Source organism: Paraburkholderia phymatum (assembly GCF_038900715.1).
GTDB classification, from domain to species: domain Bacteria; phylum Pseudomonadota; class Gammaproteobacteria; order Burkholderiales; family Burkholderiaceae; genus Paraburkholderia; species Paraburkholderia phymatum_A.
The window spans coordinates 1-112,034 of record NZ_JAYMRZ010000005.1 but is presented as its reverse complement, the minus strand read 5'-3'; the positions used below and the strand labels follow the sequence as shown (position 1 = coordinate 112,034).

Below are 112,034 nucleotides of genomic sequence, written 5' to 3'. Positions count from 1 at the left end.
GCAGTCGGAAGAGGCGCTCGCGCTGCTCGACAAGCCGTGGTTCCACGCCGTCCTCGGCAATCACGAGGATGCGTTGTGCGCCGTTGCCGAAGGCAGGCTGAAGAAGCAGTGGTGGTACGGCATCGGCGGCCTGTGGAGCGCGCATGTGCCGATGGAGCGGTTGCGCGCATATGCGCAGCGGCTGCGCGCGCTGCCCCTCGTGCGCGTGATCGGCTCGGGCAGCGATCGCTTCAACCTGCTGCACGCGGAGTTTCTCGGCACTGACGCCGAACTCGACGCAAATCATTTCTCCGACGAGACTCGCCAGCAACTGCTGTGGGGCCGCAGCCTTGCAATGGGCACGTCCGATCCGACGAGCCAGCGCGGCCTGTCGCTGACGTATTGCGGGCATACGCCCGTGCGCGAGGTGCAGCAGTTCGGCGCGCAGGTGTTCATCGACACAGGCGCGTTCGGGCCGGGCGGCAAGCTGACGATCGTCGAAGCGCGCACGACGACGCGCTGGTCGGTCACGGTCGATCTGGCACGCTCGGCCGGGGCGTCGGCGCTGGCGTTGCCGTAGAGGTCGGTGCCGGACAACCGCATGCCGAAGAACTCCTGCCGCAGAACCCCTGCCGAAGAACCCCCTGCCGAAGAACCCCCTGCCGAAGAACCCCCTGCCGAAGAACCCCCTGCCGAAGAACCCCCTGCCGAAGAACCCCCTGCCGAAGAACCGCTGCCGAAGAACCGCTGCCGAAGAACCGCTGCCGTAGAACCCCTGCCGTAGAACCCGTACCGAAGAACCCCTGCCGGACGCGTCAGCCGACCCGGCTCAGTTCGAACACCATGTCGACGGTGCTGCCGTTCCAGTTGTATTCCAGATACGCCGCGTGATGACAGTCGCGCAGCAGCATCGTCCTGAACGCGGCGAGACATTCGCCGTCCGCATCCCGCACCGACGGATAGACGATGCCCGGCGCGCCCGCCTCGCGGATCGCGCGGCCGAGCGTCTGGCCAGGCGCATAGTCGTTCGGCGACAGCACCGATGCTTCTGCTGAATCCATGTCCCGCAGATCGACGACATCGCCTTGCGCGATCACCGTGTAGAGCCGCATCTGCTGGCGCATCGGCGGCTCCTGGGTCGCGGCGAGAAAGTGCCCCGAGTGATAGCGCGTTTCGGCGATCGCCGTTTCGCGCGAGCGCGCGCAGTAGAACACGCCATACGTGCCGTCGGAAAAACGGCTGCCCTGCGGATTCAGATGCGTGAGCGCCGCCATGATCGGCCCGTAGCCGGGACCGAAGCGCCGTTCGTCGCGCGGCACGAGATCGAGATCGCCGATTTCCGTACGCACGCGGTCGTTGGTCATCGCTTCGAGCGCATAGAGCGCTTCGAAGTCTTCCGGCGATGCGACACGGTCGAACAGGTTGACGGCGGGAAAGCGAGTCGGAATCACGCGGTACGCGGGCGTCCAGGCGAGCGATGCCACGCGCCAGCGGTCTTGCCATTGTGCTTCTGTCACGCCCAGCCGCCTCGCATTGCGTCGAGATACTGGCGCACGGCGACGAGGTCGCTGATATTGCCCGCGAGCATGCGGTCGAGCGCGCGGCGGCCGCCGAACGGCGGCGCACTGTTGGGGCGCTTGATCCACGCATCGGCGGCGGCAGGCTGCGGCAGCAGGATTTGCAGCGCCTTGTAGATGCCGAGCAGAAGCGACAGCCGTTCCAGCGTGTCGCGGCCGAGGCGCGCCGTTTGCGGCGAGTTCTTCCACTTGAAGAACGTCGAGCGGCCGGGCGAGCCGAGCAGGACGATCTGCTCGTCGGCGCTCAATTCCCAGTCGCGCGCAATGTTGAAGAACGCGCGCAGACCGGCGGCGGACATGTCCGCCATCGAAGGTTCGGCGGGCGGTCGTCGCAGCGGTCGTTCGGCGCTCGAGATGTGGGCGGCGGAAGACATGATGGAGTCCTGAGTTGAACTTTTTCTACATATTAGTCCATATATGGATTAATGCAAGTCCGCATGTATAATCCGCGCCACGAGTTTTTGCGCGGAGGCGGCGGTGTCGTTCGGATTCAGAGTGGGGATGGCGGTCGGTTTGTTGTGCGTGTCGATGGCGGCGCGTGCCGAATACAAGGAAGTGTGGAATCCGCCCGAGGCCGCGCCGGGCGCCCGGCACGTCACGCAGTCGAAGCACTCGGCGCCTGTTGGCGCCGGCGCGGCGACGGGTGCGCATCGGCATGCCGCTGCGCCGCGCGCGAAAGTTGCAGCGGCTAAGCCAGGCGCGAAAATCCCGCCGAAAAAGGTCGGTAGCGTGGCGGCTGGCGCTGGTGCGAAAACGGCGCATGTGAGCGGAGCGCATGTAGCGGCGCGCCAGGAACAGGCCCAGGCGCACGCCCAGGCCCAGCCGCACGCCCAGGTCCAGGCCCAGACGCAGACGCATGCCCAAGCCCAGGCGCACGCCCAGGCCCAGCCGCACGCCCAGACGCAGACGCATGCCCAAGCTCAAGCTCAAGCTCAAGCTCAAGCTCAAGCTCAAGCTCAAGCCAACGCCAACGCCAACGCCAACGCCAACGCCAACGCCAACGCCAACGCCAACGCCAACGCCAACGCCAACGCCCAAACACACGCCGCGCACGCAAAACCTGTCGTCGCGGTGGCCACGCCCAAGCCCGCGCAAGCCGCCAACGTTCCAGCGCCTCAAGCCAACAGCGGCGGCGCCATGCCGCGCGAGCTTCCGCCGATCCTCAAATAAGCGTCACTGGGCGGTCAGCCCGTTCGTCACGATTCGCAGCGTTTCCGCCGAACGTGCGTCGCGCACACGCGAGTGCAGTGTCACGCGCGATTCCGGCAACGCCGGCAAGCCGAGACGCGCGCCCGAATCGACGAGACCGCGCGGCGCGACGCGCCTCGCCAGCGGCGACACGGCGAGCCCCGCCGCCGCTGCCGCGCCCACGGCAGGCACCCCGCCGCCGACGAACGCTTCGCGCCACGCGATGCCCGCGCCGTCGAGCGTGCGCAGCGCGCTCGAGCGCACGTTGCATGGCGCGGCAAGCAGCGCGAGCGGCAGCGGTTCGCCGGCGCGCAACTGCCATTCGGGCGTTGCGAGCCAGGACAGCGGCTCCGTGAAGAGCAGCTGGCCGTCCTCGCGCGGCATGTCGTCGGGCTCGGAGCGCACGATCACGGCGTCGAGCCGCCGCTCGTCGTACTGATGAAGCAGCGCCGCCGACGTTCCCATATGCAGTTCCAGCACGAGCCCCGGATCGTGTGCATTGACACGTGCGAGCATCCCCGCGAGGTCGATGCCCGCGACATGCTCGCTCAACCCCAACGCGAGACGCCGCCGGTCCACGGACAGCGAGCCCAGCGCCCGGTCGTGCGCCGTCAGCAGGTCGCGCGCGCCTACGACGAACGCCTCGCCATCCGCCGATAGCCGCACGACGCGCGGCGTGCGCTCCAGCAACTGCTTGCCGACATGCGCTTCGAGCCGCTTCAGCTTGAGGCTGACGGCCGATTGCGTGGTATCGAGCGCATCCGCGGCGCGCGTGAAGCTGCGCAAATCGGCGACGAGAACGAAGGCGCGCACGGCGTCGAGATCGAGTACTTTCATTTCAAATGTAAATAGATGAAATATCGAGACATATCTGTTAATTATGATAGGCGCGAACTAACCTGAATGCACCTTCTCTTCATTCAGGAGTTCATCATGCCTCTCACCCGAATCGCACTGCGCGCCGGCAAGCCGGCTGAGTACCGTCAAGCGCTCACGCAGGGCATCCAGCGCGCGCTGATCGACGTTTTCAACGTGCCCCAAGACGACATCTTCATGGTCATCACCGAGCATGACGCGAGCAATTTCGTCTATGGGCGCAACTATCTCGGCATCGAGCGCAGCGACGATTTCGTGCTGATCCAGATCGCCGCGAGCAACACGCGCACCGTCGACCAGAAAAAGGCGCTGTACAAACGCATCGCCGACAATCTCGCCGAAAGCCCGGGCCTGCGTCGCGAGGACGTGTTCGTGAATCTCGTCGAGGTGCTCAAGGAGAACTGGTCGTTCGGCAACGGAATCGCGCAGTACGCGCTCTGAGCGCTTTCGCACGGCCGCTCGCGCGCTTTCGGCGAAGTGCGCGTCGCTATAATGGCTTGCACTTCTACCCGCCATTTGCCGACGCGCGCGAGCCATGACGACCGATCACAACGACGCTTCCCACGACCCTTTGCAATTCGGCGGCTCCGTATGGTTTCGTTCCGGCGAGCAGACGCTCGGCGGCGCGCAGCGCATCGCGCTGCTCGCGGCGATCGGCGACACGGGCTCGATCACCCGCGCGGCCAAAGCCATCGGCATGAGCTATAAGGCCGCGTGGGATGCCATCGACGCAATGAACAACCTCGCCGGCGAGACGCTCGTCGTCCGCTCGACGGGCGGCAAGGGCGGCGGCGGCACGACGCTCACGCCGCGCGCGCGGACGCTGATCGACACGTTTCGCGCGGTCGAGCGCGAGCACCGACTGTTTCTGGAGCGCGCCGGCGCGGCGATTGCCGGATTCAGCGACGACTGGCAGCTGATCGGCCGCATCGGCATGAAGACGAGCGCGCGCAACCAGTTGTACGGCAAGGTCAGCGCGATCCAGCGCGGCACGGTCAACGACGAGATATCGCTTGCGCTGCCGGGCGGGCAGGTCATCGTCGCGATCGTCACGCACGAAAGCACGGAGATGCTCGGGCTCGTGGTCGGCGGGGAAGCCGTCGCGCTCGTGAAGGCGTCGTCGGTGCTGCTGGCTGCGGACGACGGTGCGGCGGAACGGCTGTCGACGCGCAACCGGCTGCGCGGCAAGGTGTCGGCGGTGCAGCGCGGGGCCGTCAACGCGGAAGTGTCGCTCGCGCTCGAAGGCGGCGCCGTCGTGACGGCCGTCGTCACGAACGAGAGCATCGACGAACTGGGCGTCGCCGAGCGCGAGGCGCTCGTGGCCGCGTTCAAGGCGTCGAGCGTGATTCTCGGCGTGACTACGGCTTAAAGTTTTGAGGCCTTCGTAGCGCCGCGCTTGTCGGGCGCGGTGCCGCGGTGCGGTGGTGCTTGTCTCTCAGTAAAGCGTGCGCGCGTAGCCCTTGAACGGCGCGTTTTCGCGCACGCTGCCGTCGTACACCTGCACGACCTGATCGCCGAACGCGGCGACATCGTCGGGATCGTGCGTGATCAACAGCATCGGAATGTCGAGCCGCGTCTGCAGATCGCATAGCTCGCGCCGCATCCGCTCGCGCAGCGCGTGATCGAGCGCGGAAAACGGCTCGTCGAGCAGCAGCAGCCGTGGCTGCGCGACGAGCGCGCGCGCCAGCGCCACACGCTGTTTCTGTCCGCCGGAAAGCTGTGCCGGATGGTGCCCGGCGACGCTTTTCAGATCCAGCGCATCGAGCCAGTAATCGATCTGCGGATGCGAAAAGTGCCGGCCCGGATTGAGCCAGCCCGAGTGCATGCCGAAGCCGATGTTCTGCCGCACGTTCAAATGCGGAAACAGTGCGTAGTCCTGGAAGAGGTACGCGAGGCGGCGCGCCTGCGGCCTCTGGTCGATGCCGCGCGCGCTGTCGAAGAGCGCGTCGCCGTGCAGCGTGATCTTGCCTTCGTCGGGGCGCAGCAGGCCCGCGATCGCCTGCAGCGTCAGGCTCTTGCCCGCGCCCGACGGTCCGAACAGCACGATGCGCTGCGCGCTCGCGGTGAACGACACGTCGAGCGTGAACTGGCGCTCGGGCGTGTGCAGCGATTTGCGGATGTCGACGGTGAGCGGCATGTCAGCGGGAAGTCATCAGCGAGTGTTGCGGCACGAGCCGGCCCGCGAGCAGCAGGATCGCGACGCAGGTAATCGACGTGACGAGCACGAGGAAATTGGCCGTGCCGTCGTCGCCGGCCTGCACGGCGGCGTAGACGGCCACCGACAGCGTCTGCGTGCGGCCCGGCAGATTGCCGGCGATCATCAGCGTCGCGCCGAATTCGCCGAGCGCGCGCGCGAACGCGAGCAACGCGCCCGCCAGAATGCCGCGCGACGCGAGCGGCAGCGTCACGCGAAAGAAAATGGCCGCTTCGCTGACGCCAAGCGTGCGCGCCGCGCGCTCGAGCTGCGGATCGACGGATTCGAACGCCGCGCGCGCGGACTTCAGCACGAGCGGAAACGCCACGACCATCGACGCGATCACCGCGCCCTGCCACGTGAACACCAGCTGGATATCGAAGCGGTCGAGCCATGCGCCGATCACGCCACGCCGGCCGAGCAGCACCAGCAGGTAATAGCCGAGGACGGTCGGTGGCATGACGAGGGGCAGCGTCAGCAAAGAATCGATCACGTCGCGCGCGCCCGAGCGCCAGCGCGACAGGCCGAGGCCGAGCGCGACGCCGAGCACGACGTTCAGCGCGGTCGCCCAGCCGGCGACCTTCAGCGACAGCAGCAGCGGAATCCAGGCCTGTTCCATCACGCGCGCCTTGCCTTGTAATGGCCGCTCAGTGCGCCGGCTTGAAGCCGTATTTCGCCAGCACGGCCTGGCCCGCCGGCGACAGCACGAACGCGATGAACGACTGCGCGTCGGCGGCATGCTTGCTGCCTTCGACCTGCGCGATCGGGTAGGTGATCGGCGTGGTCGTCGGCACCGTCAGCGCCACTTTGACCTTGTCGGGCATGACGGCGGCATCGGTGCCGAACACGAAGCCCGCGTCGACTTCGCCGCGCGACACGTAATCGAGGCTTTGACGCACATTGGCCGCGAGCACGCCCTTCGCGCTGACGGCGTCCCACACGCCCGCCGCCTTCAGCGCGCCTTCCGTGTAGCGGCCGACGGGCACCGACGCCGGATCGCCGTACGCGACGCGCTTCACGCTCGCCGTCGTCAGTTCGTTCAGTGTCGACGGCGCGCGCTTGCTGTCCGCGGGCACGATCAGCACGAGCGAATTCGCGGCGAAGTCCGTGCGCGTCGACGACACGATGACCTTCTGCTCGACGGCCTTGTCCATCGCCTTCTGATCGGCGGACGCGAACACATCGGCGGGCGCGCCCTTCGCGATCTGCTGCATCAGCACGTCCGATGCGCCGAAGTTGAAGAGCAGCTTCGTGCCGGGATGCTGCTGCCCGTATGCATCGCCGACTGCCTTGAACGCGTTGGTCAGGCTGGCGGCGGCGGAGACGATGATCTCGTCCGCGCGAGCCTGCGCGCCGAAGGCGAACGAGAGCGCGCTCGCGACGAGCACGGCGGGCTTCAGAAAGCGGTGGATCGACGTGATGAACATGGACGCGTGGCGCCGGACTGGCCGGAAACGAGTGGAAAACGCCATCGTAATATATGTACGGTTATAGCGCTCGACATGTTGATCATGTCGGGGCCGCAATGGCGAATTTTTATGCGTCGGAATCCTGCAGCGGCACTGCGACGTTGCGCGTATCCGGCAACGGAGAGAACGGCGTGACGGGCGCGCTCGTATCGCGCAGCCCCCGCCAGCTGCCGCGGACGAACGGCCGGTCGTGGCCGGAGACCTTCAGCGCGATGTGCGTGACCCAGCGGTGCGTCGGCACGTGCACGTTGTGCAGGCCGAGCGCGATGAATATCAGACTCAGCACGACGGGGACGATCGGCATGCGCCCCGGCGTCGCGTTCCACGCGATGCGAATGAACACGAGCGCCGTCAGCGCGCCGACGATGCAGCCCGTGATCGCCTCCGAAGGCGAATGCGCCTCGATGACGATGCGCGAAAAGCTGACCAGCGCGCCGCCGAACAGCGCCAGCGCCACGCCGGCGACGCGCATGGCAGGCGGCGCGGGCAGCAGCACGAGAAAGGCCGCGACGGGGTAGACGGCCGTGGCGAGCATCGCGTGTCCGCTCAGGCCGGTGAAGTCCCACACAGGCACGCCGACGCCCCAGCCGAGAAACGCCACCTTCGTCGCCGTGACCAGCGCGACGGCCACGCCGAGCAGAACGAGCCAACCGGCGGCGAGCTTCCACGAATAGCCGACGGACAGCCACAGTGCGATGGCGAAGGCGAGCGGCAGCGTCAGTCCGGCGCCGCCGAAGCTCGTGATCAGATACCAGAAGTGATAAGGCAGGTGAGGCATGGGCATTCTTGACGACATATAACCGGGCGCGGCGTATTACGGGCCTGCGGCCGGAAGATTCGGGGCGCCGTGCGGCGGTGCGGGATCGGATTGCACATTTCCGCAACACTTCCGCTCGGCGCGTATTCTATAAGTATAGAGGGAGGAGTTCGGCCGCAGTCGCAAACAGAAACGCGATAACTGACAGATGCTAGGACAATTCGGAAATCGTATGAGGAAAGGCGCGCAGGCACGGGTCTTTTCGCTGAATTCCACATCGGCCGACGATCAGCATCGCACCGAGATTGGTGTTATTGTGCATTGCACAAGTCTGCTTTCGAAGCAGGCAGCATTGATCCCTATTTGCGAGAAATCCTGTGCCAAAAAGCTTCACGAAAATCTGGCTAGGCGGCCTCAAACGCCTTTTTGCGATCCAGACGGAGCACGCGCGCGCGACGCTGAAGCGTGCGTCCAAGTCCAAGCGCGCGGTGACGCGGCCTGCATCGCCTGTCGCCAAGCCTTCGGTGAAAGTGCGCAAGACCGTCACCCGCGACGTGCCGCAGCGCGGCGCGCGCGAGTCGCGCGTGCGGCCGCGCGCCGCCGCGTGGGCGGGCGGCACGTGGACGCGCTCGTTCCACTCGGCGCCTGCCGCGCCGGGCAGCCTCGTCAATCATCTGCAATATGGGCTGTATCTGCCCGCCGGCAAGCCGCTCAAGCACGTGCCGCTCATCGTGATGCTGCACGGCTGCAACCAGTCGATCGACGAATTCGCCGAAGGCACCCGCATGAATCTGCTTGCCGACCGCTACGGCTTCGCAGTCGTGTATCCGGAGCAGTCGAAGCACGCGCACGCGCATCGCTGCTGGCACTGGTACGACGATACAGACCGCGCTGGACGGGCAGAGGCGCGCTCCGTGGTGTCGCTCGTCGATGCGCTTGTCGAGTCGTATGGTTTCGACCGCGAGCGGGTCTACGTGGCCGGGCTGTCAGCGGGCGCTGGACTCGCGACGCTGCTGGCGCTGCACTTCCCGGACCGTTTCGCGGCCGTCGCGCTGCATTCGGGGCCGGCGTTCGGTGAGGCGCATTCGGGCATCACCGCAATGGACGTCATGCGGCGCGGCACGCGACAGGACCCCGTGACGCTCGTCGATGCGCTTGCGGACGTGACCGCGTATCCGGGCATGCCGGCCATCATCCTGCAGGGCGAGTCCGACCACGTGGTCGCGCCCGTCAACGCCGAGCAGCTGACCGAGCAGTTCCTGCGGCTGAACGGCATCGTCGATGCGCAAGGCGTGCGCAAGGTCGGCGACGTAAAGGAGGATCGCAAGGCGACCGTCATCACGCGCGACTACACGCGCGGCGGGCGGCGCGTCGTGCGGGTGTGCCGCGTGCAGGGGCTCGGCCACGCGTGGAGCGGCGGCGACGATGCCGTGCCGTTCCATTCGTCGAAAGGGCCGGACGCGAGCAGCCTGTTGTGGGATTTCTTCAGGCATCAGCGTCGCGCCGAGTCGATGCGCACCGCCGTTCGCGCCACAGAGAGCGCTCGTCAACGCGCCAGTTGATAAATTGCCACACCTCGAATCTGCCGCTGGCGCATACCTAGGGTTTTCCCTATAATGCGGGTTATCCCTGGGCGTCAGCCGCCTAACGCCACATTCGAGGTTCACCATGTATCTGATCAGCCGCTTTTTCCTGTTCCTGACGAAGTCCTACGACGCGCGCGTCAAAGAGCGCAACGACGCTTACCTGGCTGAAGCCACGGATCTGTACGACCTCGAGTTCCGCATGCGCAAGATCGATCGCGAGTCGCAAATGCGCCATCCGTCGTGGATGAGCCAGAACTAAGCGGATTCGCGCTGACCGGCGTGTGAGCCGGACAGAAGCGTGCGCTCAGCGTGAGCGCAACGCGTCATAGCGCGCCAGCGTCGCCTGGCGCGCTTTTGCATGATCGACGACAGGCTGCGGATAATCCTTCCCCAGCACCACGCCCCAGTTCTTCAGATCATCGGGGGCCGCCCGCCAGGGCGCGTGAATCCACTTCGCGGGCACGTTCTCCAGTTCCGGCAAGAAGCTTTTGATAAAGCGCCCTTGCGGATCGAATTTCTCCGATTGCGTCACCGGGTTGAAGATCCGGAACCACGGCTGCGCATCGCAGCCCGTCGATGCCGCCCACTGCCAGCCGCCGTTGTTTGCTGCAAAGTCGAAGTCGTTGAGCTTTTCGGCGAAATAGCGCTCGCCGCGCCGCCAGTCGACACCCAGATCCTTCGCCAGAAAACTCGCCGTCACCATCCGCAGACGGTTGTGCATGAAGCCCGTCCGGTTCAGTTGCAGCATCGCCGCATCGACGAGCGGATAGCCTGTGCGGCCTTCGCACCACGCGGCGAAAGCGTTGCTGGCGTCCTTGCCCGTTTCCCAGCGCAGTGTGTCGAATTCGGGCTTGAACGACGCGCCGCTCGCAATCCGCGGATGATGCGCGAGGATCATGACGTAGAAGTCACGCCAGATCAGCTCCGATAGCCACGTTGCCGCGCCTTCGCTGTCGGGCTGCAACGACATGTCGTGCGCGAGCCGCGCGAGCGTGCGAATCGACACGGTGCCGAAGCGCAGATGCACCGATAGCTGGCTCGTGCCACGCGCCGCGGGGAAGTCGCGCCGCTCGGCGTAGCTGTCGATGCGTGTCATGAAGTCTTCGAACAGTGCCTGCGCGCCGCTCATGCCCGACAGCAAGTTTGCTTGCGCGAGCTTGCCCGGCGCGAAGCCCATCGACGCGAGCGTCGGCCATTCGCGATCGAGCTTGCGCGGCGGCCCCGCGAGACTTCGCGCATGGCGTTCGACGGGATACGGCTTCAGATCGAACGGCGTCAGTTGCCGTAGCCACGCGCGCTTGTACGGCGTGAAAACGGCAAATGGCTTGCCTTGGCCGTTGAGCACTTCGTCGCGCTCGAAAATCACCTGATCCTTGAACGTGATAAGCCGGCGTCCGTGCTGGCCGAGTTGCTGCGCGACCCGCTCATCGCGTCCGATCGCGACGGGCTCGTAATCGTGATTCGCGAAAACGGCTTCAACGTCGAGGCGCGCGGCGAGATCGGGAATCAGATCGGTCGGATGGCCGTGAAGCACGAGCAGTCCGCCGCCGCCTTCCTTCAACGAGCGGTCGAGTTCTTCGAGCGACGCCAGAATGAATTCAACCCGCCGGTCCTGAACGTTTCCATCGTGCGAATCGCGCGCGTGAGCCTGATCGATCAACGGCTGAAGAATCGTCGTATCGAAGACGAACACGCACCACACGCGCTCGCAGTGCTTGAGCGCGTAGTACAGCGCGGCGTTGTCGCCCGTGCGCAGATCGCGGCGAAACCAGACGAGTCCGCGACGAAAGCGTGCGTCGAGTCGATAAGCGCGGGTCATATGTTGTCGAAGGCAACGCCCGCCTTCCAGATGAAAGGCGGGCGCCTCCGTGTAGATGAGCCGGTGGGCTCAAACCACCTTCACGCGCACATCGACATTGCCGCGCGTCGCGTTCGAATACGGGCACACCTGATGCGCCGCGTTCACCAGCTCCTGCGCCGCTGGCGCATCGAGACCCGGCAGCGACACGCGCAGCTCGATATCCAGCGCGAAACCGCCCTTGTCATTCGGGCCGACGCCGACATCGGCCGTCACTGTCGTATCGGCGGGCACCGCCTGCTTGCGCTGGCCGGCGACGAACTTCATCGCGCTCAGAAAACAGGCCGAGTAGCCTGCCGCGAAAAGTTGTTCCGGGTTCGTGCCTTGCGCGCCGTTGCCGCCGAGTTCACGCGGCGCAGCCAGCTTCACGTCGAGCACGTTGTCCGATGAGATCGCGTGACCGTCGCGACCGCCGTTGCTCGTTGCCGTTGCCTTGTACAGTACGTTCATTTTGCCGCTCCTTGATCGGGTTCAGTGATTGGGTCAGTGCGTGCCGGTCTTTAGCGCGCATCGCTATCGGACTGGCACGCGACAAAGATAGCGTACAAATCATTTGTGTACAAACGATATTGCCTATCGATGCAATAGGCGATCACGGCCGGCCTGCGTTTTCAGTAGCGCTCGAGGTAGTCGTTCAAGGTGCCGCGCAATTGCGTCAGATCATCGCGCAGCCGCGTGAGGAATTCGGGCGTCTGTTGGGTTGCGCAGAAGATTTCACCCGGCACATCGCGTGCAGTGCGCTTGAGCGCGACGCCCGATTTCGTCAGCCGGATAAAGACGAGCCGTTCGTCCTCGGTGCCGCGCAGGCGCTCGATATAGCCTTGCGCTTCGAGCCGCTTGAGCAGCGGCGTGACCGTTGCTGAATCCAGATTCAGGCGCGCGGCGATGTCCTTCACGGTGACGTCGTCGCTTTCCCACAGGATCAGCATCGTCAGATATTGCGGGTAAGTGAGTCCGAGCCGGTCGAGAATCGGCTTGTACGCTTTGGTCATCGCAAGGGACGTCGAGTAGAGCGCGAAGCAGAGTTGTTCGTCGAGCGTGACGGGAAAAGCGGTGCGCTGGGTCATGTGCGTCCCCCTGAAGCGAAGCGTGCGAATGGATTGCGTGCAAACCATTGTGCCGCAAAAAACGGCACGACGGAGCGATCCGACGGGCAGGAAACCCACGCCGCATCGCCGCGGCGCAGGTTCGAAGAAAGCCGGCTCTTACGAAGACGGCTCTTAGGAAGACGGCGAAGAAGGCGCTGGCGGCAGCGGCTGTCCGGGCGATTGCACGCCGAAGCAGCCGCGATAGGTCGCATAGAACGAGCAGTAGAGCATCGTCGTGACGATGATCGACGCGGGCATCAGGATCACGAGCGCGAGATCGCCTGCGCCGATCGCCTGCAGCAGCGCGGACAGTCCGATCGACACCGTCGTCGCGACGGCGAACCACAGCGCGCCGTACACGGCGAACGCGCCGCGATTTCGCCAGCAACTGACGATGCTGAAGAACATCGCCTTGATGGTCGGGACGTCGTGCCATGCGGTGAGGATCGGCGCGAACCAGAACAGCATCGCGACGGGCACATAGAATGCGAGCGCCGTCAGCACGGCCAGCGGGATATCGCTGTTCGCGACGGCTTCGGGCTGCATCGACTCGCCGCTGACCATCAGATGCAGCAGCACGCCGCCGTCCGCGAGTGCGGAGCCGAGCAGCACAATGACCATCGCGATGATGTAGAGCACGCCGAGCAGCAGCAGACGCCTGGCGACCTGGCCGCCGTACGAGCGGAAACCGTCGACGAGTATCGTCGGCAGCACTGGCTTGCCCGCAATCGTGTCGCGGCACGCCGCCATGAAGCCGACCGCGACGCCCGGAATCAGCATCAGCGGCAGCACGCCGCCGATGATGGGGATCAGCGAAATGGCCGTCATCGCGAGCAGATACGCGAAAAACAGCGTGAGAAACGCAAGCGGGTTCTTGCGAAAGAGCCAGATTCCTTGACGGAACCACACGTAGCCGGTTTTCGCCGGGACTTCGATCAGTTGCATGAGGTATGAATGCCAGGGAGGGCGACGCCAGCGAGGCGCTCGCGAAGAATGCGCTCGAAATGACCCGGATCGTGTGGCTTGAGCAGTTCGGCGGCGCGCGGCATATGGAAATCATACAGGCGAGACACCCAGAAGCGATACGCTCCCGCGCGCAACATGTCGCCCCAGTGCCGGTTTTCGGCGGGCGTGAACGGGCGCACGGTCTGATACGCGCGCAGCAACGCTTCGACGCGCGCTTCGTCGAGCTTGCCCGTGGCGAGGTCGACGCACCAGTCGTTGACCGTCACGGCGACGTCGAAGAGCCATTTGTCGCAGCCCGCGAAATAAAAATCGAAGAAGCCGCCGAGCGCGACTTCATGATGCGTATCGGGCGCCGCGTGCGCGAACAGCACGTTGTCGCGGAACAGATCGCAATGGCACGGACCTTCCGGCAGCGACGCATAATCCGCCGACGCGAAGAACGCCTGCTGATGCGCGAGTTCTTCCGTGAGCAGCGTGCGTTGTGCTTCGGTGACGAACGGCACGATGCTCGGCACCGTTTCTTGCCACCACGGCAGGCTGCGCAGATTCGGCTGATGATGCGCAAAGTCGCGGCCCGCCAGATGCAGCCGCGCGAGCATCTGGCCCACTTCGACGCAATGCGCGACGCCGGGCGCGAGTTCGGGCGCGCCGTCGAGCTTCGTGACGATCGTCGCGGGCTTGCCGTCGAGCATGCCGAACAGCGCACCGTCGTCGCGCGGCATCGGGTCCGGCACGGGCACGCGATGCGACGCCAGATGACGCATCAGGTCGAGATAGAACGGCAGTTGCCCGGCCGTCAGCTTTTCGAAAATCGTGAGGACGTACTCGCCGCGCGTGGTCGTCAGAAAGAAATTGCTGTTCTCGATTCCGGATGTGATGCCGCGAAAGTCGACGACTTCGCCGAGATCGTAGTGGCGCATCCAGTCTGCGAGCTGGGCTTCGGTGACAGCGGTGAAAACGGCCATGCGTGGGACGTCGAGTCAGGTTGTTCGGCTGGCGCGATGCCAGTGTGAGCCGGGGCAAGCGGGTTGAAAGCGTCGTTGCCTTCGTGGTGCGTCGTGGTGCGTCTGTGTGCGTCGATGTGACGGGCGCCGGATGCGATGTCCGCCGGCGCCTATCGGTTTGAACCAGATTTGAACCAGGCCTGAAACAGGCTTGAAGCAGGCCGGCGCGCACCACTACGAGTGGGCGCGCGCGGGCTTGCGTCGATCAGTAGTGCAGGTTCACGGACGGCAGACGCGCGGGCGGCTTGCCGGATTCATACACCTTCGGCGACGTGTCGGTGGGCGCGCTCATCTGGTAGCGCGTGCCGAAGTTCGAGCGCACGTTGATCTCGACGGGCTTGCCCTTGTCGCGGTATTCGGTGATTTCGGTGCCGTTGCCGCTGCGCTCGTAGAAGCTCGGCGTACGCGGCGTGTTGATCTCGACCTTCGAGCTGACCTCGGCCGCGGGACGGTTGATCGCTCTCAGATCCGGCAGGCCCGCGCGTTCGTTGGCGTCGGCTTGTGCGTCCGCGGCCGCCTGCGCGTCTTTCGCGGATGGGGCAGGCTGGGCAGCCATCGCCACGCCGCTGACGGCGAGCGCCAGCGCAACTGCGGCGGGGAAGAGCGGCTTCATGATGTTTCTCCGATAGGGTGGCCCGATTCTAGCAAATCCAGTGCTGCTCACGGGCATGAACAGCGGGCGATAGCCTTATTTTGCGCGCTTCTCGCGCGACATGCGCGGCACGTGTGCGGGGCGTCGCACGGCCCGCGCGATCATGCGCGCGCGTGATCGCGCAGGTGGCCGATGAGCAGGCGCGCGGACATCAGAAAGCGCGGGTTCCGTGGTAATGTCGTTGCATCAATCGAGGCGAACGAAGATGAACTACGATACCAATCAACGCGCGGTGCACATGCCCGCTAACGCGTTCCCGACCGAGGCCTTCGACGACGCCGCCGACGCTGTCACGCGCCTGTCCGCCATCTATGAAGCGAACACATCGTTCCTGCGCGATGCGTTTGCGCGTTTCCGCCGCAACGAGCCGTTCGACTGTCGCGTGCGCGCGTGCTATCCGTTCGTGCGCGTGCGCACGGAAACGAACACGCATGTCGATTCGCGGCGCTCGTATGGCTTTGTCGCCGGTCCGGGCGTGTTCGAGACCACGGTGACGCGGCCCGATCTGTTCGGCAACTACTATCGCGAGCAACTGCGCCTGCTGGTGAAGAACCATCATGTGGCCGTCGAAGTGGGCGTGTCGGATCAGCCGATCCCCATTCATTTCGCGTTCGCCGAGGGCATCCATCTCGAAGGCGATCTGGACCGCGAGCGCCTGCTCTCGATGCGCGACGTATTCGACCCGCCCGATCTCGCGCTGCTCGACGACCGCATCGTCAACGGCACCTACGAGCCGATGCCCGGCGAGCCGCATCCGCTTGCGCTCTTCACGGCGGCCCGCGTCGACTTTTCGCTGCATCGGCTCAAGCACTACACGGCGACGTCGCCTACGCACTGCCAGAACTACGTGCTGTACACGAACTATCAGTTCTACATCGACGAGTTCGTGAAGCTCGGCCGCACGATGATGGCGAAGACCGACGACGCCGATCTGCGCGCGTACCGCAGCGAGTACACGTCGTTCGTCGAGCCGGGCGACGTGATCACGTACAACGCGAATATCGGCGAGCAGGAAGACGAAGGCACGGCGCCGCCGCGCCTGCCGCAGATGCCCGCGTATCACCTCAAGCGCGCGGACGGCAGCGGCATCACGATGATCAACATCGGTGTCGGCCCGTCGAACGCGAAGACCATTACCGATCACATCGCAGTGCTGCGCCCGCACGCATGGATCATGCTCGGCCACTGCGCGGGTCTGCGCAATACGCAGCGTCTCGGCGACTATGTGCTCGCGCACGGCTATGTGCGCGAGGATCACGTGCTCGACGACGACTTGCCGCTGTGGGTGCCGATCCCCGCGCTCGCCGAAGTACAGGTCGCGCTGGAGCGCGCCGTCGCGCAGGTCACGCAGCTCGACGGCGCGGAGCTGAAGCGCGTGATGCGCACGGGCACGGTCGCGAGCGTCGACAACCGCAACTGGGAACTGCGCGATCATCGCGAGCCCGTGCAGCGTCTGTCGCAAAGCCGCGCGATCGCGCTCGACATGGAAAGCGCGACGATCGCCGCGAACGGCTTCCGCTTCCGCGTGCCGTATGGGACGCTGCTGTGCGTATCCGACAAGCCGCTGCACGGCGAACTGAAGTTGCCCGGCATGGCCGACCAGTTCTATCGCGCGCAGGTCGACCAGCATTTGCAGATCGGCGTAAAGGCGATGGAGATTCTGCGCACCAACGGTCTGCACAAGCTGCACAGCCGCAAGCTGCGCAGCTTCGCGGAAGTGGCGTTCCAGTAATGGCGTTTCAGTAGTGGCGTTGCGATAAGCGCGTGCGAGCGCTTATCAGCCGATGAACGGGAGTCCGGCGAGCCCCGCGAGCGCGCCGGCCCCGAGCAGCCACAACGGGTGAATGCGCGTCCTGAATGCGAGCACCGCACATGTGCCTGTGATGATCCACGCGAGCCACGACGTGTCCGACGCCTGTGCGATCAGAACGGCGCTCGCCGCGACGAGACCCGCCGTCACGGGCACGAGTCCCTTTTGCGCGATGCGCCTCCACGGGCGGTCCTTGAAGCGGTTCCACGCATGCATCGCGAGCAGCGTGACGACGGACGACGGTCCGAACTTCGCGAGCGACGTCACGAGCATCCCCGCCCAGCCCGCCACATGCCAGCCGACGAGCGTGACGACCATCATGTTCGGCCCCGGCGCCGCTTGCGCGAGCGCGAAGAGCGCGCTGAATTCGCTCGCGGGCATCCAGTGATGCACCTCGACGACCTGCCGCTGCATCTCCGGCAAGATGGTGTTGCCGCCGCCGAACGCGAGCAGCGATAGCTGGCTGAAGATGACAGCGAGCGCGATCAACGTATCGGTCATTTCGAAGCCTCGTTCTGGCACGCCGACGCCGCGGAGGCATCGGCTTTTGCCACGCGCGATGCCATGTAGATGCTGAGCGGCGTCAACACGAGCATCGTCGGCAGCAGCGGGAAGCGCAGCAATGCGATCGCGACGAAGCCCAGCGCGGCGATCGTCGCCGCCCTCGGGTCGTGGCGCAGCGGCAGCAGAATCTTGACGACCATCGCGATCAGCAGGCCGGCGGCGGCCGCCGCGAGTCCGGCGAACAGATGCCTGATGTGCGGATCGTCCTGCGTGCGCTCGTAGATCACGCCCAGTGCGATCACGACGAGCGACGGTCCGGCGATCAGGCCGAGAATGCCCGCCAGTGCGCCGCGCAGGCCGCGAAAGCGCATGCCCAGCGCCACCGACAGATTGATCACGTTGCCGCCCGGCAGGAACTGGCACAGGCCGAGCAGATCGGTGAATTCGGCGGCCGTCAGCCAGCGGCGCTGTTCGACGATGGTTCGCCGCGCGAGCGGCAGCGCGCCGCCGAACGACGTCAGGCCGAGGCCCAGAAAGCCCATGAAGATTTCGCGCGAAGTCGGAGGGGGCGCATGCTCCGGCGCGTCGGGGTGCTGATCCATCGCGTTCACCAATCGGTACAAGGCGTGAAGATTAGCGCCGATTCCGGGCGGCGCAAAACGATTTCTCGGGCAAGTCCTTGTGATCTAGAATCACAAGGATGAATGCAAGGACGAACCGCAAGCTCCCCCCTTTCCCCGCGCTGCGCGCCTTCGAGGCTGCGGCGCGGCACAACAGCTTCACGTCCGCCGCGGACGAGCTTCATGTGACGCACGGTGCAATCAGCCGTCAGGTGGCCGCGTTCGAGGCGTGGGTCGGCGTGCAGGTGTTTCATCGCGCCGGCAAGCGGGTGCGGCTGACGGAAGACGGACGCCGCTATCTGTCGGCGGTGCAGGCCGCGTTCGACAGCATCGCCGTCGCGACCGACCAGTTGCGCGACACGGGCATCGTCCACGTGCTGCGCGTGAATGCGCTGCCGACGTTCGCAATGAAGTGGCTATTGCCGCGGCTTTCGCAGTTTCAGCGGATGGCGCCGAATGTCGAGCTGCGGCTGTCGACGTCGAATGCGCCCGTCGAAACACTCGACAGCTTCGACGTCGCCGTGCGGCGCGGACCCGCGCACTGGCCCAATTGCGCGAGCGGGCAGTTTCTCGAAGAAAGCGAGCTGCCCGTGTGCAGTCCCGCGCTGTTGCAGCGCCTGCCGATTCATACGGCCGACGATCTCGCGCGTCATGTGCTGCTGCATTCGGATACGCGGCCGGACGCATGGCAGCACTGGCTGCACGCGGCGGGCGTCACTGCGAAGTGCCGCAATAAGCAGTCGTTCGATCACTTCTATCTGGCGTTGCAGGCGGCCGTGGATGGCCTGGGCGTCGCGCTCGGACCGACGCCGCTGCTCGACGACGAACTGGCGTCGGGGCGCCTGGTGATGCCGCTGAAAGGACCGCGCATCGGCGCGCGTGGCTACTGGTGGGTGGCGCGGCGCGAAGTGGCGAACGCGCCGCTCGTCGGGCAGTTTTGCCGCTGGCTCGAAGCACAGGCGGCGCAGACGAAAGCGGAAACAGAAGCGGGAGCAAAAGGTACTGCGCCGGCAACGACCCAAGGCAATGCGGGCAATGCGCATGCCGCGTCGCGATAGCCGCGATGGCGGACAACGCAACGCACTGTCCGCCAGGCACGCATCAGACCATCACAGGTAGAACATCCGGTCTTCGTCCGACTTCACGGGATGCGCTTCGGGCTCTTCGCGCTCTTCATAGAACGCGAGCACGGCTTCGAGCACCTGGTCGGGCTCGTCGATCACCTGCATCAGGTTCATGTCCTCGGGATTGATGAGGCCCATCGGCACCAGTTGCGCTTCGAACCAGCCGAGCAGACCCTTCCAGAACTCCGCGCCGACGAGAATGATGGGCACGTGGCGCGACTTCTTCGTTTGAATCAGCGTGAGTACTTCGGCGAGTTCGTCGAGCGTGCCGAAGCCGCCCGGCATCACGATGACGGCATCCGAGTTCTTCACGAACGTGACCTTGCGCGTGAAGAAGTGACGGAAGCGCAGCGAGATGTCCTGCCACTGGTTGCCCGATTGCTCGTGCGGCAATTCGATGTTCAGGCCGACGGACGGCGCCTTGCCCGCATGCGCTCCCTTGTTGGCCGCTTCCATGATGCCGGGGCCGCCGCCGGAGATCACTGCGAAGCCGGCGTCGGAGAGCTTGCGTGCAATCGTGGTGGCCAGTTTGTAGTAAGGCGAGTTCGGTTTCAGACGTGCCGAACCATAGATGCTCACGGCCGGGCGGATCTCCGACAGGTACTCGGTCGCCTCGATAAACTCTGCCATAATCGTGAACATCTGCCACGATGCGCGGGCCTTCTTGGCTGTTGCGCGCTCTTGATCTGCGAGCGATCGCAGACTCGGAATCACTTTTCTCTTAGTCATAATGCCTGAAGAACAGAACCTGGAAGGTAAGACCCTGCTATTGGTTGACGGTTCGAGTTATCTGTACCGGGCCTACCATGCGATGCCTGATCTGCGCGGTCCAGATGGCGGACCAACAGGTGCGCTCTACGGAATCATCAACATGCTGCGCCGTATGCGCAAGGAAGTTACGGCAGAGTATAGCGCGTGCGTGTTCGATGCCAAAGGCAAGACGTTTCGCGACGACTGGTATCCGCAATACAAGGCACACCGCCCGTCGATGCCCGAAGATCTGGCCAAGCAGATCGAGCCGATTCACGTCGCCGTGCGCTCGCTCGGCTGGCCGCTTCTGATGATTGAAGGCGTCGAGGCCGACGACGTGATCGGCACGCTCGCGCGGCGCGCGGAACAGCGCGGCATGAACGTGATCGTATCCACGGGGGACAAGGATCTGGCGCAGCTCGTGACGGATCATGTCACCCTCATCAATACGATGACGAACGAAAAGCTCGACCGCGAAGGCGTCGTTGCGAAGTTCGGCGTGCCGCCCGAGCTCATCGTCGATTACCTGTCGCTGATCGGCGATACCGTCGACAACGTGCCGGGTGTCGAGAAATGCGGCCCGAAAACAGCGCTCAAATGGCTCACGCAATTCGAGACCCTCGATGGCATCGTCGCACACGCGAATGAAATCAAAGGTGCGGTAGGAGACAATCTGCGACGTGCGCTCGATTTCCTGCCGATGGCGAAAAAGCTCGTCACGGTCGAAACGGAATGCGACCTGACCGAGCACGTGAACTCGTTCGAAGAGACGCTCGCCACGCGCCCCGAAGCGCGTGAAGAGCTGCGCGACATCTTCACGCGCCACGGCTTCAAGACGTGGCTGCGCGAAGTGGAAATCGCCGATGCCGTCGAAGGGCCCGAGACGGATGTGCCGCCCGCGCCGACCGTCGACGGCGAGAGCGCGCGCGAGTACGACACCGTGCAGACGTGGGAGCAGTTCGACGCGTGGCTCGCGAAGCTCGACGCCGCCGAGATCACGTCGTTCGATACGGAGACCACGTCGCTCGACCCGATGGTCGCGCAGATCGTCGGCATTTCGATTGCGGTCGAAGCGGGCAAGGCTGCGTATATTCCGCTCGCGCATCGCGGGCCGGATGCGCCCGTGCAATTGCCGCGCGACGAAGTGCTCGCGAAGCTCAAGCCGTGGCTCGAAAGCGCGGACAAGAAGAAGGTCGGCCAGCATGTGAAGTACGACGAGCAGGTGCTCGCGAACTACGGCATTGCGATGGACGGCATCGAGCACGACACGCTGTTGCAGTCATATGTGCTCGAATCGCATCGTCCGCATGACATGGACAACCTCGCGTTGCGCCATCTCGGCCTCAAGACGATCAAGTACGAAGACGTGGCGGGCAAGGGCGCATCGCAGATCGGCTTCGACGAAGTGTCGCTCGACAAGGCCTCCGAATACGCGGCCGAAGATGCCGACATCACGCTGCGTCTGCATCACGCGCTGTATCCGCAGATCTCGGCGGAAGTGCCGCTCGATCACGTGTACCGCAACATCGAAGTGCCGACGTCGCGGGTGCTGCGCAAGATGGAGCGCAACGGCGTGCTGATCGACTCGGAAAAGCTGCGTGTGCAGAGCAACGAAATCGCAACGCGTCTCGTCGAACTCGAGAAAGAGGCGTATGAGCTGGCGGGCGGCGAATTCAATCTCGGCTCGCCAAAGCAGATCGGACAGATCTTCTTCGAAAGGCTCGAATTGCCCGTCATCAAGAAGACGCCGAGCGGCGCGCCGTCCACAGACGAAGAAGTACTGCAAAAGCTCGCCGAAGATTTTCCGCTTCCGAAAATCCTGCTCGAGCATCGCGGGCTGTCGAAGCTGAAATCGACGTACACGGACAAGCTGCCGCGCATGGTCAACGCGACCACGGGCCGCGTGCATACGAACTATGCGCAGGCCGTCGCGGTGACGGGGCGCCTCGCATCGAACGATCCGAATCTGCAGAACATTCCCGTGCGCACGGGCGAAGGCCGCCGCATTCGCGAAGCGTTCATCGCGCCGCCGGGACACAAGCTCGTGTCGGCGGACTACTCGCAGATCGAGTTGCGGATCATGGCGCATATCTCCGGCGATGAAGCGCTGCTGCGCGCGTTCAAGCAGGGCGAAGACATTCACCGCGCTACGGCATCCGAAGTGTTCAGCGTGACGCCGCTCGAAGTGTCCAACGATCAGCGGCGCATCGCGAAGGTCATCAACTTCGGCCTGATCTACGGGATGAGTTCGTTCGGTCTCGCATCGAACCTCGGCATCACGCGTGATGCCGCTAAGCTCTATATCGACCGCTATTTCGCGCGTTATCCGGGCGTTGCCGCGTACATGGAGAACACGCGTTCGAGCGCAAAGGCGAAGGGCTACGTCGAGACCGTGTTCGGCCGGCGACTGTGGCTGCCCGAGATCAACGGCGGCAATGGCCCGCGCCGCCAGGCGGCGGAGCGCGCCGCGATCAATGCGCCGATGCAGGGCACGGCCGCCGATCTGATCAAGATGTCGATGATCGCAGTGCAGAAGTGGATCGAAGAGTCGGGCATCGGCACGCGCATGATCATGCAGGTACACGACGAACTGATTCTCGAAGTGCCGGACGCCGAGCTATCCGATGTCCGCAAGCGCTTGCCGGAACTGATGTGCGGGGTTGCACAACTGAAGGTGCCGCTCGTCGCCGAAGTGGGCGCGGGCGCGAACTGGGAAGAAGCGCACTGACATGCCAGTCATGTGTGCCACGACACACTGACACAGCATTGTTGCTTCTCCAGGTCAACTGACAACGAGCGGGACAGCGGGCGGCGCAACGTCGTTCGCAAGTCACAGTCGCAGATGACGGACTTGTGACTTGTCCCGCTGGTCGCCGACAATCGACAGAACGCGAATAACAAAAAAACAAAAGCGGCCGCATACGCGCGAAGCGAGCCGCATCGACGCACAACTTGTCGTTTCATACGGAGAGTCCTGATGCATCGTTTTGTCGTCGTGGGTGGAGGTGCGGGCGGTCTCGAGCTGGCGACGCGGCTCGGCGATCGTTACGCGCGCAAGAAGAAAAATGGCGTGCCGCTCGCGCAGGTCACGCTGGTCGACCGTTATCCGACGCATATCTGGAAACCGCTGCTGCATGAAGTGGCGGCGGGCAGCATGGACCCTTTCACGCAGGAACTCGAATACGCGGCGCAGGCGCGATGGCACGGCTTCGAATTCCAGCAGGGCGAACTGACCGCGCTCGATCGCGCGGCGAAACGCATTACGCTCGGCCGCGTGCTCGACGACGACGGCGCCGAGCTTCTTCCCGAACGCGTGCTCGAATACGACACGCTCGTCATCGCGATCGGCAGCACCACGCACTTCTTCGGCGTGAAGGGCGCGCCGGAATATTCGATCGCGCTCGACACCGTCCAGCAGGCCGAGCGCTTTCGCAAGCGCCTCATTGCCGCCTGCATGCGCGCCGAGCATCAGGCGCACGAGCCCGTCGAGTCGAATCCCGGCGCGCACGCATCGACGGAGCCGCGCATCCAGGTCGCGATCGTCGGCGGCGGCGCAACGGGTGTCGAGCTGTCGGCGGAACTGCGCAATACGGCGCAGGTGTTGTCCGCGTACGGGCTGCATAAGCTCGATCCGCGTCATGACGTCGGCATCGTGCTGATCGAAGCGGGGCCGCGCATTTTGCCGGCGCTGCAGGAGCGCGTATCGACGGCGACGGCCGAACTGCTGCAAAAGCTCGGCGTCAAGCTGATGGTGGGCGAGACGGTTGCGGAAGTCGCGCCGGGCGTCGTGCGCACGGCGAGCGGCAAGACCGTGCGCGCCGATCTGACCGTGTGGGCCGCGGGGATCAAGGCGCCGCTCGTATTGAGCCAGCTCGACGGCTTGCCCGTGAACCGGCTCGGCCAGTTGCAGGTGCGCCGCACGCTGCAGACCGAAATCGACGACAACGTGTTCGCGCTCGGCGATTGCGCGGCGTGCCCGTGGCCCGGCAACGAGCGTAACGTGCCGCCTCGCGCGCAGGCCGCGCATCAGCAGGCGAGCTTTCTGCTGCGCGCGTTCGGCAATATGCTCGAAAGCCGGCCGCTGCCCGAGTTCACCTATCACGACTTCGGCTCGCTGGTATCGCTCGGCCACTTCAGCGCGGTCGGCAATCTGATGGGTGGCGTGATCGGCGGCAACATGCTGATCGAAGGGCTTTTCGCGCGCTTCATGTACATGTCGCTGTACCGGCTGCACATCGCGGCGCTGCATGGCTACGCGCGGATGGTGCTCGATACGTTCGCGCACTGGCTGCGACGCACTACGCTGCCGCGCGTGAAGCTGCACTGATTGCCGGTCGATGCTTCTGCAACGGAATGCGCTTGCGCGTATGCTGTGTCGACCGGAGTTAGTACTTTAGCTGTCGGCAGGAGTTAGTGCTTTAGCACTTACTCCTGCCCCATGCAGAGCACTTACTCCGGTCCCATGCAGGGCGGTCGACCAGAGTTGGCGCTTTAGCACTTGCTCCTGCCCCATGCAGAGCACTCAATCCTGTCCTCTGCAAAGTCGTCGGCGGAAGTGACGCTTTAGCGCTCACTCCGGCCCCCCTGCAAGATCTTTGCTTGCCTTCCTTGCCGTTCACCCTTGTCATTTCACCAAGGAGCACCGCATGCTGAAGCCAGAAGTCGACAGTCTCGTTCCCCACGTGCCCTTCGATCGGCGCACCTTCATCAAGGCGGCGCTCGGCAGCGGCTTTGCGGCGTGCGTGCTGCCCGTGTCCGCGCAGACCATCCACACCGATAGCGAAGGGCTCGATGCGGGCGAGGTCGGCATCCGCTCGGGCGAGACGCAGGTGCCCGCATACCGCGCGCAGCCGAAGGGCAAGACGCATCTGCCCGTGATCATCGTGATCCATGAGATTTTCGGCGTGCACGAGCATATCGCGGATGTCTGCCGGCGCTTCGCAAAGCAGGGCTATCTGGCCGTCGCGCCAAACCTGTACGTGCGCCAGGGCGATCCGACGAAGTATCCGTCGATGCAGCAGCTCAACGAGGAGGTCGTGAGCAAGGTGCCCGATGCCCAGGTGCTCGCCGATCTCGACGCGACGTTCAAATGGGCCGGCCAGCACGGCGGCGACGTGAACCGGGTTGGCGTCAACGGCTTCTGCTGGGGCGGACGCATCACGTGGCTGTACGCGGAACACAATCCGCGTCTGAAGGCGGCCGTCGCGTGGTATGGGCGCGTGGTCGGCGACCAGACGCCGATGACGCCCGCCAATCCGATCGACCGCGTGTCCGATCTGCAGGTGCCCGTGCTCGGGCTGTATGGGCGGCAGGATCAGAGCATTCCGCAAGACTCGCTGGAGAAGATGAAGCAGGCGATCGCGCAAGGGCCGCAGGCTGGGCGCGGCGCGCAGTTCGTCGTCTATGACGACGCGGGGCATGCGTTTTTTGCCGACTATCGGCCGAGTTACCGGCAGGCCGACGCGGAGGACGGCTGGAAGCGGGCGCTTGCGTGGTTCAAGCAGCATGGCGTCGGCTGATCGTGCTGTTGCGCCAGCCGTGCGGATTTCATGCGACCGTGCTGTGGCCGCATTGCGGTAACGTCGGATTCGGCTACAAGTCGGCTTGATGCTGTCGACGCGGGCCGCCGTCTTTTGCAGCCGTGACAAAGTTGTTTGCAACGGGCCTTCACGGTGGATGTCGGGTCCACTTCCGCTTGCACGCCGCACCGCGGTCGACGAAGCCGTTCGAAGGCAGGCGCGCCGCTGGATGCCAGCGACGCGCCAAGCTGACCAGGCAAGGCAAGAGCGCCGTGGTCAGCGAACGGCTAGCGATGGATCAAGGATTGGCGCCCGTCGCCACCGGCCGCGCCGGATCGGAACTCCATTCGCTCCACGACCCCGGATACAGCGCTGCGCCATGCAGTCCCGCGATCTCCATCGCGAGTGCGTTGTGGCACGCGGTGACGCCGGAGCCGCATTGCAGCACGACGTGCTCGCCGGCTACGCCCGGGATGACGGCGCCGAATTCGTCACGCAGCGTGTGCGCCGACTTGAAGCGGCCGTCCGCGGTCAGGTTGTCCTTGAAGTAGCGGTTGCGCGCGCCCGGAATGTGGCCGCCGACGCGATCCAGCGTTTCATTCTCGCCGCGATAGCGGTCCGCGGCGCGTGCGTCGATCAGCACGCGCTCACGCGTGCCGATGTTGCGTTCGACAGCCTGCGCGTCGACGGTCACGGCAAGCGGGGCGCCCGCCTTGAAGTCGCCCGTGACTTTGGGCGGCGCGTCCTGCGTCAACGGCTGGCCGGCCGCATTCCACGCCTGAAGCCCGCCGTCGAGCAGCGCAACGGAATCGTGACCCAGCCAGCGCAGCAGCCACCACAGACGCGCGGCGTACATGCCGCCCTGCTCGTCGTAGGCGACCACCTGCTGGCCCTGCTTGAGGCCGAGTTCGGCGAGACGGTCGACGAGCTTCTGACGATCCGGCAACGGGTGACGCCCGTTAGTGCCCGTCTTCGGGCCGGACAGATCGCGGTCGAGGTGCAGATAGTGCGCGTGCGGCAGGTGGCCAGCCGCGTAGGCCTTTTCGCCGGCGTCGGTGTGGGCGAGATCGAAGCGGCAATCGGCGATGAAGACGCTGCCCGGCGCGGCAGCCAGACGTTCAGCGAGGTTATCGGCGGAGATCAGCGTGGTGTAGTGAGTGTGTGGCATGACGGCTCCCTGGGAGACTGGCATCGGCAGCGCCGAACGATATGGGTAGTCTAAACAAAAAAAGACGGGCCGAAGCCCGTCTTCCTTTGCCGATAGCCGTCCGACGAATGCTCAGACCGTGCCGAGCTGGCGCCGCAAAAACTCGTGGAAGTGCTGCATGCCGTCTTCCATCGGGCTCTGATACGGACCGACCTGCGATTCGCCGCGTTCCAGCAGCGCGCGGCGTCCGGCGTCCATGCGCTCGGCGATCTCGTCGTCTTCACGCGCCGTTTCCATGTACGCGGCTCGCTCCGCCTCGACGAAGTCGCGCTCGAACAGCGCGATTTCCTCAGGGTAATAGAACTCGACGATGTTGGTCGTCTTCTGCGGACCGCGCGGAATCAGCCACGACACGACAAGCACATGCGGATACCACTCGATCATGATGCCCGGGTAGTACACCATCCAGATCGCGCCGAACTCGGGCATCTTGCCTTCGCGGTAACGCAGCACTTCGTCGTGCCACTTGCGGTACGTCGGGCTGCCCGGACGCGCGAGCTCGTTGTGCACGCCGACCGTCTGCACGCTGTACCACTCGCCGAACTCCCACTTCAGGTCGTCGCAGTTGACGAAGCTGCCGAGGCCCGGATGGAACGGCACGACGTGATAGTCCTCCAGATAGACCTCGATGAAGGTCTTCCAGTTGTAGTCGCATTCGTGCACTTCGACGTGATCGAACATGTAGTCCGCGAAGTCGAAGTGTTTCGCCGTGCCGAGACGCGCGAGATCTTTCGCGACGTCGCGGCCGTGCGACTCGAACAGCAGGCCGTTCCAGCTTTGCAGCGGCGTGGCCCCGAGGTTGAGGCAGGGGTTGTCGGCGAAATGCGGCGCGCCGAGCAGCTGGCCGTTCAGATCGTACGTCCAGCGATGCAGGGGACAGACGATGTTCTCCGTCTGCCCGCGGCCGTTCAGCATGATCGCCTGGCGGTGGCGGCACACGTTCGACAGCAGTTCGATTTGCGACTGCTGATTGCGAACGAGCACGCGCCCTTCGCTTTCGCTTGGCAAGGCAAAAAAGTTTCCCGCTTCGGGAACCATGAGTTCGTGCCCGACGTAGCGAGGACCTTTCTTGAAAAGGATTTCGAGTTCGCGCTGGTGAAGCGCCTGGTCAAAGTAAGCCGTGACTGGCAGCTGGCTGTGGATAGCCTTCAGCTGCAATGCATTGCTCAGATTGGACATTCCCACTCCCGATGAAGACGTGAAAGCAGTGAACAACCCAACCATCGAAGATTCGATTTAGGGAGCCCGCGATTATACCTGTTTCCCCCTCCTTGGGGCGCTTAAGTACCTGATTTGGGTTAAAAATGTCGTAGAAGGCCACGATTTCTGGCGTAAAACGCTGGATTCTTTTTCTTTGCCAGAAGTGTTGTGCAAGCGTCGCGCCTGCCCCGATTGGTGCGCTTGCAGGTCGAGAAGGTTCCTTTTGCCGTAGAATGTCCGACTTGTTTTAATTTTGCGACGATTCATGGCGAAGACCGCACCGACCGAGACGACGGGTTTGTCCCCCGCCAGCGCCGAAGGTTCCGACCAGACCCCGCTGCCCGAGAGCTACGAGGCGGCGCTGGCTGAGCTGGAGGGGCTCGTCGGGCGGATGGAAGGCGGCAGCCTCAACCTGGAGGAGTCGCTGGCAGCGTATCGGCGCGGCGCAGCGCTGGTGGCATTCTGCCAGCAGCAACTCGAAAAGGTGGAGCAGCAGGTGCGCGTCCTGGATGGCGAGACGCTCAAGCCGCTGCCCGTGAACACAGCAGGTACAACCGCTGCCGACAGCGGAGACGATCTATGACATTCGAACAATGGATGCGCTCGGTGCTGGACCGCGTAGAGAGCGCACTCGATCAATACTTGCCGGCGTCGCCGACGGAGCCGGCCAGGCTGCATGAAGCGATGCGCTACGCCGTGCTGGGCGGCGGCAAGCGGGTGCGCCCGCTGCTGTGCCATGCGGCGGGCGAGCTGACGGGCGCGACGGCCGGGAGCCTCGAAGCGGCGTCGGCGGCGCTGGAAATGATCCACGTCTATTCGCTCGTTCACGACGACATGCCCTGCATGGACGACGACGAACTGCGCCGCGGCAAGCCCACCGTGCACGTCAAGTATGACGAAGCGACGGCGCTGCTGGTCGGCGACGCGCTGCAATCGCAAGCTTTCGTTGCGCTGACATCGGATGTGCTCGCGCCCGCACAGCAGGCCGCGCTGGTGCGCGAGCTGGCGCTCGCGAGCGGCTCGGTCGGCATGGCGGGCGGTCAGGCGATCGATCTGGCGAGCGTCGGACAAACGCTGACGCGTCCGCAGCTCGAAACGATGCACCGCCTGAAGACGGGCGCGCTGCTGCGCGCGGCCGTCCGGATGGGGGCGCTGACGGGTGAAACGCCCGATGCAAACACGTTGCAGGCGCTCGACGCCTATTCGGCGGCTGTCGGCCTTGCGTTTCAGGTCGTCGACGACATTCTGGACGTCACGACCGATTCCGCGACGCTCGGCAAGACGGCCGGCAAGGACGCGAAGGACGGCAAGCCGACCTACGTGTCGATCATCGGGCTCGACGCGTCGCGCGCGCTGGCTGCGCAACTGCGCAGCGACGCGCACGATGCGCTTGCCCCCTTTGGCGCCCGCGCACAGCGGCTCGCCGAGTTGGCTGATCTCGTGGTGAACCGGGTCAGCTGATGTGGCTGTAACGCGAAAGCCCGCCGCCCGCACAAGAGCATTCGGGTGTGCGCGAACGAAGTGCGGGCGCGTAAGTTTTCCTACAATGGAACGACGATGTACGACTTGCTGAAAACCATTGACGACCCCGCGGCCCTGCGCCGCCTCGATCGCCGCCAGTTGCAACCGCTTGCCGACGAGTTGCGTGCCTTCGTGCTCGACAGCGTATCGCAGACGGGCGGCCACCTGTCGTCCAACCTCGGTACGGTCGAACTGACAATCGCGCTGCACTACGTGTTCGACACGCCGCGCGACCGCATCGTCTGGGATGTGGGTCATCAGACCTATCCTCACAAGATCCTGACGGGCCGCCGCGACCAGATGTCGACGCTGCGCCAGCTCGGCGGCATCTCGGGCTTTCCGCGCCGCGACGAGTCGCCGTATGACACGTTCGGCACCGCGCACTCGAGCACGTCGATTTCGGCGGCGCTCGGCATGGCGATCGGCAGCAAGCTGCGCGGCGAAGACCGCTTCGCGATCGCCGTGATCGGCGACGGCGCGATGACGGCAGGCATGGCCTTCGAGGCGATGAACAACGCCGGCGTCGAAGACGACGTGCCGCTGCTCGTGATCCTCAACGACAACGACATGTCGATCTCGCCGCCCGTGGGCGCGCTCAATCGCCATCTCGCGCGTCTGATGTCGGGCCGCTTCTACGCGGCCGCGCGCGCAGGCGTCGAACGCGTGCTGCGCCACGCGCCGCCCGTGCTCGACCTCGCGCGCAAGCTCGAAGAACACGCGAAGGGCATGATCGTCCCGGCCACGCTCTTCGAAGAGTTCGGCTTCAACTACATCGGACCGATCGACGGCCACGATCTCGATTCGCTGATCCCGACGCTGCTGAACATCAAGGAATTGCGCGGCCCGCAGTTCCTGCACGTCGTGACGAAGAAAGGCCAGGGCTACAAGCTCGCCGAGGCCGATCCCGTGCTGTACCACGGCCCCGGCAAGTTCAATCCGGCCGAAGGCATCAAGCCGTCGACGACGCCTGCCAAGAAGACCTACACGCAGGTCTTCGGCGAATGGCTGTGCGATGCGGCGGAACTCGATTCGCGCGTGGTCGGCATCACGCCCGCGATGCGCGAAGGCTCGGGCATGGTCGAGTTCGAAAAGCGCTTCCCAGATCGCTACTACGACGTCGGCATCGCCGAGCAGCACGCGGTGACGTTCGCAGGCGGCCTCGCGACGGAAGGGTTGAAGCCCGTTGTCGCGATCTACTCGACGTTCCTGCAACGCGCGTATGACCAGCTGATCCACGACGTCGCGCTGCAGAATCTGCCCGTTGTGTTCGCAATCGATCGCGCTGGCCTCGTCGGCGCGGACGGCGCGACGCACGCGGGCGCCTATGACCTCGCGTTCCTGCGCTGTATCCCGAACATGACGGTGATGGCGGCATCGGACGAAAACGAATGCCGTCAGATGCTGTACACGGCGCTTCAGCAGCCGAACCCGACGGCGGTGCGTTATCCGCGCGGCGCGGGCACGGGGGTCGCGACGGTCAAGCAGATGGCCGCGATTCCGCTCGGCAAGGGCGAAGTGCGCCGCGAGACGTCGCAGCCGGCGGGCAAGCGCATCGCGATTCTCGCGTTCGGCACGATGGTCGCGCCGGCGCTGGCAGCGGCGGAGCAGCTCGACGCGACGGTCGCCAACATGCGCTTCGTGAAACCGCTCGACGCCGGCCTCGTGCGCGAGCTGGCCGAGAGCCACGATGTGATCGTCACGGTCGAAGAGGGCTGTGTGATGGGCGGCGCGGGCTCCGCGTGCGTGGAAGCCATGATGGAGAGTGGGGTTATCCGGCCCGTACTACAATTGGGGCTTCCCGATCGCTTCATCGATCACGGAGATCCGGCCAAGCTGCTCGCCTCGTGCGGCCTCGATGCCGCGGGTATCGCGAAGTCCATCCGCGAGCGATTTGTGGAGCACGCAAGCGGCAAGTCGGTGAAACGCGTCGCTTAACATGGCGGGCCGCCGGAACGAATAAGCGGCCCGTTGCATCTACTCCAATATGAATCGGCGGGTCGCGTACCCGCTGGGCTCCGCCGGCGCAAGCCGGCGGTTGTCGTTTTGCGCATCGATTCGCGCTGTCAGTTGAGGATAAGAACATGAACCAGATGAACCCCGCCTTCGTGATGCCCGACGTGCAAAGCACGCTCGACACCCGCCAGATTCCGATTCAACGGGTCGGCGTGAAGGCGGTGCGTCATCCGTTGACGGTCCGCACGCCGGATGGCAACGTTCAGCCGACCGTCGGCACGTGGAATCTCGATGTCCATCTGCCCGCCGAGGTGAAGGGCACGCACATGTCGCGCTTCGTCGCGCTGCTCGAAGAGAACAAGGCGCCGCTCGATGCGTCCGCGTTCCGCGCGATGCTCGCGTCGATGCTCGACAAGCTCGAGGCGCCGGCGGGCCGTATCGAGGTGTCGTTCCCGTACTTCGTCAACAAGACGGCGCCCGTGTCGGGCGTGCAAAGTCTGCTGGACTACGAAGTGACGCTCACGGCCGATTCGCGCAACGGCGCGACGCGTCTGTTCCTGAAAGTGCTCGTGCCCGTGACGAGCCTGTGCCCTTGCTCGAAGAAGATTTCGGAGTACGGCGCGCACAACCAGCGCTCGCACGTGACGATCGACGCCGAACTGGTCGACGACATGCCCGTCGAAGATCTGATCCGTATCGCGGAAGAAGAGGCGTCGTGCGAGCTGTGGGGCCTGCTCAAGCGTCCCGACGAGAAGTTCGTGACCGAGCGCGCGTATGAGAATCCGAAGTTCGTCGAAGACCTGGTGCGCGACGTCGCAACACGTCTGAACGCGGATCGTCGGATCGTCGCGTATGTGCTCGAAGCGGAAAACTTCGAGTCGATCCACAATCACAGCGCGTATGCGGTGATCGAGAACGACAAGCGCACGGCCTGATCGCTTTACCGTCTTCAACGTAAAACGGCCGCTCAGCGATGAGCGGCCGTTTTGCATTGTGCGTGGCGCCGTTGTCGGCGTCGTGTGAAAAACGCCTCAGCGCGCCAGCGACGACAGATCCCAGCGCGGCTTCACCGTGAACGCGTAATCGTTCGCGGCCTGAGCGGGCCAACGTTGCAGCCGCAGCGCGCCCGCAAGCGCGATCATCGCGCCGTTGTCGGTGCACAGCGACAGGTCCGGGTAATGCACGTCGAAGCCGCGCTTCTTCGCCGCCGCGGATAACTCCTCGCGCAACTGCCGGTTCGCGCCGACGCCGCCCGCCACCACGAGACGCTTGAGCTTCGTCTTCTTCAGCGCCGCCAGCGACTTCGAGGCCAGCACGTCGACGGCTGCGTCGACGAACCCGCGCGCGAGGTCGGCCTTCGCCTGCTCGCAGACATTGCTGCCGAGTTTCTTCACGTGCGTCAGCACGGCCGTCTTCAATCCGCTGAAGCTGAAATCGAGGTCGCCCGAATGGAGCATCGGACGCGGCAGCACGACCGCGCCGGGCGTGCCGAATTCGGCGAGCCGCGACACTTCCGGTCCGCCCGGATAGCCGAGGCCGAGCAGCTTCGCGGTTTTGTCGAAGGCTTCGCCAGCGGCGTCGTCGAGCGTTTCGCCGAGCGTCTCGTAGACGCCCACGTCGGTGACGCGCATCAACTGCGTATGACCGCCCGACACGAGCAGCGCGACGAACGGAAACGGCGGCGGCGCGTCGACCAGCAGCGGCGACAGCAAATGCCCTTCCAGGTGATGAATGCCGATGGTCGGCTTGTTCCACGCCATCGCGAGCGAATTGGCGATGCTCGCGCCGACCAGCAGTGCGCCCGCAAGACCCGGGCCCTGCGTGTACGCGATCGCGTCGATGTCGCCGCGCGCGGCGCCCGAGCGCTCCAGCACTTCTTCGAGCAGTGGCAGCGCGCGCCGGATATGGTCGCGCGACGCCAGTTCCGGCACGACGCCGCCGTATTCGCGATGCATCGCGATCTGCGAATGCAGCGCGTGCGCGAGCAGGCCGCGTTCGGTGTCGTAGAGCGCGAGGCCGGTTTCGTCGCAGGAACTTTCTATGCCGAGAACGAGCATGATTCGAACGCCAGTCGGAGACAGTCGGAGCGCCCGGAAAACGGCGCCTGAAACATCAAAAAGGAACCTGAAAGTATAGCAGCGCGGGCGTTGCGGCGCCGGAGTCGCCCGTCGCGCCGGTTACAATGCAGCCCCATGGAATCCTTCGATATCGCCGTAATCGGCGCGGGCGCGGCGGGCATGATGTGCGCATCGGTGGCGGGTCAGCTCGGCCGGCGCGTCGTGCTGATCGACCACGCGGCGCGGCTCGCCGAAAAGATCCGCATCTCGGGCGGCGGCCGCTGCAACTTCACGAATCTCTACGCAGGGCCCGCGAATTATCTGTCGGCGAATCCGCATTTCTGCCGTTCCGCGCTGGCGCGCTACACGCCGCGCGATTTCATGGCGCTGCTCAAGCAGTATCGCGTGACGTGGCACGAAAAGCACAAGGGCCAACTGTTCTGCGACCAGTCGAGCGACGCCGTCATCGACGTGCTCAAGAGCGAATGCGACGCCGGCAACATCGCGTGGCGCCGGCCGCTCGCCGTCGAGCAGGTGCGCCATGCCGATTCCGATGGCTTCACGCTGGATACGCGCGCCGGTCCGATCCGCGCCCGCGCGCTCGTCGTCGCGACGGGCGGGCTCTCGATTCCGAAGATCGGCGCGACGGATTTCGCCTATCGTCTCGCGAAGCAGTTCGGACACAAGCTGATCGACACGCGGCCGGCTCTTGTGCCGCTCACGTTTGCTCCCGCCGACTGGCAACCGTTTTCGGAGCTTTCGGGCGTGTCGCTGGAAGTGCATCTGGCGACGGGCGCGAAGAAGTCGGGCGGCGAGTTCGTCGAAGATCTGCTGCTCACGCATCGCGGACTGTCCGGTCCCGGCGTGCTGCAAATTTCAAGCTACTGGCAGCCCGGCGAGCCCGTGCACATCAATCTGCTGCCCGAGCAGGACGCCGTCGCGGCGCTGCTGGAGGCGAAAAGCGCGACGAAGCGGCAGATCGCGAATCTGCTCGCCGAATGGGTGCCGACGCGCCTCGCGCACGTCTGGCTGCAAACGCACGGCGTGCCCGCCGAAGCGCGTCTTGCCGATCTGCCCGACAAGTCGCTGCGGCGGGTCGGCGAGGCGTTGTCGCGCTGGACGCTCACGCCGAACGGCACCGAAGGGTACAAGAAAGCCGAGGTGACGCGCGGCGGCGTCGATACGCGAGAGCTGTCGTCGGCGACGATGATGAGCGCGCGCACGCCCGGCCTGTACTTCATCGGCGAGGCAGTCGACGTGACGGGCTGGCTCGGCGGCTACAACTTCCAGTGGGCGTGGGCATCGGGCGTCGCGGCAGGCCAGGCGGCCGCCGAATACGTCGGAATGCAGGGCCTGGCGCTCGCAAAATAAGGGCTTGACACCGTCATACGATTGTGCGAAACACCTGCTATACTTTCCCTTCTTTGCCAAGCTCCGTTATTGAAAGATGACGACTATCCGCGTAAAAGAAAACGAGCCTTTTGAAGTCGCGATGCGCCGCTTCAAGCGCACGATCGAAAAGAACGGCCTGCTGACCGAACTGCGTGCGCGCGAGTTTTACGAAAAGCCGACGTCGGAGCGAAAGCGGAAAAAGGCGGCTGCAGTGAAGCGCCATTTCAAGCGCCTGCGCAGCCAGCAACTGCCCAAGAAGTTTTACTGATTCAACGTGAAGGCGCGGCTCTCGCCCGATGTTTCCGCGAAAGCAGCGGCTCACACAAGGTGACGGCGCATAGGCGTGCCGGCGCTGCGGCAACCGGCCTCGAACGGACCCAAACGGCCCCGGGCCGCCTCGGTCAGAGTTCCGTCAGGCCGCATCCAGATGCGCGAATTCAGCGAATTCACTGTGTATCTGGACCAACCCGGGTTCCAGCCCGGGTACTAACCCGCTTGAGGAACGATCCCAAGCGGGTTTTTGCGCTCTGCACCGCGTCTTCACCCGCTTTTTTAACTCCACGCAATCAGGTGAACGATGAGTCTCAAGGTCCGAATCAACGACGACATGAAAGCAGCGATGCGCGCGCGCGAAACCGAGCGCCTCGGCACGATCCGGCTGCTGCTCGCTGCCATCAAGCAGCGTGAAGTCGACGATCGCGTGGAACTGGACGACGCCGGCGTAACGGCCGTCATCGACAAGATGATCAAGCAGCGCAAGGACTCGATCGCCCAGTTCGAAACGGCCGGCCGCGCCGATCTCGTCGAAAAGGAGCAGGCTGAACTGGCCGTGCTGAGCGCTTATATGCCCGAGCAATTGTCGGACGCGGAAATCGCCGCCGAAGTCCAGGCGGCCGTCGCGCAGGTCGGCGCCGCCGGTCCGCAGGACATGGGCAAGGTGATGGGCGTGCTGAAGCCGAAGCTCGCCGGCCGCGCCGACATGACGGCCGTGTCCGCGCAGGTCAAGGCCGCGCTGTCGAAATAAGCCGGCCGTCGGTTTCGCCGTGCGTGCCTGCTGTTTCGCGGCTGCGCGCACGGCGGCCGTGTCTTGCGTCGGTGCCTTACCCCAGTGCCTCACTCCTTTTAAGGCCGCGTCACCACTGTGATTCCGCATTCCTTCCTGCAAGACCTGCTGAACCGCGTCGATATCGTCGACGTGGTCGGCCGGTATGTGCAGCTGAAAAAGGGCGGCGCGAACTTCATGGGACTCTGTCCGTTTCATAACGAAAAGAGCCCTTCGTTCACCGTTAGTCCGACTAAACAGTTCTATCACTGCTTCGGCTGCGGCGCGCATGGCACGGCCATCGGCTTTCTGATGGAGCACGCCGGGCTGTCGTTTCCCGAAGCCGTCAACGAGCTGGCCCAATCCGTCGGTCTGACCGTGCCGCAGGAGCCCGCGCCGATGCGCGGCGGCGGCTCGGGAGGCGGTGGCTCGGCAGGCGAGGGCCACGCGCCCGCCGTATCGAAGGCCGTCGCGACGGCGCTCACCGACGTGATGCAGACGGCCAACGACTTTTACCGCACTCAACTGCGCGGCGCGCCGAACGCGATCCAGTACCTCAAGAAGCGCGGCCTGACGGGCGAAATCGCGAAACGCTTCGGCCTCGGCTACGCACCCGACGGCTGGCAGAACCTCGAAGCGGCATTCCCCAACTATCGGGACGACGCTCTCGTCGAGGCGGGCCTCGTGATCGTCAGCGAGAAGTCCGATGCCCAGGGACAGAACCGGCGCTACGACCGCTTCCGCGAACGCGTGATGTTCCCGATCCGCAACGTGAAGGGCCAGGTGATCGGCTTTGGCGGACGCGTGCTCGACGGCGGCGAGCCCAAGTATTTGAATTCGCCCGAAACGCCTTTATTTAACAAAGGCAGCGAGCTGTATGGCCTGTTCGAGGCGCGGCTCGCGATCCGTGAACAGGGCTACGTGCTGGTCGTCGAAGGTTATATGGACGTGGTTGCGCTCGCGCAGCTGGGCTTCGAGAACGCCGTCGCGACGCTGGGCACGGCCTGCACGCCGATTCATGTGCAGAAACTGATGCGCCAGACGGACACAGTCGTGTTCAGTTTCGACGGCGATTCGGCGGGCCGCCGCGCCGCGCGCCGCGCGCTCGACGCATGTCTTCCGCATGCCGCCGACAACCGCACGATCCGCTTCCTGTTCCTGCCGGCCGAGCACGACCCCGACAGCTACGTGCGCGAATTCGGCACTGACGCCTTCGCGGAACAGGTGCGCCGCGCCATGCCGCTGTCGCAGTTCCTGCTGAACGAAGTGCTGGCGGGCAAGGAACTGGATCAGCCCGAAGGACGAGCGCGGGCGCTCTTCGACGCGAAGCCGCTCTTGCAGATGCTGCCCGCAAACGCTTTGCGCGCGCAGATCATGCATATGTTCGCGGACCGGCTCGACGTGCCGTTCGAGGAAGTGGCCGCGCTATGCGAAGTCGATGCGCGGATCGCGGCCGTAGCACGCAGCGCGCCTGCCCGCAAAGATCGCCGCAGCGTCACGGGCATCGAGCAGCGGGCGCTGCGGAATCTGGTGATGCATCCGCGCATCGTCGCGGCGCTCGACGAAGAAGAAGAGCAGGCGCTGCTACAGGTCACGCGGCACGGCGAACTGTTCGAGGAAGTGACGACGCACGCGCGCGGGCTGGGCGACACGGCGGAATTCCAGTTGTTGTCCGATCTGTTGCGAAACGGGGCGAACGCCCCCACCTTCGAGGAAATCTTCCGTGAAATTCTGGACTATGATGAAAACGTCCGGGATCTGCTGTTGAAGAATCCCGAGGACGCGACGGTCGCCGAAGAGCGGCGTGAGCACGAGCGCCTTGCCGGTGAGGAATTGAAAGCCGCCATTCTGAAGATGCGCTATGACGCGTATTGCGAGCGGCTGGATCAATTGTCGCGTCAGTCGAGGCATACCCCCGAGGAGTTTTCGGAATTGACGGAGCTGATGAAAAAGCGCGCTGACATGAAGCGTCAGCTCGGACAGTGAAAGGGAAGGGCTGAAACCCGGGTGCTATAATAAAAGGTTCTCAGCGGTTTTGTTTTCCAGGCAAAGGCGATAAAAGGCGATTGCAATGGTAAAGACTACAGGCGGAAAAAGGGCGACAGGCAAAGGCTCGGAGGAGCCGAAAAAGACCACCAGGGTCAGCGCAGCCAGGCCGGCTTCTTCCGTCAGAAAGGCGTCTGCCGAAACCGCCACGCCAGTAGCCAGGAAGAAAGCCTCGACCTCTTCGGCCGCGAGAGCGGCATCGGTGACATCGAAGTCGGTGGCGTCGGTTGCGAAGCGGCAAGGAGTCAGAAGCGAAAGGGAAGCGGATGTCGCGCAGGACGATGCGGCTCCCCGCGAGTCTTTGGTATCCACGGTTCAACCGGCTGTTGTCCAGCAGCCGGCAGTCGAGACTACAGCCGGTATGGCGAACTCCATGACGAAAAAGCTGAACGAAGTATCCGTCGATGACGACGCAACCCAGAGCGAAGAAGCAGCTGCAACCCCCGCTCCGGGCAAAGGCGAAAAGGCCAGGGCACGCGACCGCCGCGCAAAGGAAAAGGCGCTGCTCAAGGACGCGTTCGCGTCTTCGCAGCCTGGCACCGTCGAGGAGCTTGAAGAGCGCCGCTCGAAGCTGCGCGCGCTGATCAAGCTCGGCAAGGAGCGCGGCTTCCTGACCTATGGCGAGATCAACGACCACCTCCCGGACAACTTCACAGAAACCGAGGCGATCGAAGGCATCATCAGCACGTTCAACGACATGGGTGTCGCCGTCTACGAGCAGGCGCCCGATGCCGAAACGCTGCTGCTGAACGACAACGCGCCCAACGCTTCGTCGGACGATGAAGTGGAAGAGGAAGCGGAAGTCGCGCTTTCCACTGTCGACTCCGAATTCGGCCGCACGACCGATCCGGTGCGTATGTACATGCGCGAGATGGGCACCGTTGAGCTGCTCACGCGCGAAGGCGAAATCGAAATCGCAAAGCGCATCGAAGATGGCTTGAAGCACATGGTGATGGCCATCTCCGCGTGCCCGACCACGATCGCGGATATTCTCGCGATGGCCGAGCGCGTCGCGAACGAAGAGATTCGCATCGATGAGCTCGTCGACGGCCTGATCGACACGAACGCGGAAGACGCGGACGGCTTCTCCGAACAGGAAGCCGAAGCGATCGAGAACGAAGACGAAGAAGCGGAAGAAGACGAGGACGAAGAAGAGGAAGACGACGACGGCGCCGCGCAAGCGACGGCCAACGCCGCGCAGCTCGAAGAACTGAAGCGTCTGTCGCTCGAAAAATTCGCGCTGATCAGCGAATGGTTCGACAAGATGCGCCGCGCGTTCGAAAAGGAAGGCTACAAGTCCAAGTCCTACCTGAAGGCGCAGGAAACGATTCAGGACGAGCTGATGATGATCCGTTTCACCGCGCGTACCGTCGAGCGTCTGTGCGACACGCTGCGCGCGCAGGTGGACGAAGTGCGCCAGGTCGAGCGTCAGATCCTGCATACGGTGGTCGACAAGTGCGGCATGCCGCGTGCTGAGTTCATCGCGCGCTTCCCGGGCAACGAGACGGACCTCGAATGGGCCGACAAGATCGTCGCCGAGAACCACTCGTACAGCGCGATCCTGTCGCGTAACGTGCCCGCTATACGCGAACAGCAGCAGCGTCTGCTGGACTTGCAGGCGCGCGTCGTGCTGCCGCTGAAGGACCTGAAGGAAACCAACCGTCAGATGGCGGCGGGCGAACTGAAGGCGCGTCAGGCGAAGCGCGAGATGACGGAGGCGAACCTGCGTCTCGTGATCTCGATTGCGAAGAAGTACACGAACCGTGGCCTGCAGTTCCTTGACTTGATCCAGGAAGGCAACATCGGCCTGATGAAGGCGGTGGACAAGTTCGAATATCGCCGCGGCTACAAGTTCTCGACGTACGCGACGTGGTGGATCCGCCAGGCCATCACGCGCTCGATCGCGGACCAGGCGCGCACGATCCGTATCCCGGTTCACATGATCGAAACGATCAACAAGATGAACCGCATCTCGCGTCAGATTCTGCAGGAGACCGGCCTCGAGCCCGATCCGGCGACGCTGGCCGAGAAGATGGAGATGCCGGAAGACAAGATCCGCAAGATCATGAAGATCGCGAAGGAGCCGATCTCGATGGAAACGCCCATCGGCGACGACGACGATTCGCATCTGGGCGACTTCATCGAGGATACGAACACGGTCGCGCCGTCGGACGCCGCGCTGCACGCGAGCATGCGCGATGTCGTGAAGGACGTGCTCGACTCGCTGACGCCGCGCGAAGCGAAGGTGCTGCGCATGCGTTTCGGCATCGAAATGAGCACCGACCATACGCTGGAAGAGGTCGGCAAGCAGTTCGACGTGACGCGTGAGCGTATCCGGCAGATCGAGGCGAAGGCGCTGCGCAAGCTGCGTCACCCGAGCCGCTCGGACAAGCTGAAGTCGTTCCTCGAAGGCAACTGATCGAGGTGCGTTCGTTGGCTGCTCGTTGAGCCGATCTGCGCATGGGGCTTCCCGATCGCTTTGTTCAGCGAAGCGATCACGGAAGCCCTTTTTTCGTGTAGTATGTCGGCCAATCAACGAACAGGCCCGGCCTTCAGACCGGGTCTTTTTGTTGGTCCCCTCCTGCTTCCGTCGTGAAGCATCGTTGGGCCGGACGCCGTGCTGGTTGCAGGCAGCGGACTCATAATCCGCCTCCGAAAGGACACCGTGGGTTCGAATCCCACCCGGCCCACCAGAAATCACAAATAAAATCATCTACTTGCGTGATGATCGACGTTTTTGGGGACTGGCGGGGGACATAATCGAGTTTTCGAGCCTCGCCATCTCTACGTCATTCTGGTTGCCGTCCACCCATTTCGCGTACGTCCTCAGGAACATTTCAACGCTGTGCCCGAGCTGCTTTGCGCAGAACGCGGGTGTCATGCCGGCCATCAGCATCGCGGTCGCGTAGCTGTGGCGCATGTTGTACGGTCGACGGTATCGCATGCACAGGCGCTTGAGCATGCGCGCCCAGAATACGCGCTGGAACGCCTCTTCGCTCTTCCAATCCTTGCTGTACCTTGGGTCCTGAAAAACCCTTTTCCCAGCGATCAGGGTCAGCTCGCGCTGGCGCTGAAGGGCGGACATCGCCCGGCTGTTGAGTTGGACGATGCGCGCGACCGCCGTTTTTGTACGGTCCTTCTGTTCGCCGCCAACCAGTGCGCTGGCCACGAGTACCTGTCCCATCGAGAAGTCGACGTTCGGCCACTCCAGCCCGAGGATTTCCGACGTCCGTAGGCCCGTCCAGAACCACGTCTCGATCAGGTTGTGGACGTGGCCAGGATATACACGCTCGGCCTCGGCGATAATAAATTCGGACTCTTCGCGCGAGAACGGGTCGGGCGGCGGCTTCTGGTGTTTGGCACGTGGCACGTCCTCGGCTGGGTTCGAGGACATCAGTTTGTCCTTGACGGCCAGCGAAAGAGCATCGCGCAGCACCGAGACGTAATTGTTGATCGTTTTCCCGGTGAGATTCGGCCGGTTGGCGATCGCCGTCAGGACGTGAGTATGCTTGAGAGAGCGCAGCATCATCGGGCCCATCGTGCTCATCTTGTCGTCACAGGTCGCGCCGTTCCAGAACTTGATCGCGCTGTTGTACCCGTCCTTCGTTGATTGCTCAATACGCTGCGTGTTCAGCCATGTATCGAGCCAGCCTTTGACCGTCATTCCTGATGGACTGCCGCTGGCCGGGAAGTACTCCACCATGCTGAACGTGCCGGCCCTAATCTTTTCGGTGATTTCCGAAATCAGCCGACGAGCGTATTTGATATTCGCGGGCGTCGGCGGGATGGGTTTCCCGTTCAGCATGAGCGTGGGCCGTTGCCGTTTCCCCTCGAGCGTGAAGTTGAGACGGATAGACCTCGCCCGAATCTCTACGCCCCCTGTCGTTCGACCCATTGCTGATAACCCTTCAGTGAAATGAAAATGCCGCCGTCCGGAGAACGCCTATATTCACGGCCATCAATCCATTTGCCATCCTCAATTTTCCGGCGAATGGCTTTCTCGCTTAGACCGGTGATGATAGCGGCCAGTGCTACCGTAATGTATGGTGCCGGAGCGACCTGTGCCACGGGCGTTTCCATGCTTCTTCTCCGTTCCGTTTGTTCACTAAGTCGATCGCACAATTTGTGCGCCGTTGTTTCGATTACTCGTTGTGCTGCTTCGGTCATGCTAGGATTTCTTCACTTTTCGACGAGAGGTAAAGGCTATGCACACACCCGAGCAACTCACCGAGTTCAGATCTGCGTACGCCGCTTGGGTTGATGCGAGACGGCGCCATGAAGAAGAACTGCTCGCGCTCTTCAGGCAGGAAAAGCAACATGTCACGGAGCTGATTAAGTTGGCCGCTGAAGCCGATGCAGCGCATAAGCGCTTTACCAAAGCATCAGCGCCATTCATCGGTGGTCGCTCGGTTAGTGGTTGAGCGGCTCATCTCGAAGGGAACTCGTCATGCGTGCGGCCGTCGAGATCGCGTCCGGCGGCGCGCTTTCCAATCCGATACAAGTCGGGCTCATCGTCGACGTGTCCATAGCTCGCGAGACTTTCTTCGCCGAACATCCATTCGTCTGCGAACCAGTGCGCGGTCTTCACGACACCGGTTTGCCGCTCGACGTTCTCGCCGGGAGTCCATTCGCCCCATTGCTTGAACAGGAACGGCACGCCTGCCTCGGCACACTGATCGCGCAGATCTCTGGCCCAATCCGGATGCATCGGCCGCGCACCGCGGCCGCTTTCGCCGCCACAGATCACCCACGAGATTGCCTTGCCTAGCGGCTCCGGCGGCATAGCGAAGTGCTGTGAGGTGTACACAACCTGTCCGCGTAACGCATCAAGATCCGACTCGTCGCCATGCGCAAGACGCGTCAAATCGACAGGGCCAAGCAACGGTTCCATTGACAGGAATCGAACACGCGCGGGGACCGACAAAAGTTTCCTGACGTCGCGGTTCGCCTCTTCCTGGTTGACGATCGTCGCGCCGAGCCAGACGTTATCGGGCAGACGATCTACGCCGGTCTCGTGCAGCATCGCCGGGACATTCCCGATTCGCTTCGTCAACAACAGCCAATCGAGATTCGGCGTGCTCTCGATCAGTTCGAATAGCTCGGCGCGCCACGTCGGCGAGACAGCGTTATCGAATACGTCGGCGAGAGACGCGCAAAATACGCGCTGGCGTCGGCCGTGCGCTGCGAAGAATTCGGCGTGCGCTTTATTCCACTGCAGCGGCTTGCGCCAGTTCGCCGGCGACGTGCGGCGGCGCGGTGCGCCCGGTCCCCAGTTGATTGCAATGCCGCCGGAGAAGCGTGCGTTGCGCGTTTCGGCATAGCAGTGATCGCATCCCGGCCCTACCTTCTGGCAGCCTTCCCACGGGTTGAACGTGTGGTCAGTCCACTCGATTTCGCTGTTCTCGCTCATGCCTTATCTCCCGATTTCGTGGCCGCGATCATCCCTTGGCAGGCTGCGAGCGCTTCCTGATTGACGCCCTTGTTGCTGGGTGTCGGCTCGCTCAACTCCACGCGCGCGACGGCGAAACGCCGACCCTTGGCGATGCCGAGTTGCTGATACAGATATGCGGCCTTGTCCGCGCCCGCGCGCTCGCTGTGCGATCCGTCGACGAGCGTCGGGTTGCCGTGCATGTCCAGCTCGGCAAGCCACCATTGAACGCCGGCTGTCATGCCTTATCTCCCTTCTCTGCGGATGCCGCGATAGCAGCGGCAGCGCGCTCGATCGCGCGTCGAGCAGCCGCGGCCGCGTCGTCGCCGTTCTTTTCCTTGATCGTGAGCCACTTGCCTTCGGGCGTGCCGTAGCTTTGTGCCCACGATTCATCGAGGTGAATTCCGACGAGCAGTCGGTTCTTCACCATCAAGCGAAACGCCTCGGCATCCTTCGCCATCGCGCTGTCAGCGACATGGGCGCGGTAGAGCGGGAATACGTCAGGGCTACTCTTGAACGCAGGGTCGATCTGCGCGTAGTGCGGCGTCTCGCCCTTGCGTGCATCGTTGATGAAACACGCCACCGGCTCCGCGCCATTGGCAGCGATACGGGCTTCGAGTTCGGCGATGCGCGCTAGCAGCGGCGCGGTCGCTTCGGCTTCGATCGCGTTGGCGAACTCATAGACGCGCGTCGAGTAGATGCCGCCGGCGGCGTTGCGTCGGCCCTCGTTCGCAATCAGGTCGATCAGATCTTCAGTCATCTTTCTCTGTCCTATCAGCGCACACGCGCCGGTAATAGCCGTATTCGTTGTGGAGCGCTTCATCCCAATCCGACGGCGCATGGAACGTCATCTTGTGGCCCTCAGCGCATTGCAAATCGTCCTTGCCAAGCGGCACGCAATGCTCGCAGTCGTGACACCATTTCCGAGGCTCGGCGGCGGCCCGCGCATTGCGCCGGCGCGCCAGCTCCTCGATCAACTCGTCATCGCTGAATGACGTGAGCGCATTCGACTTTGTCAAAATTCGCGCTCGTTGGATTGCTCCGATTCGCGCAGAAGGGCGCAGAGTGCTTCGGCGTAGCTGGCGTTGGAACCCGGAACCGACTTGATAAGGGCGATTGCGTAATAGATCGCATCGCGTTGCTCATCCGTCAGCGCCGCTTTCGGCTCGCTGGCGGGGTGCGTATATACGTCCGCGCTGAGTTCGGATACCATGTTTTCAGCGGACTGCGCCCTCGCAAGCTCGTCCGCGTTCATTGCCCCGTATTCTTCGGAAGCGGGGCTTTTTTTCTGCGCCGCGTCGGAGGCGCGTGCGGATAGTGCGGCGACCGCGCTACTTCCATCCAGCACGAACGAGCCTTCCTCCGGATATTCGGCGCACCACACGTAATGCGCCTTCCCGCCGTGGCCCTCGCCGTACTGGATCGCGACCGTTGCTTCCAGCTGCTCGTGGTCTGTCGCGCGGTCGGGCGCGATGAATTCGAGCGCTTCGAGCAATTGCGCGCCGGTCAGAATGACGTCGGGCACTTTGATTTTCGGCACTCCCGCATCGACGGGGGCGGCGTTGACGCTCGCTATTTCGTTGAGGCGCGTGGTAAACGTGCGCAGATAGCCGTACCATTCGGGCGGGAAGGCATTATGCGGCGGCGGCACGAGGCCGGTGATCTTGCCGATGAACTGCGCGGTCGCCTTCACTACTTCGGGATTCAGATCGTCTGGAAGCTGCTCAATATCGTTCATGGTTATCGTTGTCCTTCCGGTTAGATCAGATCAGCCGCGGATGCGGTGGACGAAGCCGGTCGGCGTGCGCTCGATGTCAGGATTGTTGCTGCTCAGCAAGCGATCCGGATTGCTGTTGAGCGGCGAGATGAAGAGCGAGTCGCCCATTGCGCCGGTCGCCTTGATGTAATCGACCTCGACCTTGGTGCTATCGACGAGCACGCCGGCCACCTGCGCGACGGCGCGCGCACGGTCGACGTCCATCGGGTTGTCGCGGTCGCGCAGTGCTGCCAACGTCTCCATAAGGTGTTCGCGCATATCGGTGATCGTGCTCATGACTGTTGCTCCTGTGCCTCGCGGGCAATACGGTTGACCTGACGGGTGATCGCGCCTTTCAGCTGAACCAGCTTCGCCAGTTCCGGGTCACGCGACCGGGGATGATTCCGCCGCGCCAGCTCGGCGCGACTTACGAGCTCGACGGCGTCGAGCGTGATCTTTTCAAGTTCGGTTGATCGACGGCCGGGTAGGAAGCAGACGACATGTCCGCGCGGTACCGGACCGTTTGCCGCTTCCCACACCAGGCGATGGACTCCGACCCAGCGCCGCGCCGGCACCGGATGATCGTCCGTCACCTTCTGCTCGAGGTAGCCATCCTTGCTGAGCCGCAACGCGCCGATCGGCTGATAGTTGTGCTGTGCCGCGCCAGACATTTCGCCTTTCTTGAACTGCGTGCGTCTGCTGTTCGGATGCGTACCGGTGACACCCTTCGTGCCCGCGTTCCACGTCACGTGACCGGCCTTGAACTGCGTCGCCACCATGCGCGGGTCACTGCGACCGCGCTGAATCCGTCCGGAGTGGTCCGACTCCATGAAGGCGGCGGACTTGTGCAGACCAAGCTCGGCAGCCTTCGCATAGACGCGGGCTTCCGAGCAGCCGAATTCGGCGGCGAGATCGGCAGTCGACCGCTCCGGATACTCGCGATTCATCTTCTCGATCTCGGCGGGCGTCCAGTAGCGGCGCGGCGGCGTTGTCGATCCGGGTTTGCGCTTCGTCATGACTGCACTCCCACAACCCGTTTCCGGACTGCTGCCGCGTACGCCTGCGACTTTCCGAGGAACCTCCGGATCTCCGCGACCGTGCCGCGCATCCGGCCCGCTGTGATCTCGGCTGCGACGCGCGTAACGTCGTCGGGTTCGCCTGTCGCGACTACTACAGCCGGGCCCAGCGGAGGCGGTAACTGGCCGTCAGCTTCTGGAACCCATCCGCGAACCTCGGTCGTGACTGGTGACTTAGTGGTCGTGACTGGCGTTACTGCCGCGCCAGTATTGGGTTCGAGCGATTCGACCGGGCGCAGCGCGAGCAACCAGCAGAAGCACGCGACTGCTTCGAGTACTGCCGCGAAAGCGAGACCGCCGATCAGATCGACGCGGCCGGCCGGGATGCCGAACGCGGTCAGCGTGTCAGTCACGGGGTCGGCGACGGCGGCGGCGCGCGCGGCGTCGGCGCGGTCCTGCGCGGCTTCCTGACGCTTCGCCCGTGCTGCTTCGGCATCGATCGCATCCAGCCGCGCGGAGAGGGTCGTGCGCTCGATTCGCAAGCTCGGGCAGGGCTCGACGCAGCGGCGCTCGGTCGCACGAGCCAGTCGCGATACGACGGTCGCGCGGTCAGCGGCAATTGCTGCGAGACTGCGACCAGTCGTGACTACTGCCGGTACTGCTGCGGCGCGCACCTCGCCGGCATGCTTCTGAGCCAGGAGGAAAAAGACCGCGTGACCGTAGCAGGTAGCCGCCATGCAGCCGATCCAGAGCACGGCGCCGAGCGCGCGGATGCGCCAGCCATGCGAACGGATCAAGGCAGGGAGCAGGTGAGCGGCGACAACCAGCACGACGCCGACGGCGATCCAGAGCACCCGCTCGATCACGAATCCGCCCCGCTGCCAGCCCGCCATGACGGACAGACACGCAGCAGTCACGGTCGCAGCGCCTGCGAGTAATGCTGGTTGCGCTCTCATTGGCATGGTCATAGCTCCCGGCTCAAAACGGCACATCGTCTTCGCAGAGATCGACCACGACCTCAGGTACCACGCGCTCGATGCGCCGGAACGAGATGGACCAAACCCACGGATTGATGTCCCAGCCGAAGCCGCGCGAGGCGTTGATGCTGTCCCACAGAGTCCGGAACGAGTCTCGCGCGGTGAGGCAGGTCATTTCGTCGCAACGCTTCGTCGAGCGCAGATAGTCTTTCCAGTACTCGCCTTCGTTGCGTACGCTCTCGACGCCTTCCGCGACCGCGTCTGCCTCGTTGATGTCCTGAACGCGCTCGACGCGCACATAGGCGATCACGAGTTCGAGGCGGCACGCCCAACGCGGCATGTGGATCGACGGCACAACCTTGGCTTCGCGATAAGACAGTGCGGATTTCCGCGAGCATCCGGCGACGTTGTAGCTGGCGCCGGGAGCACGCGTTTCCTCGACCCAGTAATCGCCGATTCGGAGCGTCGTCGGCTCGTCGTGACGGAAGATGTGAAAGTCGCTCGCCGCGAGTTTGATCTTGACGCCGCTTTCACGTACCCATAGATGGTCGCCCGGCTGTCCGTGCGGACACATAAGGCTGTCGCCTGTTCGCGTGTGCCAAATCGCGCCTTGAAACGGCACTGTCTCACCAGTGGCGGTGCGGCCGCCGTCCGGACCGCCGAGCGTCGTCGGCTCCCATACGCCGAGCCGATTGTTGTGCGGCAACTTCACGACGCGGCGCGTTTGGCTCTTCCGGCCGTCGAGCAGAGCACGCACCATCGGGCCGCTGAAGAGGATCGGACGTTCTTTCATTGCGGTGCCCCGACCGGCTCGGTCAGTTCGAACGGAACGGGCTTCGGAAACCACGTCGGCAACTGCTCGAAGCTCTCACGCAGCTTCATAATCCCGCCGAACACTTCGAGATCACCCATACCGCCCACGACGAACACGAGTGCGCTGTCTTGATCCTTCGTGAAGAATCGGATGTTGTTGAAGTGCTGGCCGATCGCGAGCGCGTCTTTCAGGTATGCCGGATTGATGGCGCCTGAAATGCCTTCGGTGTAGCCGATGGCCGATACGACGTTTTCGATACGCGGAAATACCGCTTCGATCAGCGAATTGCCGGGCTGCACGAACACCGGCATGCCGTGCTCGTCGTTGACGAACGCGGAGCCGTTAGACATCACATCGAATGTGTTCTTGCTATTCGCCGATTTGAGGCAGTCTTTCTTGATCGTCAGAATCAGTTCGCGCTCGGCATAGCCGTTCTGGTCGTGCACGATCAGATAGCGATGGCCGTCAGTTGCGACGATCATCACCGTGTTGTCTTCGAGCGGGCGAATGTTGAGGCCGTTGAGGTAGAAGCGGATGTCCTCTTTTGCCATGAACGGATACGCAAGCTTCACGGCCAACGCATTGATGCGCGCGATCATGTGCGGCGCTTCATTCTGTTCCGGCTCTGCGGCGGGCACGCCCTCGATCGACAGCTGTTCTTTATCGGTTGTTGCGTTCATGTCGGGTCTCAAAAAGAGTGGGCCGGTACCGCACCCACAAAGCGCCGGCTCGGGGGAGCCGCCGTGGTCGGAGTGATTGCTACCAATTTCCAGCGATGCCGTTGAGCCGCTGAAGAACTTCGCGAATGTCATCGAACAGCATCAGCGCAGCCCATCCGCAAAACGGCTTGTGCTTATGGAGGTGGCGCCACTCCGCTATCTCCTCAATCAGCCTGCGACGGCGAATGACTTCGATCGGTTCGTCTTTCATGGCTAAGGCTCTGATCTGCTATTCGTAGTAACGTGTGTAGGGCGCCGCGTTGCTTTCGTGCTCGTCGTTTGCTTCGCACTTCCGCTGATCCAGCGCGCAGCGGTGATCCATCAACCAGATCGCGCCTACGACGATCGCAATCATCAGTAGCAATCCTAAGTAGGCGTAAAGGAAGATTTCCATCGGTGAGACTTTCCGAGATCAGGTGCAGCTATTCGAACGGCAAGCGATCGTGCTTGCGGCGTCCTGCGCATCCCACTGCTGAACAGTCGCGCAGAGCAACACAACAGCGGCGAGCGCTCCAGTCGTTACGACCAAGTATTTGACGAAGGCCAGCATCAGAACGCACCTGCGCGGAGCACAACGCCGACATACCAGCAAGCACCAATACCGATGCCCATCGCCGCAGCCTTCAGGCAATTGACGACGATCGCGTCATATGTGCGCTCACACGCGGCGAGCAGCTCGTTATCGAAAGCGACACGGTTCATGTCGTGCTCCGTAGTAGTTTGGATTGCGCAACAGCTTTCAGAGGGAGCGTCTCAGTGTGCCCACATTCGGAGACCTGTACGGGCTATTTAGAGACGCCGCGCCGTCTTGAGACGCTCCCACTCAAAGCTGTTCGGGTAGGGCACTCGCAATGAGTGCGTGAGATGAATTCTACTTTAAGTAGACGAGAAGTCAACAACTTAAAGTAGAAACGTGCGACTTGAGGGTGAAGCCAAATGAAATCGTCAGGCCAAGCACCCGATTGCGCTAGGTAAGCAAACATGTACGCTTTCTTGGCTGGGCAGAGGGCCGCCTGGCGCGTGTATTTTGGCCGCGACTAGCTCGCGGCTCTTTTTTGGCGGGCCAAAAATGAAAAGCCCCCGCACTTGGCGGGGCTTTGGCTATCTATTCGGTGCTACTGGCGACCTCTTCCAGCGTTCAGCGAGGTGCTCGATCTCTTGGAAGAAAGTGTCCCTCTTCTCCATCCGTCGCACTTCATGACCGAAGCCGCGGGCGGCGTCCCAGTAGGTATTTAACTGCTTGCGCAGCAACCGCACGCAGCTGGTACCGCTTTCAGGTGAATCCGAGTTTCATTGCGACAGCCGCGATTGCGGCGACGATTACGATGCCAACGACAAAGCGCAGGTCCGCGTTGCTGGCCACGGGAACATTAACAACATCGTGGTTGCTAGGCTGGATTTCAGGCGGCCTGTCCATCGTGCCGATCTCAGTGTGGCAATGCTTGCAGATCTTGGCGGCCCGGAGGATCGGCTCTGCGCATGCGGGACAGGCGATTCGATCTCCCGGCGCCTCTGACGTGGAGCTGCGCCGCCCGCTCAGTGTGATCAGAAGGACCGCGCACAACGCAGCAAAGCCCGAAACCATCTGGATGGAGTTACGTTGGGAGATGAGGCCGAAATTTGTGACTCTCGTGCCATCAAACGGCGACGCGACCGTTACGTCCATGCTGAACGACACAAGCAGGCCGACCGCGGCGCCCAGCAGCAAAAGCCACCCCAACGTCCTCATTGAAGATTTCCCCGGTTTGTTGTGATGAGTTGGCTTAGATCGCGCCGCTGACGGCAACGACGAGCGCGATGATTTGCAGGTTCGGAAAATCGTTCGGGTCGATGTCCATATCCGGATACATAGCCTTGTCCGGATTGTCCGATCGGATGGATAAGCCGCCATTGGGCTTCTTAAAGACGCGCTTTACATAGACCTCGCCCTGAAACGAGAGTACGTAGACTTTCCCGGAGATGAGATCCGTCGCGCGGTAGTCGACCACGAGGGAGTCACCATCTCTGACGCGCGGCTCCATGCTAGACCCCTCAGCAACGATAGTTGCGGCCTGCTCCGGCTTTATTCCGAGGCGTGTGCACCATGCCTTGCGGAAAGCCTGCTTCTGTCCTTTTTCATCCACATGCCAAGCGACGCGGCCATTGCCCGCAGATGCTTTTACTTCAAGTCGCGGTATCAAGACGTACTCTTCGCCAAGTTCTGAGGCGTCATCCCAAGCCAATATCGGCCTGGCGCTCACCGACGAGCGGCCGTCTCGTAAGGGCGGTCCTCCTGACGTCTTCGTTTCGTCAGTATTATGCAATGGTTTAGTAAATGATTCATCGATCCGATCACTTTTTGGGGCTGTGACTGGCGATTTGACTTTCTGATTCTGCTCCGGTCGGGCGGTCTCTGGCTGCTCGATTGTTGACTGTTGCCCGAAAACGAGAGCCTCGGGCCTTGTCCCCACCGCATCGGACAGCATCCTTAATTTTTCTTGGCGTGGCATTGCTTGACCAAGGGTGTACCTCCGCACCATCTCGTAAGTGATGGAGACGCCGCGGTCCTTGAAGTAGGTCACGATACCTTCGATTTTGATCGTCCTTTCTGCCATTGCTCTCTGCAGTCGAGACGCGAAATCGGGATAGCGAACCGGAAGATTCTTTTTTTCTACCATAGGTAGAAGGCTACCAGTCGGGAGGTTCGTCGTCATTTCTACTTTTTGTTGTTGTCATAAGCTACTTTAAGTAGTAATGTGGTGGCTATGGACAACACCAACTCCACCGCTACCGCAACCGCCGCAATCGGCGAGGCTCTCGATCTTCTCGGTGGCGACAGCGCCGTCGCGGAAATGCTCGGGGTTCGTCCTTGGGCAATTAGCAAGTGGCGCAAGCGATTCCCGCCGTCACGCGCACTCTGGCTTGCCGAAAAGACGGGCTGGCGCAAAACCCCACACCAGCTTTGTCCTGACTTCTACCCTAATCCACTCGATGGAATTCCGCCATCGCGCATTGTCGATGGTGAGGTAATCGCCGCGACAGATGACGTTCAACCCCCAGCAGGTGGCATGAAGAAAGACAGCAAGATGGCTCGACATGGTTTGAGGGAGGCTGCTTGATATGAAGCGACTGTATGCGCGGTTTGTGTTGCGGCTGATTCGCCCGGCGCTCGATGTGTCGGTGAGCCCCGATACCCTGGCCGCTCTCGACAGAATGAATCGGGTAAGTGAGCAATTTCTCGTCGAGGCGAAACTACTTCGTCGCACGCAGCAGGACTTCTTCAGTACGACTATCGGGCACCGCGGATTCTAGAAGACATGCTTTGAACGTGAAGGTCGAACGCAGAAATGACTGAATCGCCAACGCGATCGCTGTTGATGAGCGTCACGCGCGCCATTTCTGCCAAAGCCGCGTACTCGCTCTCGAATTGGTCGAGCATTGTCGGCGGAAGGCTCCGCAGCAGTGCGCCCAAAGCAATCTGCAGCGCATTGCATTCTCCCTTGAGTTCGCAGATTTTTTCTATCGCTTCCTGAAGGTCTTTCATGAGGGTCCCCGTAGAGCTTGGTTGTGTGAAAGCCGCCAAGTCTACAGACGAGAGTCAAGGTCCTCACCCAAAGCGAAGTGACGTTGGTCACATTTATCAAAATAATCCTGAAAGTGGGGTTCACATGCACCTTCCGCACCACCAAGAAATGCTGCGCAACGCAGGCAAGTACGGCGGCATCGACGCTGTCACCGAGCTGATCCGCAAAGAGAATCCGGATTCGCTCCATGTCGAAGAGAGCGACAACGAAACGCTGTCGTCGCGCGTGTTCCTCCATCAGCCGATGCGCAACGAACCGGCGAAGGGCTTCATCCGCTTCTACGACCCCGCCAAGGCGGCGGCCTGACATGGCTCTCACGGCATCCGAACTGAAACAGATTCGGGAGACGCTGTGCGCGATTGTTGTTCGTGGGCCGCGGCATCCCGATGAATTGAAGATGGCGCGCGAAGCACTGACGGAGTCGTTTGAGGGATTAAGAGCGGCTGGAGCGCAGCCAGCAGCAGCAAAGACGCGACCGGCGTAGTTAATTCGGGACGCGCGCTCAAGGTAGCCGTCAAGTTCTTACTCAATTGCATCCTCCTGTTTTCACGATTATTGGCCGGACTTTAGTAGTCCTCTGTGCGTGAAAACACGTTTTTTTGGAGAAGACGTGAACATTCTCGATACAGCGCACGCTGTCGTGCATGACTACAAAGGCGGATGCGAATCGCTTGCGCCGAGGGTCGGCATGTCTGCCCAGGTCCTGCGCAATAAGGCCAACCCCAACACCGATACGCATCATCTGACGCTCAGGAACGCCATCGACGTGACGGCAATGACGGACGATGACCGAATCCTTGAAGCGTGGGCCCGCGAGCGCGGCTTTGCGCTGGTCAAGGTTCCCGATGTCGGCAATTGCAATGACGCCGCGATCGTCGAGCTGATGGGCGAGGCATGGGCGACCCATGGTGCGGTCGGCAAGGAAATCTGCAAGACGCTCGAGGACGGCCGCGTTGAGCTGCGCGAGGTCGATCGTGTCGAGCAGTGCATCTACAAGCACGCGCAGGTCCTGTTCAACATTTCCGCGCGGCTGCGCGGTATGGCGGAGTGAACCACATGAGAGCCACACACACGCAACTCGCCGGCTACGACTCAGTCACTGGCACGAAGCGCTGCACCCAGAAGCAGATGATCCTGAACCTGTTCCACAGCCCGTTCATGACGCTGACGCGGCAGGAGATCGCCGATCGCACGAATCTTCGTCTGTCGAGCGTGTGCGGCCGCGTGTTCGAACTGCTGAAGGACGGCGCGTTGAAAGTGCGCGGCACGCAGAAGTGCGCGGCGACCGGCGCCGATAACGAAACCCTCGGGCTTCCGGTCGGGACGGCCGCGTGAAGTTGGCAGATTTGCTCCGCGAGATCGGTCGGCCGATCGCATATCACCCTGGTCTCGCGCCCAAGCTCGGCGGCGTGAACGCCGCCGTTCTGTTCGGCCAGCTTTTCTATTGGCAGGCGCGTACCCAGAACCCGCTTGGCGTCTTCAAAACGGCCGATGAGCTTCTGGAAGAGACGGGGCTTTCCTACGAGGAGCAGCGCACTGCGCGAAAGGCGCTGCGTACACGCGGCGTGCTGGTCGAGACCAACAAGCGACTCGAACATAAGCTGTATTTCCGCATCGACGAAGACGCTCTTGAGGCGCTGCTGTGCGGCGATTCTCCGAAATCGGCTAAGTCCATTTCCCGAAATGGACTTTCCCCATTTCGGGAAATGGGGAAACCCGAGTTCGCCAGTGAGGAAAAGCCTCGTCCGCCGACAGGGGAAATCCTCGGCGGCGGAGAGGGAAAAGACCAGGTCGTTATTCAGACAAAGATTACAGCAGAGACTACTTCAGAGATTACAGCAGCAGCAACGCGCACGAAGCGGGCTGTGGATAACTCTGCCGCTGCTGCTGCCAGCAATTCGAAAAACGAAACCAACCCCGAAGGCGAGCTCGCGGATCTCCTGATTGCTCTGGAAGCCGAACGTGGCAAAAGCCTGACGATCGACCGCAGCAAGGATCGTGTCCACGTGCTGACGTGGGTTGGCATGGGCGTAACCGGTGACCAGCTTCGCGAGGCGCATCGCCGTGCCGTTGTTCGCCGCGAAGAGGACAACGATGCGCGTCCGACGTATGCAGCCTTCATCGCGCCGTTTGTCTCGGAGGTCATGACGCCTGTTGCATCGTCGCTTACAGCCGCACCTGCTCCCTCTGGAGAATGGTTCAAGTCGCCGGAAGGCGTCGACGCGAAGGGCGCGGAGCTCGGTCAGCGCGAGCGCAAAGCTGACGAGGACTGGCGCTACTACCGCGTGATCGTTGCACGCGCCGCTAAGGACATGAAGGCGGTCGAGTACGTGCTCAGCGACGCGCAGCGTTTCAATTCAATCGATCTGTACCAATTTGCACGCCGGACGTTTGGCGATGCGCTCATGCCCGTGGACGACTACGCATCATGAGCAAGAACGCACTCCGCTACCCGGAAAGCGCAATCGCTGGCGGTCGGATGGGTACCGCTCGCGTTCGTGGTTCGATCAGCGACGCGGCGGCGCGCCTCAATTCGCCAGATCTGCCAGTGCTCGGCCCGGAGGTCGCAAAGATGGTTGGCGACCCGCGCGCGGTGCATCGCCAGCTTGGGCGTATGGGTGGCGGGAAGATGAACAAGTCCGAATCCGCATACGCCGCACACCTCGAAGCGCTGAAGCACGTGGGGCAGATCCTCTGGTACCGCTTCGAAGGTATCAAGCTGCGGCTCGCCGACAACACGTTCTACACGCCCGACTTCGCCGTGATCGTCGCGAGCGGCGCGCTGGAATTGCACGAGTTCAAGGGATTCATGGAAGAAGACGCGAACGTGAAGCTGAAAGCGGCCGCGTCTCAGTACCCGTTCGTCATTCGCCTGGTTCGCAGGGGGAAGGGCGGCTCATTTGACATCCGGGAGGTGTGATGGCTGGCAACAAGAAGCCACGCAAGGCATATCGTCCGCGCCCGGTGCGCACGGACATCGCGACGTTCATGTTTGAAGGGGATGCGCAGCTCGACGCGACGCTCCAGACGTCGATCCTGACAGCCGTGCACGCGGCCGCGACATCGCTGGTGCGTGGCGCGAACGACGAGAGCGCATGGCACACGATCGTCAACGCTTTCAATATCGCCCAGATCCTGAGCGAGACGGCGGGCAATCGCGAGGTCGGTCTGAACGTCATGTACGCGGCACAGAACGCAATGATCGGTATCGGCGAGCGGGCGAACGAGACCGGTCGACTCGTGTTCACCGGCGAGGAACTGAAGGCGATGAATGCGGGAGTCGCGCTATTCGAGCAGTTCGCGCAGACGGTATCGAAGCGGCAGTACGCAGCGGCGGCCGGTGAGTCGGTGCGCCGCGTGCGAGTCGGGACGGTTGTGAAGCTGCGGCGCGCCGGAGAGACAAAGCGATTTGCACTGTTGGAGACGGCATGAAAAAGCAATGGAACGCATGGGGCGACGCAGACGACGCGCTGCTCCGGCATTACTGGCTCCATACGACCTTGCCGGTGAAGCAATTCGCGCATCACTTCGGCAACCGCAGCGACAAGGCTATCGCCGCTCACGCAAGCGACATCGGATTGGGCAAACGGCCGCGCGGAGTCCGGACGCAGGCAGCGCCGACGGAATTTGCGATCAAGTCCGCGCTCGCGATCGGGCCGATGGAATCAGTCGAGCTTTCGGCAAAGACGGGTATCTCGCGCCGCGCTGTGATGGCCCGCCTCAATGGGCTGTATGAGGCTGGCGCTGTCCACATTCATGCATGGGTGCGATTCGGCCAGCACGGCTATTGGGCGCGCGTTTATGCGCTCGGGTCCGGTAAAGACGCGCGGCGTCCGCAGGCGATGTCCAAGACTGAGCGGGATCGCAAACGGATCGATCGGATGCGCAAGGAAGATCCGGCGGCGTACGCGGCGCGCCTCGCCCGCCGGCGAATCGCCGCAGCAACACGCGAAGGTCGATTCGTGCGCCGAGACATCGCGGCGACGGCACTTTTTGGGGAGGCTGCTTGAGGCTATATATCGCGGGCCCGATGACGGGCTATCCGGAACTGAACTTCCCGGCATTCCACGCCGAGGCTGCGCGTCTGCGCGCGCTGGGTTTCGAGATCGTCAATCCGGCGGAGATCAACGCCGATCCGAATGCCGAATGGCTCGACTGCATGCGCGCCGACATCAAGCAACTGGTCGACTGCGACGGCATCGCTCTTTTGCCGGGCTGGGAGCAATCGCGCGGCGCATCGATCGAGCAGGGCATCGCGCGTGACTTGGGTCTTGTCGTGTTTCGCGCATACACCATCGTCGCTCGCGCTGCCGACATGCCGGTTCTTTCGGGCGACGTCCTATGTGCCGGTTTGCTGGAAAACGATGCGGCCGTTCTTACCAATGTTGATGAGCTTGTTGCGACGCCCGCAATGCGGACAGAAGACGTAGACGCCGAAGTCGTCGATACCGATCTTCTCAGGATTGAAGGGGAATTCAAGGTGGCAGCGAATGCATAGCCAGTTCATGGTGGCCTCCGAATCGATCGGCCAAGTCAAGCATAGGACGCAGCAGCGCGATTACAAGGGATCGGGAGCATGAAGCGTTCTGGATTCAAGCCGCGAACGAAGCCGATGGCGCGCGGCAGCTGGTCCCGTAAAGACTCGCCGCTGCCCGATACGCTGCTGCGACGCTCGCGGATCAAGTCTCGGCCGAAGCGGGTGACGGTAAGAGGCGGTTCAAAGTACCTGGCCGCATGCAAGAACGAAACGTGCTTTCTGCGACTACCGGGTGTCTGTCCATTGCGAGACCCAGAAGAAACGATCGTGCCGGCGCACCGCAATGAGGGTAAAGGCACCGGGATGAAGGTAGCGAATGAACTGACACTGCCGGCGTGCTTCTGGTGCCACGTTGAATACGACCAAGGAAAGCGCTTCGCGCGCGAGGAAAAGCGGGGCTTCTGGAATGCGGGATACGAGCGCTGGGAGCCGGTTCGCGCGGCAAAGATGGGAATTGAAATGAAGGAGGCTGCATGAGGTTGCTGGTTGAACTGCCGCAAGGATTGGAAGTAATTCGCTATCGACGCCGCCGCCCGCGCAGCGCACCTACGTTCTTCCGAAAGCACAAGTTCATCGAGACGATGGTTTATCGAATCGAGTTGCCTAAGACGCAAGACGACGAGAACCCGTATGTCTGGGCAGATGCCTTCGTGCCGCAGGAGCACGCAGCCGGCATTCCCGCGATTGGAGGATGGGTAGGTCCCGGCGTCTACCGGGCGAAGGCGTACATCAAGAGCAACCGCAATTCGCTGCGCGCATTCCTCGCGAGCGGCGATCTTGAATGGGATGTGAGTGAGGTCTGATGAAGAACACGATTCGCAATGGCGCGGTGTCTTTCGCCGCATCGATCGCGTCTGGTGGGGCTGCATACGCATGCAGAGACTCGGCCGAGTTCGCAACTGCTTTTGTCGCGGTCCTAGCGTTGATCTTCGGATTTCTGGGTGCGCACGCCTCGCAGGAGCTTTGATGAGCGCACACGCATACATCCAATATGCAGATGTGCCCGAGCTGCTGATGGAATCGGCACGGCGCACCATCGACGCCGACACTGGCGCTGCGTTGATCCAGTTCGATGGTTATCAGCACTGCGGCGAGATTGTCGACGGCCCGGACGACCTGCAAATCGAATTCGCGTGGCCGCGCAATTCGGATCTGCGGCACGCGCTCGACGATTGGTTCACACATCACGGCATCAGCTTCACGGTCGTCCAGTGACCGCCCACAACTAAAGAACAAGGTGAACATGGAATCGATCAAACACGAGGGAATCTTCAAAAGCGCACAAGAAGCCATAGTCTTCGCGTGCAACTATTCGAGCCAGCAGTACGCCATGTCGGCGATGGGGAAGATCCTGCAGCGCGGCGCGCATGGAAGTGGGCGCGGACTGATCGGTCTGGACGGCGCAGGTCAGGCGGGCATGGTGTTCGCCGAGCTGCAGCGCATCGACTACTGGCAACTCACCACGCTCGTCACCGGCAAGCTCGCGCGCAGCGAGCGATGCGACTGTCGCCGGGCGTGCTGTCGTGGCTGGAGATTGAACCCGGTGTTTGAGGAAGCGGTGAATCAGCTGGCCGATTACGTTGCGCTCACACTCAACCCGTTGCCGCCGGTGAAGGAGTTTCGTGTTGCCGTGATCATGAAGTATTTCGGCGAGAAGGTGAGTCCGCTTGAGACGGCAAAGCATCTTGGCATCCCGAAGAACGCAGCTGAGCGACACATCACGGCGATCCGCAAGTGCATCCGTGAACTGGAGAAGAACGGATTGACGGCATTCGCTGAGCGGCTCGATGAGATCGGCATGCTCGTGAACAACGCTTGACGTGCGGGAAACACCCGCATAGAATGCGTTTTCATATACCGTACCGATCTTGCGCAAAAGCCCGCTGAGCAAAAGCTAAGCGGGCTTTTTGCATTGGAGCCGTGCGTTCGAAGCTTAAGAAACTGCCGCCGATCACTTGGTCCTGAAGGGATTCCCTTACTCTTCGGGAATCGTCTGATGGAAACCTCACCGCCAGTGGCGCGCTAAGAATTCACGCGGCAGCAATAGTGTGTTTCAAAAACGCTAAGGACGCGTGCAAGAAAGCAATGTTAAATTTAGTTTACGTGCGTTCAACCGCATGGACGCTAAATGAAAGAAGAAGCGCTTAAACGGTTACTGAGAGACCAATTGCTGCTTGCGACAGCCTCTGACGAAGAGCTGAAGAGCGTCGCACAATCCGTGCGTATCAGGCGCGTGAAGGCTGGAGACCGCGTCGCATTGGCCGGCGACCCGGGCTCCGGTCTGCATATGCTGCTTGAGGGAGAGTTGCGTTCATTCGTCGTGTCGCCGGATGGACGCGAAATTCCAATTCGCATATACAGCAGCGGCCAGTCCGTCGGTGCGAAGGCGATAATCCAGCAGATTCCACTGCCATTTAATGTCGCTGCGATAGCCCATAGTACTGTCGCAACGTTGAGCCGCACGCATGCCCGCGCTCTTCTTCGATCTTCTACGTTCGTGCATGCTCTGAGTGAGTTGATGGCAGCAGAGCTATTGCATTTTGCTCGAAGTTTTGCGGGAACAAGCTCAACAAGTGCCAAGGCTCGAGTTGCCGCGTCTATCGCCTCCCGCTTAAGTGGAGAGGGAACTGACGGATGGCCAGTCGTCGAAATTCCGGGCCAAGCGACGATGGCAGCATTAGCCCACGTGAGTCGTGAGACCGTTTCACGCGTGCTTAAGTTGCTCGAGACCGAAGAGGTAATCATCCGTATGGGACGGCGCTTGCGCATTCGCGACGTCGCCCGATTGCGAAGGATTGCTGCCGGATACGAGGATGACTGACTGGTAGTGAGGCGGCTCACGAGCCCGCGTGACCGCCTTCGCGTTTAGCAAGTCCAGATTCGCGTGCATCAGTGCGCATGTAGCCCGCAAGGTGAAAGCCTCGCGGGCTTTTTCGTTTGGAGCCGCGATGTTCAACGCCGAAACACTCGATGCAATCAGCATCCTGTTCCGCTACTGCGCGCGGTCGGCGTGGCTGCTACCGATGACGTTCGACGAAGCTGCTGACTTCCTTTCGGTCGAGGCCTGCGCCTGATGCCGGCCAGACCACTTCGCCCGTGCAAACATCGAGGGTGCGGCGCGCTTGTCGCTGGTGGGAAGACCTATTGCGAAACGCATGCGGGCGAGGAAGTTGGCTGGAAGCCGGACTCTGTGCGTGGCAATCGTCACGCACGCGGGTACGGCGCGCGGTGGGAAAAGCTGAGAGCGATGGTCCTGCTCCGTGACGGTGGCATTTGCCGTTGCGTAGAATGCCGCAAGCTCGGCCGCGTGCGCGTGGCGACCGAGGTGGACCACGTCACGCCGAAGTCGCAGGGCGGCACCGATGACCCGCAGAACCTGAGCGCGATCAATCACGACTGCCATAAGGCGAAGACCGCGAGGGAGCGACGCAGGGGCGCGGTGGGCGCTCGGTCGCCATCAGGGTCGTGAATGGGTTGGCTTGTTTGCGGGAGCGCTTCGCAGACGCTGCTCGTAGGTGTGGCGCGGGGGGGTAGGGGTGGTGGAACCCTATAGTCGATCGGCCGCAGGACCGACCGGTTCGTCAGATTTTCACAACCGCGAAATTAAATATTCAGGAGTTGGTCGATGGGCGGAACTGCGGCAGTGCCTGGCCGCGGGCGGAAGCCCAAGCCGACGGCCCGGAAAATTGCTGCCGGAAATCCCGGCAAACGCGCGCTGAACAGGGATGAGCCGGACTTCGGCCTGGTCACCAACATTGACCCGCCCGACTGGATAACGGGTGAGGCACGCGACATGTGGGAGCGGGTTGTGCCGCTCCTGTGCGGCCAGAAAATCTTGCAGATAACTGACCTGCACATCGTCGAGCGATTCTGTGCGTCATATCGCAATTGGCGAGTGGCGCAAGCGGATCTGGATCGCAACGGGCCGGTAGTGATGAGCGCTCAAGGTAGCCCCATCAAGAATCCCGCCGCGACCGTCGTGAAGGAAGCCGGCGGTGAGATGGCCAGTTGTGGCGCGATGCTCGGACTTGACCCGGCGAGCCGTCAGCGGCTGATAGGCAGCAAGCCCCAAATGCCCGACAACCCTTTCGCGAAGCTGCTTGGAAAATGATCGAAAAACATGGCGACGAATTTCCCGCGCGTAGAGCAGGGGCTCAAGTTCGCGCGAGACGTTGTCCGTGGCAAGCGGCCCGCCTGCCGGTACGTGCAACTGGCTTGCCAGCGACACTTGGACGACCTCGCGGACAGCCGGAAAAAGGACTTCCGGTGGAAGTTTGACGCGTCAGCGGCCGAAAAGAAGCTCCAATTGATCGAGCTGATGCCGCACACCAAGGGCGAGTGGGCATTCAAGCGCCAGCTCGTGACACTTGAACCGTGGCAGAAGTTTGGCCTGATGGCGACCTTCGGGTGGCTCAACAAGCGCACCGGCAAGCGCCGGTTTCGCGAGAGCTATTGGGAGGTGCCGAGAAAGAACGGAAAATCCGTCATCGCGGCGGGCGTCGGCATCGGAATGTTCGTGCTCGATGACGAGTTCGGCGCCGAAGTGTATGCAGGCGCAACGACCGAAAAGCAGGCATGGGAAGTCTTCCGCCCGGCGCGGCTGATGGTCAAGCGCTCGCCGATGCTTGTCGACTCAGCAGGCATTGAGGTTAACGCCTCGAACATGAACATGCCGGAGGATGGCAGTCGGTTCGAGCCGCTGATCGGGAATCCGGGCGACGGCGCGTCACCGTCGTGCGCGATTGTCGACGAGTATCACGAGCACGACAGCTCCGCCCTGTACGAAACCATGTTGACCGGCATGGGTGCGCGACGTCAGCCGCTGATGTTCATCATCACGACGGCGGGCGCGAACATCGAGGGGCCGTGTTACGACAAGCGGCGGCAGGTCATCGAGATGCTCGAAGGCACCGTGCCCGACGACGAGCTTTTCGGCTGGATCTGGACCATCGACGAGGGCGATGAGTGGACCGACCCGCGTGTGTTGGCGAAGGCCAACCCGAATATAGGAATCTCGGTCTACCAGGAGTACCTGGAGAGCCAGCAGCAGCGCGCCATCAAGTCGGCGCGTTTTACCAACACGTTCAAGACCAAACATCTAAACGTGTGGACCTCGGCGAAGATAGGCTATTTCAATGTCGAAGACTGGCGGGCGTGCGAAGACACGACGCTGACGCTCGAGCAGTTCGAAGGGCAGTCTTGCGCGCTTGCGCTCGACCTCGCGCGTAAGCTTGACCTGAACAGCATGGCGCGCCTTTTCTGGCGCGACATCGACGGCAAGCGCCATTATTTCAGCGTCGCGCCGCGCTTTTGGGTGCCCGAGGACACGGTGAAAAACACCGAGAACCGGCGGATGGCCGAGCGCTATCAGAAGTGGGTCAATCAGGGCTTCCTGCGCGAGACCGAGGGCGCTGAAATCGACTATCGGGACATCCTCGAAGAGGCGAAAGAGGCCAACCGGCTGTGCCCAGTCCAGTTCACGCCGCTCGACCCGCACGGCGCGACGAACCTCTCGCACCAGCTCGACGACGAGGGGCTGACGCCTGTCACGATCGTGCAGAACTACACGAACATGTCGGATCCGATGAAGGAACTCGAGGCCGCGATCACGTCGGGCCGCTTTCACCACGACGGCAACCCGATCATGACGTGGTGTATCAGCAATGTGATCGGCAAGAACCTGCCGGGCAATGACGACGTCGTGCGCCCTATCAAGCAGGGCAATGACAACAAGATCGACGGGGCGGTAGCACTGATCATGGCGATAGGCCGAGCCATGCTGGCAGATCTCGCGAATGCCGGCTCAATCTACGATCAGGGAGTGGGAATTTGAACGTCATTGGTGTTGCGGCCTGGGTCGCTGGATTGCTTGGTTTCGCACTTCTGGTCGCGGGAGTGGCGCTGGTTAGCGTGCCCGCCGGACTGATCGTCGCGGGCGTGCTGTTGCTGTTCTGGGCATTCCTCGCTGATCGCGCGGCGGCGCGTATTGCGCTCGGCACACCTTCCGAGACGGGAGAGAAGTGAGCTATGTTCTTTAGCAAGCAACTGCTATCCAACCTTGCCATGACACAGATGGGATCGTCTGGCTGGGTGTCATCTCTGCTGGGGAGCGCCCGATCTGAGGCGGGTCAGGTGGTTACAGCGCATTCGGCACTCTCGCTGACGGTGCTGCAGAACTGCGTCTCGCTGCTCGCGGAGAGCATCGCGCAGCTGCCGATCGAGATCTACGAACGAAACGGCGATGACCGGGTTCTGGCCATCGATCACCCGCTTTACGCGATCCTGAAATACCAGCCCAACCCGTGGCAGACGCCATTTGAGTATCAGGAGCAGTCGCAGATCGCGGTCGGGCTGCGCGGCAACAGCTACAGCTTCATCGATCGCGATTCGTCGGGCGTCGTTCAGGGTCTTTACCCGCTTGACCACGAGGCAGTGACGGTCATGAAGGGTAGCGACCTGATGCCTGTGTATCGGGTGTACGGCTCGGACCCGATGCCACAGCGGCTGGTGCATCACGTGCGCTGGATGTCGATCAATGGCTACACAGGGCTCTCGCCGATCATGCTGCACGCCAATGCGATAGGCCATGCGCAGGCGATCCAGCAGTACGCCGGCAAGTCGTTCATGAATGGCACGGCGCTGTCTGGTGTGATCGAGCGGCCGGCGACTGCGTCTCCGCTGAAGGATCAGGGCAGCGTCGACAAGGTCACTGACGCATGGAACGCAAAGTTCGGCGGATCGGGCAACGCCAAGAAGGTGGCGCTGCTGCAGGAGGGGATGACGTTCAAGCCGCTGTCGATGACGAACGTCGATGCGGCTCTGATCGAGGCGCTGCGGCTTTCGACCATCGACATCGCGCGGATCTACAAGATTCCGGCCCACATGGTGAACGAGCTGGAGCGGGCGACATTCAGCAACATCGAGCACCAGGAGATCCAGTTCGTCATCTACACGCTTCTGCCGTGGATCAAGCGGCACGAGCAGGCGAAGACGCGCGATCTGCTGCTGCCGTCCGAGCGCAAGCAGTACTTCATCGAATACAACGTGGCCGGCCTGCTGCGCGGCGATCAGGCCTCGCGTTACGCCGCCTACGCAGTCGGCAGGCAGTGGGGCTGGCTGTCGATCAACGACATTCGCCGGCTGGAAAACATGCCGCCCGTCAAGGGTGGTGACGTGTATTTGAGCCCGCTCAACATGGTGGACGCATCGAAGCCGATTCCGGTGCCGGTCAGCAAGCCTGCTGAGCCCACCAAGGCGGAAATCGACGACATTCAAAGGATCCTGACTTGAGACTACATCTCCGACTTGCGAGCCTGATCTTCAACCAACCGCAGCTTGTGACGGACCACATGATGGACCTCGCAATGCAGTGGGCGAATCAGTCGCTCCATCTGAATATCGTCAACCTGAGCGTGAACGGCGCGCAGCCGAAGATCATGGAGGATGATGACCACTGCGGCGGTGCGCAGATGGCGACGGCGGCAGATCGTCGGCGCGCCGTGGTCGCGGATACCGGCCTCGACATCATTCCGGTTTCGGGCATCCTCGTGTCGCGCTCGGCGCATATGAACCCGTGCGAGCCGATGACCAGCTACGAGGGGCTGCGCTCGTCGGTGAATCAGGCGGTGGCCGATCCCGCGGTCGAGCACATCATCCTCGACATCGACAGCAACGGCGGCAGCGCGACGGGCGCGTTCGAGCTTGCCAATGACATCCGCGCAGCCGCGCAGGTGAAACCCATCACGGCGGTCGTCAACTTCTCGGCGTTCTCGGGTGGTTACCTCATCGCGGCTGCCGCATCGAACGTCATTGTCAGTCAGACGTCGGGCGTGGGCTCTATCGGTGTGATTGCGAAGCACATCGATGTGTCGAAGCGCGATGAGCAGCAGGGGGTGAAGGTCACGTCCGTGTTCGCGGGCGACCACAAGAACGATCTCACGCCACACGAGCCGCTCAGCGACCAGTCGCTACAGTTCCTGCAGGGCATGGTCCAGAACAGCTATCAACAGTTCATCGACGCGATCGCGAACTTCCGTGGCTTGACCACGCAGGCAGTGAAAGACACCCAAGCTGGAATCTACTTCGGCAAGCAGGGCGTCGATGCCGGGCTCGCCGACGGCGTCGAGACGCCGCAAGCGGCGGTCAACCGGATCGCGGCTGAAGTTCGCGCGTCCCGCGCGGATCGTCAGGCGAAAGCGACGCCGCGTCGCAGCGTGGCTGCCCAGGCTGCGGCGATGAACATGCGCGCCCGCTACTGAAGCATCGGGTGTTTCGATCTATCTAATTCTCACGTGAGCGCGTTCGCGTCTCAGTAGAGTGTCGCCGCCTTCGGGCGGCATTTTTTTGGAGATGAACCTTGAACATCAACGAACTTCGCCGCGAACGCGCAAATATCAATCAGCAGGTCCAGGCGCTTGCGGCAATCGAGGCCGGTGGGGTCGCGCTGTCGGCTGAGCAGCACGCCGAATTCGCCAACCTGACTTCGAAATTCAACGAGATCACGGGGCAAATCGAGCGAGCCGAAGCGGCTGAGCGTATGGCTGCCGCCGCGGCCGTTCCTGTCGATCCGCCGCCGGCGGCTGTCGCCGCGCCCGCTTTCCCGAGCGTTCCTGCGCAACCGAAGGCGCCCGAGGTCAAGGGCGCGAAGATGGCGCGCATGGTGCGTGCGCTGGCTGCCGCCGGCGGCGACGCACAGATGGCATCGAAGCTCGCCATCGAGCGCGGCTTCGGCGAGGAAGTCGCCATGTCGCTCAATACGCTCACGTCGAGCGCGGGCGGCATTCTGGTGCCGGCGAACCTGTCGAGCGAGGTGATCGAGCTGCTGCGCCCGAAATCGGTGGTGCGCAAGCTCGGCGCGCGCACGCTGCCGATTACCAACGGCAACATCACGATTCCGCGTCTGAAGGGCGGCGCGGTCGTTGGCTACGTCGGGGCTGACACCGACATGCCCGCGACCGAGCAACAGTTCGACGACCTGCAGCTCACGGCGAAGAAGCTCGCCGCGCTCGTGCCTATCGCGAACGACCTGCTCAAGTATGCGGGCGTCAATCCCAACGTCGACCAGATCGTGATCGCTGACCTCACCGCAGCGATCGGCGCCCGCGAGGATAAGGCGTTCATCCGTGACGACGGCACGGCGAACACGCCGAAGGGCCTGCGCTTCTGGGCGCTCGCCGGCAATGTGATCCCGGCGAGCGACGGTTCGACGATCCAGAAAGTCGAAACTGACCTGAACAAGGCCATCCTCGCCCTGGAGGGTGCCGATGCGAACATGACCCAGCCCGGTTGGATCATGGCGCCGCGCGTCTTCCGCTTCCTGTCGGGCATGCGCGATGGCAACGGCAACAAGGTCTATCCGGAGCTCGACAACGGCATGCTGAAGGGCTATCCGGTCGGCAAGACCACGCAGATCCCGATCAACCTCGGCGCCGGCACCAACGAATCGGAGATCTATTTCGCCGACTTCGGCGACGTGTTCATTGGCGAGGAAGAAACACTCGAGATCGACTACAGCAAGGAAGCCACTTACAAGGATTCCGAAGGCAATGTGGTGAGCGCGTTCCAGCGCGACCAAACGCTCATCCGCGTGATCGCTAAAAACGACTTCGGTCCGCGCCACGTCGAGTCGATCGCAGTACTCAGCAGCGTGACCTGGGGCGCCTAAGCCGTGAACTTATGGCCCACGCTGGCATGGGTGGGCCGTTTTCGGAGATAAGACATGAAACTGGTCAAGATCAAACGTCACCATGGGCGGTATACGCCTGGTGACGTCACTGGGTTTGACGATGAGCGGGCGCAGACGCTGATCGATTCGGGCATCGCTGAAGAGCACGTGCCGGAAGCGAAGGACGCCAAGGCAGTGAAGAGCGAAGCGTCTAAGGCTGCGGCCGCGAAGGGGTAAGCAACATGGGCGCTGTTCTCGTTGAGTACATCGACGAAGCGGAGCCGCTCACCTACGAGGACGTTGCGGCCCAGGCGCGTATCGACGGGAGCGATGAGAGTAACTTCGTCACGTCGATCATCATCCCGGGCGCCCGTCAAGCGGCCGAAACGAAGTCGGGGGCTGCGATTCGCAAGGGGCGCTACATCGAGCGCCTTCCCGCTTTCCCGGTTGGCGATTTCGCGCTTTCGATTGGTCAGGTAACTGAAGTCGAGAGCGTCTCGTGGCGGTCCGCATCGGGTGAGACTGCGACGCTTGACCCGTCGTCGTATGAAGTCATTCAGGCCGGGCGTGAGACGCGCCTGGCGCCGGTTGGCAGTCAATGGCCGAGAGCTGCGGCAATCACCTTCACGTACCAGGCCGGAACCGATCTTGACAAGTTTCCATCGGTGCGCGCGTGGATGCTGCTCGCCGCGGCGTGGTTCTATGACAACCGAGAGCTGTTTTTGATTGCGCAGACCCGGCAGGCCGTCATGGAGATGCCGACCGGGTTCGCCGATGCTCTTCTTCATCCCATCACCGTACCCCCGAGGTTCTGACCATGCTTCAAGCAGGCAGTCTGAATCGCCGCATCACAATCCAGCGCCAGAGCACGGTTCAGGACTCGGAAGGACAGCCGGAATCGGTGTGGAGCGACGTTGCCACGGTCTGGGCCAGCATCGCACATAAATCGGGTCTCCAGACGATACGCGGCGACGCCGAAGTGTCTCTGGTGCAGGCAAGTATTCGCGTGCGCTACCGGAGCGATGTCGCGGCCGGCATGCGCGTGGTGCATGGAGCGACGACATATCAGATTCGTGCCGTCCTGCCGGACGAGCGTGCGCGCGAATTCACCGATTTCGTTTGCGAGATGGCGACGTGAGTCTGACGATCAATGCGAACCTTGGCGGCATAGAGAGCCTGCTCGACGAGCTTGCCGACAACGCCGAGGAAGCGGCTCGGCCGGCGGCGCAGGCCGCCGCGCAGGTGCTCTACGACGCCGTGAAGCTGAACGTCGCGAGCATCGGGCGCGTGACGGGCAATCTGGACCGCTCGATTTATCAGGTGTACAGCCGCGATGATTCTGCGCAGGGCCGGGCGACGTATCACGTGAGCTGGAATCACAAGAAGGCTCCGCACGGCTGGCTCGTCGAAAACGGGCACCTGCAGAAGTACAAGGTCTATCTCGGCAAGGACGGCAAGTGGTACACCGACAAGAAGGCGCCCCTGCCGTCGCCGAAGCATGTCGGCGCCCGCCCTTTCGTGCGGCCGGCGCAAGCACGGTTCCCGGCGGCGCTGGATGCCGCTGTCGCTGAGCTGTTGAAGCGCATCAACGGAGGCCCGCCATGACGGTAAAGGAAAGCATTTTTGCGCTGCTGTCGCCGCTCGTGGATGGCCGCGTCTTTCCCGTCGTCGCACCATTCGAAACGCCGCGGCCGTATGTGACGTACCAGCGGATCGGCGGAAATGTCATCTCGCCGCTCGCCAAGGAAGTGCCGGACAAGCAGAACGGTTTTTTTCAGGTCACCGTGTGGGCGGATAGACCCAAGGACGCCGATGCGCTCGCGCTGCAAATCGAATCTGTGTTCATCACGGCAGTGGTGTTCAATGCAAAACCGATGGCGGCGCCGATCGACAGAAGCGAGCCTGACCTGAAGCTTTACGGTTCGCAGCAGGACTTCAGCATCTGGTCTGATCGGTAGCAGTTTTTTCAGTCGCCCGAAGGGGCTTGAGAGAGGCGCCCGCAACGAGCAATCGTCGCGGGTTTTTTTACGCCCGTCGCGGGCGCTTTGTCGATTGATTAAGGAGAATTACCTTGAGTTACGCATTCCCCGAAGGATCGAAGTTCTATTTCAGCGAGACGTTTGCTGCGGCGAAGACCGTCACCGCCGTGACCAATGCCAACCCGGCCGTCGCGACGTCGACCGCGCACGGCTTCGCCGACGGCAGCGAACTCCTGTTCGAGTCGGGCTGGGAAGACGCAAGCGACAGCGTGTTCAAAATTGATCAGCTCTCCGTCGACACGTTCGGACTGCTCGGCCTGAACACGAACGACGTGAACTGGTTCAATCCGGGTGGTGGCACTGGCACGGTCCAGCTCGTCAGCAACTGGGTCGAAATCCCTCAGGTGCTGACGATCGCGACGCAGGGCGGCGACCCGAAATTCACTACCATCAGCCCGCTCGCGAAACGCAACGCGATCAACGTGCCGACGGGCTTCAACCCGACGTCGATCACGCTGACGCTCGGCCACGACGCATCGAACACGAACTATCAGGAGATGCTGGACATCAGCCGCTCGCTGCGCAAGGTCGCGTTCAAGATGGTTCTCTCGGGCGGCGTCTCGAGCTACGGCTACGGCTACATGAGCGTGTCGGAAATGCCGTCGCTGAACGTCAACCAGGCCAACCAGGTGACGGCATCGTTCTCGCTGCTCGGCCGTTCGATCAGCTACTCCTCGTAAGTGTCTCCTTGGGGCCGATGACGGTCCTTTCCTCGCCGGGGTTCTCCCGGCGGGGCTTTTTTTCACATAACACATCAAGGAATCCATCATGGCAAAGATCAAGCTCGGCGCGCGCCCGACCAACTTTAAGCACGTCGTCAAGTTCCCGATGCTGGACGGCAGCGAGGCCGCGATCGAGGTCACGTACAAGTACCGCACCCGCAAGGAGTTCGGCGCATTCATCGACGAGGTGTTCGCAGCGTCGAAGGAAGAGCGCCCGGCAGAGGATGAATTTTCGTGGGCCGCGCTCATGGAAAAGACGGGCAGCGCCAACGCGGACTACGTGATGCAGGCAGTCGAAGGCTGGAACCTCGACGAGCCGTTCACGCGCGAGAACGTCCAGCAGCTGGCCGATGAACTGCCCGCGGCGATCACCGCCATCATGGATTCCTACCGCAACGCCATCACTCAAGGCCGCCTGGGAAACTGAAGGAGGCGGCCGACGCACTGTATCGGCCGCCCAACGCCGGCCCGAGAAACGCCTTCGACCTCGGCCAGCTTTTTCGCAAGGATGAGGTCGAGATCTGGCCGGAGAACTATGACGCGGTGCTGCTGTTCTGCCAACTCGGCACGCAATGGCGCACCGGCATGGCTGGCCCGACAGGGCTGGACTACTGCGTCGTGCTCGCGATGATCGACCGGCTCGGACTGGACGCGGGCGAGGCCGACGACATATTCGAGGATGTGCGGCACCTCGAAATGGCGGCGCTCGATGTGATTCGAGAAAGCGCGAAGTAACCCCGCTTCGGCGGGTTTCTTTTTTACGGGCTCGCCGCTGGCGGGCTCTTTTCTTTCGTGGTGAGCGATGGCGACTGATGAGCGGAAAGTCCAGCTAGGTGTGAGCGTTGACGCCACCGAAGCGCGCAAGGGCTTCAGCGACGTCAAGGACGCGGCGCGCGATATGGCGCAGTCGGTCACTACGCAGGGCGCAGCGGCCGGCAAGGCGATTGATTCGGTCGGCAGTGGTGGTGCGGCATCCGCGCAGAAGGTCGAAAGCGCGACGCGCAGCATGATCCAGTCGATCCAGCGCACTACGGCTGTGATGGAGGCGGGAAGCAAGTCCAGTTCTGCGTATTTCGAGGCGCTTGCCGGCCAGCGCGGCATTCCGACCGATGCGCTCGCGCCGTATCTCGCTGCGCTTGACGCGGCGAAGAAGAAGCAGGATGAGGCATCGGAATCGATGCATAGCTTCTCGCTGAACAGCACCCGTGCGCGCACGGAGCTTGTCGTGCTGGGTCACGAGCTGCTGCAGGGCAACTTCTCGCGCTTCGGCAGTTCGCTGATGGTGATGGCCGAGGCAACCGATGCACTGAGCATTGCGATGAGTCCTCTCGGCGTGGCCATCGGCGTCAGTGCTGCTGCCATTGGTGCGCTTGCGGTTGCCGCCTACAAGGGCCACCAAGAATCGGAGCAACTGCGCAATTCTCTCGTCCTGACGGGCAATGCGGCCGGCATGACGGCGAACAGCTTCTCGGTGATGGCCCGCGCGATCGCCGACAGCACCGGGCAGGGCATCGGCACAGCGCGCGAGGCGCTGCAGGGTCTGGTGTCGACCGGGCAACTGTCCGGCCAGGCGTTGCAGCTCGCCACCGAAGATGTCGTCACGTTCGCGAAGCTGTCGGGCGAAAGCACGGACAAGGTCGCGGCCGATTACGCCAAGATGGCCGATGGCGTCACGAAGTGGGCCACCGAGCACAACAAGCAGCTGAACTACATGACGGAGGCGGATTACGAGCGCGTCAAGTCGCTCGAAGACGCCGGCAAGACCGAACAGGCGCTGATGGACAACCTGTCGCTCCTGCACCAGCATTTCGCGGACGTGGCGGACGAGAAGCTTGGGTATGTCGAGCGCGCGTGGAAGGCGGTCAAGGGCTCGATCACGGATACGTGGGATGCGCTCAAGGCCATCGGCCGAGACCAGACGCCAGAGGAGCAACTGCAGGCGATCGCGGACAAGCGCAAGCGGTCTGATAGCGGTGGCATAACGTCGTCGTGGGAAGACCCGCGCAACGTCTATACCGCACAGGATGACGCCGACGCGATGGCGCTGCAGATGCAGGCCGACAAGTCAGCCGTCGCGGCCTTCGCGAAGGCGCAGGCCGATGCGGACCAGAAAGCGGGCATCGCCGCAGCTGACAGCCTCGACAAGGCGATGCACTCGTTCGACAAGGCATATGCGAAGAAGCAGGAGCTCGACCAGCGCAAGGCCGAGTTCGTCAAGCTCTTCAAGTCCAATCCGAGCGCGGAACTGCTCAAGGGCGTCAAGATCACGGGGAGCGACGAGACGGGCTTTTCGGTGTCGGGTGGGGCCTACGACAGTCTCGTCGCGGACATCAACAAGCGGTACACCGACAAACCGAAAAGTCCGGGTCTCGTCGATAAGACGCAGATGAACGGTGAAGTGCAGGCGGTCAAGGATGCGCTCACCGAAGAACTCAGCGCTGTAGCGAGCGCACAGAAGCAGCTCGATTCGCTGTACAAGAGCGGTGGCCTCACTCAATCCGCGTATTACCAGCAGTCGCGCGATCTGATCGCCCAGAAGGCGAGCGACGAGATCGACGCGTACAACAAGGAGGCGTCGATCCTTTCGAAGGGCCTGGCCGATCGCGGCCTCAACGCCCAGCAGCGTGCACAGATTAACAACCAGATTCAGCAGGATCAGGCCAAAGCGTCGAAAGCGACCGAAGACTTTTTCAATGCCATCGCCGAGTCAGCAGCGAAGGAAGACGAGGTCTGGGATCAGTACGGCCAGAAGCAGCTCGACGCGATGCAGAAGCAGATCGACGCCGCCCATCAGCAGGATCAGTCGCTGAAGGACCAGATCGATACGTTCGGCATGGGCAAGTCGGCGATCGACGAGCTCAAGGCATCGCGCGCTGATGATACGGTCGCGGCGCTCGAGCAGGGCAAGGCGACGGCGTTGTTGAATAACAATCTCGCGGATACAAAGCCGTGGGATGACGCCATCGCGAAGGCGAAAGAGCTTTCCAAGGCGTTGCACGGGGTTGCGGACGATCAGGCTGTGCTCGACCAGAAGGAGGCAGCAAAGAAGATCGCTGACCAGGCTGTGCAGGACTGGAAGTCGGCGGCGAACTCGATCGAAAACGGCATCACGAATGCGCTGATGAACGGGTTCAACAACGGCAAGAGTTTCGGCCAGCAGCTGGCGGACTCGCTTAAGGCGATGTTCAAGACGCTGATTCTCCAGCCGATCATCGCGCCGATCGCGGGCGGAGTGGCGTCGTTCATGTATCCCGGCGCGGCGCAAGCGTACGCTCAGACGAACCCGAATAGCCCGCTTGTCGGCAACCCGCTTGGTAGCCTGTCTAGCCTCGCGAACTCACTCCCGGGCATCAACAATATGGTCGGAAGTGCCGCAAACCTGTTCGGCGGATTTTCGTCGAGCACCGCTGCGTCTCTCGCGAACGCCGAAGGCGGAGATGTTCTCGGTAACTACCTGAGCCTGACTGGGAATGCCGGATCGAGCGGCGCTACATCTTCTTCAATTCCCGGCGCGGGGGGCGTCCCATCCGACCTCGGCGCAGTTCTCGGTGCGGCGGGAACGGGTTTCGCGGTCGGAAGCCTGTTCGGCGGAACCGGCGCGAAGGTTGGCGGCACGGCGGGCGCCCTGGCTGGATCGCTGGTGCTCCCTGGAATCGGAACGCTCATCGGATCGGCGCTTGGTGGCCTCGTTGGCTCGCTGTTCGGCGGCGGCGAGACCCGCTACGGCGCATCTTACGCATCAGATGCATCGGGCAACCTGACGAAGTTCGCCGGTCCCTCTGGCGGCGATCCCGCTGCATCGCAAACCATGCAGCAGATCACGAGCACGTTCTCGACGATTCAGCAGATGGCGAGCGCGCTGGGCGGCGACATTTCGGGTCTCGGTCAATACAAGGCGTCGTACGAGGTCAGCCCGAAGAAGGGTAACAGCTTCGTCTCGGCCGGCTTCACGACGGGCGCGGACTGGTATCCAGACAAGACTGACCTCGGTGGCGTCAAGGACTCGCAGACTGTCCTGAACGACTTCAGCTTGCAATTGCAGCGCTCGATCATCGAATCGCTGCAAGAAGCGAATCTCGATGCGCCTTACGCCAAGGTGCTGCAAGGCGTGAATGCATCGCAGTTGTCGTCGAACGATGTGACGTCGCTCATCAACGAGCTGAACACGCTCAAGTCGCTATTCGACTCCATCAAGACGATGGGGGCGGATTTCAACAACCTGAAGGGCGCGTCGGCTGATGCGCAGCTTGCGGTCATCAACCTGTCGGGAGGTGTCAGCCAGTTCGCGACGAACGCGAACTACTTCGAGCAGCACTTTGTGCCAGCGTCCGAGCAGGTGGCGAATCAGGCGAAGGCGGTCACGGACCAGCTTGCGGCGATGGGCATGTCGAGCGTGCAGACGAACGATCAGTTCCGCGCGGTCGTTCAGGGCCTGGACCTGTCAACGGCGTCCGGTCAGCAGTTGTACGCGCAGATGCTCGCGCTCGCGCCCGCATTCGATCAGATGACACAGGCGGCGAAGGCGGCGGCCGACGCGCAGCAGTCGCTTTGGAATAGCTACTTCAGCGCGATCTACACGCCAGATCAGCAGCTTGCGATGAACACGAAGCAGCTGAAGGCTCAGTTCGACGCGCTCGGCGTGGCCATGCCGAAGACGAACGCTGAATTTCAGGCGCTGGTCGAAAACATGGATACGTCGGACCCGAAGGTCAAGGCGCTCCAGAACTCGCTGCTGGCGCTCGCACCGGCGTTTGGCCAGGTGATGTCGGCTGCGGATCAGGCGGCGCAGCAGGCGCAACAGGCGGCACAACAGAGCCTGCAAACTGCACTCAGCAATGTGCAGACTGCCTACAACAATCAGGTGCAGGCTATCCAGTCGAACATCGACTCGATCAACCAGTTCATCACCTCGTTGACCAGCCTGAAGCAGTCGCTCGCGCTGGGAGATCTGTCGACGCTCTCGCCACAGGACAAGTACAACGCCGAAAAGCAGCTGTTCGAACAGACGTCTGCGAAGGCGATGGCGGGTGATGCGACCGCGCAGGGTCAGTTGCCGCAAGTCGCGCAGGACTTCCTCAATGCATCGAAGGCATTCAACGCTAGCTCACAGGCGTATGTCGACGACTACAACGAGGTGCAGTCGGCGCTTGACCAGAACATCGCGACGGCGCAGCAGCAATTGAGCGCGGCACAGCAGCAGCTTGACGCGACGAAACAGGAGGTTCAGGGGATTCTCAACCTTAACCAGACCGTGCAGTCGCTCTCCGATGCGCTCAAGGAGTACTTTGCTGCACAGCTTGCGGCTGGGCAAACGCCGTCAGGTTCGACCGGATCGCTCGGTGACGGGCTGGACTACACGCAGTCGAACGGCATCGTCGATTTCGGCTCGTCGGGCGGTCACACGATCTCATCGGGCGGCGGCATCACCTTCACTGGCGTCTCGGATGATCAGCTGTCGCAGATTGGTCAGCAGGTTGCCGCAAATATCGCTTGGAATAACCAGATTGACCAGCAGGTGGCGGCTGCTGGCGTGGACTACACAGACTTTAAGACCGCTGGCGACTGGGGGACCTACGAAACCGCAGTGAAGGGAGCCGTGTTGGCCGGCGCATCACTCGTCGACGCAATGGCTCAGGCAGCGAGTGCTTCCGGTGCACACTGGATCAACGGCTCGCACGCGGGTGGTGCTGACTACATCCCGTTCGATGGGTATCGCGCTGAGCTTCACAAGGGCGAAGCGGTGATCACGTCGGCGAACAACCAGAAGTTGTCGCAGATCCTGAACATCGACTGGTCGAAGTACGGACGCGGCGACAACGCGGCGTTGATCGCCGAAATCCAGTCGTTGCGCGATGAGGTTGCGCAACTGAAGGGCACGGTTGCTACGGTGGGTGCCGCGCAATACCAGCAGTCCGAGCAGCAGCACGCAGAGAACCGCGCTGACATGAGCAAGCAGACGCGGCATCTGCAAACGGTCGGCGACAACACTGGAAGGTTGGCAAGCAAATAATGACCATCTCAATTGACGTCACGGGGTACCGGCTGTCGGATGGCACGTTGCAGACTCTTCGTTTTTCCGACGATGGGTTTATGACGCTGCCGTCCGATGCGCCGGCGAACGCCTACTACGAGCCGCGTCTCAGTGCACCTCCGCACTTCGCGCGGTCCCTTTTCAATTCTGCGCAGGCGAGCTTTGGCGCATCGCAAAGCACGCCCGGCGAAATCGTGCTCGAAAACAGCGACGGCGGGCTCGACTACCTGCTGACTGACTATGCGTTCGATGGTCGGTCGTTCACGATGCGTGTCGGCTCGATTGGCACGCCGTTCGCGCAGTGGACAGTGACGGCGTCGGGCACGCTCAGCGACGTGAAGGTTAGCGACACGTCGACGGTCAGCCTGGTCGTCAATGACCGACTGCAGAAGCTCGCGCTGACCCAACCGCGTCCGACGTATGGCGGCACGAACGTGTTGCCGAACGGTATCGACGGCACAGCCAACGACCTGATGGGGCAGTACAAGCCGCGCGTGTACGGGCAGGTGCTGAACATCTCGCCGAAGTGCGTGAACACATCGCTGGTGATCTATCAGGCCTCGGACCAGTCAAACTGCTCGATCACAGCTGTCTACGACAACGGCGTCGCGCTGACGAAAGATGCGGACTACCCTGACCTTGCGTCGCTGCAGTCGACAGCGCCCTCGGCGGGCCATGTTCGTTGCTTTCAGGGCATCTTGAGGCTCGGGTCTAGTCCGGCCGGGCAGGTGACGTGTGATGCGACGAGCGGCGTCACGAGCGCGGCGAGCCTAATGCAGCAGATCGCGCTCGACGCGGGCTTCACGGTGGCCGACATCAGCGCGGCAGACGTCGCGGCGCTCAATGCGCTGAACGCGGCGCCATGCGGTGTATGGGCTGACGGGCAGGTGACGAGCCAGTCGCTGATGGACGCGATCGCTGGCAGCATCGGCGCGTTCTATTCGTTCGACCGGCTCGGCGTGCTGCGCATGGGGCGCGTGAGTGCGCCGAGTGGAGCGCCGGCCGTGATCTTCGACGAAGTCGTGCTCGAGGCGGTCAACATCAAGGAGGCCGGCATCCCGTCGTATCAGGTGACGGTGAACTATGCGAAGAATTGCACGGTCCAGAGCCAGCCTGCGGGCAGCGTGAGTGTCGACCGGCGCACGTGGCTATCGCAGGACTCACGCAGCCAGGTGGCGAAGAGTGCGACGGTGCAGACGGTCTGGCCGTCAGCGCTCGACCAGACATTCGACACGGTGCTGATCAACGCATCGGATGCGCTCGCTGAGGCGAACCGGCGGCTCGCGCTGTTCGGCCGCCGAATGCTGATGACCGTCGACATCGATTTGTCGCAGCTCGGCACACTCGACCTCGGCAGTGTGGTCGGCTTCTCATACTCACGCTATGGCCTGTCATCGAAGCCGATGACGGTTGTCGGCGTGGATGCCGGCGCCGATACGCACCTCGCAACACTCACGCTATGGGGGTGACGTGGCAAACGTCTTACTGGCATTTCCGAATCTGACAGACGGCGCGACGCTCGCGGGTGGCGGCTGGCAGGCGCCCGTCACAAACTTGCAGGACCGGCGGCTCGCGCGCGTCGCGCGCACGACGGACTGTGCCGCTGCCAATACACAGTTCACCGTCGACTTCGGCAGGGATCGCAAGCTGCAGGTGGTCTCGCTCGTGAGTCACAACATGAGCACGCAGGGTCAGTGGCGCGTGCTGATGGGCGACGATCCGACCTTCGCAACGACGAAATACGACTCCGGCTGGATGGTCGCATGGCCCGTCGTCTATCCGTTCGGCGCGCTGGAGTGGGAAGACGACAACTGGTGGGAGTCCACGATCTCCGAAGACGATCGCGCGGGATACCCCGGAATCCTGATCGACCTGCTTCCGGCAATTGTGCTCGCGCGTTATCTAAAGGTGATGTTCAGCGACGCGAACAACGCCGCAGGTTATCTGCAGTTCGGGCGGCTCTTCGTGTCGTCGGGCTGGCAACCAGCGACGAACATGAGCTACGGCGCAACGATCGGCTGGGAGACGGACACGGCCGTCAAGCGCTCGCTCGGCGGCACGCCGTACTTCGATCGCAAGGCGCCGCGTCGCGTCGAGAAGTTCTCGCTCGACCTGCTGAGCGACATCGAGGCAAAGACGCAGGTCTTCGAGATGCAGCGCAAGCTCGGCGTCGACGGCGAACTGCTCGTTGCATGGGACCCGGGCGACGCCATGAACCTGATCCGGCAATCGTTCGTTGGCCGCATGCGCGCGCTGAACCCGATTACTGCCGTACTGCGAAACATCAATAACAACGCGTTTGAAATTGAGGAAACGTCCTGATGACGAATCAAGTTACCTTTCCGGCCAACGTCGGTGGCGATGGCTCGACCGTCACCGACGACAGCAACCCGGCGACTGGCCTCGCTAACGGCGGATTCCGCACGCGGCTGCTGCCGATGTTCACGAACATCATCAATATCGTGAACTGGTTCATCGCGCAGGGGAACTCGGTCGTCAGTTCGGCCGCCACGCAGGCCGACAACGCAGCGGCGTCGGCGACGAACGCGCAGACCTATGCGGCTGCCGCTCAGGCCGCAGCCGGCATGCCTTCGCTGATTGGCAAGGCGAACGCAGTGCTGACGGTAAAGCCTGATGCGTCTGGCGTTCTATGGGCGCAGCTGCCGGCCACGTTCAATACCGGCGACACGATCACCACGGCCAACACGCCGACGTCCCCTGCGTGGCTGAAGTGCGACGGGTCGGTCTATCTGCAGTCGAGCTATCCGGCGCTGTATGCAAAACTCGGCCTGCTGTCGACGCCAAACGCACCGGTGATCCCGCGCACGTTGCCGTCCAGCGCGCCCTGGACGGCCGTCACCTGTGGCAATGGCGTATTCGTGGCGGTGGCGGGTGCCGGCAGCAACGCCGCCGCGACCTCGCCCGACGGCATTACGTGGACCGCGCGCACGCTACCGGTGAACGCAAACTGGGCGTCCGTGGCATATGGCAATGGTGTGTTCGTGGCGGTGGTGAGCACCGCCGGCACCACCGCCGCGACGTCGCCGGATGGCATCACATGGACACAGCGCACGCTGCCAGCGGTGACATCCTGGTCGTCGGTGACATATGGAAATGGCGTGTTCGTCGCGGTAGCGGCGTCCGGCAACATCGCCGCGACCTCGGCGGACGGCATCACATGGACGCAGCGCGTCCTGCCGACAAGCTCGAACTGGTGGTCGGTGACCTATGGCAATGGTCTGTTCGTCGCCGTTTCGAGTACCAGCACCAACATCGCTGCGACCTCACCCGATGGCATCACATGGACGCAGCGTACGATGCCCGTGACGACAGCCTGGACGTCGGTGACCTTCGGCAATGGCGTGTTCGTTGCGCTGCCGAACAGTGGCGCGAGTGCCGCCGTCTCGCCGGATGGCATCACATGGACGCAACGCGCGTTGCCCGCGACGGCAAGCTGGGCGTCCGTCACCTGTGGCAATGGCGTGTTCATGGCGGTATCGGGAGGCAGCAGCAGCGTCGCCGCGACCTCGCCCGACGGCATCACGTGGACGCAGCGCGGGATGCCGGTTGCCGCGAACTGGTCGTCGGTGACGTATGGCAATGGCCTGTTCGTCGCTGTGTCGAATGGCAGTACCAATGCAGCAACCATGTCTGCGTATTCGTACAACGCGGCCACCCAGTTTGCCGTTCCCTCCCTGATGAATCCGCAGGGCATTCCAACCTATATCAAGACGGGGCTGTGAACGTGACGACGATCTACACATGGGGTGCCGACCTTGCCTATGCCGGGCCCTTCGAAATTGAGGACGAACACGCGCCGGTTCCGCCCGGTACGGACGTAGCGCCGCCGGCCATCACAGATGGGCAGGCTGCGTACTGGTCGGGCGGTGCGTGGGAGGTGCGTGCGATGCCGGGGCCCGACCTCGACGCCGCGAAGGTCGCGCAGAAGGCCGTCGTCTCACGGGTGTGCCAGGACACCATTCTTGCCGGCTTCGAATCGTCGGCGCTCGGCGCGACGCACCACTATCCGGCGAAGTTCACCGACCAGCAGAACCTGAACGCCTCGGTCGTCGCGTCGCTGCTGCCGGGTCTCGCGGCTGACTGGACCACGCCGTTCTGGTGCGCCGATGCCGATGGCGTGTGGGCCTATCTGCCGCACACGGCCGCGCAGATCCAGCAAGCCGGCCGCGACGGCAAGTCGGCGATTCTCGCATGCCTGACGAAGAACCAGCAGCTCGCCGAGCAGATCGACGAAGCGTCGAGCATCGCATCCGTGCAAGCCATCGTGTGGAGCAACCCATGAGCCGACTGCAACTCTTCGGCCTCTGGCTTATGTGCGCGATCGTCACGCCGATCCTGCTTGTCGCGATGTTCGTGCAGGCGGCGTTCGGCTCCGCGTCGCGCGCGAAGTGCATGGCGATCGCTTATGACGAGTGCGGCAATGCGCTGTTTGGCGGCCCCGCCACGCAGACGATCTCCGAGCGCACCGGCAATGCGCTGATCGAGGGCAAGCGCTGAGCGAAGATCGTCGCGCCGTGCATCGACTTCCTGATGATGCAGAAGGGGCATTGCCTGGCTAACGCAACGCTGCCTCACTGATCCTGTAAAGGCTCACCAATATTCGTGCAACTGGCCGCCGCAAGGCGGCTTTTTCGTTTCTTGGAGACTCATGCGAATCAGTCCGACTGAAGCAGCGAGCTATGCCGGCAGTGGTGTAGCGCTCGGGTCATCGCTGACGCTAACCGACATTGGCGTGATCGTCGGTATCGCGACAGCGATTCTCACGTTCGCGCTTAACGCCTTTTTCATGTGGCGCAAGGATCAACGTGAGCAGCGCGAGTCAGACGCGCGGCTGCACGAGCTGGAGGAGCACCATGGCTAGCTTTGATGATGCTTTCGACGTGCTGATCGGTAATGAAGGCGGCTATTCGAACAATGCGGCAGACCCGGGCGGCGAAACGATGTGGGGCGTCACGGCGCGCGTTGCTCGAGCATCTGGCTACACCGGTGCGATGCGCGAACTGCCGCGCGACACAGCAAAGTCGATTGCCAAGAAGCTTTACTGGGATCCGCTTCGCCTCGACGAACTCGATCCGCGTGTTGCCTTCCAGATCTTCGACGCGAACTACAACGGCGGACATCCGGTGATATGGATGCAGGGCGCCGCCGGCGCGAAGGTTGATGGTCTTATCGGGCCCGCCACTATCGCCGCGGTGCAGGCGACCGATCCGCTCAAGTTCATGATGCGATGGAATTCGCTACGTATTCGCTATTTCACATCGCTCAAGACCTGGCTGAATTTCGGCAAAGGGTGGGCGAACCGAATTGCAAACAACCTTTGGAAAGGAGCTGCATGATGCCGCTGATCCCTATTGCGATGGCGCTCGCTCAATTCGCGCCGATGATCGCCGGTTGGCTCGGCGGCTCGAAGGCCGAAGACGTCGCCAAGCATGTCGTCGGTATTGCCCAGACCGTTACAGGTCAATCCGCGCCTGACGCGGCGCTCGCCGCGATCCAGGCAGATCCGAACCTGTCGATGCAGTTTCAAAAGGCAGTGCTCGACCAGCAGGCGCAGCTCGCGCAGATCAGTGCCGACGTCACGAAGGCCGAATTGGCCGCCGACACCGCTGACACGCAGGCTGTCAACCAGACGATGCAGACCGAGGCGAGGGCCGATCACTGGCCCACTTACAGCTGGCGTCCGTTCGTCGGTTTCTGCTTCGGGTTGCTTGCGGTGCTCGCGGGCTTGACGGTTGCGGGGGCATACATCGGCGTGATGTTCGCGCGCGTCGACCCGGCCGTCCTCGGCTATATCCCCAGCATGCTCGGATCCGAAGCGGCGGTGATGGGCACGATGGCGCCAGTACTCGGCATCGCCAGCTACTTCCGAGGGAAGATGCAGGCGAACCCAGCGGTCACGACCGATAACCGGGGCTGAGCCGCCGTTGCAGAAGTAGCGGGTGATGATCAGCGCGAGATCGAGAAGCTCAAGGCGTTGCGGGCTTATGTGCGTGTGTTGCAGGATCAGGGTTTCGTCGAGCGCTAGATGAAGTAGGTTGATTTATTTGGAGCGTGATCCCCATCACAACCGGCGTGCTCGCCAGCGACAATAATGGAGGCCTCTCAGCGTTGCGACCCTCCCCCGGTCGCACGTTTTTCGTCGGGCTTCGCGCCCGACGACTTTTGGCGACGCTCACGTGCTCCGCGCCTAGGTCAACGCCCGGCCGATGGCGCGCTTTGGTCCTCAGGATTGGACTTCAGGCTTGAGGTAGTAGGGGACAAGCGTCGGCAGATTCGCGTGGTCAAGAATTCTCGACAGCGAGAGGATGCTAAAGTTCTTCGCCATCCGGGCCGTGGCTTCATCTCGCGAATCACTAAACTTGAGATCCTCGAGCGACGGCAGCTTTCGCACCGCAGTCTTTTTGGCTATGGTCCAAGTCTTACTGGCGAAGTGTTGTTCCAGAGGTATGCAGCGCTCGTCGTCTTCGAATCTGAAGAGTTGAGAAAACAGTGCGCTAGCCTTTTTTGAGAGCGGGATCTTGCGGATTTCCTCTATTTCTGTTCCCTGGATGCTGATGTAGCCCTCGTCCAGAAACACGTCGGACCATCGGAGGGCGCGGGCCTCATTCTTCCGCATTCCGGTCTCGATCGAAAGCAAGAACGCAACTGCCGTATATTGCGATGCGCTCGCTGCCATCGATCCGTCTGTGTATCCCAGCGCTTCGCAGATAGTCTGGATCTCAAGGTCTGACACTCGGCGCGGGATCGGTGTCTTTCGGTCGTTAGCAGGAATGCGCGGGCGCGCGATCAGTAGCGCCGGGTTATTCTGGATCCAGCCCCACTCAGCGCGAGCGACCTCGAGCAGCGCGGTTATTAAATTCAGTTCGTAAGTGGCGTGGGACGTGGCTATGCCGGATAGACGCTGCGTAAGCCACTCCGAAATTAATTCGACCGATAAGCGTTCAAGCGGGTCACCCAGAAACGCGCAGCTCAGTCCGATCTCGTGCAGCGTTTTCGAAATCGACACGGCCGCCCGCTTTCGCGGGATAAATTCATCGGTATACCGATTGATGACATCTCTGAGGGTGCGCTTTCCGAGAAGCGTCTGGGAAGAAGGCGGTAAGTCGATCTGCATCTTTGCAAGGCTTTTGAGCGGGGCGAGGCGAAAGGTACAGATTCTTTGGTGATTTTATTGTGATGCTCGTCACATAAACGATTTGGTTTCAGCGCTAACATCGCGGTGCTCGCAGTACTGTGAGCAGCCATAGAGTAGCGCCGATGTAAACCGCCGGTTCCCTGGCCCCACCATCTGGAACTGGCGGCCCTCCTGCCTCAGCCTGACCTGGCCCTCGCCGTTGACGAGCGATTGGCCCGATGTCCCCACGGACGCTCTCGGACTCGCTGAACCTTCCTTTCCGCATCCGGTATTTTGCAGCTCCGCTGCTTGCGCTTGTCTCGGCAGGTCAACTCAAGGCGGAAAAGCGGTTTGCGTACTCGGGATTTTCGGTGGCTTAAACACGGAAATCTGAATTGGACAGTTGTGAATCCAACATTCGACCGAGCTATATATGTGGTTTTGTGAGCCCGATCACAATACAGCCTAGAAAGTCATCTGAAAATGCGTTCGCGTTGGATGTGAAAGGCGCGCCGGCCCGGGAGGTCTTGGTCAGCGCGGAGACCAGTCATTTGATGACGCAAACACGTGTATAAATAATTTTCGGAGCTAGAAATGGCTGCAGCACAATACTACGAACAGATTCAACAGGCTTATATCGCCTACTATGGCCGTCCCGCGGATCCGGCAGGCCAGGATTACTGGGCGACGCAGCTGGACAAGGCTGGTGGCAACATCAATGTCATCATCAACGCGTTCGGCAATTCGACTGAATCGACCGCGCTCTACGCTGGCTCGAATACGCAAGCTCAAGTCAACGCGATCTACCATACGCTGTTTGGTCGTGACGCTGACGTCGCCGGTCTGAACTTCTACGTTCAAGGCATCAACAACGGCACGTTCTCGCTGGCTTCGGTCGCTCTGAACATCTATAACGGCGCAACGGGTACCGACGCGACCGAACTCGCAGCAAAGCTGACGTACGCTGACGCGTTCACGAGCCAAGTCAGTCAATCGACTGCTGCTCAAGTCGCATACTCGGGCACGGCCGCCTCGAACAACGCACGGGCAGCAGTGGCTGGCGTGACGGATACGGCTTCGGCAACTGCCGCAGCAGCGAACCTGTCGACGACGGTTGCTCATATCGGCGATGGCACGGTTGGCCAGACGGTTACGCTCACTACGGGTGTGGATAACGTCACGGTCTCGGGCAACGGCGTTGTTAACGCGACCAACACCGCGACGTCGCAAGTTCTGGGTGGTTTGGATGTAATCAAGGGTACCGGCACCGGCAACGTACTGAACATTGCTGATACTGCTGCTGGCACGGCGGCCGCCCCGGCCTTCACGCTGCCCACTGGTATTTCGATTTCGGGTATCCAAACCGACAACATCACGACCAACGGCGCATTGGGTGGGGCAACGGCATTCGACCTGAGCGGCCAAGCCGGCCTGACGACGGCCAACCTGGTTGCTGCCGACGCTAACCTTACCAACGCTGCTAATGTCAAAGTTGCGGATACCACCGCGCTGAACTTGACTGTGACGGCTGGCGATGTCACGAAGATTGTTGGTGGCACGGCGGTTACGCTCAATAACGGCGCGTCGGCAGACATCAACGGTGCCGGCCTGACGAGCGTTACGGCGAACAAGACGGCCGGCGCGGTCGTGGTCAACAACGGTAGCGTGACGGCAGCCAGTGCGGCAGCGGCTGACGGCAAAGGCACCACCCTGACGTCGGTCACCTTGAACGGAACGGCAGCCGGCGCATCCCTGACGGGTAACGGCTTGACGAACGTCACGGTAGAGAATCTGACGGCGGCGCAAACCGTCACGGTCAACAACGCGACTGTCGGTGGCCACACGCTGAACCTGACCGCATCGAACGCGGGTTACGATGCAACCGGCGTCGCGGCTGCGGTCACGATTGCCGATGCAAACGCAACGGCTGTTACGCTGGCAGCTACCGGCAAGGATGACGTGGTGCTGAACGCAGCGAACGCGAAGTCGCTGACGGTGACGGGTTCGGGAGCGGTCGTCGCTGACCTGACGGGCTTCGGTACTGCCACGACTCTGGCCAAGATTGACCTGTCGGGCAATAGCGGCGGTGTTACTCTCACCGACTCCGCAGCGAGCGCAGTGCTGACCGGTGGTTCGGGCAACGACGTCATTACGCTCAAGGCAGCGCTGACGTCGGCTTCGGGTGGCTCCATCAATCTGGGCGCAGGTAACAATACCTTGCTGGTTGGTGCAGGCGGCTCGATTGGCTCGGGTGTCACGGTCGATGGCGGCGTTGGCGGTACGAACACCATCTCGGCATCGTTGGTTAATGCAGGCAACGCTGCTGGCATCAAGGACTTCCAGGTGCTCGACGTATCGGGCTTTGGCTCGGGTGCAGGCAACGGCTCGCTGGACGCATCGCTGATGACGGGTTCCATCATTTCTGGCGTTTCCATCAGCTCGGCAACGACGAACGGCGTAGCTACGTTGCTGAACCTCGGCGACAACGTGACCGTGACGGATACGGTTGATGCGCTTGCTGCGGTTGGTACCAACGACCTGGTTCTGTCGCACGCTAGCGGCACGGGCACGCTGACCGTGAATTTTGCTGATGCGTTGAAGGCGCACACGAATGGTGTCAACATCGACTCGCTGACGTCGACCGGCGATACGTCGATTGTGCTGAGTTCTGCGGGCGTCAAGGGTGCTGTGAACTCGCTGACGGCCCTCACCGAAACGGACAACCACCTGACGACGGTCACCATCACGGGTTCGAATCAGTTCACGCTGGGCGGCGTTACGACGGCTGTGAACAACGCAAGCATGCCGCAGAGCGGCACGACTGCTTCGTCGTTGACCACGATTGATGGTTCGGCTGCTACTGGCGCGCTGCACATCACCGCAGGTGCTAATTCGGGTGCCGGCGACAATGTCGTGTCGTACGCTGGACTGACCATCAAGGGTGGTATCGGTGGCGACACCATCATCAACCATGCTGCTAATGGCGTGATTGTCGAAGGTGCAACTGCTTCGACGCTGTTTAACACGCTGACTATCGACGGCAAGGGCGCGAGCATCAATGACGCGGCCTCCGCTGGTGCAGACGTGTTGAACTTGGGCGGGGTCAACAACTCGGCTACGTTGGGTTCGGGTACTGGTGTGACGGTTGCAGTGAGCAATGTGGCGGGAACGCACAGCATCGCAGATTCCGTTACGTTCGGTAGCGGCACGGCCAACGTCACGGACGGCTTGCTCTATCAAGCGAGTGCGTCGGCAACGTCGGCGAATACGAACGGCAACGTCCTGACGCTGAACGGTGCGTTGCATGGCGAGACTCTCAGTTTCGCTACGGTGACAAACGCCGTTGGCGCTCTGGGTGCGGCTACTTCGGTTGCTGCCGCCCAGACCTTCGACCAGGCAGTATTCGCGGCTCACGGCGCTGCTAACACCGTCACGTGGTTCCAGTATGCTGGCAACACGTACGTTGAAAGCAATGGCGCAGCTGCCGACGCTAGCGACAGCGCGGTTGTCAAGATTGCTGGTGTTGTCGACCTTTCGCACGCAGCGGTCACTGCAGGCGGTCACATCACGTTTGCCTAAAACGGAGGGTCACGGCCCGCTTCCCTTGAGCGAGTCAGGACACGACGTTTAGGCTGGTTACCCCGTCCCTCACAAGGGGATGGGGTTTCTGCTTTCTTGGATAACTAAGCAAAGTTTTCCGCGCCCGTGTTGCGCAGTTGATCTCCCTTTTTTCAAGATACGTTCAACCCAACAAGACCCGATGTATTCGGGCGAAACATCGTGCAGCGATTACTCATTCCTACAGGCCGCTGGAATATCCAGGCTGAATCGACCTACGGTCAGTCGAATATCCGGCTGTCCGGCCGCGCAATCTCGGACACGCAGACGCGTGAGCAGCAGGTGCAGACCATCCTGCTGACCCATGACCAGGCGCAGGAACTCATCTCGACTCTCAACGCGGCATTGCGCGAGCTGGAATTGCAACGCAGCGCGTCGCTTGCGCGCGCAGCAGAGGGCGAAGCTGTAGCGGACCATTGGGACTATTCGCTGTCTCGAAACTGAGGGGCACGTTCGGTTTTCCCGCCGATTGTTTATCGTCCCCGTTAAACGAATGACACAAGGCACCAGTTTGTGATTCACGCGACTCACATCTCATGAACGAGCTTTGCAACTGGCCAATGCCGATACAGACATGGGACACCGAGTCAACGGCCGAAAGCATTGCACTACGCGTCGCTGCCGACAGTCCCAGCGAGCTCAATGGCGTCTATACGTTCGCGCTTGAGCCGGAACAGGCGCGGCAGCTTATCCGGGACCTGAGCGCAGCCGTCCTCGCATCGGACCTGAAAAGGCATCGCTGAGGGATTGTGCGAAGGCAAGCGCGCCCGTGTCCAGGCACGCACGAAGAGTGAAAAGTCCGCGAGCACACCCTTGAGTTGCATTCCGCGACGAACGATATTGCATTGCCGCCGAGACATTCATGCAAGCAAAGCTAAAATTCCTCGAAAGAATTGCCGTGTTTGGCCGAAAGAGTCCGCCCGACAGACCATATGACCGGGTCATCAGCATTGGCTCGAATTGCGAAGTGACCTGGAATATCCGCCATCACTTCAAGACGGGAAAGGCTTATCCGTTCGATTGGTGGATGACGCCCTTCCATGCGCTGCTCGATGTTCTCGATGCGCGATTCAGTGGTCTTTTCGAGCCGTCGAATTTGTCTATTCCTGCGGACCGCGGGACCGTCGTCGACACGCGGTTCAATCTCATGTATCACCACGATTTCGCGAGAGATGAAGACGGTCGAGTGATTGTGGGCGATGTCGAAAAACAGCTCGCGGAATTGAGAAAGAAATACGCCCGACGCGCCGATCGGTTCGTGAACGAACTAGACGGCAAAAAGGTGTTGTTCGTCCGAAACAGATGCGGCAACGATCCGGCGTATTTGAATGGCGATTACGGCGACATTCAACCCGATCAATGCATGGAAATTCAACGCGCGCTTTCCGCGCTTTTGCCACGCACGCAGTTCGACCTGTTCGCGACGAACAAGCCTGGTTTCGGTGCATTTTCGTATAGAGGCTCGGAGATCTTCAGCGACTCGATCATCGAGTACGGCGATTGCACCGACTATATGGTGTCGCCTCAAGGCTGGGCCGAGATGTTCGAGCGAAACCGCATTGCGCTTCGCGGGGCTCAAGAGGCATCGGCGCGCGCCGTGACGGCCTGAGCAGGAAAGCCGTTCTCTGCGCAGAGATCATGAGCGCCTATCGGTCCGGCGATGAGCATCAAGAACTTCAAGAATGCTCAGTAAACAAATATCGACTTACACCGAAAAGCTGTACAATCCGGCTCCGGTCGATAAGACCTTGATCCCCGATAGCTCAGTCGGTAGAGCGCCGGACTGTTAATCCGTAGGTCCCTGGTTCGAGCCCAGGTCGGGGAGCCAAATGCCGCGGGAGTAGCTCAGTTGGTAGAGCGCAACCTTGCCAAGGTTGAGGTCGCGAGTTCGAGACTCGTCTCCCGCTCCAGGTGCAGCGCGTGAAAAGAGATGCCCATGTGGCTCAGTGGTAGAGCACTCCCTTGGTAAGGGAGAGGTCGGCAGTTCGATCCTGCCCATGGGCACCATCACTTCCAGACGTCGGCTGCTGCGCTTGTCCGGGTTGCGATACAGTTGCCGCAGCGGTATTTTCCCCATCAGCTCATTTGATAGAGCGCTTGACTTGTCTGTCGGTTCTCGCATCCGACTAGAACCACGACGGGAGATGCTGACCGGCTGCGGCGACGAACGCTTGTTCGTAATGGCTAATATCGATGTGCTGACCGGTGATCGAGATTTGCTGATTGGTCGGCGCGTTGTCGTGCGCGATGTGATCCACCCACCAAGCCAAACCGCCATCATCCGATTCTCGGCCAAGGAAGACGTGATACATGGCCTGCACATCTTCCATGAGACTGACTTGATTAATGGTGTGGGTGGACGCTGTTTGGTACTCGGGGCTACCCTTCAATTGGGTGCCAACAACGCCGAGTCCTTGCGTCGCGGCGAGATTGGTATAGAAATTCAGGCCGCCCGTGTCAGCTACGCGATCAAGAAGCAAGTTATAGAGACCCGATACTTCCATGCGTAGCGTGCATTCGCCTGGCGTGTACTGCATGTGCAGGATGTTGCCTAAGGTTGTGTCGTCAATGACGTGGTAGACATACGTCGACATATTTGGCTGGTTTTCTTGCGACAGGTTCTCGCCGATGCTGCCCTGATCAAGAATCGTATGAATGTCGGACTGCGTAAGCTGGCCGCCATACTCGGCATCGAGCATGGATATTAGTGCCGCGATACGCGGCGCGGCGAATGACGTGCCGATGGCGGTAGGGTTTTGCGAGTAATTCGCGACAGTGCCGAGGGTGACGTAATTCGTCATGGCTGGATTGGCGCTGCTATACGACGCCAATTGCTCGTGGCCGTTAGGGTCCACATCCATCGCGCTCACGCTGATCACGAATGGCGTTGATGCCTCAAACGACACTGTATTCGGCCTACTCGCGCCTTCATTGCCAGCGGCAAAGACCATTGTCTTGCCGTTCAGGAATGCGTCTTCCAACGCGTTATATACGTCAGTGCCGTTAGTTAACCACGCGTTCGGCGAATGCGAGGCAGCCAGATCCGCCCAGCTATTGTTGACAACGGGCGACGTAATGGAGGCTACATCGGAATTGATCTGGGTGGCTTCTGTACTCCACGAATTGGGGAACTGAAAAGCCTGTGTCTGATTCGGCGAGAAACCATACTGGGATATGTAGTTGTTTATAGTCGCCGTCACCATGTCGGCATGGTGCTCGCCAGCTGTGTTCTGGATGTCATCGATAAGCGCGTAGTTGGCGACATTCATAAGGTGACTCCAGTTTGATAGGGTAGCTATAGGCGTTACCTGAGGACAAGACCGAGAGGCGAAGGTAGAGTACCCACGAGTTGCCCGCGGCGTATGTATTGAAGGGCACACTCTGCCCATTGCTGAGATCGCCAGCGGGCACCTTGAGTTGGTGTCCGATTGCGTCGTGACGTCCCGCCGTCACCGTAGTTGAAAATTGGTGTGTCGAGCCGCTGAATGGTGCGAACGGCGCCTACTATCAGAAGTTCGCGCGCGAGCTGGCGGGGCTGGTGATCGTCAGCAATGGACGCGACATGGATGAATTACCCGCGTCTCGGAGATTGGCTGCACCGACCGTGTCCGATGATCTGGTTGACGTCGACCGGCTCCGAGATGATCGATACATCGAAGTGGCCTGGCGGCTTTTCGCCGATCACACTCGATCGATCTAGTGGTTGAGCGGCTTGAGAGATTGGCTGCGGAACTATTGAAGCCTGCCGCGTGAAAACAGACCAAAGCCTGTATTCTGCTTTTACATGTTGTGGGCTGTGTCGATCTTTTCGAACATCTCATGCCGGATGCTACCCGTCGGCGTCCATTCTAGGAATCTCACCTGGACGACAATCTCGGGCTGAATCCATATCGCGTTTCGCCTCGGCGTCTTCGCGAACGGCGATTGCGCGATCGGCTTGATGCGCGCCTGTAGCGCCGCTGTCTGGCGCGGCGACACGTGCGCTTCGACGTCGCCAACGTATCGAAGCGAGCCGTCTTCCTCCCTCACGCCCCTCAGCGATGCCTTTCAGGTCCGATGCGAGGACGGCTGTGCTCAGGTCCCGGATAAGCTGCCGCGCCTGGTCCGGCTCAAGCGTGAGCGTATAGACTCCATTGGGGTCGATTCGGGCGCAAAGTAGTGCCTTCTGTCACGGGCCTGGTGCTGCTAGAGGATGACTCAAATTTGTTCGAGCACCAACTCAATGCGATTGAGAATGGCACGCTGCTGCACGTCGTCCGGTGACAGGCTCCCCTGAATGGCTTTTAGTGTCTCGATGAGAATCGAGTTAGTCTTCCATAGCGCCAGTAGGCGCACCTCGTAGTCAATCAACTGCTTCCGGTTGGAGCTGTACATATCGCGTATGAGGGGGATAGGGACGATGAAAACGGTCAGCCCCGAAACAGCGAGTCGTCCCTTCCATCCACTACGCCTTCGCCTTCAGTGGCTCGCGCCAGCGACGCGCTGCGTTGCAGTTCCAGTTCGCGCAGGGCAGTGTTGAGTGTCGGGATGAGTTCCTGCGCCTGGTCCTGCGTCAGTAGGATGGTCTGCACCTGCTGCTTACGCGTCTGCGTGTCCGAAATGGCGCGGCCGGATATGGATCGCCCCGCCCTTCCCGGGGACGGGGCATGCGATTAACCCTAGCTGCCCGTGAGATTACTTAGGCACCGAGAACATGAATCGTGTCGCCCGTTGCTGCTATGCCCTTGACCTGAACGCCAACTAATTCCACTGCGTTCATAAAGTTGTTGGCGCTCGATTCGACCACGTACGAGTTTGTTCCGTTAGTGAAGGCGACTGCCTTGCCAGGAATTTGAGCCGAGTCTAGGAACGACAATACATCCGCAACAGAAATTGTGTTGTGACCATCGGAAAGATCGGTTGTCGTAGCGCTAATTGCGACTGACGTCGAGTCTGAACTCTTGGCGAATGAAAGGATCCCATTGCTATCTACCGATGTCGTCAGGCTACCTTGCGCGAGAACAAGCCCACTAAATGGCCCAGGCGCGATGATCGCGATGTCATCAGGAACATCTCCTCGGTGGAACTGCAGCGCGTCGCCCGTTGCCGTTGCCGTGAAGTTGGTCACCACATCGTAGCGACTGGGCGTCGAATCCAATCCAGCGTCAAAGACGAGCGTCTGGGTGTCGTGCGTGGCCGCTAAATTGATGGTATCCGCGCCGACTCCACCGGAGATAACGTTCGCCCCACTTCCTGCCGTGATGATGTCGTCCTCGCTGGAGCCGACGATTGAACTGCTACCAGTGGCGCTAGCATCGATCGTGAACCCATGGGTGGTGGGGATCGATGCGCTCAGGTCAACGGCCGTAACAGATTCACCCAACGTCAATGTGACATTTCCTTCGTTAAGGGTGGTGCCAGGATCCGTATAGTTTTGGGTCAACTCTATGTTGATCGAGTAGCCAGCGTTTTGTAATGCCGAGACGTAGGCTGGATGCCCATAGTCAGCCGCGCTCATGGGCACCGCCGTCGTACCCGAAGCAAACGCCACCGTCGCGTCTGCGTCGCTACCGATCGCCGTCACAGCTGCGTCGTAGTCGGCCAGCGACGTGCTGGCCGCTATCACCATATATCCTGCTGCAACCTGAACTTGAGCTGCGTGCAACGCATCAACCTGGTCAACGCTCAGCGTCGCCGCCGACGTGTCGCTGGCCGACAGGTTGACCTCTGCGCCGCTCAGCGCCGCGTCATTGGCGATCAGCGCGTCGGCCAGATGAGCCGCCGTGTCGTTCACCGTGTAGCCCGGCGTGACCGTGACGTTTGCGGTGTGCAGTGCATCGGCCTGGACAACGCTCAGCGTCGCCGCCGACGTGTCGCTGGCCGACAGGTTGACCTCTGCGCCGCTCAGCGCCGCGTCATTGGCGATCAGCGCGTCGGCCAGATGAGCCGCCGTGTCCGACACCGCGTAACCGTTGGTGAATGTGACGTCGTGGCTGACCAGCGCATCCGCCTGCACAACACTCAGCACTGCGGCCGTTGCGTCGTTGGCCGTCAGTGCTGCCCCGTTCAGGGTTGCGTCCGAGGCGTTGAGCGCGTTATACAGCGCTGACGCCGTGTCGCTCACTGCGTAGGTGTAGCTGGCGTGGTTCGACGCGAGATGCACGAGGTCCGCATTGGTCACCGACAATGCACCCAGATCAGTCGACGTATCGGTCAGGCTGTAGCTGTCTGCGCGCGACACCACGCCCGCTGCCGCACCTTCAAGGTGCGCCAGCGTGTCGGCGATTTCATAATGCTGCGACATGCCCAAGTTTGCGTTGTCGGCTTGCGCCACGGTCAGCACGAAGGTAGCACTCGTGTCCGGATCGATCGTCAATGCACCCGTAACTGCGATGCTGGTGAGATCATAGGTTCCTGCAACGTTGCTACTGGTCACATGGACATTACCCGCACCGCTAACGTTCCAGTCGTTGACCAGTTGGTCCGAGATCGTGATGCTTTGGGCGCTGGAAACAGCAAAGCCCTCCAGGACAACATGGTGGCTCGCGTCACCCTGCACGGTTACGCTCGTCGTCACACCGCCACTGGTGGCGGTAATGGTGCGATCGCCTGTGTTTGTGGTGCCCGGCGTGATGCTGGTGATCGTGACCGTACCGGACGGATTGGAAAAGCTGATCAAATGGGAGCTGGAGTCGACGGACATATTGAAGCCCGTGTCGCCGCCGGTCGAGCCGCCCGTGTCACCGCCGGTCGAGCCGCCCGTGTCGCCGCCGGTCGAGCCGCCCGTGTCGCCGCCCGTGTCGCCGCCGGTCGAGCCGCCCGTGTCACCGCCGGTCGAGCCGCCCGTGTCGCCGCCGGTCGAGCCGCCCGTGTCGCCGCCGGTCGAGCCGCCCGTGTCACCGCCCGTCGAAGGCGTCGTGCCCGACGCATACTGATCCACAACCGTGGTATCGGTCAGCACACCGCCTGAAATCTTTCCGTCGAACTGCGACGGATTGCTGGTCGCCGCTGACGCGGCATTAATGTAGGACGTGACGTGCGAGAGAAGGGTATCGTTCGCGGCGCTATCGCTGGAGACCTGCAAAAGGAAAGTGCGACCGATTGCTGCCGCCGTGTCACCGCCGTAATCGGCCGCTTGCGCTGTGAACTCGTTCGCTACGGCCAGTTCGTTCTGGACGGTGGCAACGTCTACGTTCTGCACACCGTTAAGAACGGCGAGCGCGAGGTTTCCGGCCGAGATCTGTCCGCTCGCAAGCGCTTTGGCATAGAACTCCAAACCGCCTGCTTCAGGCGCTCGGTGCAGCACATTCTGGTAGATCGCGGTGACCAGACTTTCGGCAGACGAGTTGGCCCCGTACAATGCGGTGGATTCGGCAGAGTTGGCAAATGCATCAACGATGCGGCTCAGGTTTCCGTTATTTGCGTCAAGTGTCGTTGCCCAGTAGTTCAAACCACCAGAGTCTGCCGGACGGCCGTAATACGCGATGTAGAGTTGCTGGATCTGATCAAGAGATGCTTGTGTAGCCACGGCCAATTTGTCCTTTGTATTTTATGTTATTGCCCGTCAGGTCTTGGCTTGACGCCATTCCCCAACAAGCTTCCATGCCCCGGGAGGTGCGCAATTAAAGAAAGAAATAGACCGATATAAATTTCATAACGATCTAGGTAAATCTTTCCGCCACCAATGTAAGGCCTTTGCAGGAAATTTGCTTGTGACGAAAGTCACAAATTGAAAAAGTTGTCAGGCGCCGCGCCGGACATTCACTATCTGGCCGCAGAAAACGCAGTAGGCGAAGGACGGACGTGTCATCGCAGGCCCACGGGGTGCGGGCATCCTTCGACAGAGATAGTGCGATTGACCTGTGACGTCACTTCGCGCGCCCGTTCTCCGGAACGATGTGGGCAGGGCAGAGCGGGTTGGGTTAAGGACCGCCGCGCTTCACCACCGCTTCGGCATGGCCGACCGCATCAGCGCTATGCTCCCGGTCGGCGCGCTGAATATGAAATTCCCGCCACCAGTGAACACTGGTTTCGACTGGGGCATGAAGGAAGGACATGACGCCATTGGTGACACTGTCCTGGACTCACCATCCGCGTGCACCTGAACTCGGTTTCCACGCAGACAAACGGCGTGCGACGTTCCGTCCACGGTGCCGCCCCAATGCTCGCATTCGCGGCACGGACGCTTCGATCCGTAGGGATTGGAGAGGGTAGACATGGGATGGCGATACTGTATAAAAATACAGTGCTCTAGCCGATCATAATCCGCAAGGGCTCCGGGCTGTTGCTGTTGCAGGGAAACGGAATTGATGAGGCTGGAACGCTTGTCGTGCGGTTGCGAGACTTGAGCCTTCGGTCAAGGGCTACAGCCGACCCCGTTTGCGCCATTCAGCGTCCCACTGCAATCCAGCCGCCCGCCCCGATCCAGGTCTGTCTCACAATTTCCGTTTTCCGGTCCGACGCTATTGTTCCCCAACGTCACCAACCCAAGGACATGTGCCTCTAAAGTTATCGACCTTTCAGCCGTATAACAATGAGCTTGCGCAACCGCGGCTATGGGCGTTGCTCCGAAGGGGCAGTTTTCGCCTGCCTCTTTAGCGGATTATTTTTAAATCAATTAAGTCTTAAAAATGATTAAAAAAACTTTCATCGTGGTCGTATTTGGTTCGATTTTTTCAGCGGCGTACGCGCAACAATCCGTGCTCACGTGTGCCATTGATAAATCTGATACCGGAATTTTCAAAGCTGGCAAAGAATATGATATTCCGATTGGAAATATGCAGCAACGGGGTAGCCAATACTTTATGAAGGGTGTTAATGGAGAGGCGAAAGCTTACATCTCCATTGATAGGGAGACGGGGGAATTCAAATATTCCGATGGCGCATATAATTTCTTAACCAAGGAGCAGGACAGGACAGCTACCGGAATGTGCCATTTGAAGAAAATCAAATTCTAATTTCATCTGAAATTAATTAAGCAGCAAGGGGGCAATGGTACGCATAAAAATCTTACGCGTATCATTCCCTTCCGCTGATGAAACGCTTCCACAAGCCGGGCGACGAAAAAAGCGCTCTGTCGTCATCGTGCCACCGACGCAGTATGGCGACTGGCTGTCCTGCCGCTCGACCGACGGGGCGCGCTCGTTCTTGAACCTCTATCCGGCCGACGCGATGCACGCTGAGCCGTTCCCGTTGCCTCCGCGAAGATCAAAACAGCAGTCGGAGGATGGCCCGGAGCAGACGACGCTGCTCGACTAATCGCTTGCCGGTCGTGCGATTGCGTTGAACGATTTGGCGCACGCGCTGACGACCGGCAGGAATGTGCGCTTGCGCGGGTGCAAAACATGTAACACAGCGGCTGAACTGTCGTCGCAAACATACCCATGCCGCGGCGCGGCGAAGTCGATCGCTCAGGCACGCGTGAGACAAAGTGATGTGTCGCAGCAGTGTGGTCAGGCAGACAGCGTGCTACACGAGCGTTTGCAACGGTGCGGAAAAGTGCAGGACGCCACGCGATGCCGCATGTGAAACATGCATGTGGAAGACAAGCGTAGGGAAGGCCCGGAAGATGCAATGCAGCAGCGCTGGTGAAGATTCTCGCGAGGTGTGGGCAATGATTGTAGGTGAGCGAATTAGCGTCATCAAGCGAGTGGGGCTGGGCGCTAGCTGTGGCGCGATTTTCACAACGTAGTTCGTGAAAAAAAATTTAAGTTGCCTTAGGATGAGTGAGAGGCATGCATTCGGCGCGCCTTAAAAAGAAAGCGCGGTTCGTCTGAAAGTCTTGGCGGGCAGACAGACGAACCGCGTTCCCTTAAACCCTAGATCGGGAGATTGCCTTGAGCAATTACTGTCTGGCGATGTCGTGGATTTACGCCGCTGCTGCGGTGGTGTACGCCATGATGGCTTACACCCATCACTGATGACACTGAGGCCCTTGTTCGCATAGAGCTCGGGCCTCCTTCATTGCTCGGTTGTAGGTTATCACCCTCGACCGAGGTGTCAATAAGATTTAGGTGTAACCGGAACACAATGTGGCGTACGGCGTGGCGTTCGGCACTCGTTTGACAAGGGGCACCAGTAGAGCTGGTTTCCTAGTGAGCGTTACCCCGATTGAGCAATGCTAGCGCCGACGCGAGAATGCGCCGTTTGTGTTCGGGGACAATCCTAGGGACAATAGCGGGTATCGGAGGGGAGTGTGCGGAGTTAAGTCTTTGATAAATATGAAGTTGCGTGCCCCGTCAATCCCCTTGCTACCCCCATTTTCTGGGTTCGAATCCCACCCGGCCCACCAAGCCCCATAAGGCTCCCGAGAATTTCCTCGGGCGGCCGCTAAATCAGGGGTGTGGGTTTTTCTGCCCGAAACCTGATTCCGACCTCTTACCTCTCTTGCCCGATCCGCGCGACGGCGTCTGCCAGGCGGCCAGTTACCAGGTGCGAATAGCGCTTCGTTGACACCGTTGATTTGTGGCCGAGCACCCCGCCAACCGTGAACAGATCGATGCCGGCGTCGATCATTTCTGACGCGGCGCCGTGCCGTAGATCGTGAAACTTCGTGGTCGGATACCCTGCCGACACGCGAGCCGCCTGCCAGCCGTCCTCGAACTTCCAGACAGGTATCGTGAACCGCACGCGGCGGGCGAGCACGGCAATCCGCGGGTGGATCGGGATGATGCGTGGCCGACCGTTCTTCGAGTCGTCGAGCGAATAGCCGGCTCGCGTTACCTTGGCGCGCAGGATCTCGCCGCGGCGCATGCCCGAGTAAAACGCAATCCGGATGGCAGCTCGGACCTCACGGTCTTCACACGCGCGAGCGATCTCCAGCCTCTCCCGACGCTGCGGGTAATGGTGGCGCTCATTGTTGACGCCAGGAATCACCATGCGCGCGGTCTGGTCGATTTCCAGCCTGCCGACCTTGTGCGCGTATTTGATCGCCGCGCGAATGTACGCGAGGATGTTCCGGATCGCACCATCCGTCAGCGGGTGCTTTACGACGCCACGATGGTCCGTCGATGCCCGCAGATAGCCGACGAACGTCTTTGACCACTCGTGCAGATCAAGCGCGTCCTGCTCGGCAAATTCAGGCGCCCACTTTTCGAGGATCTGCATTCGCTTCTTGGTGTCCTTCCAACCTGCGCTCTTGTCGGCGAAGTGCGCCATCACGCACTCGCCGATGGTCACAACGAGCTTGCGCGCACCCGCGGCTATCTCGTATTGCTCGTTTTCCCATTTGCGCGCTAGCTCGTCTGCTGCTTTGGCAGAAATTCCCGGAGGGAGAATTTTGGTTTTTCGAATGCGAGTGACCTGCCTGATTTCTTCGGGCCATTTCAATCTTGGAGAATGGCCTCGGTTGCGTCAGTTGAACAATATAGCTGCTTAAACTCGTCGGGCGTCAGGTACGCCAGACTTGCCAAGGTCGATTTGCCTGAGTTGCAAAAGATAGCCCAGCCGTGGCCGGAGACGCAATCATGCTAGCCGACCTAGTAGAGTCGTATATTGAAATGCGGCGCGCGTGCGGGTTCGCCTTCAAGTCTGAAGGCAGCTACCTACGGAGCTTCGCCGCGTTCTCTGATTCCGTGTCCGTGAATCATGTCCGCAATGAAACCGCTGTGGCGTGGGCCGCGCAAGGGAAATCAGTCCATCAGCGTGCGCGCCGACTTGGTCACGTCAGGCGCTTCGCGCGCTATGCTCGGGCTGAGGATATGCGTCACGAAGTTCCCGCCGCCGTATTCGGAAGCGAAAAAGGTCCTCGGCCGGTGCCGTATATTATGTCTGAGGATGCGGTTCGAAAACTCATTCACGCCGCACTTCAGCAAGGTTCTCATCCGCTACGCGGGAAAACATACGGCACGTTGTTTGGGCTGTTGGCATGCACCGGACTTCGCCTGTCGGAAGCCATCCGACTCCTTTATGAGGATATCACGCCAGATGGATTACTGATCAGGAATACGAAATTCAGAAAAAGTCGTGTTATTCCGATCCACGAAACATGTCGTTCAGCGCTGAACAGCTACATCGAGCAGCGGCGCTCTTACGCCCCGTTTGACAACCACGTCTTTGTTTCGGTGTGGAGGAGACCTCTGGGCGTAAAGACGGTCGAGATGGCGTTCGACTTTGCGGCGAAAGAAGCCGGTTTACCTTGTGCTCCAGAGCGACCTCGCCCAACCCCACAATCATTAAGGCATACATTTGCGGTGAGGGCACTCGAGAACTGCCCCGACGGCCGTGACCGCATAACGAAGCATATATATGGTCGCACTCTCCACGTACCTTGGTCACGGGAACGTCACGCATACGTACTGGTATCTTGAAGCAACCCCTGACCTCTTGCGAGGCATTGCGAACTGCAGCGAATCGTTCTTGCAGGAGAAATGCTATGACTCCGCTCGCACCGCACCTTACGGCGTTTCTCCAACAACGTCTGCCACTAGAACGGGGCGCCAGCGACAACACCTGCGAGTCTTATGCATATGCCTTCAAATTGCTCCTCGAGTTCGTCAGTCAACGTCTCAAGACTCGACCGTCTCAGTTGTATCTTGAGCAGATCGACGCGTCAATGATCCTCTCGTTTCTTGATTACCTTGAAACGACACGCCATAACGGTGCAAATTCACGGAATACTCGGCTGGGCGCCGTCAAATCCTTTATGCGTTTCGTAGAATATCGGGTGCCTTCATCTCTGGAACAGGTTCGCCAGATCCTGGCGCTTCCGCTGAAGCGGACTGAGAGCCGTCTGGTGAGCCATCTGACTCAGCAGGAAATGCAGGCAATATTGGATGCCCCAATTCCGTCTGGCTGGTTTGGGGTTCGAGACCGTGCCATGCTTCACGTTTGCTTCGCCGGGGCCTTGCGCGCATCCGAACTCGTTGGATTGCGCCTTAGTGACTTGACCATGCAGCCATATGCGAGTGTTGTCGTTCACGGAAAGGGTCGGAGACAACGATGCCTTCCTCTGTGGAAAGAGACGGCTTCTGCATTAAAGGCGTGGTTATCCGTAAGAGGCACCGTCAGTACACCGGAAGTATTCATAAATGCTCGGGGAGAAGCTATGACCCGATCCGGCTTCCAGTATGTGTTACGAAAGCATGCCGCCGTCGCGTCGAAGGCTTGCCCATCCATCTCAGGAAAACGCGTATCACCGCATGTGCTGCGGCATACCTCAGCGCTTACGGTCCTGCAGGCGACAAAAGACCTGCGAAAAGTCTCCCTATGGCTCGGTCATGCGAGCATGCAGACGACTGAAATGTACACACGGATCGATCAGACCGTGAAACTGGAGGCACTCGAATCTGTCGTGGCGCCGAAGCTACGCTCTGGTCGGTTCAAGGCGACAGACAGGTTAATTGCGTCGTTGAACACGGCGCATATTACGCATCGACGGAAGACCGTTGGACGCTGACGGTAGCGGGGTTCGTGCCAGCGGACTCCGCATAAGATTATTCAGCGCATTACAGTTGCCGATTGAGCACTGGCATGGCTGGATCGGCGACGAAACCATCGCCGATGCAATGCTGGATCGACTCATGCAGCGTCATCACCGGATTACGCTGACCGGTGAGTCGCTCAGAAAAGCATCCCCAAAACCCAACGTCCTGGAGCCCGAACTCGACCAGAACTGACAAGGAAATCTACAATCGACACCGCGCAGCGCCCAACCCCGCCGGATCGGTCACGTTCCCGAAATCGGCGGTCACGTTCGCCGAAATCCGCACAACTCGTCGATACGACGCATCAACGCCAGTTCGGCTTCGCCTATAGCACCCCGCACGTAATACACGCTCGATCGGCTTATCCCTACCAGGCTTGCCTGGCGTGCCACTGGCAGCGCATGCTGACGATCGATCATCGCTTTCCGCTCAGCAGGCCTGCCTTGCCGAGCGCTCCGCTTAAAAAATCGTTCTCCAGGGTCAACTGGGCAATCTTCGCGTGCAGTGCCTTCAGATCGACCGGCAGTTCCGCTGCTGCTGGTGTGGACGTGCCGAACAAGTCAGCCGCGCGCTCCTGCAATTGCCGCTTCCACTCTGTGATGTTCGCCTCGGACAACTGCTTGTGGAATCGGAGCAATTCCGGTGGAATCTAGCGAGAGGAGCTGAAATTTTTCGAAGATTCGCGCTACGCAATGCGGGCCGGATGAAAAATCCGATAGGAAAGCGACATAAAAACCCGCAGATGGAGCGAATCCAATCCTATGTTTTCGTGTCAAATCAAAGGTTTCTGCTGTCGATTTTGTCTCAGCGTGAGACAACGCGTTCCGCAGAGTGCATGGTCGACCCAGCGCACGGAGAGACCACGCACACGAAAAAAACCTGGATAGGGATTGCCGGATGCGCCGGTGCCTGCGTTGAGGGGCGACGTCCCAAATAGACGGATCGGAGAGGATCCTGAGACTTCATGCCGAACGCTCGGCGGTGCGTTGCCCGCTTCGCACATCGCAAGGGGCCGGCATTCACTCAAAAAGCTGTTCGCATGCGCGGACTCGAATGAATACGGGCGCAGCATAGCATTCAGATTACGGAAATGTGTGAAGGTTTTACGCCCTTATCGAATCTAGCGACGGCGTTCGCCAGGAGCGAAGGAGAGCGGGAGGCAGCGAGGGCGCAAACACTCGCTGATGAAACGAAGAGACAGGAGCGGGAGCAGAAGGCGCCGGGCGGCGCCTAGGTGTCACCGGGTCGCGTGATGTGCGAAATAGTGCTGCAACACCAGGGTAAGCAGTAGGGCAACGGTGACGATGCGTGCGGGCGCCGTCGCGTCGATGCACCACCGGCGACAGCGAACAGAAGTCCGTTTGAGAGCGACTACGAACTTCCGGCCGATCGACGCGTCGTGAGGCATGGTCGGCAGGGGCGGCTTTCCGTCCACGGCGGAAGCAAGATTGTCGATCAACTCCTCGACCCGGTCGAGCGAGTCGAGGAGCATCTTTGAGAACCGCTGCTCTTGAGCCTTTTGCGTATCGTCGACGAGAGCTGCGAGGGCCGCGTACCCGTTGGAATGTACCTCTTCGCCGAGTCTTTTGAAGCGTTCCTCCCAGATAGCATCCTGGTTCAGGTCGGCAACGGCCTTCGCGATCGCCTGACGCGTTTGCTCTAGCTCGCCGACGGCCTGGTGGAAAGCGGCTTCCGCTTCGCGAAATTTCAGGACAAATGTCCTTAGTTCTTTGAAGGTAAGCCGGATGCGAGTGGTTTCTGCGGTCGGAATTTCTTCGAACATGGAGGGTTGTGTGGCGTTACCCCTGGGCCGGCTCCGGCGCCGCTTCCGCTGTGGCGACGCCACGGGCAGTAGGCGAATTCACCGGAACGGCGATGTCCAACTCGGTCCAAGCGCGGTTCATGAGATTTTGTGCTTGTGCCACCAGTTCTTGCAGGAATTGATTACGCAGCGCGACGTCCTGCCCGACTTCATCGCCGGAGGCCATCGCTTCGGCGAATGCTACGTCGTAATCGGTTTTGTCATTCTGGACGTCCTGCCACGATCGTCCAGATGTGGCGAGAAGCGAAAACACGTCGAGCGAGGGGATGGCGCATTTGGGATTTATCTTTACGCGGCGATCCTGGTCAGCAAACGCGAACAGGTGGGGAAACACGGCTTCGACGGGGCCATTTTTCTTATGCATGGTGACCATGTTCAGAACGACGCGGATGCGGTCGGGGTCAGCGCCAACCTTGTCGAGTAGCGTCCGAATGGTCGTAATGGACTCGATTTGTCCGCGGTCACTTTGAGTTGCCGGGACAACGTAGTAGTCGAAACGGTCGTGGCTACCTGCCTCCTCCAACCGGTCGATGAAGCTTTCGATATTTGACGCTCCGACGTCGGTAATAGTGTTGCCGACGAATGCGAATCGGCGCAGATCTTCATAGTGAGCATGAGCACGATCTTCGATGGGAATTAGCCGTTTTGATCATCCAGCGTGATGTCCTCATAGTGACGAACCTCATCCACGTGCTCAAATTCGTTTGTTGACAGCAATGACGCCGGTGTTCGATTCTTCGATCATCTCATCCAAATGGGCTCCCAGATGATCAGCGAAATCATTGGCAACGACCGATTCGAAGTATTCCTGAAAAGCATCGACAACGACCTCGCCGCACGGGCCAAATCGAAAGGCTGTGCGCACTGTAACGGCACCTTGCACAGCGCGACCTATCCACGCAAGCCTCGTGGACTATCGGATTCAGCCGATCCGCCAAGCCGACGCCACAGCTTTTGCTGTGAGACATGTCGGCGCCGCACTACGCCCGCGTCCGTCCGATTCCTGGGGCGCCGCGTCTACACCGGTGCCGTCGTGGTCCTGGTGTCTGCGATGGGCGAAGGCGTGACGAACCGGCGCATCGAAGAGCTGCGCGCCGTGCTGGGTGTGCATCGTCGCACCCTGCAGCGGTGGCGGAACTGGTGGCGCACCGTATTCCCAGCAATCCCGTCCTGGTCCGTGGCACGGGCCAACCTGATGCCGCCGCCGGACACCGCCGCCTTACCGGCCAGCCTGCTGGAGCGCTTTGCAGGGCCCGACAGCTCGATGAGGCTGGCCCAGTGCCTGCGGTTCCTCGTCCCGCTTTTCGGGCCTTACGGCGATCGCGCTTGTTGATGAAGGCAAGGCACCCGCAGAAAATGTCGCTTGACTGCAGGAGGAACGCCGGAATCCCTTGCCAGCCCTTCAGGATGAACGCTAAAGGACACTCCGTTTAGACATTGTGTCGCTGAATTCAAGCGCCAGTGATGCAAGCAATCGCGTTGTTCAATTCCTGATGCCGACGCGGCATCGCGGTCAATCGGACTTGCTTGGTCGATCGTCCATCATTTTCGGTGATCATAGGCTCATCGAAGATCGTGCTCATGCTCAATAGTATTCGCGGTACTCAGCTGCAGCGTATCGATGAACGTGCAATCCGTAACGCTCCGCGCCCGTATTGTTCGTCTCGATCGAAAGGAGTTGCCCACCTACGCGGGGGTGGAGCAAGCACGCGCCGATCGTGCTCTTACCGACTCCCCCAAAATTGTGTGCGACCAGGAGGTTGATGTGCTTACGTTTCATTTTTTGACCTATCAAGGTTGGTGTTTGTCGTTTCGCCGGTTCTTATTTGCCCGTCTCTCAGTCGCTGGCGGTATGACGCGACGGCTGCAATATTCTTAGGGTCGTTTGGGTCGTAGCGGATCAGTGGGCTTCGTCGAACCTTGGTGTTGCCATCATATGTATCGTTACCTTCCTGTCGTGCGTCGAAAGTGTCGCGATTGGATGTCGCATTTGATCTTTCGCCCGGAAGGCTGTTCGATCGGGCGACGTCGCTACGCGTTGCACTCGCTGTCTCGCTGGTGTTTCGATGTCGGGCCACTGGGACCTGGTCGGCGGTATCACCCTCTACGCTCAGGCCGTCGGCCGGCGGTGCCGGGTTGCACGCAGGATCTGAAGCGCGTGGCAACGGTCTGCGTGCAGTTGCGACCGGCATCGCACTACTGATGCCTACGGCGGTTGGCGTTGGCTTACGCGTACCCGACCGATCGGGGTGGGGGTGCTGCACATCGCCGGTTAGGGCATGACTAGCTCCTGCACTCTTGTCAGTATTGTCGTCGCGCGCCTTGGCGACTGACGATCTGCGGCTGATGCAGTAGCGATCGGGATGTCGGACGAAATACTGGTTAACGGCGCTCACGGTAACCTGAACGTTGTTGAGGTTCAGGAAATTCGCGATCCCTCGCCCACTTACCCCTTGCACGCGCAACACGCGAATTTCAGTATCGAACGCGCTGATTTTCGTACGTCGGACGGCATGGTCTGATTTCAGGAATTCATCAAGATTCATAGGTCGCCTTCTGATTTGAATGTCAGCGCCGTTGTGAGGGAATGCGGGTTTCAGTTTGCCCGTTGTTACCAACTCGATCAGAAGGAATAAATCGCTATTTCGCGCTGCATTCGCCGCATCACGCGGTTGTGGCGACAATCTTTGGAGTCGCGGCAGCGAGTTTTAGAATCGCAGCGACAAGCCTTGGAGTCGCAATGACAAGTTATCGGGTCATCGCGACAAGCTACAGCGTTGTGGTGCCGAGAGCTGGTGCTGCGAGAACCCACGGCGTTTCAGGTTTCAGCGACAAACTTTGTGGTCGCAGCGGCAAGCTATCGCGTCATCGCGGGAAGCTACAGCGTTGCGGTGCCAAGAGTTAGTGCTGCGAGAAGCCACGGCGTCGCAGCGACAAGCTTTGGAGTCGCGGCGACAAGCTATCGCGTCACCGCGATAAGCTACAGCATTGCGGTGCTAAAAGTTGGTGCTGCAAGAAGCTGCGGCGTTTCCGCGACAAGCTTTGAAGTCTTAGCGACAACGTATCGCGTCGCCGCGACGAGATACGGCGTTGCGGTGCTAGAGTTGTGTTGCAAGAAACCATGGCGCTCCAGCGAACAAGGGTTTGTAGCGGCAATCTAAGGAGCCTCACCAGCAAATCGGTTTAGAAGTCGTGGCTGGAAGTGGAGTAGGCTGAAGCTTTAAGGGGCGGGTGCCGTAGTCTTTGAAAGACGGCAGGCGCGAACTGGAGGGCAGTCTGGGCCGGCGGCAGCAGCGCAATCGCCATGCGTTACTGATCGTAGGGCAGAACTCTCGCGAGTTGCTCTTGCGCCCATAGCAAGTCTGTGTTCTACTTCGAGCACCAGATTCATCCGGGCCGCCGATGCGGCAGTAGCGAAGCCTCGTACTCGCACGAGGCGCCCGCCGTACATATCCCACGCGGAGCCATCCGCGCAAATTTGTAGCACGACGCCCTAGAGGCGTCTTTTTTCTACCCAACAGCGAATCCCCAGCAGTTCCACACAGAGTCAGGGCGCAAACCCTTGACGAGTGCGGCCGAGCGGGATGTTTTACTCCACCGTTGACTGACATACGCGCTGGGGAAAACACGGCGGATTCGCGGGAAATCGTAGGCGTCGTCGTCCTATTGCGGACGAACTATTCACTGGTCGCGCAAGCGTCGGGGTGAGTGGGGTCGCCTTGCCCGCCAGTCATGGCAGGGAACATCAACTCTTGGCGGTACGTGTGCTATCGCATAAACCGTCCTCATCGCGAGGAACGGAAGCACACAGGCGTGGCTCCCCTTTAAAGGGCCGGCGCCTGGCTATTACGCCAGGTAACCTCGTGACCGTAAGGGCGAGGCTTGAGCGGAGTTTTGAGAGGTCAGGCTACCGCCGGAATGCACATTTTTACGACCATGCGACCTTTTCACAAGCGGTATGTGGGAGTGGCTTCCTTCCAGACGCGCAGACACGGCGCGCCGAACTCTGACCGATTGCGAGACCGGGTAAGAGGAACGAGCTTCGACGCATAGATTCGCGGCGCGCACAGCTGCGAAACCGGCACTCTGACTTCGAAAGAAGCACAGGGGCGGTTTTTTACGTTGTGGTGGGAGATGAGTAATGGGACGATATAAGCTGCGGCAAGGTAAACGTGCAACGCTTGCAGTAGCGAGCACACCCGATAAGGATGCGGAAAGCTGGCGTAGCCGGGTTAGGGCGATTGTCGACGCAAACATCAATAAGCGCGTCAATGGTCAGGTAGCTTCGCTCCGCACGAGAGAGCACAACCGCAATGTCATCAAGTGTGCGTTCGAGACGTGGCACAGCAAGCTCAACCACAAGGTGAAAGTCCCGCAAAACCTCACCGACCGGCATATTCAGGTGCTCGTTCAGTATTGGTACGAGGAGGGCAAAGCGGCGTCCACGATGCGTAACGACCTTTCCGTGCTCCGGAAATTCTTTGGGTGGATGGGGAAGAAGGGCGTTGTGCGTCCGCTTGAAGAATATTTGCCTGATGCACCAGCGGAGCGCATCAAGATCCGCAACCTGAAAAAGAGAGGGAATAAGTCGAAGTCGTGGAGTGCGAGCGGCATTGACGTCGAGCAGAAGCTCCAGGAAGCGTTCGCCATCGACGAGCGTTTCGGCATCATCGTTGCGATGCAGCTGGCGTTCGGCTTTCGGCGTAAGGAGACAATCTGCATTCGCCCCTGGGTGAATGATCTCCGGGAGATCGGGGAGAACTCCTTCTTCATGCACGAGCGTGACGGCACGAAGGGTGGCCGAAAGCGGCATATCAAGCTCCAGTTCGCCTTTCAGGTGTGGATCCTCGATTACGCGAAAGCCCGCACGGCTAAGCGGGCGACGCTCGGATGGCCGAGAACACGTCGCGGCGAAATCGCAACGCTCAAGCAAAACATCGAGCGGTACAAGTATTACATGAAGAAGTTGGGCATTACTAAGGCTGAGGTTAATGCAACTGGCCACGGCAGCCGCGCCGAGTATGCGGAAAACTGCATGCTGCTGGAGGGCTTCGTTCCGGCCACCCTTGGCGGGAAGGCGAACCAGATGTCGCGCGACGATTATCAAATCCGTGCGATCCGCGTCAGCGAGAACCTCGGTCACAGCCGCGAGCGGATTACGCGGGATAGCTATTACGGTACGCCCGATAAGGATGATTCGGAGCCTGGCACCATGCCTGCGGTGCAGGATTCACAAGCCACGTCGAGTGTCGGTAATGAGTCAGCAAACGCGCTTGCCGCTGGACTTCCTGCGAATGCGTCGGGCGGCCTGGCGACAGTCGGCTCGCAACTCGAGTCAGCGCTAGCTGCTGCGGGCGAAACGCCAAAGGACTTTCTGGGCATCACCAGTTCTTACTACCGGACGATGCCGGCGAAGCGGGAGCGGCCGGACCCATCGAAGCCGCCGGTACCCGGTGTCGGGCGGTTCGCTTATGCAAAGCCAACGTGTGACAGGTCGAAGGCGGGAGGGTCAAAGCGCAAGGGCGAAATTGGGGGTAAGCAGTACGACGATCGCAAGTTGCGCCTGCCGCTGCGGGACATGCTTCCCACGATCACGCGAGTCACTAAGGGGAAACCGACTAAAAGGGATGATTGAGGCTGGGAGTTTGACTGCGGGCTGATCCACCCACTGATCGTGAAAAGACGGCAAACTAGTGGCCCGCCAAAACAGCGCAAGTGTGATCGCCGGTGAGATAAGCGTCAGCATGACCTGTCCAACTGCCCCGTAAAGATCGAAAGATAAGGACAACATCGTCGGATCATTCGATTCTCGTTAGTATTTCCGAATACATATGCTAATTTAGAATAACGTATGCGAGTCGGTTCAAGATGCGGGATTCGCCGGAAAACCTCGCACAGTGCAGATGCCAGGGGAGACGCGCGAGCGACGATTTACTGCCCGCGCCTCTGCCGACTCGAAAGGGCCGGCTGTTTCTGGTCGATGAGCGTGCGTTGACCACCCATCAGGTTCTCGCACCGTCGGCGCGCGACAATCTTGTAACAAGATACCTCTGAACTTGATCGGCTGTAGGACATCAAGAAAAGGCAAAGCCTTGCTCGCGCGTGTTTGCATCCTCTGTCAGGGCCCAACGGCGAACACCGTGCGTGCCGCTGCTTCGACGTCGTCTGGGCGGATTTCTGCGATCCGCTTCCGCAGTGCGCGCACCGCCGCCGAGTCGAGGGTTTTCTGAACAAGGGCATCCGCGTCGGCGATCGAGCGGCCGGACAGAACCAGTGCGAGCGTGTCTAGCGTCGTAGGGAGAATCCGGAATTCCCTGCCAGCGAGGGCGGTGAGCCTCTTCCTCGCGTACCGTCGCATATCGTCTGCCGACGGCACGTCGAAGACAATCTTCTCATCGAATCGACCACCGCGCACCGCCGCCGGATCGATCCGGTCAAAGTGGTTCGTCGCGGCCACGTAGATGATATCGCGCACGCGGCCGCCGCCACCGTCGAGCGTCGTGAGCAGCTTGTTCGTGATCGTGCCGTGGGCGGAGACGCGACGATCGCAGAGGATATCGTCAGCTTCATCCAGAAACACCACGACCGGACGAATGTCCTTTGCTTCTCGAACCAGCTTGTCCCACGAGGCCGGGTCCGACAGGATCTCGGCCCCCGTTGTCTTGAGGAACGCCCACTCGCTCGCCTTGGCCAGTGCCATTGCCGCAGCCGTCTTGCCGGTGCCCGGCGGCCCCATGAACACCAGACCTGCCGGAACCCGCCCGCCGATCTTTTCGAGGCTCGAGATGTTCTTCATCTTGAACGCCAGATCTTTCAGGGCGTCACGCGACTGCAACGGCATGATGATGTCATCGATCGCCAGCACCTTTTCCGGCAACTTGCCCTTGCGACCAACCATCTGGCGCATCGCGAGCATGCCGTTGTCGAACGACACCTTGCCCTGGCTGATCCGACCGTCGCGCCGCATGGTCTTGAGTTCTGCACCAACCTTCGCCAGCCGGCTCGCGCTGAAACCTTCCCAACGATCGGCAAGGCTTGCGATCACGTTGCCGTCCACCGCTGCGAAACCCATTGCATCACCGATCGACTTACGCAGAATCGCCTCACGCGCTTCGAGGTCCGGTGAGGGCACTTCAATCTTGTAGTCGAAGCGACCTTCACGAATGCTCGCGGCGTCAAGCTTCTCAAGATAGTTAGTGGCCGCAACCAGCACCACACGCGAACCACGCAGTGACACCACTTCCGTCAGGATCACGTTCGTCAGGTCCTGGTCCATCGAGTGAGCCGACCGGCTGTTACGCGCCTTCACGAACGAGTCGAACTCGTCGATGAAGAATACACACACACCAGCACGCCGGGGGTGCGGACAAATTCTTGGACTGATTTACGCCGCGATTCCAAGACTCTGCCGGTATTCGATGGGGCTGAGGGAACCGAGCGAGACCTTGATACGCTTTGCGTTATACCAGCGGATATACGAGTCAACGACTTCAATGAATTGATCAACGGTCGTGGCCCGCCAGTCACGAGGATAGAATAACTCCGTCTTGAGGTGCCCGAAGAAACCTTCGCACGCTGCATTATCCGGCGAACATCCTTTGCGCGACATCGAACGAATCAGTCTTGCATTACGCATCCGTGAGAGCCACCCCGGCCAGCGATAGTGTGCACCGCGATCGGAGTGAACCACAGGCCGCTCCTCGCAGGCAGCCAGCGACTCAATCGCCGAATCCAGCATGGTGTTGACGAGTTCGGCATCCGGCCGCGTGCTGATTGACCAACTCACAACGAGACCGTCGAAGCAGTCAATCACCGGCGACAGATACACCTTGCCGGCCGGAATCTGGAATTCGGTAATGTCCGTGAGCCATTTCTGATTCGGGGCAGCGGCGCGGAAGTCACGATTGATGATGTTCTCCGGCGCAGGGCTTATTTCTCCGCAATAGGAGCCGTAGCGACGTCGCCTGGTCGTGGCAACGGCCAGACCTTCCTGTCGCATCAAACGTCGCACCACCTTCTCCGAGATCACGATCTGCTGCCTGCCCAACGCCGCGTGGATCCGGCGATATCCGTAGCAACGGTGATTGAGTTTGAAGATATCCGCGATGACGCGACGCGCGTCAGCGTGCCTGTCAGCAACGAGCTGACGTGCACGGTGATAGAAGTAGGAACTGCGGGCAAGCCCCAGGGCCGCTAACAACTCTGGGAACGAATAGCTCTGCTTGAGGGCATCAACCAGCATCGTCTTCTCCCGGTTGCTCAGGAGTTGCGGGTCGATGCCCATTCCTTTTTTTATCAGTTCGTTTGCCTTCTTCAGGATGTCGTGCTCGAGCTGCAGTTGCCGGATGTCGCGTCGAAGCGATTCGACCTGCTGCTCCAGTTTCGCACGCTCGTCGTCCGGTGCTGGCTTCTTCTGGCGTTTCATGGATGCTGGGGCGTCACGACCGAGTAGCTGGTTCTTCCAATTGTAAAGCGTCGGCCTGCTCACGCCTGCTTTCCGGGCAACTAGGCGCGCGCTTTCCTCTCTGGTGCACAGCTCGATGACTGCCGCCTGCTTCACGTCCGGCGATTTCGGAACGCTGCCAGTTGCTCTGCCGACAACGCGTTTTCTGATTTCGGGATGCAGCTCTTCGATCCAGGCTGCAAGCGTCTCGCGACTCGGATAGCCTAAAGCCCTCAAGGTTGCCGCAGCACAGCGGTCATGGCTCAAATAATGACCGACAGCCGCCTTCTTCTGTTCAGCCGAATACCTCGGCCTCGAACGGACATAGCCGGCCCGTAGATCATGGCACTGTTCGTATTCGCGATGCCAGGCTTTGAGAGAATTCTTTGTTGGATAGCCCAACTGCCGGATGGTCGCCCCGAGGCGCTTGCCCAGCTTCAAGTAGAGTCGGACCGCTCGAATGCGCTCTTCGTATGAGAACATGAACTACCTCCAGGTAGTCCAAGTTTTCGTCCGCGCCCCCCCCAGCCACAGCGAGATGACCGTGAGGTCAACGCCAGCCTGAAGCAGGTGCATGGCAGTCGCATGCCGAACCAGGTGTGGTGAGATGCGTCGGTCGTCTGTGCGCGATAGAAGCGATCGTAACCACGCGTGGCCGTTCGGCCGAAATCTCTGCTGCCGTGTCGAGAAGCGGCAACAGCAGGGCGGTCAGCGCGAAATGCCCGAGTACGTTAGTGCCGAACTGCAATTCGAAGGCATCGGCCGTTTCGAGGCGCTGGCGCGGCGCCACGACGCCCGCGTTGCTGATGAGGATGTCGAGCGGCCGGCACCGCGCGAGTTCAAGCTCGCAAAACGCGCGCACGGCCTCGCCGCAGATGCCATCGGAAGCGCGTGCCTGCATCGGCAAGCTCTCGAATCGCTGGCGGGAGAAGTTCGCCGACGCCAAGTACTGCGTCGGCCATTGGCACGTCAAGATCAAGGACGACGATACCCTGAGTTTTTACTGCGACGCCCGCGAAGCACCGCGGCGGTAGCCCGTCGTCGCTCACACTATCCCCTCAAGGGCAACGAAGTCGCCTCCTATCGGCACCGCTGCCGACCATCTCCCCTACGGTACTGAAGTTTCGGCAAAATCGAGAGCACTCGCTACTACGGGGATTCTCGGGCGGATACGTTCGGAGAGCACCAGCGGTGCATAGCGGACTGCAGTGGCCAGATCCGTGGACATCGTTAATCGCCTATGGCGCCCCGCGCATCCTCGTGTCATACCCGCGGCGCGGTGCTCTTCGAACCGCACAGCTCACCAGCGGTCCGGGTGAACGCATCCGTGTCGCCGCAGGGGCCCCCCAGGGCGGTTGCCGTGTTGCACACACGGTGGCGCGCCGGAGCACGTGCCCGGATTGCTGCGTGTCATGCTTCTGTCTGCTGTTCCGGTTTTCAGCGGGCGGAGTTACTGATCGGTGCACCAAATAGTGCGTAGTGCGTTAAGCGGGTATGAAGACGAAAACTGATGCCCGCGTGAGAGGCAGCTCAACAGCCGCTGACTTCTCAACGGCTGCGACGGGCAGGGATCTAACTCCCCATGTAGCCGGGTTGTCAGGGCAGGGCCTGCGGGGCCTGGCGTGCCTTTCGCGTCAGCCTCGCCGTCCCGGCGCCACATGCCTGTCCGGCCGGGCTGACGTTTGGTAAAGCGCGTGTTGCGCGCGCTTCGCTGACATCCCGAAAGTCGCCCGCCCGAAAGTGAACGCGGCAGATTGCCCGCTGTATGGCGTGTGCTCACTGGCGTGTGATGTATTACTGACGGGTGCATCAAATAGTGCGTAGTTGCCTATCCCGTGCGGCGCGGCATGGCCTGTCAGACGGACATCGAAGATCACCCCATGAAGAATTATTTCGACAGCGGACTCGCACAGCGCTATGACTACGGAGTTGCTGTCTACATCGCCGCCAGAACCGCCGACCTGCAGCGCGGCATCGATGCGACAAATGCCCGGCGCCGCGCCGCGGGCAGGCGTCTGCTCGACGATGCGCGTGTTGAGGAAGTCATCTCATGCATGCGCAACAAAGGGGAACTTCCTGCTGAACCGGACGCGGACGGCGCACGGTTACCCGACGCAGACGCAACCGGCTGATCTGCGCACGAGATCTTCTTGTGGCATTCGTTTCCGTTTCCTGTCGCGGCCCGTCGCCAGTGACGCCCTGCGAGGACAATGCATCTGTTGTTTAACGCACCACTGCGGATCGTGCTTGAACCGCCTCAACACGATTTTCGACCCGCACCTAGACAGCGTCAAGCAGCACGGCCGGTCAGCGACAACTATTTTGGCCGGTCAACGGGTGTAGTTGTCGATGGCTAATTCATAGTTGTCGCGCCTCCATCGTAATTGTCGTCGGGTAATTGTCGCCGG

Annotated in this window: 121 protein-coding genes, 4 tRNA genes and 2 pseudogenes (1 of these 127 running past the window's edge); 74 read left to right on the top strand and 53 right to left on the bottom strand. The window is 61.4% G+C overall.

Annotated elements, in window-relative coordinates; genetic code table 11:
- On the top strand, positions 1–559 hold the 3' portion of the coding sequence (locus tag VSR68_RS11610; protein ID WP_342939986.1) for a metallophosphoesterase. The gene continues 179 nt to the left of window position 1, outside the view; 559 of the gene's 738 nt are visible here — the last part of the coding sequence; its start codon lies off the left edge, out of view; its stop codon occupies positions 557–559.
- Between the two features lie 235 nt (positions 560–794).
- Here the strand turns inward: VSR68_RS11610 and VSR68_RS11605 are convergent, their stop codons facing one another.
- Positions 795–1,496: an RES family NAD+ phosphorylase gene (locus tag VSR68_RS11605; RefSeq protein WP_342939985.1), complete on the bottom strand. Its 702-nt coding sequence runs from the start codon at positions 1,494–1,496 to the stop codon at positions 795–797.
- On the bottom strand, positions 1,493–1,864 hold the full coding sequence (locus tag VSR68_RS11600) for an MbcA/ParS/Xre antitoxin family protein (RefSeq protein WP_342940246.1): 372 nt from the start codon (positions 1,862–1,864) through the stop codon (positions 1,493–1,495). The genes VSR68_RS11605 and VSR68_RS11600 overlap by 4 nt, the downstream gene beginning before the upstream one ends.
- 193 nt (positions 1,865–2,057) lie before the next feature.
- Here VSR68_RS11600 and VSR68_RS11595 point away from each other — a divergent pair, with 193 nt between their 5' ends.
- On the top strand, positions 2,058–2,726 hold the full coding sequence (locus tag VSR68_RS11595) for a hypothetical protein (RefSeq protein WP_342939984.1): 669 nt from the start codon (positions 2,058–2,060) through the stop codon (positions 2,724–2,726).
- Positions 2,727–2,729: 3 nt separating this feature from the next.
- On the opposite strand, the gene VSR68_RS11590 is transcribed toward VSR68_RS11595, so the two are convergent.
- Complete coding sequence (locus VSR68_RS11590; RefSeq protein ID WP_342939983.1) at positions 2,730–3,581, bottom strand: LysR family transcriptional regulator; 852 nt, start codon at positions 3,579–3,581, stop codon at positions 2,730–2,732.
- A gap of 96 nt (positions 3,582–3,677) precedes the next feature.
- On the opposite strand from VSR68_RS11590, the gene VSR68_RS11585 reads away from it, so the two are divergent.
- Both VSR68_RS11585 and VSR68_RS11580 read left to right on the top strand, forming a co-directional pair.
- Positions 3,678–4,061: a tautomerase family protein gene (locus VSR68_RS11585; RefSeq protein WP_342939982.1), complete on the top strand. Its 384-nt coding sequence runs from the start codon at positions 3,678–3,680 to the stop codon at positions 4,059–4,061.
- Between the two features lie 94 nt (positions 4,062–4,155).
- Positions 4,156–4,989 (top strand): TOBE domain-containing protein, encoded by an 834-nt coding sequence (locus VSR68_RS11580; RefSeq protein ID WP_342939981.1) that lies wholly within the window; start codon positions 4,156–4,158, stop codon positions 4,987–4,989.
- Between the two features lie 66 nt (positions 4,990–5,055).
- Here the strand turns inward: VSR68_RS11580 and VSR68_RS11575 are convergent, their stop codons facing one another.
- From VSR68_RS11575 to VSR68_RS11560, 4 genes are all read right to left on the bottom strand, one after another.
- Entirely contained in the window at positions 5,056–5,757 is a 702-nt protein-coding gene (locus VSR68_RS11575) for an ATP-binding cassette domain-containing protein (protein ID WP_342939980.1), read from the bottom strand.
- Between the two features lies 1 nt (position 5,758).
- A complete protein-coding gene (modB, locus tag VSR68_RS11570; protein WP_342939979.1) occupies positions 5,759–6,433 on the bottom strand; it encodes a molybdate ABC transporter permease subunit in 675 nt (224 codons plus the stop codon).
- 28 nt (positions 6,434–6,461) lie between these two features.
- Entirely contained in the window at positions 6,462–7,241 is a 780-nt protein-coding gene (gene modA / locus VSR68_RS11565) for a molybdate ABC transporter substrate-binding protein (RefSeq protein WP_342939978.1), read from the bottom strand.
- A gap of 109 nt (positions 7,242–7,350) precedes the next feature.
- Positions 7,351–8,061 (bottom strand): phosphatase PAP2 family protein, encoded by a 711-nt coding sequence (locus VSR68_RS11560; RefSeq protein WP_342939977.1) that lies wholly within the window; start codon positions 8,059–8,061, stop codon positions 7,351–7,353.
- A gap of 356 nt (positions 8,062–8,417) precedes the next feature.
- Here VSR68_RS11560 and VSR68_RS11555 point away from each other — a divergent pair, with 356 nt between their 5' ends.
- Entirely contained in the window at positions 8,418–9,602 is a 1,185-nt protein-coding gene (locus VSR68_RS11555; protein WP_342939976.1) for an extracellular catalytic domain type 1 short-chain-length polyhydroxyalkanoate depolymerase, read from the top strand.
- Positions 9,603–9,708: 106 nt separating this feature from the next.
- Complete coding sequence (locus VSR68_RS11550; protein ID WP_342939975.1) at positions 9,709–9,885, top strand: DUF3563 family protein; 177 nt, start codon at positions 9,709–9,711, stop codon at positions 9,883–9,885.
- Positions 9,886–9,930: 45 nt separating this feature from the next.
- On the opposite strand, the gene VSR68_RS11545 is transcribed toward VSR68_RS11550, so the two are convergent.
- From VSR68_RS11545 to VSR68_RS11520, 6 genes are all read right to left on the bottom strand, one after another.
- Positions 9,931–11,445 (bottom strand): deoxyribodipyrimidine photo-lyase, encoded by a 1,515-nt coding sequence (locus tag VSR68_RS11545; RefSeq protein WP_342939974.1) that lies wholly within the window; start codon positions 11,443–11,445, stop codon positions 9,931–9,933.
- A gap of 69 nt (positions 11,446–11,514) precedes the next feature.
- Positions 11,515–11,934, bottom strand: coding sequence for an organic hydroperoxide resistance protein (locus VSR68_RS11540; protein WP_342939973.1), 420 nt, complete (start codon positions 11,932–11,934; stop codon positions 11,515–11,517).
- 161 nt (positions 11,935–12,095) lie between these two features.
- The gene (locus VSR68_RS11535) at positions 12,096–12,551 is read right to left on the bottom strand and encodes a MarR family transcriptional regulator (protein WP_342939972.1); all 456 of its coding nucleotides are present in this window, start codon (positions 12,549–12,551) and stop codon (positions 12,096–12,098) included.
- Between the two features lie 153 nt (positions 12,552–12,704).
- On the bottom strand, positions 12,705–13,517 hold the full coding sequence (locus tag VSR68_RS11530; RefSeq protein WP_342939971.1) for a BPSS1780 family membrane protein: 813 nt from the start codon (positions 13,515–13,517) through the stop codon (positions 12,705–12,707).
- Positions 13,508–14,503 (bottom strand): homoserine kinase, encoded by a 996-nt coding sequence (locus VSR68_RS11525; protein ID WP_342939970.1) that lies wholly within the window; start codon positions 14,501–14,503, stop codon positions 13,508–13,510. Before VSR68_RS11525 ends, VSR68_RS11530 begins: the two co-directional genes overlap by 10 nt.
- 244 nt (positions 14,504–14,747) lie before the next feature.
- Positions 14,748–15,155, bottom strand: coding sequence for a hypothetical protein (locus tag VSR68_RS11520; protein ID WP_342939969.1), 408 nt, complete (start codon positions 15,153–15,155; stop codon positions 14,748–14,750).
- Between the two features lie 244 nt (positions 15,156–15,399).
- Between VSR68_RS11520 and VSR68_RS11515 the strand changes: the two genes are divergently transcribed.
- Positions 15,400–16,926 carry an AMP nucleosidase gene (locus tag VSR68_RS11515; protein ID WP_342939968.1) on the top strand — a complete coding sequence of 509 codons (1,527 nt, stop codon included), beginning with the start codon at positions 15,400–15,402 and terminating at the stop codon, positions 16,924–16,926.
- Between the two features lie 45 nt (positions 16,927–16,971).
- Here VSR68_RS11515 and VSR68_RS11510 read toward each other — a convergent pair whose 3' ends face one another.
- Positions 16,972–17,505: a chromate transporter gene (locus VSR68_RS11510; RefSeq protein WP_342939967.1), complete on the bottom strand. Its 534-nt coding sequence runs from the start codon at positions 17,503–17,505 to the stop codon at positions 16,972–16,974.
- On the bottom strand, positions 17,502–18,110 hold the full coding sequence (locus VSR68_RS11505) for a chromate transporter (protein WP_342939966.1): 609 nt from the start codon (positions 18,108–18,110) through the stop codon (positions 17,502–17,504). Before VSR68_RS11505 ends, VSR68_RS11510 begins: the two co-directional genes overlap by 4 nt.
- A gap of 98 nt (positions 18,111–18,208) precedes the next feature.
- On the opposite strand from VSR68_RS11505, the gene VSR68_RS11500 reads away from it, so the two are divergent.
- Positions 18,209–19,186 (top strand): transcriptional regulator GcvA, encoded by a 978-nt coding sequence (locus tag VSR68_RS11500; RefSeq protein WP_342939965.1) that lies wholly within the window; start codon positions 18,209–18,211, stop codon positions 19,184–19,186.
- Positions 19,187–19,237: 51 nt separating this feature from the next.
- On the opposite strand, the gene VSR68_RS11495 is transcribed toward VSR68_RS11500, so the two are convergent.
- Positions 19,238–19,981, bottom strand: coding sequence for a TIGR00730 family Rossman fold protein (locus VSR68_RS11495; protein WP_087735609.1), 744 nt, complete (start codon positions 19,979–19,981; stop codon positions 19,238–19,240).
- 1 nt (position 19,982) lies between these two features.
- On the opposite strand from VSR68_RS11495, the gene polA reads away from it, so the two are divergent.
- The 3 genes from polA to VSR68_RS11480 all read left to right on the top strand — a co-directional run bounded on the left by polA (position 19,983) and on the right by VSR68_RS11480 (position 25,521).
- Positions 19,983–22,730 (top strand): DNA polymerase I, encoded by a 2,748-nt coding sequence (gene polA / locus VSR68_RS11490; protein WP_342939964.1) that lies wholly within the window; start codon positions 19,983–19,985, stop codon positions 22,728–22,730.
- A gap of 249 nt (positions 22,731–22,979) precedes the next feature.
- Entirely contained in the window at positions 22,980–24,329 is a 1,350-nt protein-coding gene (locus VSR68_RS11485; protein ID WP_342939963.1) for an NAD(P)/FAD-dependent oxidoreductase, read from the top strand.
- Positions 24,330–24,648: 319 nt separating this feature from the next.
- Positions 24,649–25,521: a dienelactone hydrolase family protein gene (locus tag VSR68_RS11480; RefSeq protein WP_342939962.1), complete on the top strand. Its 873-nt coding sequence runs from the start codon at positions 24,649–24,651 to the stop codon at positions 25,519–25,521.
- A gap of 298 nt (positions 25,522–25,819) precedes the next feature.
- Here VSR68_RS11480 and VSR68_RS11475 read toward each other — a convergent pair whose 3' ends face one another.
- The gene (locus tag VSR68_RS11475) at positions 25,820–26,689 is read right to left on the bottom strand and encodes a sulfurtransferase (protein WP_342939961.1); all 870 of its coding nucleotides are present in this window, start codon (positions 26,687–26,689) and stop codon (positions 25,820–25,822) included.
- 111 nt (positions 26,690–26,800) lie between these two features.
- Positions 26,801–27,907: an aromatic ring-hydroxylating dioxygenase subunit alpha gene (locus VSR68_RS11470; RefSeq protein WP_342939960.1), complete on the bottom strand. Its 1,107-nt coding sequence runs from the start codon at positions 27,905–27,907 to the stop codon at positions 26,801–26,803.
- Between the two features lie 286 nt (positions 27,908–28,193).
- Between VSR68_RS11470 and VSR68_RS11465 the strand changes: the two genes are divergently transcribed.
- The 4 genes from VSR68_RS11465 (at position 28,194) to folE2 (ending at position 32,337) form a co-directional block, all read left to right on the top strand.
- The gene (locus VSR68_RS11465; RefSeq protein WP_177200521.1) at positions 28,194–28,511 is read left to right on the top strand and encodes an exodeoxyribonuclease VII small subunit; all 318 of its coding nucleotides are present in this window, start codon (positions 28,194–28,196) and stop codon (positions 28,509–28,511) included.
- Positions 28,508–29,389 (top strand): polyprenyl synthetase family protein, encoded by an 882-nt coding sequence (locus tag VSR68_RS11460; protein ID WP_342939959.1) that lies wholly within the window; start codon positions 28,508–28,510, stop codon positions 29,387–29,389. Before VSR68_RS11465 ends, VSR68_RS11460 begins: the two co-directional genes overlap by 4 nt.
- A 96-nt stretch (positions 29,390–29,485) precedes the next feature.
- On the top strand, positions 29,486–31,384 hold the full coding sequence (dxs, locus tag VSR68_RS11455; protein ID WP_342939958.1) for a 1-deoxy-D-xylulose-5-phosphate synthase: 1,899 nt from the start codon (positions 29,486–29,488) through the stop codon (positions 31,382–31,384).
- Between the two features lie 146 nt (positions 31,385–31,530).
- Positions 31,531–32,337 carry a GTP cyclohydrolase FolE2 gene (folE2, locus tag VSR68_RS11450; RefSeq protein ID WP_342939957.1) on the top strand — a complete coding sequence of 269 codons (807 nt, stop codon included), beginning with the start codon at positions 31,531–31,533 and terminating at the stop codon, positions 32,335–32,337.
- A gap of 96 nt (positions 32,338–32,433) precedes the next feature.
- Here the strand turns inward: folE2 and tsaD are convergent, their stop codons facing one another.
- Positions 32,434–33,459, bottom strand: a complete 1,026-nt coding sequence (gene tsaD, locus VSR68_RS11445) for a tRNA (adenosine(37)-N6)-threonylcarbamoyltransferase complex transferase subunit TsaD (RefSeq protein ID WP_342939956.1) — start codon at positions 33,457–33,459, stop codon at positions 32,434–32,436.
- Between the two features lie 135 nt (positions 33,460–33,594).
- Between tsaD and VSR68_RS11440 the strand changes: the two genes are divergently transcribed.
- The 4 genes from VSR68_RS11440 to dnaG all read left to right on the top strand — a co-directional run bounded on the left by VSR68_RS11440 (position 33,595) and on the right by dnaG (position 37,879).
- Positions 33,595–34,830 (top strand): NAD(P)/FAD-dependent oxidoreductase, encoded by a 1,236-nt coding sequence (locus tag VSR68_RS11440; RefSeq protein ID WP_342939955.1) that lies wholly within the window; start codon positions 33,595–33,597, stop codon positions 34,828–34,830.
- A 76-nt stretch (positions 34,831–34,906) separates the two neighbouring features.
- Positions 34,907–35,119, top strand: coding sequence for a 30S ribosomal protein S21 (gene rpsU / locus VSR68_RS11435; RefSeq protein ID WP_012403240.1), 213 nt, complete (start codon positions 34,907–34,909; stop codon positions 35,117–35,119).
- Positions 35,120–35,428: 309 nt separating this feature from the next.
- The gene (locus VSR68_RS11430; RefSeq protein ID WP_342939954.1) at positions 35,429–35,875 is read left to right on the top strand and encodes a GatB/YqeY domain-containing protein; all 447 of its coding nucleotides are present in this window, start codon (positions 35,429–35,431) and stop codon (positions 35,873–35,875) included.
- Between the two features lie 117 nt (positions 35,876–35,992).
- The gene (dnaG, locus tag VSR68_RS11425; protein WP_342939953.1) at positions 35,993–37,879 is read left to right on the top strand and encodes a DNA primase; all 1,887 of its coding nucleotides are present in this window, start codon (positions 35,993–35,995) and stop codon (positions 37,877–37,879) included.
- A 24-nt stretch (positions 37,880–37,903) separates the two neighbouring features.
- Here dnaG and VSR68_RS11420 read toward each other — a convergent pair whose 3' ends face one another.
- On the bottom strand, positions 37,904–38,251 hold the full coding sequence (locus tag VSR68_RS11420; protein WP_342939952.1) for a hypothetical protein: 348 nt from the start codon (positions 38,249–38,251) through the stop codon (positions 37,904–37,906).
- Between the two features lie 61 nt (positions 38,252–38,312).
- Here VSR68_RS11420 and rpoD point away from each other — a divergent pair, with 61 nt between their 5' ends.
- Positions 38,313–40,358 (top strand): RNA polymerase sigma factor RpoD, encoded by a 2,046-nt coding sequence (gene rpoD / locus VSR68_RS11415; RefSeq protein ID WP_342939951.1) that lies wholly within the window; start codon positions 38,313–38,315, stop codon positions 40,356–40,358.
- Between the two features lie 186 nt (positions 40,359–40,544).
- Positions 40,545–40,632, top strand: a tRNA-Ile gene (locus VSR68_RS11410).
- 20 nt (positions 40,633–40,652) lie between these two features.
- Here VSR68_RS11410 and VSR68_RS11405 read toward each other — a convergent pair.
- Positions 40,653–41,834, bottom strand: coding sequence for an Arm DNA-binding domain-containing protein (locus VSR68_RS11405; RefSeq protein ID WP_342939950.1), 1,182 nt, complete (start codon positions 41,832–41,834; stop codon positions 40,653–40,655).
- Positions 41,810–42,019, bottom strand: coding sequence for an excisionase (locus VSR68_RS11400; RefSeq protein ID WP_342939949.1), 210 nt, complete (start codon positions 42,017–42,019; stop codon positions 41,810–41,812). The genes VSR68_RS11405 and VSR68_RS11400 overlap by 25 nt, the downstream gene beginning before the upstream one ends.
- A 125-nt stretch (positions 42,020–42,144) precedes the next feature.
- Here VSR68_RS11400 and VSR68_RS11395 point away from each other — a divergent pair, with 125 nt between their 5' ends.
- Positions 42,145–42,360, top strand: a complete 216-nt coding sequence (locus tag VSR68_RS11395; RefSeq protein WP_342939948.1) for a hypothetical protein — start codon at positions 42,145–42,147, stop codon at positions 42,358–42,360.
- Positions 42,361–42,365: 5 nt separating this feature from the next.
- On the opposite strand, the gene VSR68_RS11390 is transcribed toward VSR68_RS11395, so the two are convergent.
- The 16 genes from VSR68_RS11390 to VSR68_RS11320 form a co-directional block, all read right to left on the bottom strand.
- Complete coding sequence (locus tag VSR68_RS11390; protein ID WP_342939947.1) at positions 42,366–43,349, bottom strand: phage Gp37/Gp68 family protein; 984 nt, start codon at positions 43,347–43,349, stop codon at positions 42,366–42,368.
- Positions 43,346–43,609 (bottom strand): hypothetical protein, encoded by a 264-nt coding sequence (locus tag VSR68_RS11385; protein ID WP_342939946.1) that lies wholly within the window; start codon positions 43,607–43,609, stop codon positions 43,346–43,348. Before VSR68_RS11385 ends, VSR68_RS11390 begins: the two co-directional genes overlap by 4 nt.
- Positions 43,606–44,127 (bottom strand): hypothetical protein, encoded by a 522-nt coding sequence (locus tag VSR68_RS11380; protein ID WP_342939945.1) that lies wholly within the window; start codon positions 44,125–44,127, stop codon positions 43,606–43,608. The genes VSR68_RS11385 and VSR68_RS11380 overlap by 4 nt, the downstream gene beginning before the upstream one ends.
- Positions 44,120–44,344 carry a hypothetical protein gene (locus tag VSR68_RS11375; protein ID WP_342939944.1) on the bottom strand — a complete coding sequence of 75 codons (225 nt, stop codon included), beginning with the start codon at positions 44,342–44,344 and terminating at the stop codon, positions 44,120–44,122. The genes VSR68_RS11380 and VSR68_RS11375 overlap by 8 nt, the downstream gene beginning before the upstream one ends.
- Before the next feature lie 38 nt (positions 44,345–44,382).
- Positions 44,383–45,060 carry a hypothetical protein gene (locus VSR68_RS11370; protein WP_342939943.1) on the bottom strand — a complete coding sequence of 226 codons (678 nt, stop codon included), beginning with the start codon at positions 45,058–45,060 and terminating at the stop codon, positions 44,383–44,385.
- Positions 45,061–45,135: 75 nt separating this feature from the next.
- On the bottom strand, positions 45,136–45,420 hold the full coding sequence (locus tag VSR68_RS11365) for a hypothetical protein (protein ID WP_342939942.1): 285 nt from the start codon (positions 45,418–45,420) through the stop codon (positions 45,136–45,138).
- Positions 45,417–46,070, bottom strand: coding sequence for an HNH endonuclease (locus tag VSR68_RS11360; RefSeq protein ID WP_342939941.1), 654 nt, complete (start codon positions 46,068–46,070; stop codon positions 45,417–45,419). Before VSR68_RS11360 ends, VSR68_RS11365 begins: the two co-directional genes overlap by 4 nt.
- Positions 46,071–46,135: 65 nt before the next feature.
- Positions 46,136–47,056, bottom strand: a complete 921-nt coding sequence (locus tag VSR68_RS11355) for a hypothetical protein (protein WP_342939940.1) — start codon at positions 47,054–47,056, stop codon at positions 46,136–46,138.
- A 61-nt stretch (positions 47,057–47,117) separates the two neighbouring features.
- A complete protein-coding gene (locus VSR68_RS11350; protein ID WP_342939939.1) occupies positions 47,118–47,909 on the bottom strand; it encodes a hypothetical protein in 792 nt (263 codons plus the stop codon).
- Positions 47,906–48,610, bottom strand: coding sequence for a hypothetical protein (locus VSR68_RS11345; RefSeq protein WP_342939938.1), 705 nt, complete (start codon positions 48,608–48,610; stop codon positions 47,906–47,908). The genes VSR68_RS11350 and VSR68_RS11345 overlap by 4 nt, the downstream gene beginning before the upstream one ends.
- A 79-nt stretch (positions 48,611–48,689) precedes the next feature.
- Positions 48,690–48,860: a hypothetical protein gene (locus tag VSR68_RS11340; RefSeq protein ID WP_342939937.1), complete on the bottom strand. Its 171-nt coding sequence runs from the start codon at positions 48,858–48,860 to the stop codon at positions 48,690–48,692.
- A gap of 18 nt (positions 48,861–48,878) precedes the next feature.
- On the bottom strand, positions 48,879–49,043 hold the full coding sequence (locus tag VSR68_RS11335; RefSeq protein WP_342939936.1) for a hypothetical protein: 165 nt from the start codon (positions 49,041–49,043) through the stop codon (positions 48,879–48,881).
- A gap of 155 nt (positions 49,044–49,198) precedes the next feature.
- A complete protein-coding gene (locus tag VSR68_RS11330) occupies positions 49,199–49,351 on the bottom strand; it encodes a hypothetical protein (RefSeq protein ID WP_342939935.1) in 153 nt (50 codons plus the stop codon).
- A gap of 399 nt (positions 49,352–49,750) precedes the next feature.
- Positions 49,751–49,906 carry a DUF4760 domain-containing protein gene (locus VSR68_RS42815; protein ID WP_428983496.1) on the bottom strand — a complete coding sequence of 52 codons (156 nt, stop codon included), beginning with the start codon at positions 49,904–49,906 and terminating at the stop codon, positions 49,751–49,753.
- Between the two features lie 16 nt (positions 49,907–49,922).
- The gene (locus VSR68_RS11325) at positions 49,923–50,378 is read right to left on the bottom strand and encodes a hypothetical protein (protein ID WP_342939934.1); all 456 of its coding nucleotides are present in this window, start codon (positions 50,376–50,378) and stop codon (positions 49,923–49,925) included.
- A 34-nt stretch (positions 50,379–50,412) separates the two neighbouring features.
- Entirely contained in the window at positions 50,413–51,342 is a 930-nt protein-coding gene (locus VSR68_RS11320) for a S24 family peptidase (RefSeq protein ID WP_342939933.1), read from the bottom strand.
- A 51-nt stretch (positions 51,343–51,393) separates the two neighbouring features.
- Between VSR68_RS11320 and VSR68_RS11315 the strand changes: the two genes are divergently transcribed.
- Positions 51,394–51,747 carry a YdaS family helix-turn-helix protein gene (locus tag VSR68_RS11315; protein ID WP_342939932.1) on the top strand — a complete coding sequence of 118 codons (354 nt, stop codon included), beginning with the start codon at positions 51,394–51,396 and terminating at the stop codon, positions 51,745–51,747.
- A gap of 170 nt (positions 51,748–51,917) precedes the next feature.
- On the opposite strand, the gene VSR68_RS11310 is transcribed toward VSR68_RS11315, so the two are convergent.
- Positions 51,918–52,172: a hypothetical protein gene (locus VSR68_RS11310; protein WP_342939931.1), complete on the bottom strand. Its 255-nt coding sequence runs from the start codon at positions 52,170–52,172 to the stop codon at positions 51,918–51,920.
- Between the two features lie 148 nt (positions 52,173–52,320).
- Here VSR68_RS11310 and VSR68_RS11305 point away from each other — a divergent pair, with 148 nt between their 5' ends.
- From VSR68_RS11305 to VSR68_RS11120, 38 genes are all read left to right on the top strand, one after another.
- A complete protein-coding gene (locus tag VSR68_RS11305; protein ID WP_342939930.1) occupies positions 52,321–52,518 on the top strand; it encodes a hypothetical protein in 198 nt (65 codons plus the stop codon).
- A gap of 304 nt (positions 52,519–52,822) precedes the next feature.
- Positions 52,823–53,263, top strand: coding sequence for a phage regulatory CII family protein (locus VSR68_RS11300; protein ID WP_342939929.1), 441 nt, complete (start codon positions 52,823–52,825; stop codon positions 53,261–53,263).
- A gap of 5 nt (positions 53,264–53,268) precedes the next feature.
- Positions 53,269–53,547, top strand: a complete 279-nt coding sequence (locus tag VSR68_RS11295; protein ID WP_342939928.1) for a hypothetical protein — start codon at positions 53,269–53,271, stop codon at positions 53,545–53,547.
- Positions 53,544–54,644 carry a hypothetical protein gene (locus VSR68_RS11290; protein WP_342939927.1) on the top strand — a complete coding sequence of 367 codons (1,101 nt, stop codon included), beginning with the start codon at positions 53,544–53,546 and terminating at the stop codon, positions 54,642–54,644. The genes VSR68_RS11295 and VSR68_RS11290 overlap by 4 nt, the downstream gene beginning before the upstream one ends.
- Positions 54,641–55,132: a hypothetical protein gene (locus VSR68_RS11285; RefSeq protein ID WP_342939926.1), complete on the top strand. Its 492-nt coding sequence runs from the start codon at positions 54,641–54,643 to the stop codon at positions 55,130–55,132. The genes VSR68_RS11290 and VSR68_RS11285 overlap by 4 nt, the downstream gene beginning before the upstream one ends.
- Positions 55,132–55,644: a hypothetical protein gene (locus tag VSR68_RS11280; protein WP_342939925.1), complete on the top strand. Its 513-nt coding sequence runs from the start codon at positions 55,132–55,134 to the stop codon at positions 55,642–55,644. Before VSR68_RS11285 ends, VSR68_RS11280 begins: the two co-directional genes overlap by 1 nt.
- Positions 55,641–56,222, top strand: a complete 582-nt coding sequence (locus VSR68_RS11275; protein ID WP_342939924.1) for a transcriptional regulator — start codon at positions 55,641–55,643, stop codon at positions 56,220–56,222. Before VSR68_RS11280 ends, VSR68_RS11275 begins: the two co-directional genes overlap by 4 nt.
- A complete protein-coding gene (locus VSR68_RS11270) occupies positions 56,219–56,710 on the top strand; it encodes a DUF4406 domain-containing protein (RefSeq protein ID WP_342939923.1) in 492 nt (163 codons plus the stop codon). The genes VSR68_RS11275 and VSR68_RS11270 overlap by 4 nt, the downstream gene beginning before the upstream one ends.
- Before the next feature lie 78 nt (positions 56,711–56,788).
- Entirely contained in the window at positions 56,789–57,226 is a 438-nt protein-coding gene (locus VSR68_RS11265; protein ID WP_342939922.1) for a hypothetical protein, read from the top strand.
- A 2-nt stretch (positions 57,227–57,228) separates the two neighbouring features.
- Positions 57,229–57,552, top strand: coding sequence for a hypothetical protein (locus VSR68_RS11260; RefSeq protein WP_342939921.1), 324 nt, complete (start codon positions 57,229–57,231; stop codon positions 57,550–57,552).
- Between the two features lie 163 nt (positions 57,553–57,715).
- Positions 57,716–57,964, top strand: a complete 249-nt coding sequence (locus tag VSR68_RS11255; RefSeq protein ID WP_342939920.1) for a phage portal protein — start codon at positions 57,716–57,718, stop codon at positions 57,962–57,964.
- 28 nt (positions 57,965–57,992) lie between these two features.
- Entirely contained in the window at positions 57,993–58,568 is a 576-nt protein-coding gene (locus VSR68_RS11250; RefSeq protein WP_342939919.1) for a hypothetical protein, read from the top strand.
- A 309-nt stretch (positions 58,569–58,877) separates the two neighbouring features.
- Positions 58,878–59,570 carry a Crp/Fnr family transcriptional regulator gene (locus VSR68_RS11245; RefSeq protein ID WP_342939918.1) on the top strand — a complete coding sequence of 231 codons (693 nt, stop codon included), beginning with the start codon at positions 58,878–58,880 and terminating at the stop codon, positions 59,568–59,570.
- A 127-nt stretch (positions 59,571–59,697) separates the two neighbouring features.
- Complete coding sequence (locus VSR68_RS11240) at positions 59,698–59,823, top strand: hypothetical protein (RefSeq protein WP_342939917.1); 126 nt, start codon at positions 59,698–59,700, stop codon at positions 59,821–59,823.
- Positions 59,823–60,218 (top strand): HNH endonuclease, encoded by a 396-nt coding sequence (locus tag VSR68_RS11235; protein ID WP_342939916.1) that lies wholly within the window; start codon positions 59,823–59,825, stop codon positions 60,216–60,218. Before VSR68_RS11240 ends, VSR68_RS11235 begins: the two co-directional genes overlap by 1 nt.
- A gap of 156 nt (positions 60,219–60,374) precedes the next feature.
- A complete protein-coding gene (locus tag VSR68_RS11230) occupies positions 60,375–60,860 on the top strand; it encodes a phage terminase small subunit P27 family (RefSeq protein ID WP_342939915.1) in 486 nt (161 codons plus the stop codon).
- Positions 60,861–60,869: 9 nt separating this feature from the next.
- Positions 60,870–62,582: a terminase large subunit gene (locus VSR68_RS11225; protein WP_342939914.1), complete on the top strand. Its 1,713-nt coding sequence runs from the start codon at positions 60,870–60,872 to the stop codon at positions 62,580–62,582.
- Entirely contained in the window at positions 62,579–62,773 is a 195-nt protein-coding gene (locus VSR68_RS11220) for a hypothetical protein (RefSeq protein ID WP_342939913.1), read from the top strand. Before VSR68_RS11225 ends, VSR68_RS11220 begins: the two co-directional genes overlap by 4 nt.
- A gap of 3 nt (positions 62,774–62,776) precedes the next feature.
- Positions 62,777–64,039, top strand: coding sequence for a phage portal protein (locus VSR68_RS11215; RefSeq protein WP_342939912.1), 1,263 nt, complete (start codon positions 62,777–62,779; stop codon positions 64,037–64,039).
- Positions 64,036–65,007, top strand: a complete 972-nt coding sequence (locus VSR68_RS11210; protein WP_342939911.1) for a S49 family peptidase — start codon at positions 64,036–64,038, stop codon at positions 65,005–65,007. The genes VSR68_RS11215 and VSR68_RS11210 overlap by 4 nt, the downstream gene beginning before the upstream one ends.
- A gap of 98 nt (positions 65,008–65,105) precedes the next feature.
- Positions 65,106–66,413: a phage major capsid protein gene (locus tag VSR68_RS11205; protein WP_342939910.1), complete on the top strand. Its 1,308-nt coding sequence runs from the start codon at positions 65,106–65,108 to the stop codon at positions 66,411–66,413.
- A 54-nt stretch (positions 66,414–66,467) separates the two neighbouring features.
- On the top strand, positions 66,468–66,650 hold the full coding sequence (locus VSR68_RS11200) for a hypothetical protein (RefSeq protein ID WP_342939909.1): 183 nt from the start codon (positions 66,468–66,470) through the stop codon (positions 66,648–66,650).
- A 5-nt stretch (positions 66,651–66,655) separates the two neighbouring features.
- Positions 66,656–67,228, top strand: coding sequence for a head-tail connector protein (locus tag VSR68_RS11195; RefSeq protein WP_342939908.1), 573 nt, complete (start codon positions 66,656–66,658; stop codon positions 67,226–67,228).
- Positions 67,229–67,230: 2 nt separating this feature from the next.
- The gene (locus VSR68_RS11190; protein WP_342939907.1) at positions 67,231–67,551 is read left to right on the top strand and encodes a phage head closure protein; all 321 of its coding nucleotides are present in this window, start codon (positions 67,231–67,233) and stop codon (positions 67,549–67,551) included.
- A complete protein-coding gene (locus tag VSR68_RS11185; protein WP_342939906.1) occupies positions 67,548–68,018 on the top strand; it encodes an HK97 gp10 family phage protein in 471 nt (156 codons plus the stop codon). The genes VSR68_RS11190 and VSR68_RS11185 overlap by 4 nt, the downstream gene beginning before the upstream one ends.
- Complete coding sequence (gp17, locus tag VSR68_RS11180) at positions 68,015–68,371, top strand: tail completion protein gp17 (RefSeq protein WP_342939905.1); 357 nt, start codon at positions 68,015–68,017, stop codon at positions 68,369–68,371. Before VSR68_RS11185 ends, gp17 begins: the two co-directional genes overlap by 4 nt.
- A 113-nt stretch (positions 68,372–68,484) precedes the next feature.
- On the top strand, positions 68,485–69,132 hold the full coding sequence (locus tag VSR68_RS11175; RefSeq protein ID WP_342939904.1) for a phage tail tube protein: 648 nt from the start codon (positions 68,485–68,487) through the stop codon (positions 69,130–69,132).
- An 88-nt stretch (positions 69,133–69,220) separates the two neighbouring features.
- Positions 69,221–69,601: a phage tail assembly chaperone gene (locus VSR68_RS11170; RefSeq protein WP_342939903.1), complete on the top strand. Its 381-nt coding sequence runs from the start codon at positions 69,221–69,223 to the stop codon at positions 69,599–69,601.
- Positions 69,598–69,909, top strand: a complete 312-nt coding sequence (locus VSR68_RS11165) for a DUF1799 domain-containing protein (protein ID WP_342940245.1) — start codon at positions 69,598–69,600, stop codon at positions 69,907–69,909. The genes VSR68_RS11170 and VSR68_RS11165 overlap by 4 nt, the downstream gene beginning before the upstream one ends.
- A gap of 100 nt (positions 69,910–70,009) precedes the next feature.
- Entirely contained in the window at positions 70,010–75,184 is a 5,175-nt protein-coding gene (locus tag VSR68_RS11160) for a phage tail length tape measure family protein (RefSeq protein WP_342939902.1), read from the top strand.
- Positions 75,184–76,674 (top strand): hypothetical protein, encoded by a 1,491-nt coding sequence (locus tag VSR68_RS11155; protein WP_342939901.1) that lies wholly within the window; start codon positions 75,184–75,186, stop codon positions 76,672–76,674. The genes VSR68_RS11160 and VSR68_RS11155 overlap by 1 nt, the downstream gene beginning before the upstream one ends.
- A gap of 1 nt (position 76,675) precedes the next feature.
- On the top strand, positions 76,676–77,527 hold the full coding sequence (locus VSR68_RS11150) for a hypothetical protein (RefSeq protein ID WP_342939900.1): 852 nt from the start codon (positions 76,676–76,678) through the stop codon (positions 77,525–77,527).
- The gene (locus VSR68_RS11145) at positions 77,527–78,948 is read left to right on the top strand and encodes a hypothetical protein (RefSeq protein WP_342939899.1); all 1,422 of its coding nucleotides are present in this window, start codon (positions 77,527–77,529) and stop codon (positions 78,946–78,948) included. Before VSR68_RS11150 ends, VSR68_RS11145 begins: the two co-directional genes overlap by 1 nt.
- 2 nt (positions 78,949–78,950) lie before the next feature.
- Complete coding sequence (locus tag VSR68_RS11140; protein ID WP_342939898.1) at positions 78,951–79,508, top strand: hypothetical protein; 558 nt, start codon at positions 78,951–78,953, stop codon at positions 79,506–79,508.
- Positions 79,505–79,723: a hypothetical protein gene (locus tag VSR68_RS11135; protein WP_342939897.1), complete on the top strand. Its 219-nt coding sequence runs from the start codon at positions 79,505–79,507 to the stop codon at positions 79,721–79,723. Before VSR68_RS11140 ends, VSR68_RS11135 begins: the two co-directional genes overlap by 4 nt.
- Before the next feature lie 151 nt (positions 79,724–79,874).
- Positions 79,875–80,087 carry a holin gene (locus VSR68_RS11130; protein ID WP_342939896.1) on the top strand — a complete coding sequence of 71 codons (213 nt, stop codon included), beginning with the start codon at positions 79,875–79,877 and terminating at the stop codon, positions 80,085–80,087.
- Positions 80,080–80,562 (top strand): glycoside hydrolase family 108 protein, encoded by a 483-nt coding sequence (locus tag VSR68_RS11125; RefSeq protein WP_342939895.1) that lies wholly within the window; start codon positions 80,080–80,082, stop codon positions 80,560–80,562. Before VSR68_RS11130 ends, VSR68_RS11125 begins: the two co-directional genes overlap by 8 nt.
- Entirely contained in the window at positions 80,559–81,143 is a 585-nt protein-coding gene (locus VSR68_RS11120; protein ID WP_342939894.1) for a hypothetical protein, read from the top strand. Before VSR68_RS11125 ends, VSR68_RS11120 begins: the two co-directional genes overlap by 4 nt.
- A 306-nt stretch (positions 81,144–81,449) precedes the next feature.
- Here the strand turns inward: VSR68_RS11120 and VSR68_RS11115 are convergent, their stop codons facing one another.
- Positions 81,450–82,340, bottom strand: a complete 891-nt coding sequence (locus tag VSR68_RS11115) for a tyrosine-type recombinase/integrase (protein WP_342939893.1) — start codon at positions 82,338–82,340, stop codon at positions 81,450–81,452.
- Positions 82,341–82,934: 594 nt separating this feature from the next.
- Here VSR68_RS11115 and VSR68_RS11110 point away from each other — a divergent pair.
- From VSR68_RS11110 to VSR68_RS11085, 6 genes are all read left to right on the top strand, one after another.
- Positions 82,935–85,919, top strand: coding sequence for a beta strand repeat-containing protein (locus VSR68_RS11110; RefSeq protein ID WP_342939892.1), 2,985 nt, complete (start codon positions 82,935–82,937; stop codon positions 85,917–85,919).
- Between the two features lie 201 nt (positions 85,920–86,120).
- Positions 86,121–86,402 (top strand): hypothetical protein, encoded by a 282-nt coding sequence (locus VSR68_RS11105; protein ID WP_342939891.1) that lies wholly within the window; start codon positions 86,121–86,123, stop codon positions 86,400–86,402.
- 418 nt (positions 86,403–86,820) lie between these two features.
- Entirely contained in the window at positions 86,821–87,567 is a 747-nt protein-coding gene (locus VSR68_RS11100) for a DUF1796 family putative cysteine peptidase (RefSeq protein WP_342939890.1), read from the top strand.
- Between the two features lie 143 nt (positions 87,568–87,710).
- Positions 87,711–87,786: transfer RNA gene (locus tag VSR68_RS11095), tRNA-Asn, on the top strand.
- Between the two features lie 6 nt (positions 87,787–87,792).
- Positions 87,793–87,868, top strand: a tRNA-Gly gene (locus VSR68_RS11090).
- A 22-nt stretch (positions 87,869–87,890) separates the two neighbouring features.
- A tRNA-Thr gene (locus VSR68_RS11085) sits at positions 87,891–87,965 on the top strand.
- Positions 87,966–88,084: 119 nt separating this feature from the next.
- Here the strand turns inward: VSR68_RS11085 and VSR68_RS11080 are convergent.
- From VSR68_RS11080 to VSR68_RS11065, 5 genes are all read right to left on the bottom strand, one after another.
- Positions 88,085–89,227 carry a S8 family serine peptidase gene (locus VSR68_RS11080; protein ID WP_342939889.1) on the bottom strand — a complete coding sequence of 381 codons (1,143 nt, stop codon included), beginning with the start codon at positions 89,225–89,227 and terminating at the stop codon, positions 88,085–88,087.
- Between the two features lie 511 nt (positions 89,228–89,738).
- The gene (locus tag VSR68_RS42810; RefSeq protein ID WP_428983495.1) at positions 89,739–89,987 is read right to left on the bottom strand and encodes a hypothetical protein; all 249 of its coding nucleotides are present in this window, start codon (positions 89,985–89,987) and stop codon (positions 89,739–89,741) included.
- A gap of 168 nt (positions 89,988–90,155) precedes the next feature.
- Positions 90,156–90,332, bottom strand: coding sequence for a hypothetical protein (locus VSR68_RS11075; RefSeq protein WP_342939888.1), 177 nt, complete (start codon positions 90,330–90,332; stop codon positions 90,156–90,158).
- A 35-nt stretch (positions 90,333–90,367) separates the two neighbouring features.
- Positions 90,368–90,529 carry a hypothetical protein gene (locus VSR68_RS11070; RefSeq protein ID WP_342939887.1) on the bottom strand — a complete coding sequence of 54 codons (162 nt, stop codon included), beginning with the start codon at positions 90,527–90,529 and terminating at the stop codon, positions 90,368–90,370.
- A gap of 107 nt (positions 90,530–90,636) precedes the next feature.
- The gene (locus tag VSR68_RS11065) at positions 90,637–93,465 is read right to left on the bottom strand and encodes a DUF4214 domain-containing protein (RefSeq protein WP_342939886.1); all 2,829 of its coding nucleotides are present in this window, start codon (positions 93,463–93,465) and stop codon (positions 90,637–90,639) included.
- A 1,102-nt stretch (positions 93,466–94,567) separates the two neighbouring features.
- Between VSR68_RS11065 and VSR68_RS11060 the strand changes: the two genes are divergently transcribed.
- Positions 94,568–94,894, top strand: coding sequence for a hypothetical protein (locus VSR68_RS11060; RefSeq protein ID WP_342939885.1), 327 nt, complete (start codon positions 94,568–94,570; stop codon positions 94,892–94,894).
- Between the two features lie 1,420 nt (positions 94,895–96,314).
- Here VSR68_RS11060 and VSR68_RS11050 read toward each other — a convergent pair.
- Positions 96,315–97,265 carry a site-specific integrase gene (locus tag VSR68_RS11050; protein ID WP_342939884.1) on the bottom strand — a complete coding sequence of 317 codons (951 nt, stop codon included), beginning with the start codon at positions 97,263–97,265 and terminating at the stop codon, positions 96,315–96,317.
- A gap of 137 nt (positions 97,266–97,402) precedes the next feature.
- Between VSR68_RS11050 and VSR68_RS11045 the strand changes: the two genes are divergently transcribed.
- From VSR68_RS11045 to VSR68_RS11035, 3 genes and pseudogenes are all read left to right on the top strand, one after another.
- Positions 97,403–98,245, top strand: a complete 843-nt coding sequence (locus tag VSR68_RS11045; RefSeq protein ID WP_342939883.1) for a tyrosine-type recombinase/integrase — start codon at positions 97,403–97,405, stop codon at positions 98,243–98,245.
- A gap of 65 nt (positions 98,246–98,310) precedes the next feature.
- Entirely contained in the window at positions 98,311–99,333 is a 1,023-nt protein-coding gene (locus VSR68_RS11040; protein WP_342939882.1) for a tyrosine-type recombinase/integrase, read from the top strand.
- Between the two features lie 46 nt (positions 99,334–99,379).
- Positions 99,380–99,553: pseudogene (locus VSR68_RS11035) on the top strand (ATP-binding protein); the annotation flags it as partial.
- 92 nt (positions 99,554–99,645) lie between these two features.
- On the opposite strand, the pseudogene VSR68_RS11030 reads toward VSR68_RS11035, so the two are convergent.
- The 3 genes and pseudogenes from VSR68_RS11030 to VSR68_RS11020 all read right to left on the bottom strand — a co-directional run.
- Positions 99,646–99,962, bottom strand: a pseudogene (locus tag VSR68_RS11030) (IS3 family transposase); the annotation flags it as partial.
- 636 nt (positions 99,963–100,598) lie between these two features.
- Positions 100,599–101,144 carry a hypothetical protein gene (locus tag VSR68_RS11025; RefSeq protein ID WP_342939881.1) on the bottom strand — a complete coding sequence of 182 codons (546 nt, stop codon included), beginning with the start codon at positions 101,142–101,144 and terminating at the stop codon, positions 100,599–100,601.
- 16 nt (positions 101,145–101,160) lie between these two features.
- A complete protein-coding gene (locus VSR68_RS11020) occupies positions 101,161–101,706 on the bottom strand; it encodes a hypothetical protein (protein ID WP_342939880.1) in 546 nt (181 codons plus the stop codon).
- 243 nt (positions 101,707–101,949) lie between these two features.
- On the opposite strand from VSR68_RS11020, the gene VSR68_RS11015 reads away from it, so the two are divergent.
- Positions 101,950–102,516 carry a hypothetical protein gene (locus tag VSR68_RS11015; protein ID WP_342939879.1) on the top strand — a complete coding sequence of 189 codons (567 nt, stop codon included), beginning with the start codon at positions 101,950–101,952 and terminating at the stop codon, positions 102,514–102,516.
- Positions 102,517–102,952: 436 nt separating this feature from the next.
- Here VSR68_RS11015 and VSR68_RS11010 read toward each other — a convergent pair whose 3' ends face one another.
- Positions 102,953–103,729, bottom strand: a complete 777-nt coding sequence (locus tag VSR68_RS11010; RefSeq protein ID WP_342939878.1) for a hypothetical protein — start codon at positions 103,727–103,729, stop codon at positions 102,953–102,955.
- A gap of 1,595 nt (positions 103,730–105,324) precedes the next feature.
- Between VSR68_RS11010 and VSR68_RS11005 the strand changes: the two genes are divergently transcribed.
- Entirely contained in the window at positions 105,325–106,818 is a 1,494-nt protein-coding gene (locus VSR68_RS11005; RefSeq protein ID WP_342939877.1) for a phage integrase N-terminal domain-containing protein, read from the top strand.
- 483 nt (positions 106,819–107,301) lie between these two features.
- Here VSR68_RS11005 and VSR68_RS11000 read toward each other — a convergent pair whose 3' ends face one another.
- From VSR68_RS11000 to VSR68_RS10985, 3 genes are all read right to left on the bottom strand, one after another.
- Entirely contained in the window at positions 107,302–108,528 is a 1,227-nt protein-coding gene (locus VSR68_RS11000; protein WP_342939876.1) for an AAA family ATPase, read from the bottom strand.
- 39 nt (positions 108,529–108,567) lie between these two features.
- Positions 108,568–110,109, bottom strand: coding sequence for an IS3 family transposase (locus VSR68_RS10995; RefSeq protein WP_342939875.1), 1,542 nt, complete (start codon positions 110,107–110,109; stop codon positions 108,568–108,570).
- Positions 110,110–110,176: 67 nt separating this feature from the next.
- Entirely contained in the window at positions 110,177–110,527 is a 351-nt protein-coding gene (locus VSR68_RS10985) for an SDR family NAD(P)-dependent oxidoreductase (RefSeq protein WP_428983494.1), read from the bottom strand.
- A 979-nt stretch (positions 110,528–111,506) separates the two neighbouring features.
- Here VSR68_RS10985 and VSR68_RS10980 point away from each other — a divergent pair.
- Positions 111,507–111,758, top strand: a complete 252-nt coding sequence (locus tag VSR68_RS10980) for a hypothetical protein (RefSeq protein ID WP_342939874.1) — start codon at positions 111,507–111,509, stop codon at positions 111,756–111,758.
- The last annotated feature ends 276 nt before the right edge of the window (positions 111,759–112,034 follow it).

Bases quoted from the DNA above. Each gene is read 5' to 3' on its own strand.
- modB (WP_342939979.1), bottom strand. From the start codon at position 6,433: ATGGAACAGGCCTGGATTCCGCTGCTGCTGTCGCTGAAGGTCGCCGGC.
- VSR68_RS11235 (WP_342939916.1), top strand. From the start codon at position 59,823: ATGCCGGCCAGACCACTTCGCCCGTGCAAACATCGAGGGTGCGGCGCG.
- dxs (WP_342939958.1), top strand. From the start codon at position 29,486: ATGTACGACTTGCTGAAAACCATTGACGACCCCGCGGCCCTGCGCCGC.
- VSR68_RS11505 (WP_342939966.1), bottom strand. From the start codon at position 18,110: ATGGATCAGCACCCCGACGCGCCGGAGCATGCGCCCCCTCCGACTTCG.
- VSR68_RS11440 (WP_342939955.1), top strand. From the start codon at position 33,595: ATGGAATCCTTCGATATCGCCGTAATCGGCGCGGGCGCGGCGGGCATG.
- VSR68_RS11520 (WP_342939969.1), bottom strand. From the start codon at position 15,155: ATGAAGCCGCTCTTCCCCGCCGCAGTTGCGCTGGCGCTCGCCGTCAGC.
- VSR68_RS11380 (WP_342939945.1), bottom strand. From the start codon at position 44,127: ATGACTGAAGATCTGATCGACCTGATTGCGAACGAGGGCCGACGCAAC.
- VSR68_RS11340 (WP_342939937.1), bottom strand. From the start codon at position 48,860: ATGAAAGACGAACCGATCGAAGTCATTCGCCGTCGCAGGCTGATTGAG.
- VSR68_RS11400 (WP_342939949.1), bottom strand. From the start codon at position 42,019: ATGGAAACGCCCGTGGCACAGGTCGCTCCGGCACCATACATTACGGTA.
- VSR68_RS11540 (WP_342939973.1), bottom strand. From the start codon at position 11,934: ATGAACGTACTGTACAAGGCAACGGCAACGAGCAACGGCGGTCGCGAC.
- VSR68_RS11430 (WP_342939954.1), top strand. From the start codon at position 35,429: ATGAGTCTCAAGGTCCGAATCAACGACGACATGAAAGCAGCGATGCGC.
- VSR68_RS10985 (WP_428983494.1), bottom strand. From the start codon at position 110,527: ATGCAGGCACGCGCTTCCGATGGCATCTGCGGCGAGGCCGTGCGCGCG.
- VSR68_RS11155 (WP_342939901.1), top strand. From the start codon at position 75,184: ATGACCATCTCAATTGACGTCACGGGGTACCGGCTGTCGGATGGCACG.
- VSR68_RS11535 (WP_342939972.1), bottom strand. From the start codon at position 12,551: ATGACCCAGCGCACCGCTTTTCCCGTCACGCTCGACGAACAACTCTGC.
- VSR68_RS11250 (WP_342939919.1), top strand. From the start codon at position 57,993: ATGGAATCGATCAAACACGAGGGAATCTTCAAAAGCGCACAAGAAGCC.
- rpoD (WP_342939951.1), top strand. From the start codon at position 38,313: ATGACGAAAAAGCTGAACGAAGTATCCGTCGATGACGACGCAACCCAG.
- VSR68_RS10995 (WP_342939875.1), bottom strand. From the start codon at position 110,109: ATGTTCTCATACGAAGAGCGCATTCGAGCGGTCCGACTCTACTTGAAG.
- VSR68_RS11595 (WP_342939984.1), top strand. From the start codon at position 2,058: ATGGCGGTCGGTTTGTTGTGCGTGTCGATGGCGGCGCGTGCCGAATAC.
- VSR68_RS11560 (WP_342939977.1), bottom strand. From the start codon at position 8,061: ATGCCTCACCTGCCTTATCACTTCTGGTATCTGATCACGAGCTTCGGC.
- VSR68_RS11100 (WP_342939890.1), top strand. From the start codon at position 86,821: ATGCAAGCAAAGCTAAAATTCCTCGAAAGAATTGCCGTGTTTGGCCGA.
- VSR68_RS11590 (WP_342939983.1), bottom strand. From the start codon at position 3,581: ATGAAAGTACTCGATCTCGACGCCGTGCGCGCCTTCGTTCTCGTCGCC.
- VSR68_RS11330 (WP_342939935.1), bottom strand. From the start codon at position 49,351: ATGAACCGTGTCGCTTTCGATAACGAGCTGCTCGCCGCGTGTGAGCGC.
- polA (WP_342939964.1), top strand. From the start codon at position 19,983: ATGCCTGAAGAACAGAACCTGGAAGGTAAGACCCTGCTATTGGTTGAC.
- VSR68_RS11530 (WP_342939971.1), bottom strand. From the start codon at position 13,517: ATGCAACTGATCGAAGTCCCGGCGAAAACCGGCTACGTGTGGTTCCGT.
- VSR68_RS11335 (WP_342939936.1), bottom strand. From the start codon at position 49,043: ATGGAAATCTTCCTTTACGCCTACTTAGGATTGCTACTGATGATTGCG.
- VSR68_RS11225 (WP_342939914.1), top strand. From the start codon at position 60,870: ATGGCGACGAATTTCCCGCGCGTAGAGCAGGGGCTCAAGTTCGCGCGA.
- VSR68_RS11405 (WP_342939950.1), bottom strand. From the start codon at position 41,834: ATGGGTCGAACGACAGGGGGCGTAGAGATTCGGGCGAGGTCTATCCGT.
- VSR68_RS10980 (WP_342939874.1), top strand. From the start codon at position 111,507: ATGAAGAATTATTTCGACAGCGGACTCGCACAGCGCTATGACTACGGA.
- VSR68_RS11500 (WP_342939965.1), top strand. From the start codon at position 18,209: ATGAATGCAAGGACGAACCGCAAGCTCCCCCCTTTCCCCGCGCTGCGC.
- tsaD (WP_342939956.1), bottom strand. From the start codon at position 33,459: ATGCTCGTTCTCGGCATAGAAAGTTCCTGCGACGAAACCGGCCTCGCG.
- VSR68_RS11325 (WP_342939934.1), bottom strand. From the start codon at position 50,378: ATGAGGACGTTGGGGTGGCTTTTGCTGCTGGGCGCCGCGGTCGGCCTG.
- VSR68_RS11285 (WP_342939926.1), top strand. From the start codon at position 54,641: ATGAGCAAGAACGCACTCCGCTACCCGGAAAGCGCAATCGCTGGCGGT.
- gp17 (WP_342939905.1), top strand. From the start codon at position 68,015: ATGACGGTAAAGGAAAGCATTTTTGCGCTGCTGTCGCCGCTCGTGGAT.
- VSR68_RS11510 (WP_342939967.1), bottom strand. From the start codon at position 17,505: ATGACCGATACGTTGATCGCGCTCGCTGTCATCTTCAGCCAGCTATCG.
- VSR68_RS11475 (WP_342939961.1), bottom strand. From the start codon at position 26,689: ATGCCACACACTCACTACACCACGCTGATCTCCGCCGATAACCTCGCT.
- folE2 (WP_342939957.1), top strand. From the start codon at position 31,531: ATGAACCAGATGAACCCCGCCTTCGTGATGCCCGACGTGCAAAGCACG.
- VSR68_RS11075 (WP_342939888.1), bottom strand. From the start codon at position 90,332: ATGTACAGCTCCAACCGGAAGCAGTTGATTGACTACGAGGTGCGCCTA.
- VSR68_RS11460 (WP_342939959.1), top strand. From the start codon at position 28,508: ATGACATTCGAACAATGGATGCGCTCGGTGCTGGACCGCGTAGAGAGC.
- VSR68_RS11385 (WP_342939946.1), bottom strand. From the start codon at position 43,609: ATGACAGCCGGCGTTCAATGGTGGCTTGCCGAGCTGGACATGCACGGC.
- VSR68_RS11395 (WP_342939948.1), top strand. From the start codon at position 42,145: ATGCACACACCCGAGCAACTCACCGAGTTCAGATCTGCGTACGCCGCT.
- VSR68_RS11515 (WP_342939968.1), top strand. From the start codon at position 15,400: ATGAACTACGATACCAATCAACGCGCGGTGCACATGCCCGCTAACGCG.
- VSR68_RS11310 (WP_342939931.1), bottom strand. From the start codon at position 52,172: ATGAAAGACCTTCAGGAAGCGATAGAAAAAATCTGCGAACTCAAGGGA.
- VSR68_RS11080 (WP_342939889.1), bottom strand. From the start codon at position 89,227: ATGAATGTCGCCAACTACGCGCTTATCGATGACATCCAGAACACAGCT.
- VSR68_RS11005 (WP_342939877.1), top strand. From the start codon at position 105,325: ATGGGACGATATAAGCTGCGGCAAGGTAAACGTGCAACGCTTGCAGTA.
- VSR68_RS11255 (WP_342939920.1), top strand. From the start codon at position 57,716: ATGAGCGCACACGCATACATCCAATATGCAGATGTGCCCGAGCTGCTG.
- VSR68_RS11025 (WP_342939881.1), bottom strand. From the start codon at position 101,144: ATGTTCGAAGAAATTCCGACCGCAGAAACCACTCGCATCCGGCTTACC.
- VSR68_RS11305 (WP_342939930.1), top strand. From the start codon at position 52,321: ATGCTGCGCAACGCAGGCAAGTACGGCGGCATCGACGCTGTCACCGAG.
- VSR68_RS11130 (WP_342939896.1), top strand. From the start codon at position 79,875: ATGCGAATCAGTCCGACTGAAGCAGCGAGCTATGCCGGCAGTGGTGTA.
- VSR68_RS11110 (WP_342939892.1), top strand. From the start codon at position 82,935: ATGGCTGCAGCACAATACTACGAACAGATTCAACAGGCTTATATCGCC.
- VSR68_RS11265 (WP_342939922.1), top strand. From the start codon at position 56,789: ATGAAGCGTTCTGGATTCAAGCCGCGAACGAAGCCGATGGCGCGCGGC.
- VSR68_RS11200 (WP_342939909.1), top strand. From the start codon at position 66,468: ATGAAACTGGTCAAGATCAAACGTCACCATGGGCGGTATACGCCTGGT.
- VSR68_RS11390 (WP_342939947.1), bottom strand. From the start codon at position 43,349: ATGAGCGAGAACAGCGAAATCGAGTGGACTGACCACACGTTCAACCCG.
- VSR68_RS11360 (WP_342939941.1), bottom strand. From the start codon at position 46,070: ATGAATCGCGAGTATCCGGAGCGGTCGACTGCCGATCTCGCCGCCGAA.
- modA (WP_342939978.1), bottom strand. From the start codon at position 7,241: ATGTTCATCACGTCGATCCACCGCTTTCTGAAGCCCGCCGTGCTCGTC.
- VSR68_RS11365 (WP_342939942.1), bottom strand. From the start codon at position 45,420: ATGAGCACGATCACCGATATGCGCGAACACCTTATGGAGACGTTGGCA.
- VSR68_RS11015 (WP_342939879.1), top strand. From the start codon at position 101,950: ATGATCAGCGAAATCATTGGCAACGACCGATTCGAAGTATTCCTGAAA.
- VSR68_RS11600 (WP_342940246.1), bottom strand. From the start codon at position 1,864: ATGGCGGACATGTCCGCCGCCGGTCTGCGCGCGTTCTTCAACATTGCG.
- VSR68_RS11345 (WP_342939938.1), bottom strand. From the start codon at position 48,610: ATGAACGCAACAACCGATAAAGAACAGCTGTCGATCGAGGGCGTGCCC.
- VSR68_RS11145 (WP_342939899.1), top strand. From the start codon at position 77,527: ATGACGAATCAAGTTACCTTTCCGGCCAACGTCGGTGGCGATGGCTCG.
- VSR68_RS11120 (WP_342939894.1), top strand. From the start codon at position 80,559: ATGATGCCGCTGATCCCTATTGCGATGGCGCTCGCTCAATTCGCGCCG.
- VSR68_RS11315 (WP_342939932.1), top strand. From the start codon at position 51,394: ATGGACAACACCAACTCCACCGCTACCGCAACCGCCGCAATCGGCGAG.
- VSR68_RS11295 (WP_342939928.1), top strand. From the start codon at position 53,269: ATGAGAGCCACACACACGCAACTCGCCGGCTACGACTCAGTCACTGGC.
- VSR68_RS11495 (WP_087735609.1), bottom strand. From the start codon at position 19,981: ATGACTAAGAGAAAAGTGATTCCGAGTCTGCGATCGCTCGCAGATCAA.
- VSR68_RS11580 (WP_342939981.1), top strand. From the start codon at position 4,156: ATGACGACCGATCACAACGACGCTTCCCACGACCCTTTGCAATTCGGC.
- VSR68_RS11215 (WP_342939912.1), top strand. From the start codon at position 62,777: ATGTTCTTTAGCAAGCAACTGCTATCCAACCTTGCCATGACACAGATG.
- VSR68_RS11230 (WP_342939915.1), top strand. From the start codon at position 60,375: ATGGGCGGAACTGCGGCAGTGCCTGGCCGCGGGCGGAAGCCCAAGCCG.
- VSR68_RS11545 (WP_342939974.1), bottom strand. From the start codon at position 11,445: ATGACCCGCGCTTATCGACTCGACGCACGCTTTCGTCGCGGACTCGTC.
- VSR68_RS11550 (WP_342939975.1), top strand. From the start codon at position 9,709: ATGTATCTGATCAGCCGCTTTTTCCTGTTCCTGACGAAGTCCTACGAC.
- VSR68_RS11240 (WP_342939917.1), top strand. From the start codon at position 59,698: ATGTTCAACGCCGAAACACTCGATGCAATCAGCATCCTGTTCCGCTAC.
- VSR68_RS11115 (WP_342939893.1), bottom strand. From the start codon at position 82,340: ATGCAGATCGACTTACCGCCTTCTTCCCAGACGCTTCTCGGAAAGCGC.
- VSR68_RS11245 (WP_342939918.1), top strand. From the start codon at position 58,878: ATGAAAGAAGAAGCGCTTAAACGGTTACTGAGAGACCAATTGCTGCTT.
- rpsU (WP_012403240.1), top strand. From the start codon at position 34,907: ATGACGACTATCCGCGTAAAAGAAAACGAGCCTTTTGAAGTCGCGATG.
- VSR68_RS11320 (WP_342939933.1), bottom strand. From the start codon at position 51,342: ATGACGACGAACCTCCCGACTGGTAGCCTTCTACCTATGGTAGAAAAA.
- VSR68_RS11010 (WP_342939878.1), bottom strand. From the start codon at position 103,729: ATGAATCTTGATGAATTCCTGAAATCAGACCATGCCGTCCGACGTACG.
- VSR68_RS11190 (WP_342939907.1), top strand. From the start codon at position 67,231: ATGCTTCAAGCAGGCAGTCTGAATCGCCGCATCACAATCCAGCGCCAG.
- VSR68_RS11465 (WP_177200521.1), top strand. From the start codon at position 28,194: ATGGCGAAGACCGCACCGACCGAGACGACGGGTTTGTCCCCCGCCAGC.
- VSR68_RS11040 (WP_342939882.1), top strand. From the start codon at position 98,311: ATGACTCCGCTCGCACCGCACCTTACGGCGTTTCTCCAACAACGTCTG.
- VSR68_RS11195 (WP_342939908.1), top strand. From the start codon at position 66,656: ATGGGCGCTGTTCTCGTTGAGTACATCGACGAAGCGGAGCCGCTCACC.
- VSR68_RS11045 (WP_342939883.1), top strand. From the start codon at position 97,403: ATGCTAGCCGACCTAGTAGAGTCGTATATTGAAATGCGGCGCGCGTGC.
- VSR68_RS11575 (WP_342939980.1), bottom strand. From the start codon at position 5,757: ATGCCGCTCACCGTCGACATCCGCAAATCGCTGCACACGCCCGAGCGC.
- VSR68_RS11525 (WP_342939970.1), bottom strand. From the start codon at position 14,503: ATGGCCGTTTTCACCGCTGTCACCGAAGCCCAGCTCGCAGACTGGATG.
- VSR68_RS11170 (WP_342939903.1), top strand. From the start codon at position 69,221: ATGGCAAAGATCAAGCTCGGCGCGCGCCCGACCAACTTTAAGCACGTC.
- VSR68_RS11470 (WP_342939960.1), bottom strand. From the start codon at position 27,907: ATGTCCAATCTGAGCAATGCATTGCAGCTGAAGGCTATCCACAGCCAG.
- VSR68_RS11125 (WP_342939895.1), top strand. From the start codon at position 80,080: ATGGCTAGCTTTGATGATGCTTTCGACGTGCTGATCGGTAATGAAGGC.
- VSR68_RS11485 (WP_342939963.1), top strand. From the start codon at position 22,980: ATGCATCGTTTTGTCGTCGTGGGTGGAGGTGCGGGCGGTCTCGAGCTG.
- VSR68_RS11060 (WP_342939885.1), top strand. From the start codon at position 94,568: ATGATTAAAAAAACTTTCATCGTGGTCGTATTTGGTTCGATTTTTTCA.
- VSR68_RS11585 (WP_342939982.1), top strand. From the start codon at position 3,678: ATGCCTCTCACCCGAATCGCACTGCGCGCCGGCAAGCCGGCTGAGTAC.
- VSR68_RS11280 (WP_342939925.1), top strand. From the start codon at position 55,132: ATGGCTGGCAACAAGAAGCCACGCAAGGCATATCGTCCGCGCCCGGTG.
- VSR68_RS11275 (WP_342939924.1), top strand. From the start codon at position 55,641: ATGAAAAAGCAATGGAACGCATGGGGCGACGCAGACGACGCGCTGCTC.
- VSR68_RS11135 (WP_342939897.1), top strand. From the start codon at position 79,505: ATGAGCCGACTGCAACTCTTCGGCCTCTGGCTTATGTGCGCGATCGTC.
- VSR68_RS11350 (WP_342939939.1), bottom strand. From the start codon at position 47,909: ATGAAAGAACGTCCGATCCTCTTCAGCGGCCCGATGGTGCGTGCTCTG.
- VSR68_RS11480 (WP_342939962.1), top strand. From the start codon at position 24,649: ATGCTGAAGCCAGAAGTCGACAGTCTCGTTCCCCACGTGCCCTTCGAT.